The organism is Caulobacter sp. LjRoot300 (assembly GCF_964253875.1).
Classification (GTDB): Bacteria; Pseudomonadota; Alphaproteobacteria; order Caulobacterales; family Caulobacteraceae; genus Caulobacter.
Genome location: NZ_CAXUSA020000004.1, coordinates 388,424 through 498,464 on the forward strand (window position 1 = coordinate 388,424; position 110,041 = coordinate 498,464).

109 protein-coding genes, 2 tRNA genes and 1 pseudogene (2 of these 112 cut by a window edge) are annotated in these 110,041 nt (G+C 69.6%); 55 read left to right on the plus strand and 57 right to left on the minus strand.

The genetic code is table 11. From position 1 onward, the window contains the following. The 5 genes from ACSQ2G_RS16245 to ACSQ2G_RS16265 form a co-directional block, all read left to right on the plus strand. On the plus strand, positions 1–3,138 hold the 3' portion of the coding sequence (locus ACSQ2G_RS16245; RefSeq protein WP_436032577.1) for a sacsin N-terminal ATP-binding-like domain-containing protein. The gene continues 1,257 nt to the left of window position 1, outside the view; only the last 3,138 of its 4,395 coding nucleotides appear in the window; its start codon lies off the left edge, out of view; it ends in the stop codon at positions 3,136–3,138. Between the two features lie 114 nt (positions 3,139–3,252). Further along, a complete protein-coding gene (locus ACSQ2G_RS16250) occupies positions 3,253–4,509 on the plus strand; it encodes a DUF6880 family protein (RefSeq protein WP_436032579.1) in 1,257 nt (418 codons plus the stop codon). A 103-nt stretch (positions 4,510–4,612) separates the two neighbouring features. After that, on the plus strand, positions 4,613–4,876 hold the full coding sequence (locus tag ACSQ2G_RS16255; RefSeq protein ID WP_436032581.1) for a DksA/TraR family C4-type zinc finger protein: 264 nt from the start codon (positions 4,613–4,615) through the stop codon (positions 4,874–4,876). Between the two features lie 133 nt (positions 4,877–5,009). Further along, positions 5,010–5,360: a hypothetical protein gene (locus ACSQ2G_RS16260; protein WP_436032583.1), complete on the plus strand. Its 351-nt coding sequence runs from the start codon at positions 5,010–5,012 to the stop codon at positions 5,358–5,360. A 77-nt stretch (positions 5,361–5,437) separates the two neighbouring features. Continuing rightward, the gene (locus tag ACSQ2G_RS16265; RefSeq protein WP_436032585.1) at positions 5,438–6,193 is read left to right on the plus strand and encodes an SOS response-associated peptidase family protein; all 756 of its coding nucleotides are present in this window, start codon (positions 5,438–5,440) and stop codon (positions 6,191–6,193) included. Between the two features lie 6 nt (positions 6,194–6,199). On the opposite strand, the gene ACSQ2G_RS16270 is transcribed toward ACSQ2G_RS16265, so the two are convergent. Both ACSQ2G_RS16270 and ACSQ2G_RS16275 read right to left on the minus strand, forming a co-directional pair. Beyond that, positions 6,200–6,529, minus strand: a complete 330-nt coding sequence (locus tag ACSQ2G_RS16270; RefSeq protein WP_436032587.1) for a hypothetical protein — start codon at positions 6,527–6,529, stop codon at positions 6,200–6,202. Between the two features lie 75 nt (positions 6,530–6,604). Continuing rightward, on the minus strand, positions 6,605–6,973 hold the full coding sequence (locus tag ACSQ2G_RS16275; protein WP_436032589.1) for a hypothetical protein: 369 nt from the start codon (positions 6,971–6,973) through the stop codon (positions 6,605–6,607). A 196-nt stretch (positions 6,974–7,169) separates the two neighbouring features. On the opposite strand from ACSQ2G_RS16275, the gene ACSQ2G_RS16280 reads away from it, so the two are divergent. The 3 genes from ACSQ2G_RS16280 to ACSQ2G_RS16290 are packed head-to-tail and all read left to right on the plus strand — an operon-like array spanning position 7,170 to position 12,575. After that, positions 7,170–7,967, plus strand: a complete 798-nt coding sequence (locus ACSQ2G_RS16280) for an ImuA family protein (protein WP_436032590.1) — start codon at positions 7,170–7,172, stop codon at positions 7,965–7,967. Continuing rightward, positions 7,918–9,402 carry a Y-family DNA polymerase gene (locus tag ACSQ2G_RS16285; RefSeq protein ID WP_436032592.1) on the plus strand — a complete coding sequence of 495 codons (1,485 nt, stop codon included), beginning with the start codon at positions 7,918–7,920 and terminating at the stop codon, positions 9,400–9,402. Before ACSQ2G_RS16280 ends, ACSQ2G_RS16285 begins: the two co-directional genes overlap by 50 nt. Then, positions 9,399–12,575 carry an error-prone DNA polymerase gene (locus ACSQ2G_RS16290; RefSeq protein ID WP_436032594.1) on the plus strand — a complete coding sequence of 1,059 codons (3,177 nt, stop codon included), beginning with the start codon at positions 9,399–9,401 and terminating at the stop codon, positions 12,573–12,575. Before ACSQ2G_RS16285 ends, ACSQ2G_RS16290 begins: the two co-directional genes overlap by 4 nt. A gap of 11 nt (positions 12,576–12,586) precedes the next feature. Here the strand turns inward: ACSQ2G_RS16290 and ACSQ2G_RS16295 are convergent, their stop codons facing one another. The 4 genes from ACSQ2G_RS16295 to ACSQ2G_RS16310 all read right to left on the minus strand — a co-directional run bounded on the left by ACSQ2G_RS16295 (position 12,587) and on the right by ACSQ2G_RS16310 (position 13,930). Next, positions 12,587–12,835: a hypothetical protein gene (locus ACSQ2G_RS16295; protein ID WP_436032596.1), complete on the minus strand. Its 249-nt coding sequence runs from the start codon at positions 12,833–12,835 to the stop codon at positions 12,587–12,589. A 90-nt stretch (positions 12,836–12,925) separates the two neighbouring features. Next, complete coding sequence (locus ACSQ2G_RS16300) at positions 12,926–13,285, minus strand: hypothetical protein (protein WP_436032598.1); 360 nt, start codon at positions 13,283–13,285, stop codon at positions 12,926–12,928. 229 nt (positions 13,286–13,514) lie between these two features. After that, positions 13,515–13,742, minus strand: a complete 228-nt coding sequence (locus ACSQ2G_RS16305) for a KTSC domain-containing protein (RefSeq protein WP_436032600.1) — start codon at positions 13,740–13,742, stop codon at positions 13,515–13,517. A gap of 5 nt (positions 13,743–13,747) precedes the next feature. Continuing rightward, positions 13,748–13,930, minus strand: a complete 183-nt coding sequence (locus ACSQ2G_RS16310; protein ID WP_436032602.1) for a hypothetical protein — start codon at positions 13,928–13,930, stop codon at positions 13,748–13,750. A 155-nt stretch (positions 13,931–14,085) separates the two neighbouring features. On the opposite strand from ACSQ2G_RS16310, the gene ACSQ2G_RS16315 reads away from it, so the two are divergent. Both ACSQ2G_RS16315 and ACSQ2G_RS16320 read left to right on the plus strand, forming a co-directional pair. Beyond that, entirely contained in the window at positions 14,086–14,328 is a 243-nt protein-coding gene (locus ACSQ2G_RS16315; RefSeq protein ID WP_436032604.1) for a DUF5961 family protein, read from the plus strand. Positions 14,329–14,388: 60 nt separating this feature from the next. Then, complete coding sequence (locus tag ACSQ2G_RS16320) at positions 14,389–15,273, plus strand: Ku protein (RefSeq protein ID WP_436032605.1); 885 nt, start codon at positions 14,389–14,391, stop codon at positions 15,271–15,273. Here the strand turns inward: ACSQ2G_RS16320 and ACSQ2G_RS16325 are convergent. Together ACSQ2G_RS16325 and ligD are read right to left on the minus strand one after the other, a co-directional pair. Then, positions 15,270–15,869, minus strand: a complete 600-nt coding sequence (locus ACSQ2G_RS16325) for a hypothetical protein (RefSeq protein WP_436032607.1) — start codon at positions 15,867–15,869, stop codon at positions 15,270–15,272. The genes ACSQ2G_RS16320 and ACSQ2G_RS16325 overlap by 4 nt on opposite strands. Before the next feature lie 12 nt (positions 15,870–15,881). Continuing rightward, complete coding sequence (ligD, locus tag ACSQ2G_RS16330; protein ID WP_436032608.1) at positions 15,882–18,533, minus strand: DNA ligase D; 2,652 nt, start codon at positions 18,531–18,533, stop codon at positions 15,882–15,884. Between the two features lie 187 nt (positions 18,534–18,720). On the opposite strand from ligD, the gene ACSQ2G_RS16335 reads away from it, so the two are divergent. Then, positions 18,721–18,960: a DUF7662 domain-containing protein gene (locus ACSQ2G_RS16335; protein ID WP_436032610.1), complete on the plus strand. Its 240-nt coding sequence runs from the start codon at positions 18,721–18,723 to the stop codon at positions 18,958–18,960. A 127-nt stretch (positions 18,961–19,087) separates the two neighbouring features. On the opposite strand, the gene ACSQ2G_RS16340 is transcribed toward ACSQ2G_RS16335, so the two are convergent. Together ACSQ2G_RS16340 and ACSQ2G_RS16345 are read right to left on the minus strand one after the other, a co-directional pair. Beyond that, positions 19,088–19,420 carry a DUF3768 domain-containing protein gene (locus ACSQ2G_RS16340; RefSeq protein ID WP_436032611.1) on the minus strand — a complete coding sequence of 111 codons (333 nt, stop codon included), beginning with the start codon at positions 19,418–19,420 and terminating at the stop codon, positions 19,088–19,090. A gap of 421 nt (positions 19,421–19,841) precedes the next feature. Further along, the gene (locus ACSQ2G_RS16345) at positions 19,842–20,300 is read right to left on the minus strand and encodes a hypothetical protein (RefSeq protein ID WP_436032613.1); all 459 of its coding nucleotides are present in this window, start codon (positions 20,298–20,300) and stop codon (positions 19,842–19,844) included. 425 nt (positions 20,301–20,725) lie between these two features. Between ACSQ2G_RS16345 and ACSQ2G_RS16350 the strand changes: the two genes are divergently transcribed. The 3 genes from ACSQ2G_RS16350 to ACSQ2G_RS16360 all read left to right on the plus strand — a co-directional run bounded on the left by ACSQ2G_RS16350 (position 20,726) and on the right by ACSQ2G_RS16360 (position 22,961). After that, positions 20,726–21,556 (plus strand): type IV toxin-antitoxin system AbiEi family antitoxin domain-containing protein, encoded by an 831-nt coding sequence (locus ACSQ2G_RS16350; RefSeq protein ID WP_436032615.1) that lies wholly within the window; start codon positions 20,726–20,728, stop codon positions 21,554–21,556. Further along, positions 21,556–22,497 (plus strand): nucleotidyl transferase AbiEii/AbiGii toxin family protein, encoded by a 942-nt coding sequence (locus ACSQ2G_RS16355; protein ID WP_436032617.1) that lies wholly within the window; start codon positions 21,556–21,558, stop codon positions 22,495–22,497. Before ACSQ2G_RS16350 ends, ACSQ2G_RS16355 begins: the two co-directional genes overlap by 1 nt. A gap of 65 nt (positions 22,498–22,562) precedes the next feature. Beyond that, on the plus strand, positions 22,563–22,961 hold the full coding sequence (locus tag ACSQ2G_RS16360; protein WP_436032619.1) for a thermonuclease family protein: 399 nt from the start codon (positions 22,563–22,565) through the stop codon (positions 22,959–22,961). A gap of 183 nt (positions 22,962–23,144) precedes the next feature. Here ACSQ2G_RS16360 and ACSQ2G_RS16365 read toward each other — a convergent pair. Then, positions 23,145–23,221 (minus strand) — tRNA-Arg (locus ACSQ2G_RS16365). A gap of 213 nt (positions 23,222–23,434) precedes the next feature. On the opposite strand from ACSQ2G_RS16365, the gene ggt reads away from it, so the two are divergent. Further along, positions 23,435–25,159: a gamma-glutamyltransferase gene (gene ggt, locus ACSQ2G_RS16370; protein WP_436032621.1), complete on the plus strand. Its 1,725-nt coding sequence runs from the start codon at positions 23,435–23,437 to the stop codon at positions 25,157–25,159. A gap of 149 nt (positions 25,160–25,308) precedes the next feature. Here ggt and ACSQ2G_RS16375 read toward each other — a convergent pair whose 3' ends face one another. Genes ACSQ2G_RS16375 through ACSQ2G_RS16395 form a run of 5 tightly spaced genes read right to left on the minus strand, consistent with a single transcriptional unit; the run spans position 25,309 to position 29,507 of the window. After that, a complete protein-coding gene (locus ACSQ2G_RS16375; protein ID WP_436032623.1) occupies positions 25,309–26,823 on the minus strand; it encodes a sensor histidine kinase in 1,515 nt (504 codons plus the stop codon). Positions 26,824–26,832: 9 nt separating this feature from the next. Then, on the minus strand, positions 26,833–27,570 hold the full coding sequence (locus ACSQ2G_RS16380; RefSeq protein WP_436032625.1) for a TVP38/TMEM64 family protein: 738 nt from the start codon (positions 27,568–27,570) through the stop codon (positions 26,833–26,835). Then, on the minus strand, positions 27,567–28,643 hold the full coding sequence (locus ACSQ2G_RS16385) for a quinone-dependent dihydroorotate dehydrogenase (RefSeq protein ID WP_436032627.1): 1,077 nt from the start codon (positions 28,641–28,643) through the stop codon (positions 27,567–27,569). Before ACSQ2G_RS16385 ends, ACSQ2G_RS16380 begins: the two co-directional genes overlap by 4 nt. A gap of 10 nt (positions 28,644–28,653) precedes the next feature. Further along, the gene (locus ACSQ2G_RS16390) at positions 28,654–28,998 is read right to left on the minus strand and encodes a DUF952 domain-containing protein (protein ID WP_436032629.1); all 345 of its coding nucleotides are present in this window, start codon (positions 28,996–28,998) and stop codon (positions 28,654–28,656) included. After that, positions 28,995–29,507: a SixA phosphatase family protein gene (locus tag ACSQ2G_RS16395; RefSeq protein WP_436032630.1), complete on the minus strand. Its 513-nt coding sequence runs from the start codon at positions 29,505–29,507 to the stop codon at positions 28,995–28,997. The genes ACSQ2G_RS16390 and ACSQ2G_RS16395 overlap by 4 nt, the downstream gene beginning before the upstream one ends. Positions 29,508–29,584: 77 nt before the next feature. Here ACSQ2G_RS16395 and metX point away from each other — a divergent pair, with 77 nt between their 5' ends. The 4 genes from metX to ACSQ2G_RS16415 all read left to right on the plus strand — a co-directional run bounded on the left by metX (position 29,585) and on the right by ACSQ2G_RS16415 (position 33,974). Further along, a complete protein-coding gene (gene metX, locus ACSQ2G_RS16400; protein WP_436032632.1) occupies positions 29,585–30,742 on the plus strand; it encodes a homoserine O-acetyltransferase MetX in 1,158 nt (385 codons plus the stop codon). 151 nt (positions 30,743–30,893) lie between these two features. Next, complete coding sequence (metW, locus tag ACSQ2G_RS16405; RefSeq protein ID WP_436032634.1) at positions 30,894–31,550, plus strand: methionine biosynthesis protein MetW; 657 nt, start codon at positions 30,894–30,896, stop codon at positions 31,548–31,550. Beyond that, positions 31,547–32,296 (plus strand): endonuclease/exonuclease/phosphatase family protein, encoded by a 750-nt coding sequence (locus ACSQ2G_RS16410; protein ID WP_436032636.1) that lies wholly within the window; start codon positions 31,547–31,549, stop codon positions 32,294–32,296. Before metW ends, ACSQ2G_RS16410 begins: the two co-directional genes overlap by 4 nt. A gap of 277 nt (positions 32,297–32,573) precedes the next feature. Continuing rightward, positions 32,574–33,974 (plus strand): SPASM domain-containing protein, encoded by a 1,401-nt coding sequence (locus ACSQ2G_RS16415; RefSeq protein ID WP_436032638.1) that lies wholly within the window; start codon positions 32,574–32,576, stop codon positions 33,972–33,974. A 29-nt stretch (positions 33,975–34,003) separates the two neighbouring features. Here the strand turns inward: ACSQ2G_RS16415 and ACSQ2G_RS16420 are convergent, their stop codons facing one another. Further along, complete coding sequence (locus tag ACSQ2G_RS16420) at positions 34,004–35,551, minus strand: phospholipase D-like domain-containing protein (protein WP_436032640.1); 1,548 nt, start codon at positions 35,549–35,551, stop codon at positions 34,004–34,006. Positions 35,552–35,643: 92 nt separating this feature from the next. On the opposite strand from ACSQ2G_RS16420, the gene ACSQ2G_RS16425 reads away from it, so the two are divergent. Continuing rightward, a complete protein-coding gene (locus ACSQ2G_RS16425) occupies positions 35,644–37,200 on the plus strand; it encodes an MFS transporter (protein ID WP_436032642.1) in 1,557 nt (518 codons plus the stop codon). Then, a pseudogene (locus tag ACSQ2G_RS16430) lies at positions 37,178–37,321 on the plus strand (hypothetical protein); the annotation flags it as partial. The gene ACSQ2G_RS16425 and the pseudogene ACSQ2G_RS16430, both read left to right, overlap by 23 nt. Here the strand turns inward: ACSQ2G_RS16430 and ACSQ2G_RS16435 are convergent. Continuing rightward, positions 37,320–37,664, minus strand: a complete 345-nt coding sequence (locus tag ACSQ2G_RS16435) for a P-II family nitrogen regulator (RefSeq protein WP_028038154.1) — start codon at positions 37,662–37,664, stop codon at positions 37,320–37,322. The pseudogene ACSQ2G_RS16430 and the gene ACSQ2G_RS16435 sit on opposite strands and share 2 nt — an antisense overlap. 29 nt (positions 37,665–37,693) lie before the next feature. Continuing rightward, positions 37,694–38,515 carry a class I SAM-dependent methyltransferase gene (locus tag ACSQ2G_RS16440; RefSeq protein ID WP_436032645.1) on the minus strand — a complete coding sequence of 274 codons (822 nt, stop codon included), beginning with the start codon at positions 38,513–38,515 and terminating at the stop codon, positions 37,694–37,696. 100 nt (positions 38,516–38,615) lie between these two features. Between ACSQ2G_RS16440 and gloB the strand changes: the two genes are divergently transcribed. Together gloB and ACSQ2G_RS16450 are read left to right on the plus strand one after the other, a co-directional pair. Continuing rightward, positions 38,616–39,362, plus strand: a complete 747-nt coding sequence (gene gloB, locus ACSQ2G_RS16445) for a hydroxyacylglutathione hydrolase (RefSeq protein ID WP_436032647.1) — start codon at positions 38,616–38,618, stop codon at positions 39,360–39,362. After that, on the plus strand, positions 39,359–39,826 hold the full coding sequence (locus ACSQ2G_RS16450) for a cupin domain-containing protein (protein WP_436032648.1): 468 nt from the start codon (positions 39,359–39,361) through the stop codon (positions 39,824–39,826). Before gloB ends, ACSQ2G_RS16450 begins: the two co-directional genes overlap by 4 nt. 169 nt (positions 39,827–39,995) lie before the next feature. Here ACSQ2G_RS16450 and ACSQ2G_RS16455 read toward each other — a convergent pair whose 3' ends face one another. Then, the gene (locus ACSQ2G_RS16455; RefSeq protein WP_436032650.1) at positions 39,996–41,897 is read right to left on the minus strand and encodes a peptide MFS transporter; all 1,902 of its coding nucleotides are present in this window, start codon (positions 41,895–41,897) and stop codon (positions 39,996–39,998) included. Between the two features lie 184 nt (positions 41,898–42,081). Here ACSQ2G_RS16455 and ACSQ2G_RS16460 point away from each other — a divergent pair, with 184 nt between their 5' ends. Next, positions 42,082–42,675 (plus strand): DUF427 domain-containing protein, encoded by a 594-nt coding sequence (locus ACSQ2G_RS16460; protein WP_436032652.1) that lies wholly within the window; start codon positions 42,082–42,084, stop codon positions 42,673–42,675. Positions 42,676–42,788: 113 nt separating this feature from the next. Then, complete coding sequence (locus ACSQ2G_RS16465; protein WP_436032654.1) at positions 42,789–42,947, plus strand: hypothetical protein; 159 nt, start codon at positions 42,789–42,791, stop codon at positions 42,945–42,947. Positions 42,948–42,979: 32 nt separating this feature from the next. On the opposite strand, the gene ACSQ2G_RS16470 is transcribed toward ACSQ2G_RS16465, so the two are convergent. The 3 genes from ACSQ2G_RS16470 to ACSQ2G_RS16480 form a co-directional block, all read right to left on the minus strand. Further along, positions 42,980–44,338, minus strand: coding sequence for a glutamate--cysteine ligase (locus ACSQ2G_RS16470; RefSeq protein WP_436032656.1), 1,359 nt, complete (start codon positions 44,336–44,338; stop codon positions 42,980–42,982). Positions 44,339–44,530: 192 nt separating this feature from the next. Next, on the minus strand, positions 44,531–45,265 hold the full coding sequence (locus tag ACSQ2G_RS16475; RefSeq protein WP_436032658.1) for a hypothetical protein: 735 nt from the start codon (positions 45,263–45,265) through the stop codon (positions 44,531–44,533). A gap of 112 nt (positions 45,266–45,377) precedes the next feature. After that, positions 45,378–46,109: a 16S rRNA (uracil(1498)-N(3))-methyltransferase gene (locus ACSQ2G_RS16480; protein WP_436032660.1), complete on the minus strand. Its 732-nt coding sequence runs from the start codon at positions 46,107–46,109 to the stop codon at positions 45,378–45,380. A gap of 46 nt (positions 46,110–46,155) precedes the next feature. On the opposite strand from ACSQ2G_RS16480, the gene ppk2 reads away from it, so the two are divergent. Further along, complete coding sequence (gene ppk2, locus ACSQ2G_RS16485) at positions 46,156–46,917, plus strand: polyphosphate kinase 2 (protein WP_436032662.1); 762 nt, start codon at positions 46,156–46,158, stop codon at positions 46,915–46,917. Between the two features lie 136 nt (positions 46,918–47,053). Here the strand turns inward: ppk2 and ACSQ2G_RS16490 are convergent, their stop codons facing one another. From ACSQ2G_RS16490 to ACSQ2G_RS16500, 3 genes are read right to left on the minus strand one after another with little or no spacing between them, the layout of a single operon-like run. Continuing rightward, positions 47,054–47,893: an aldo/keto reductase gene (locus ACSQ2G_RS16490; RefSeq protein ID WP_436032664.1), complete on the minus strand. Its 840-nt coding sequence runs from the start codon at positions 47,891–47,893 to the stop codon at positions 47,054–47,056. A 20-nt stretch (positions 47,894–47,913) separates the two neighbouring features. Further along, complete coding sequence (locus ACSQ2G_RS16495) at positions 47,914–48,561, minus strand: Pr6Pr family membrane protein (protein WP_436032666.1); 648 nt, start codon at positions 48,559–48,561, stop codon at positions 47,914–47,916. Further along, entirely contained in the window at positions 48,558–48,902 is a 345-nt protein-coding gene (locus tag ACSQ2G_RS16500) for an MmcQ/YjbR family DNA-binding protein (RefSeq protein ID WP_436032668.1), read from the minus strand. The genes ACSQ2G_RS16495 and ACSQ2G_RS16500 overlap by 4 nt, the downstream gene beginning before the upstream one ends. Before the next feature lie 46 nt (positions 48,903–48,948). On the opposite strand from ACSQ2G_RS16500, the gene ACSQ2G_RS16505 reads away from it, so the two are divergent. Further along, positions 48,949–49,839: an NAD-dependent epimerase/dehydratase family protein gene (locus tag ACSQ2G_RS16505; RefSeq protein ID WP_436032670.1), complete on the plus strand. Its 891-nt coding sequence runs from the start codon at positions 48,949–48,951 to the stop codon at positions 49,837–49,839. A gap of 170 nt (positions 49,840–50,009) precedes the next feature. On the opposite strand, the gene ACSQ2G_RS16510 is transcribed toward ACSQ2G_RS16505, so the two are convergent. Continuing rightward, entirely contained in the window at positions 50,010–50,513 is a 504-nt protein-coding gene (locus ACSQ2G_RS16510) for a YkgJ family cysteine cluster protein (protein WP_436032672.1), read from the minus strand. 134 nt (positions 50,514–50,647) lie between these two features. On the opposite strand from ACSQ2G_RS16510, the gene tldD reads away from it, so the two are divergent. The 3 genes from tldD to ACSQ2G_RS16525 all read left to right on the plus strand — a co-directional run bounded on the left by tldD (position 50,648) and on the right by ACSQ2G_RS16525 (position 54,951). After that, positions 50,648–52,078: a metalloprotease TldD gene (gene tldD / locus ACSQ2G_RS16515; RefSeq protein ID WP_436032674.1), complete on the plus strand. Its 1,431-nt coding sequence runs from the start codon at positions 50,648–50,650 to the stop codon at positions 52,076–52,078. 25 nt (positions 52,079–52,103) lie between these two features. After that, on the plus strand, positions 52,104–52,733 hold the full coding sequence (locus tag ACSQ2G_RS16520; protein ID WP_436032676.1) for a cation transporter: 630 nt from the start codon (positions 52,104–52,106) through the stop codon (positions 52,731–52,733). 160 nt (positions 52,734–52,893) lie between these two features. Continuing rightward, a complete protein-coding gene (locus ACSQ2G_RS16525; protein WP_436032678.1) occupies positions 52,894–54,951 on the plus strand; it encodes a TonB-dependent receptor plug domain-containing protein in 2,058 nt (685 codons plus the stop codon). A 116-nt stretch (positions 54,952–55,067) separates the two neighbouring features. Here ACSQ2G_RS16525 and ACSQ2G_RS16530 read toward each other — a convergent pair whose 3' ends face one another. From ACSQ2G_RS16530 to ACSQ2G_RS16540, 3 genes are all read right to left on the minus strand, one after another. Further along, entirely contained in the window at positions 55,068–55,790 is a 723-nt protein-coding gene (locus ACSQ2G_RS16530) for a DUF4908 domain-containing protein (protein ID WP_436032680.1), read from the minus strand. 259 nt (positions 55,791–56,049) lie between these two features. Continuing rightward, complete coding sequence (locus ACSQ2G_RS16535; protein ID WP_436032682.1) at positions 56,050–56,775, minus strand: beta-ketoacyl-ACP reductase; 726 nt, start codon at positions 56,773–56,775, stop codon at positions 56,050–56,052. A gap of 88 nt (positions 56,776–56,863) precedes the next feature. Next, complete coding sequence (locus ACSQ2G_RS16540; protein WP_436032684.1) at positions 56,864–58,039, minus strand: acetyl-CoA C-acetyltransferase; 1,176 nt, start codon at positions 58,037–58,039, stop codon at positions 56,864–56,866. 220 nt (positions 58,040–58,259) lie between these two features. Here ACSQ2G_RS16540 and phaR point away from each other — a divergent pair, with 220 nt between their 5' ends. Then, positions 58,260–58,940 carry a polyhydroxyalkanoate synthesis repressor PhaR gene (gene phaR, locus ACSQ2G_RS16545; protein ID WP_436032686.1) on the plus strand — a complete coding sequence of 227 codons (681 nt, stop codon included), beginning with the start codon at positions 58,260–58,262 and terminating at the stop codon, positions 58,938–58,940. 118 nt (positions 58,941–59,058) lie between these two features. After that, positions 59,059–59,388, plus strand: a complete 330-nt coding sequence (locus tag ACSQ2G_RS16550) for a hypothetical protein (RefSeq protein WP_436032687.1) — start codon at positions 59,059–59,061, stop codon at positions 59,386–59,388. Here the strand turns inward: ACSQ2G_RS16550 and ACSQ2G_RS16555 are convergent. The 4 genes from ACSQ2G_RS16555 to ACSQ2G_RS16570 all read right to left on the minus strand — a co-directional run bounded on the left by ACSQ2G_RS16555 (position 59,385) and on the right by ACSQ2G_RS16570 (position 62,822). Further along, entirely contained in the window at positions 59,385–59,708 is a 324-nt protein-coding gene (locus ACSQ2G_RS16555) for a DNA-binding protein (RefSeq protein WP_436032689.1), read from the minus strand. The two genes, ACSQ2G_RS16550 and ACSQ2G_RS16555, sit on opposite strands and share 4 nt — an antisense overlap. Before the next feature lie 297 nt (positions 59,709–60,005). Then, positions 60,006–61,295, minus strand: a complete 1,290-nt coding sequence (locus tag ACSQ2G_RS16560; RefSeq protein WP_436032691.1) for an acetyl-CoA C-acyltransferase — start codon at positions 61,293–61,295, stop codon at positions 60,006–60,008. Between the two features lie 162 nt (positions 61,296–61,457). Continuing rightward, a complete protein-coding gene (locus tag ACSQ2G_RS16565) occupies positions 61,458–61,883 on the minus strand; it encodes a hypothetical protein (RefSeq protein WP_436032693.1) in 426 nt (141 codons plus the stop codon). Positions 61,884–62,090: 207 nt separating this feature from the next. Then, positions 62,091–62,822, minus strand: a complete 732-nt coding sequence (locus ACSQ2G_RS16570) for a glycosyltransferase family 2 protein (RefSeq protein WP_436032695.1) — start codon at positions 62,820–62,822, stop codon at positions 62,091–62,093. Positions 62,823–62,877: 55 nt separating this feature from the next. On the opposite strand from ACSQ2G_RS16570, the gene ACSQ2G_RS16575 reads away from it, so the two are divergent. Then, positions 62,878–64,602: an ArnT family glycosyltransferase gene (locus ACSQ2G_RS16575; RefSeq protein WP_436032901.1), complete on the plus strand. Its 1,725-nt coding sequence runs from the start codon at positions 62,878–62,880 to the stop codon at positions 64,600–64,602. Then, entirely contained in the window at positions 64,599–65,498 is a 900-nt protein-coding gene (locus tag ACSQ2G_RS16580; protein ID WP_436032697.1) for a hydroxymethylglutaryl-CoA lyase, read from the plus strand. The genes ACSQ2G_RS16575 and ACSQ2G_RS16580 overlap by 4 nt, the downstream gene beginning before the upstream one ends. 53 nt (positions 65,499–65,551) lie before the next feature. Here ACSQ2G_RS16580 and ACSQ2G_RS16585 read toward each other — a convergent pair whose 3' ends face one another. The 7 genes from ACSQ2G_RS16585 to cysS form a co-directional block, all read right to left on the minus strand. Beyond that, on the minus strand, positions 65,552–66,478 hold the full coding sequence (locus ACSQ2G_RS16585) for a glycosyltransferase family 2 protein (protein WP_436032699.1): 927 nt from the start codon (positions 66,476–66,478) through the stop codon (positions 65,552–65,554). Continuing rightward, the gene (gene thrS / locus ACSQ2G_RS16590) at positions 66,478–68,454 is read right to left on the minus strand and encodes a threonine--tRNA ligase (RefSeq protein WP_436032701.1); all 1,977 of its coding nucleotides are present in this window, start codon (positions 68,452–68,454) and stop codon (positions 66,478–66,480) included. Before thrS ends, ACSQ2G_RS16585 begins: the two co-directional genes overlap by 1 nt. Beyond that, on the minus strand, positions 68,451–68,705 hold the full coding sequence (yidD, locus tag ACSQ2G_RS16595; RefSeq protein WP_436032703.1) for a membrane protein insertion efficiency factor YidD: 255 nt from the start codon (positions 68,703–68,705) through the stop codon (positions 68,451–68,453). The genes thrS and yidD overlap by 4 nt, the downstream gene beginning before the upstream one ends. Positions 68,706–68,759: 54 nt before the next feature. Then, positions 68,760–69,221 carry an iron-sulfur cluster assembly scaffold protein gene (locus tag ACSQ2G_RS16600; protein ID WP_436032705.1) on the minus strand — a complete coding sequence of 154 codons (462 nt, stop codon included), beginning with the start codon at positions 69,219–69,221 and terminating at the stop codon, positions 68,760–68,762. Positions 69,222–69,226: 5 nt separating this feature from the next. Continuing rightward, positions 69,227–69,688, minus strand: coding sequence for an SRPBCC family protein (locus ACSQ2G_RS16605; protein ID WP_436032707.1), 462 nt, complete (start codon positions 69,686–69,688; stop codon positions 69,227–69,229). 5 nt (positions 69,689–69,693) lie between these two features. Then, positions 69,694–70,206 (minus strand): DinB family protein, encoded by a 513-nt coding sequence (locus ACSQ2G_RS16610; protein ID WP_436032709.1) that lies wholly within the window; start codon positions 70,204–70,206, stop codon positions 69,694–69,696. Between the two features lie 110 nt (positions 70,207–70,316). After that, entirely contained in the window at positions 70,317–71,705 is a 1,389-nt protein-coding gene (gene cysS / locus ACSQ2G_RS16615; RefSeq protein ID WP_436032711.1) for a cysteine--tRNA ligase, read from the minus strand. A gap of 181 nt (positions 71,706–71,886) precedes the next feature. Here cysS and folE point away from each other — a divergent pair, with 181 nt between their 5' ends. The 8 genes from folE (at position 71,887) to ACSQ2G_RS16655 (ending at position 77,732) form a co-directional block, all read left to right on the plus strand. Continuing rightward, complete coding sequence (gene folE, locus ACSQ2G_RS16620; protein WP_436032713.1) at positions 71,887–72,528, plus strand: GTP cyclohydrolase I FolE; 642 nt, start codon at positions 71,887–71,889, stop codon at positions 72,526–72,528. Positions 72,529–72,664: 136 nt separating this feature from the next. After that, a complete protein-coding gene (locus ACSQ2G_RS16625) occupies positions 72,665–73,804 on the plus strand; it encodes a M14 family metallopeptidase (RefSeq protein ID WP_436032715.1) in 1,140 nt (379 codons plus the stop codon). Continuing rightward, positions 73,744–74,481, plus strand: coding sequence for a hypothetical protein (locus ACSQ2G_RS16630; protein ID WP_436032717.1), 738 nt, complete (start codon positions 73,744–73,746; stop codon positions 74,479–74,481). Before ACSQ2G_RS16625 ends, ACSQ2G_RS16630 begins: the two co-directional genes overlap by 61 nt. A 1-nt stretch (position 74,482) precedes the next feature. Next, on the plus strand, positions 74,483–74,815 hold the full coding sequence (locus ACSQ2G_RS16635; RefSeq protein WP_436032719.1) for a hypothetical protein: 333 nt from the start codon (positions 74,483–74,485) through the stop codon (positions 74,813–74,815). A gap of 90 nt (positions 74,816–74,905) precedes the next feature. Next, positions 74,906–75,307: an MAPEG family protein gene (locus ACSQ2G_RS16640; RefSeq protein WP_436032721.1), complete on the plus strand. Its 402-nt coding sequence runs from the start codon at positions 74,906–74,908 to the stop codon at positions 75,305–75,307. Positions 75,308–75,369: 62 nt separating this feature from the next. Then, on the plus strand, positions 75,370–76,701 hold the full coding sequence (locus ACSQ2G_RS16645; protein WP_436032723.1) for a TldD/PmbA family protein: 1,332 nt from the start codon (positions 75,370–75,372) through the stop codon (positions 76,699–76,701). After that, positions 76,698–77,483 (plus strand): 3'(2'),5'-bisphosphate nucleotidase CysQ, encoded by a 786-nt coding sequence (locus tag ACSQ2G_RS16650; protein ID WP_436032725.1) that lies wholly within the window; start codon positions 76,698–76,700, stop codon positions 77,481–77,483. Before ACSQ2G_RS16645 ends, ACSQ2G_RS16650 begins: the two co-directional genes overlap by 4 nt. 24 nt (positions 77,484–77,507) lie before the next feature. Next, positions 77,508–77,732, plus strand: a complete 225-nt coding sequence (locus tag ACSQ2G_RS16655) for a DUF4170 domain-containing protein (protein ID WP_436032727.1) — start codon at positions 77,508–77,510, stop codon at positions 77,730–77,732. Between the two features lie 145 nt (positions 77,733–77,877). On the opposite strand, the gene ACSQ2G_RS16660 is transcribed toward ACSQ2G_RS16655, so the two are convergent. Further along, positions 77,878–78,543, minus strand: coding sequence for a tyrosine-protein phosphatase (locus ACSQ2G_RS16660; RefSeq protein ID WP_028037386.1), 666 nt, complete (start codon positions 78,541–78,543; stop codon positions 77,878–77,880). Positions 78,544–78,681: 138 nt separating this feature from the next. Here ACSQ2G_RS16660 and ACSQ2G_RS16665 point away from each other — a divergent pair, with 138 nt between their 5' ends. The 5 genes from ACSQ2G_RS16665 to lpxK all read left to right on the plus strand — a co-directional run bounded on the left by ACSQ2G_RS16665 (position 78,682) and on the right by lpxK (position 84,665). Continuing rightward, positions 78,682–80,487 (plus strand): ABC transporter ATP-binding protein, encoded by a 1,806-nt coding sequence (locus ACSQ2G_RS16665; protein ID WP_436032729.1) that lies wholly within the window; start codon positions 78,682–78,684, stop codon positions 80,485–80,487. Continuing rightward, entirely contained in the window at positions 80,484–81,197 is a 714-nt protein-coding gene (locus tag ACSQ2G_RS16670) for a lysophospholipid acyltransferase family protein (protein WP_436032731.1), read from the plus strand. Before ACSQ2G_RS16665 ends, ACSQ2G_RS16670 begins: the two co-directional genes overlap by 4 nt. Before the next feature lie 173 nt (positions 81,198–81,370). After that, positions 81,371–82,369 carry a cation diffusion facilitator family transporter gene (locus ACSQ2G_RS16675; RefSeq protein WP_436032733.1) on the plus strand — a complete coding sequence of 333 codons (999 nt, stop codon included), beginning with the start codon at positions 81,371–81,373 and terminating at the stop codon, positions 82,367–82,369. Beyond that, positions 82,366–83,661 carry a 3-deoxy-D-manno-octulosonic acid transferase gene (locus ACSQ2G_RS16680; protein WP_436032735.1) on the plus strand — a complete coding sequence of 432 codons (1,296 nt, stop codon included), beginning with the start codon at positions 82,366–82,368 and terminating at the stop codon, positions 83,659–83,661. The genes ACSQ2G_RS16675 and ACSQ2G_RS16680 overlap by 4 nt, the downstream gene beginning before the upstream one ends. Then, positions 83,658–84,665, plus strand: a complete 1,008-nt coding sequence (lpxK, locus tag ACSQ2G_RS16685; RefSeq protein ID WP_436032737.1) for a tetraacyldisaccharide 4'-kinase — start codon at positions 83,658–83,660, stop codon at positions 84,663–84,665. The genes ACSQ2G_RS16680 and lpxK overlap by 4 nt, the downstream gene beginning before the upstream one ends. A gap of 144 nt (positions 84,666–84,809) precedes the next feature. Here lpxK and ACSQ2G_RS16690 read toward each other — a convergent pair whose 3' ends face one another. Both ACSQ2G_RS16690 and purD read right to left on the minus strand, forming a co-directional pair. Further along, positions 84,810–85,889, minus strand: coding sequence for a phosphotransferase (locus tag ACSQ2G_RS16690; protein ID WP_436032739.1), 1,080 nt, complete (start codon positions 85,887–85,889; stop codon positions 84,810–84,812). A gap of 140 nt (positions 85,890–86,029) precedes the next feature. Beyond that, positions 86,030–87,316, minus strand: coding sequence for a phosphoribosylamine--glycine ligase (purD, locus tag ACSQ2G_RS16695; RefSeq protein WP_436032741.1), 1,287 nt, complete (start codon positions 87,314–87,316; stop codon positions 86,030–86,032). Between the two features lie 252 nt (positions 87,317–87,568). On the opposite strand from purD, the gene ACSQ2G_RS16700 reads away from it, so the two are divergent. Beyond that, positions 87,569–87,931, plus strand: coding sequence for a hypothetical protein (locus ACSQ2G_RS16700; RefSeq protein WP_436032743.1), 363 nt, complete (start codon positions 87,569–87,571; stop codon positions 87,929–87,931). Between the two features lie 37 nt (positions 87,932–87,968). Here ACSQ2G_RS16700 and ACSQ2G_RS16705 read toward each other — a convergent pair whose 3' ends face one another. Next, a complete protein-coding gene (locus ACSQ2G_RS16705; RefSeq protein WP_436032745.1) occupies positions 87,969–88,427 on the minus strand; it encodes an N-acetyltransferase family protein in 459 nt (152 codons plus the stop codon). A gap of 45 nt (positions 88,428–88,472) precedes the next feature. After that, positions 88,473–89,231, minus strand: a complete 759-nt coding sequence (locus ACSQ2G_RS16710; protein WP_436032747.1) for a MauE/DoxX family redox-associated membrane protein — start codon at positions 89,229–89,231, stop codon at positions 88,473–88,475. Between the two features lie 84 nt (positions 89,232–89,315). On the opposite strand from ACSQ2G_RS16710, the gene ACSQ2G_RS16715 reads away from it, so the two are divergent. Further along, positions 89,316–89,723: a MerR family transcriptional regulator gene (locus ACSQ2G_RS16715; RefSeq protein ID WP_436032749.1), complete on the plus strand. Its 408-nt coding sequence runs from the start codon at positions 89,316–89,318 to the stop codon at positions 89,721–89,723. A 310-nt stretch (positions 89,724–90,033) separates the two neighbouring features. Here the strand turns inward: ACSQ2G_RS16715 and nusG are convergent, their stop codons facing one another. The 4 genes from nusG to ACSQ2G_RS16735 all read right to left on the minus strand — a co-directional run bounded on the left by nusG (position 90,034) and on the right by ACSQ2G_RS16735 (position 91,979). Further along, the gene (gene nusG, locus ACSQ2G_RS16720) at positions 90,034–90,591 is read right to left on the minus strand and encodes a transcription termination/antitermination protein NusG (protein ID WP_028038086.1); all 558 of its coding nucleotides are present in this window, start codon (positions 90,589–90,591) and stop codon (positions 90,034–90,036) included. Positions 90,592–90,599: 8 nt separating this feature from the next. Further along, the gene (gene secE / locus ACSQ2G_RS16725; RefSeq protein ID WP_310086051.1) at positions 90,600–90,920 is read right to left on the minus strand and encodes a preprotein translocase subunit SecE; all 321 of its coding nucleotides are present in this window, start codon (positions 90,918–90,920) and stop codon (positions 90,600–90,602) included. A gap of 63 nt (positions 90,921–90,983) precedes the next feature. After that, a tRNA-Trp gene (locus tag ACSQ2G_RS16730) sits at positions 90,984–91,059 on the minus strand. Positions 91,060–91,586: 527 nt separating this feature from the next. Next, complete coding sequence (locus ACSQ2G_RS16735) at positions 91,587–91,979, minus strand: hypothetical protein (RefSeq protein WP_436032751.1); 393 nt, start codon at positions 91,977–91,979, stop codon at positions 91,587–91,589. A 283-nt stretch (positions 91,980–92,262) separates the two neighbouring features. Between ACSQ2G_RS16735 and ACSQ2G_RS16740 the strand changes: the two genes are divergently transcribed. Further along, positions 92,263–93,093, plus strand: a complete 831-nt coding sequence (locus ACSQ2G_RS16740) for a ferredoxin--NADP reductase (RefSeq protein ID WP_436032752.1) — start codon at positions 92,263–92,265, stop codon at positions 93,091–93,093. Between the two features lie 42 nt (positions 93,094–93,135). Here ACSQ2G_RS16740 and lepB read toward each other — a convergent pair whose 3' ends face one another. Continuing rightward, entirely contained in the window at positions 93,136–93,960 is an 825-nt protein-coding gene (gene lepB / locus ACSQ2G_RS16745; protein ID WP_436032754.1) for a signal peptidase I, read from the minus strand. Between the two features lie 118 nt (positions 93,961–94,078). On the opposite strand from lepB, the gene ACSQ2G_RS16750 reads away from it, so the two are divergent. The 3 genes from ACSQ2G_RS16750 to ACSQ2G_RS16760 all read left to right on the plus strand — a co-directional run bounded on the left by ACSQ2G_RS16750 (position 94,079) and on the right by ACSQ2G_RS16760 (position 99,303). Continuing rightward, positions 94,079–95,317: a molybdopterin molybdotransferase MoeA gene (locus tag ACSQ2G_RS16750; RefSeq protein ID WP_436032756.1), complete on the plus strand. Its 1,239-nt coding sequence runs from the start codon at positions 94,079–94,081 to the stop codon at positions 95,315–95,317. A gap of 85 nt (positions 95,318–95,402) precedes the next feature. After that, positions 95,403–97,352, plus strand: a complete 1,950-nt coding sequence (locus ACSQ2G_RS16755) for a polysaccharide biosynthesis protein (RefSeq protein WP_436032758.1) — start codon at positions 95,403–95,405, stop codon at positions 97,350–97,352. A gap of 136 nt (positions 97,353–97,488) precedes the next feature. Beyond that, on the plus strand, positions 97,489–99,303 hold the full coding sequence (locus tag ACSQ2G_RS16760; RefSeq protein WP_436032760.1) for a response regulator: 1,815 nt from the start codon (positions 97,489–97,491) through the stop codon (positions 99,301–99,303). Positions 99,304–99,358: 55 nt separating this feature from the next. Here ACSQ2G_RS16760 and phoB read toward each other — a convergent pair whose 3' ends face one another. The 6 genes from phoB to ACSQ2G_RS16790 form a co-directional block, all read right to left on the minus strand. After that, positions 99,359–100,051: a phosphate regulon transcriptional regulator PhoB gene (gene phoB, locus ACSQ2G_RS16765; RefSeq protein ID WP_012288542.1), complete on the minus strand. Its 693-nt coding sequence runs from the start codon at positions 100,049–100,051 to the stop codon at positions 99,359–99,361. Between the two features lie 18 nt (positions 100,052–100,069). Continuing rightward, positions 100,070–100,759, minus strand: a complete 690-nt coding sequence (gene phoU / locus ACSQ2G_RS16770; protein ID WP_310086070.1) for a phosphate signaling complex protein PhoU — start codon at positions 100,757–100,759, stop codon at positions 100,070–100,072. An 18-nt stretch (positions 100,760–100,777) separates the two neighbouring features. Beyond that, positions 100,778–101,626 (minus strand): phosphate ABC transporter ATP-binding protein PstB, encoded by an 849-nt coding sequence (pstB, locus tag ACSQ2G_RS16775; protein WP_436032763.1) that lies wholly within the window; start codon positions 101,624–101,626, stop codon positions 100,778–100,780. Positions 101,627–101,678: 52 nt separating this feature from the next. Further along, entirely contained in the window at positions 101,679–103,001 is a 1,323-nt protein-coding gene (pstA, locus tag ACSQ2G_RS16780; protein ID WP_436032765.1) for a phosphate ABC transporter permease PstA, read from the minus strand. Next, a complete protein-coding gene (gene pstC / locus ACSQ2G_RS16785) occupies positions 102,994–104,436 on the minus strand; it encodes a phosphate ABC transporter permease subunit PstC (RefSeq protein WP_436032767.1) in 1,443 nt (480 codons plus the stop codon). Before pstC ends, pstA begins: the two co-directional genes overlap by 8 nt. 294 nt (positions 104,437–104,730) lie before the next feature. Beyond that, entirely contained in the window at positions 104,731–106,161 is a 1,431-nt protein-coding gene (locus tag ACSQ2G_RS16790) for a sensor histidine kinase (RefSeq protein ID WP_436032769.1), read from the minus strand. 176 nt (positions 106,162–106,337) lie between these two features. On the opposite strand from ACSQ2G_RS16790, the gene ACSQ2G_RS16795 reads away from it, so the two are divergent. Beyond that, the gene (locus ACSQ2G_RS16795; RefSeq protein WP_436032771.1) at positions 106,338–109,607 is read left to right on the plus strand and encodes an autotransporter outer membrane beta-barrel domain-containing protein; all 3,270 of its coding nucleotides are present in this window, start codon (positions 106,338–106,340) and stop codon (positions 109,605–109,607) included. A gap of 244 nt (positions 109,608–109,851) precedes the next feature. Next, positions 109,852–110,041: the 5' end (the start) of a porin gene (locus ACSQ2G_RS16800; protein ID WP_436032772.1), read on the plus strand. The gene runs 1,280 nt beyond the window's last position; only the first 190 of its 1,470 coding nucleotides appear in the window; its start codon is at positions 109,852–109,854; its stop codon lies off the right edge, out of view.

A 110,041-nucleotide genomic window follows, 5' to 3' on the forward strand; every position in this document is an offset into this window, starting at 1 on the left:
TACGAGGACAAGGGCCTGGAGGGCCTGCTCGAGGCCGAGGACATCGAACGGTTGGCCCCCGGACGCCGGGCGCTGCCGGTCTTGGTTCGCGACCGTCGCCATCGGTGGCGATCGGTCCTGCGATCGCTCTTGGGGCCACTGCTCGTTGACGCCAAGGCCCTGGCCGACGGCCTCTCGTCGGGCGTCTTCGCCGACAAGCCGGTGGCCTGGTGGGTCAGCGCCAACGCCTGCCTGGTGGTCGCGCCCGATCTCGGGGAAGACCTGCTCGACCGGCCCTTGTGGCTGTCGGATGAGGCGCATCCGGTCGTGTGTCCATCTCCAGGATCGGATCGGCCGCTTCTGATCGGCGATGCGCCTTCGCTCTTCGCTCAACGCTGGAAGCTCATCGACCGGCTACACCGCGCCTACCACCTGTCGCCCGAAGGCGAGACGGTGCGGGCCTGGCTGGCCAAGACGGGTGCGACCGTCGCTATCGCTGACGCCCGGATCGACCTCGCCGCCTTCGCCGACCGGTTCGCAGGTGCCCCCCAAGCGCTCGACGACGCCGACCTGATCGCGCTTCGAGATCGCTTCGATGAAGTCAACGACCGCGATGCCGCCTTGGTCGGGCCTCGCGTGGGCGCAGTGATCCGGCTGGACGGATTCAGCTGGAAGGCCGGCAAGCGGGTGGAGACCAGCGTCTCCCCAGCCGACGCCTACTTGCCCAAGACCCTTGATGGCGAACACGCGCACTGGCCGTTGGCCGCGTCTGAGACCCCCGGACTGACCTGGCTCGCCGCGTCCTACGATGTGCGGTTGAAGACCACGGCCACCCGCACGATGCGCAAACGGGCCGACGGGACCATCTCGCGAGGGCCACGAAAATTTCTGCTGCTGCTGGGGGCGGCGTCCGCGCCACGCCTCGTTAAGACCGCCCTGTCCCACGCCAATGACGGCGCCCGGGGCGTGGAGCTACGCGCGCGCGACGCCCACTATGTCGAGTACGACTACGTCAGCCCGGACCTGGCAAGGGTTCTGGCCAGCCTGCAGAAGGCGTCAAAGAAGGATCGCAAGGTCCGCAGCCCAGCGCTGGCGCGAACGCTCTCGCGCTACTGGGACAGCTTCGTCGATCACAGGACCGTACCGGCCCGCAAGACCAAGCGCGTCTACAGCTACGAAGCCGGTCGGGTGACGGCGACCTGGCTCCTGCAGCTGCGTCAGACGCCCTGGATCGCGATCGGGGCGGGCGAGCTTGCCCTTCCCAATGTCGCGGTCGTTCGCTCCTCCCAGACCCAGGCCATCTATGAGGCGGGGGCGTTCGCGGCTGGTCTGGCGCTCGACGAGATTCATCTCGGATTCGCCGCGGCGATCGACCTGATCGTCGATGTGCGCGCCAGCCACCTTCTGGATTTGCTCGGGTCTCTGAAGGCCGAGGGTGGCGAGGTCGACACCCAAAGAGTCCACGGGATCTATCGATCGCTAGCGCGCCTGCGGACCGGCGCCAATTCCTACCAATGGCGGGTCGGCGACCTGGAGCCGGCCACCCTGCGCCGTCGGTTCGAGAGCCAGGCCCTGGTTTGGGTGGGCGGCGAGGGCGAACCGGGACAATGGCGCAGCCCTTCGGCGCTCTTCGTCGGGCGAGACATCTTTCATGACCCGGCGCGCTTTGCCCCGGCCGGCGGCGCTTACCAGCATTTATGGGAACTGCTGAGCCTTCGCGCCCCGGATGTCGGCGATTGCGTGGCCGAGCTGCGGCGTCTGGCAGGCGCGCCGTATGACGCGGCCACCGAAGCGGTGTTGATCGATGTCTACCGCTATCTGGAAACCCGGGTGGACCTTGGCGACCGCGGGCTGCGCGACCGCTTCCGGTCGGTCCCGGTGAACGTCTCTGGCCGGTGGCTGCGCAGTCGTCCCGTATTCCACATCCAGGATCGTGAGCTGCGCCGCAAGCTGTCCGAAGCCTATCCCGATCTGCCGCTCTGGTCGCCGCCTTGCGACACCCATGCCTTGCCAGCTATCCGCAAGGCGCTCGGAATCGTCGAGGTCTCCCCGTCGATCACGCCGCGCTCGGGGGAACGGGCGGCCGATCAAGGCGATCAGCTGCGGGAACAGTTTCGCAACGCCGTCGACCATCTCTCCAACGAGCTGGCGCGCAATGAACCGGCCATCCGCGAAAAGCTTAGCGTCTCCTGGGACGCCCTGCGCGAGACCCAGCTCTTCGTCCACGACGAGGCGTTTGAGGTCGATGTTCGCGATCCGGAGCTGAGCGCCAAGCCGCTGCAGATTCGCATGGGCGCGGTCCTACAAACCACGCCCTTGCGCCTGCACGTGTCGCACGAGGCACTCAAGCAACGCGAAAGCGCCGGCCGGGCGATCGCGACCCTGTTTCCCCGCGACGTCCAGCATCGCATCGAAGCCGAATGGGTCGCATCTTGGATCGCCAGTCCCGCGCCGGCGCAGCGGATCAAGGTCGCGTCCGACGCCGAGCACAGGGCCGCGCTCGCCGAACAGGCCGCCCAGGTCACTGTCGCGCCCAGCGCCAAGGTCGCCATCAAGCCGACCGCCGCGCGCGCCGCGCCCAAGGTCGTCACCCGCCAGCTAAAGATGTTCCAGGGCGGGGTGAGCTCGGTGACCGTGCAGGCGGGTCGGCCGCCCGCGCCGCCCACGCCCACGGGGTCGCGCCCTTTGGCCATCGCGCCGCCGCTATCGTCCCCACCCTGGACGCCGACCTCGGTCGTCGAGGTGACGGCCTATTCGACCGCCGACCTCGAACAGCGTGGCTGGGACGTGCTCACCCATGTCCTGACCTCATCTCAGCAGGCCGAACTGGTGGATTTTCGGCGGCGGCATCGGGTCGGCGCCGATGGCGCTATCGACTGGCGCAAGTTCGTGGAGCTGAAGGCCACGGGCCGGGCCTCGCAGACCTCGGTCGGCTTCACCCCTGCGGAGTTCGAGCGCGCCTGCAAGGAGGGAGTGAACTACGTCCTAGCCCTGGTGTCGGGGTTGGAAGAAGGCCAGTCGACAGAAGTCAGGCTGATCTTCGACCCGGTCAATCGCGCGACCGTCAAACCCTCCGGTTCAGTGCAAGTCGTCGGATTGGCTGAGGCGCCCGCGGTGGTTATCACTCTGGCCGACCTAGCGGCCGAAACGGTGACATGAGGACTGCCAACGCTCCCCACCGATCGCTGTCGCGCGAGCCGCGACCCGACCACCCTGTCGTCGGCGCACTGGATCTTCGGCGGATCGTCTGATCGCGCGACCCGTTCAGGGCTTATGGCCAAGCCCAGCCTCGCCAGCCAGAAGAAGGTCACCGCCGAGAACCTCGCCAGCCTCGGCGTCGAACGCCTGGCCGAAATCCTGGTCGAAGTCGCCGAGACCCGAACGGACCTCAAGCGCCGGCTGCGGATGGAGTTGGCCGCCGGCCTGGGCGCGACCCATCTGGTCCCCGAAATCGACAAGCGGCTGGGCGCCCTGGAGACCAGCCGAGGCCAGGTCACCTGGCGCCAGAAGCCGGCGTTCCTGCGCGACCTGGACGCGTTACGCGGCCTGATCGCCGACCGCCTCGGCCGCCAAGAACCGGACGCGGCGTTGGAGCGGCTCTGGCGGTTCCTGGCCACCCATGGCGCGACGTCACGGCGCCTGCGCGAGCGCGAAGAGGCGTTCGAGGCGGTCTACGCCCAGGCGGCGGGCGACCTGGGCCGCCTGCTGGCCGGCCACGATCCGCACCTGGCCGCCAACGCCCTGGTCGAAGCGGCCGCCGCCGCGCCCGAGGCCTGGTCGCACTGGATGCCGCAGACCCTCGCGACAACGCCCAAGACGGCCGCCCAGATCGCGCTCACGCTCGCCCAGGCCCGCGCCAAGGCCGCGCCCGGCTGGATCGCCGTCATCCGCCACCTGGCCGACGCGGCCGGCGATGTCGAAGCCTACGCCGCGACCTACGGCGCGCCAGCCTTGGAGACGCCGCCGGTGGCGGGCGCGCTGGCGCGGCGGTGGCTGGCGACCGGCAAGGTCGAGGCGGCGGGGCAGGCCCTGCGGCGCGCCGCCCCCAAGCCCAAAGGGTTGCGGGGACGTCTGGCCGCACCAGACTTCGACTGGGAAAGCGCGTGGATCGACTACCTCGAGGCGGCAGGCGACGCCGCCGGCGCCCAGGCGGTGCGTTGGGCCTCGTTCCAGCGGACCCTGGACGCGGGCCGGGCCAAGGCCTTCGTCGGTCGCCTCGACGGCTTCGACGACGTCGAGGCCGAGGGCAAGGTCTTCGCTTACGCCCGCGCGCACGACGATTTCCAGAAAGGCCTGGCTGTATTGATGACATGGCCCGCCCTGGCCGAAGCCAGTCGCATGATCCTGGATCGCGGTGACGAAGCCAGGGTTGAGCCGGACCAGGCCGAGGACTGGGCGGCGAAACTGCGGGCCCGCTTTCCGGCCGCCGCCCATCGCCTGCTGCGCAAGGCCGCGGCCACCGCCTTCAAGCGCCGGGAACTGAAGCTCTCGCAGCGCCTGACCGAGGAAGCCGACAGCATCACCATCTAGGCGCCGCGACAATCTGACCTTCCCCAAGGGGCCCGGCCGGCCTGGAGAACCGGGCGGCATTTCCTATCTAAGATCCTGACAATACACGGGAGTTTTGAGACTTATGGCTGGTGGATGGACCCACGACGGGGGCGTTCTCGACCAAATCGAAGACACCGTCACCGACGGGGTTCTCAATGCGCGCGCCCGCCTCCCGGCCGGCGAGAGCCTGCTGTTCTGCGTCGCGTGCGGCGAAGACATCCCCGAAGCGCGTCGGCGCGCTCTACCCGGCTGCCGCACGTGCATCGAATGCCAGAACGGCCGCGACAAGCAGGTCGTTTTCAGCGCCATCAACCGCCGCGGCAGCAAGGACAGCCAGCTGCGCTGACCGACCGCGACGGGCCACGCGCGGGATAGGTCCGGCCCTTCCCGTCGGCTCGAAACCCTGCGGTTCGCCCCCAATCCTGGAGCTGATCCTGATGGACTCGCCCTCGTCGCCTGAATGTTCTATGTTCGTTCCCATGAACCCTGCTCGACACGTTGACGCCCAGGCGTTGGAGGCCGTGGAGATCGACACGGTGCTCGGCGACGACGCCTTCCTGCAGACCCATCCCGCGGTGCGCCATGTCGCGCCGGGCAAGGATGGCGGTCTGGTCGTCTGGCTGGACGCCACGGCGCCAGGCAGCCTTCTGAGCGAAGGGACGCCCGACCGGCCGCCCGAGGTGGAATTGCACGGGCCAGGCGCGCCGGCGGCCAGCCTCGCCGCGCACCCGCGCGCCGAGCACGTCCAACTCTTCTTCGATGGCCTGGGCGATCCGGTCGCGGCGCCACGGGGTTGGTGGCATGCGCGGGTGTGGCTGAAGGCCGCCTAGGGGCGTCTGCTTCGTCGGCTTTGCAGGAGCGCGCCTGACCGCTAGCGTCAGGGACCGCTCGTCAGGGGTATCCGCGAATGTGCAATCTCTACGCCCTCATGAAGGCGCGCGCCGAAGTCGCGGCGCTGGCGCGGGCCATGACCGACCTCAACAACAACCAGCCGCCGATGCCCGGCATCTACCCGGACTATGCCGCGCCGATCATCACCCATGGCGCGGACGGCCAGCGGGTCATGCGGGATGCGCGGTGGGGCATGCCGTCGTCCAAGCAGGCGCTGTTCAAGGCCGCGACGGAGCGCGCCGACAAGCTGCGCGCCAAGGGCACCGAGTTCGATTTCGCCGAGCTCTTGAAGATGGAGCCCGACAAGGGCACGACCAACGTGCGCAACACCACGAGCGAAAAGACCGGCAAGACCAACGCCCATTGGGCGCCGTGGCTGGGCGCGGGCAACCGCTGCCTGGTGCCGTTTACGTCGTTCGCCGAACCCGACCAGGACCATGAGAGAACCCGCAAGAACATCTGGTTCGCGCTCGATGAGAGCCGTCCCGTCGCCTTCTTCGCCGGCATTTGGACGCCGCATGCCTGCGTGCGGATGAAGAGCAAGGGTTGGGAGGAAATCGTCGCCTACGGCTTCCTGACCACGGACTCGGCCGAGCCGGTCAAGACCTATCATTCCAAGGCCATGCCGGTGATCCTGACCGAGCCGGACGAGTGGGACCTGTGGATGAGCGACGCGCCCTGGACCGAGGTCGCCAAGCTCCAGCGCCCGCTGCCCGAGCGCCTGAAGATCGTCGCCCTTGGCGGCAAGAGCGACGACGTCATTCCCGCCTGATCGCCGTCACCGGTCGGCCGGCGTCCAGGACCAGGAACCATCGTAGAGGTGGGGGAAGACCGCCACGTCCCTGGAGCCGCAACCCTCGTCCCCGGTGCACGACAGGCGCGCGGCGATATCGGCGATCTTCACGTCGAGCCGATGCTCGAACTTTTCGAGCAGGTCGTGCGGCGTCCATTCGATGAGGCGTGGGCACTCGCGACAGCAGATCGCCAGGGAATAGCCCTTGGTAAGGTAGGTTCGGACCGTGTCGTCGCCCACCTGGCCAAGGTGAAAGCGCCGGATCAGCGCGTCGGGCGGACGCTTCAGGGTCGAGGGTGGGCTGTTCGGCGCCAAGGGCGATCTCCGCTGACCCAAGGGCAGATATCAGAATGTCCCGAACCGTCCCACCCCGCGCCCTTGCGCCCCGCGTCAGTGGCCGCCCTCAACCCACGGCACGCCGGCGTCACGGAAGGCCTGGGCCAACGCCAACTCCAGGTCGAGCGACTCCCACTGGCGCATCGGATTGAGATGCTCGGTCAGGGCCGGCACGAGGCGAAGCCCGAAACGCTTGGCCGCGCCGCTGGCCTTGTAGCCGGTCTTGTGCTGGTCGAAGCGAAGGTCCGGGTCGCGCGAGGTCTGCCCGACATAGAGGCCCCAGGGATCGGCGCGGCGCGGATCGTGCAGCAGGACGACATAGACCGAGTGCTTGGCCCCCTTGGTCTTGCGGGTCGTGGCCTTGAAGGCTAGCGCGGCGCGCTCGGCCTTGGGCCACCAGGTCGGGCCGCTCGGTTGAACCATGGCGCCAGCCTAGGATGCGGATCGGCGGGCGCCAACCAGGGGTCGCCGCGCCGGCAAGCCAAGCCTGCGTCAGCTTCGGTCGCCAGCAAATAAATCCGATTCCGCTCAAACCCTTGGCCCGCCTGCATCTTGGCCTTGGCGCGCGGCTGCGCCGCACCCCGCGCCCGTTGACTCGCGTCGAGCGACGAGAACAAAGATGGAACACAGACATTTTGTCAGCATGAACCCCTCGCGCACCCCCGCCGCGCTCGACGCGCTTCGCCGCCAGGTCCGCGCCCTCGAGATCGAGGGTCAGGCCAGCCGCGCGGTGCTGCCCTTCGGCGTGGCCGAGATCGACGATCGCCTTCCCGACGGCGGCTTGCCGATCGGGGCGCTGCACGAGGTGGCCGGCGGGGCCGACGGCGCGCTGCATGGCGCGGCCGCGGCCAAGTTCGCCGCGGGTCTGCTGGCGCGGATGGACGGCCAGGTGCTGTGGTGCCGGCGCCATCCGGACCTCTTCGCGCCGGCCCTGGCGCGAGTCGGCCTGCCGCCCGACCGGATCATCTTCGCCGACGCCGGCGACGAGGACGGGGTCTTGGCCTCGATGGAGGAGGGCCTGCGCTGGCCTGGCCTGGCGGGCGTCGTCGGCGAGGTCTCCAAGCTGTCGATGACCGCCTCGCGAAGACTGCAGTTGGCGGCTGAGAAGAGCGGGCAGATGGCCATCGCTATCCGCCGCTGGAAGCGAACCGCCGACGCCGCTGAACTGGGCCGGCCAACGGCCGCCTACAGCCGCTGGCGGGTCTCGGCGATGCCGTCGTCACCCCTGCCCACCGCCGGCGTCGGTCCCGCCCGCTGGTTTCTAGAACTTTTCCGTTGCCGCGCCGGGCAAGCCTTCGACCTTGAGATAGAAGCCTGTGACGCAAAGGGTCATCTCCGTCTTCCTGCCCCACTGGCCAACCGACCGATTGGCGCGGACGCAGGCCAAGACCATGGGCCAGGCCGCGCCGCCGCCTGACGCGCCGGTGGCGATGGTCGGGCGCATCGGTCGCCGCCGGGCCGTGGCCGCCATGAACCCGGCCGGCGCCGCGGCGGGCCTGCGGATCGGCCAGGCGATCGCCCAGGCCACGGCCATGACCAAGGGCCTCGTCCTCCACGATCTCGACGCGGCGGGCGACGCCGCCGCGCTCCTGCGCCTGGCGCTCTGGGCCCAGCGCCACTACTCGCCGGTCGTCAAGCCCGACGGGACTGATGGCCTGGTCATCGACGCCACCGGCTGCGCCCATCTCTTCGGCGGCGAGGAGAAGATGCTGGTCGACCTGCGCGATCGCCTGGCCAAGGCCGGCTACGCGGCCCAGCTGGCGATCGCCGACAGCTGGGGCGGCGCGCACGCCTTGGCCCGCTATTCGCGCCGCGCGATCTTCGTGGTCGAGCCGGGACGTACGGGCCGCGCGCTCGAGGACCTGCCCGTCGGGGCGCTGCGGCTGCCGGCCGATCTTGTCCAGACGCTGTCGCGCCTGGGCTTCGACACGATCGGCGAACTGGAGGCGACCAGGAAGGGCCCGCTGGCGCACCGCGTGGGCCTGGAGCCCGTGCGCCGGCTCGACCAGGCGTTCGGACGCACGGCCGAGCCGATCGAGCCGGTATTGGCGCCCGAGACGCTGCGGGTCCGCCGCGTCTTCGCCGAACCGATCGGTGCGCCCGAGACCATGGCCCGCTACCTTGGCCAGCTGACGGGCGAGCTTTGCGCGGCGCTGGAGGCGGTCGGCCTGGGGGCGCGGCGCCTCGACGCCTACTTCATGCGGGTCGACAACCGCATCGAGACCGCCCGGATCAGCCTGGCCCAGCCCTCGCGCGACGTCCCCCGCCTGGCCAAGCTCTTGTGCGAGAAACTCGAGCACGTCGACCCAGGCTTCGGGGTCGAGACGATGTTGTTGGCCGCGCCGGGCGCCGAGCCGCTCGGCTGGCGCCAGGACGACGTGATCGGCGCCGGCCGCCGCGCCGCCGACATCGCCGGCCTGGTCGACACCCTCAGCGTCCGGCTCGGGGCCGACGCGGTCTATCGCGTCGTCAACGTGCCCAGCGACCTGCCCGAACGCTCGGTCAAGAAGGCCCCGGCGCTGTCGCCCGCCGACACCGCCGAGGCCACGCCCTGGCCGCGCCCCGAACGGCTCTTTGGCCATCCCGAACCGATCGAGACCCTGGCGGCCTTGCCCGACCATCCGCCGGTGGCCTTCACCTGGCGCGGGGTGCGCCGGCGCGTGGCGCGGGCCGACGGGCCCGAGCGGGTGTTTGGCGAGTGGTGGCGCTCGGACGCGGAGCTGACCCGTAGCCGCGACTACTTCCAGGTCGAGGACGAAGGCGGCGAGCGGTTCTGGATCTTCCGCGACGGCGACGGCGAGGACGCCGCCTCCGGCTCGCAACGCTGGTTCTTACACGGGGTGTTCGGATGAGTCGCCCTTCGCCAGCGCCGGACGCGCCGGCCGATCTTGGCGACTACGTCGAGCTGCACTGCGCCTCACACTTTTCGCTGTTGCGCGGGGTGTCCTCGCCCGGCGAGCTCTTCGAGGAAGCCGCGCGCCTGGGCTACCGCGCCCTGGCCATCTGCGATCGCAACAGCGTCGCGGGCCTGGTGCGCGCCCACGTGGCGGCCAAGGCGACGGGCGTTCGCCTGATCGTCGGCTGCGAACTGGCCTTGCGCGACGGGACGGTCATCCTGGTGCTGCCGACCGACCGGGCCGCCTATGGGCGGCTGTGCCGCCTGCTGTCGCTCGGCAAGGCCCGGGCCGGCAAGGGCGCGTGCGACATCGACTTCGACGATCTGGCCGCCCACGCCGAGGGGCTGATCGCCATTCTCGCGCCCAAGGAGGCCGACGCGACCTGCGCGCGGCAGCTGGCGAAGGTGGCGGCGATCTTCGGGCCCAACGCCCACATGGCCCTGACGCTGCGCCGGCGCCCGGGCGAAGCGCTGCGACTCCATGAGCTGGAGCGCATGGCCCAGGCGGCCGGCGTCGTGCCGGTCGCCACCAACCGCGTCCTGATGCACGACAAAGCGCTGCGGCTGCTGCAGGACGTCGTCACCTGCATCCGCGAGCGGACGACGATCGACGACGCGGGCTTTCGGCGTGAGCGCGAGGCCGATCGCTACCTGAAGGCCCCCGTCGAGATGCAGCGCCTGTTCGCGCGCCACCGCGAGGCCCTGGCCGCCTCGGTGGCGATCGCCCGGCGCTGCGGCTTCAGCCTCGACGAGCTGACCTACCAGTACCCGCACGAGGTGGTCGAGGCGGGCCGCACGGCGCAGGAGACGCTCGAGCGCCTGACCTGGGAAGGCGCGGCGCGGCGGTTTCCGGACGGGGTGACGCCGGAGGTGCGCCGCCTGCTCGCGCACGAATTGAAGCTGATCGGGACGCTGGGCTACGCGCCTTATTTCCTGACGGTCAATTCGATCGTCCAGTTCGCGCGCAGCCAGGACATCCTCTGCCAGGGCCGAGGCTCGGCCGCCAACTCGGCGGTCTGCTACGTGCTGGGCATCACCAGCATCGACCCCGAACGCAACGACCTGCTGTTCGAGCGCTTCGTGTCGCAGGAGCGCAACGAGCCGCCCGACATCGACGTCGACTTCGAGCACGGTCGCCGCGAGACGGTAATGCAATGGGTGTTCGAGACCTATGGCCGTCACCGCTGCGCGATCGTCGCGGTCGTCCAGCGCTTCCGGCCGCGCGGCGCGGTCAAGGACGTGGGCAAGGTGCTGGGCCTGCCCGAGGACATGACCGAGGCCCTGGGCAGCCAGGTCTGGAGCTTCTCGCGCGAGCAGATCGAGGACAAGCACGCGCGCGAGATTGGACTGGACCTGACCGACCGGCGCCTGCGCCTGACCCTGGAGCTGGCCAGCCAGCTCCTCAACACGCCGCGCCACTTCAGCCAGCACCCGGGCGGCTTCGTCCTGACGCAGGACCGGCTCGACGAGCTCGTGCCGATCGAGCCGGCGCGGATGGACGGGCGCCAGATCATCGAGTGGGACAAGGACGACATCGACGAGCTGAAGTTCATGAAGGTCGACTGCCTGGCGCTGGGCATGCTGACCTGCCTCAAGCGCGGCCTGGACCTGCTCGCGCAGCACAAGGGCGTCGCGCTCGACCTGGCGACCATCCCGCCGGAGGATCCGCGCACCTATGCGATGATCCGCCGGGCCGACACCCTGGGCGTCTTCCAGATCGAAAGCCGGGCGCAGATGGCCATGCTGCCGCGCCTGAAGCCGCGCAGCTTCTACGACCTAGTCATCGAGGTGGCGATCGTCCGCCCCGGCCCGATCCAGGGCGACATGGTCCATCCCTACCTGCGCCGCCGCGAAGGCAAGGAGCCCGTCAGCTACCCCAAGCCCGAGCTCGAGAAGGTTCTGGGCAAGACCTTGGGCGTGCCGCTCTTCCAGGAGCAGGCCATGCGCGTGGCGATCGAATGCGCGGGGTTCACGCCCGGCGAGGCCGACCAGCTGCGCCGGGCCATGGCGACCTTCAAGGTCACCGGCGGCGTGAGCCACTTCAGGACCAAGCTCGTCGGCGGGATGGTGGCGCGCGGCTATGACGAGGCCTTCGCCCTGCAGACCTTCGCCCAGTTGGAGGGGTTTGGCAGTTACGGCTTTCCGGAAAGCCACGCCGCCAGCTTCGCGCTGTTGGCCTACGCCTCGTCCTGGCTGAAGTGTCATCACCCCGACGTCTTCTGCGCCGCGCTGCTCAACAGCCAGCCGATGGGCTTCTACCAGCCCAAGGAAATCGTCCGCGACGCCAAGGACCACGGCGTGGAGATCCGCCCCGTCTGCCTCAACGCCTCGCGCTGGGACTGCACGCTCGAGCCGCTGGGCGACACCGGGCGCTTTGCCGTGCGGCTGGGATTGCGCCAGGTGCGGACGTTGAAGGAGACCGACGCGGCCCAGTTGGTCATGGCGCGCGGCGAAGAACCCTACCAATCGATCGACGAGGTCGCCCGCCGCGCGCGGATCGGGACCGGCGCGCTGGACGCGCTGGCCCGCGCCGACGCGTTCGGGCCGGCGCTGCTACAGCAGCGCCGCGAGGCCAACTGGGCGATCAAGGCGCTGCGCGATGCGCCCCTGCCGCTCTTCGACCACGCCGGCGCGTCCGAGCTCAACGAGGCCGCGCCGGCCCTGAAGCCGATGACCGAAGGGCGCGAGATCATCGAGGATTTCAGCCACCTGGGCCTGACCTTGCGCCGCCACCCGCTGGCCTTGCTGCGCGAGGACCTTGCCGGGCTGGGACGCGCGCCGTGCAAGACCGCCGCGGGCGCCAAGGATGGCCGGTTCGTCAAGACCGCGGGCCTCGTCCTGGTCCGTCAGATGCCTGGCACGGCCAAGGGCGTAATGTTCATGACCATCGAGGACGAGACGGGCGTGGCCAACTTGGTCATCTGGAAGACGCTCTACGAAAAGCAGCGGCGGATCGCGCTGTCGGCCACCCTGATCGGCGTCGATGGCCGCATCCAGCGCGAGGGCGACGTCGTCCACCTGGTCGCCTACCAGCTCCACGACCTCAGCGGCGTGCTTGGCCAGTTGCAAACCCGGTCGAGCGAGCCCGGCGACCTGTCCTGGGCCCGTCGCAGCCGCAACTTCTGCTGAACGCCACGCCGCTAGGCGATCGCGCCGTCATCCGCCACCGGTCCACGCTTGGAGGAAAAGGGCCGTACGCCGTCACGCGGCAAGGTCAGGACCAGATCGTCGTTCTGCCAGACCTCGATCCGTGCGGCGCTCGCATGCTCGCGGAGAAGGCCTAGCGCGTGGGCGCGCAGGCCGTCCGCGTCCAGGGCCTGGATGTCGACGTGGGTGGCGACTTCGTTGTCGGCCAGGCAGAGGAAGGTGAAGCTCTGGGTCGGGGCCATGAACCGAGCTTAGCAGTTCGCGCGGGAGAGACATCGATTTTCGGCATGTGCATGTGCGGGCGAGTGGGACCCGGGGGCGGTGATCGCCCGTCAGCCATCGTCGCGGCGAAACGCGACCATGAAGGCCTCGATCAAGCTTCTGGCGAGGTCTTCGAACCGGCCGGCGGCGAACAGGGGCACGTGCGCGGCGAGGCCGCCGGGGAACTTGGCGAGGCTGCCGCCGGTCAGCGCGAGGATGACATGCAGTTGGTCGACGGCGCGGCGCGCCTGGGTGGGATCGTTGAACGCCGCGACCATCGCCTCGTCCGGCATCTGGAAGACATAGGTCGCGACACGACGGGAGGCTTCGGCATAGCGCTGGAACCGTTCGCGCCGGGCCGCCACCGCATCGATGTCGACGATCTCGGCCGACACCCCTACGCGGTCGATCGCTTCGAACGTCAGGGCCACATCGGTCGCTGAGGGGTGGGACATGGAGGCTATATGGCGATGGCGCCGAGCCTGTTCGAGAGCCTGCGACCCTGCGCCGCCGGGCGATCAAGGCACGTCACGGACGCCGGCGCGCCGGGCGACGCAGCGCGGAGACGGAAGGACAAGTCGGTCCTGCCGTCGCGAACAGGATCTGGATCTCGGCGCGCGATCGGGCGCGCTTGACCGCTCGGCCAAGCCTTTGCCTGCGTCACCGCGACGATGCCGCGCCCGGCGACGGCTCGGACGCTGGGCGCGCCACGAAGCGATCGCGGATGGCCTTGTTGAAGAATTCGCCCTTGGCGAAGGCCAGGCGCATGCCCTCGGCGATATCCGCAGGGACGTCCGCGTAGACGTAGGCCTTGCCGCTGACGAAGGTGATGGTCAGCGCCGCGCGCTCGGCGTCGTAGCGCCAGGCCCTGATCACCGACGAGGGCATGATGTCTATCGCTTCTTGCGGTCGCCCTTGTCGCCCTGACCGCGGCCGGCGTCATGGTTCGAATGGCGGCGCTGGTCGGCGGCGAGCGACTTGCCCACGTCCACTTCCTCCTTGAAGTGGCCTTGGTCGTCGCGCCGCACGAAGCGCTTGTCGCCGGGGTTGGGTTCGATCAGTTCGCGTTGGGACATGAGCGTGGTCTCCTTCCGAAAGGCGAATCCACGAGCCCGCCAAACTGTTCCGCCGCCGAGGCTGTTTCGGGTTCCCGGGCCAGCGCCTTGCGATCGGACCGCCGCCCTTGAATCCATCCCGCCCCTCGGGCGTTGATAGGGCAAGGAGCATACCCATGACCCAGGCCGCCAACGACGACCGCCGCTTCAGCGTCTATGCCCGCCACGCTGGGCCCCACCACGCGCGCGTCATCCGGGAGCCGACCTTCGAGGCGGCCGCCGTGGCCTACGTCGAGGATCTGGCCATCGCCCCGGACGACGAGGACGCGATCAGCGTCATCGTCCGCGACGTGGACACCGGCGGCGAGCACTGCTTCCGCGTCGATCTCGAAACCGGCGAGACGGCCTCCTGCGGCTGAGAACGAATCGATCCGCTCGCCGTTGAGTCCCAGCGCGTGAAGCGCCAAGGGATCAACGACATGGCGTATCGCCCGACCTGGCAAGGACATCTTCGGCTCTCGCTCGTGACGTGCCCGGTGGCGCTCTACACGGCCACCAACAGCGGCGGCGAGGTCCATTTCAACCTGATCAATCCGGACACCAACAACCGGATCAAGATGGTCACCACCGACCCCGATACCGGGCCGATCGAGCGCTCCAAGCTGGTCAAGGGCTATGAGGTCTCCAAGGGCGAATACATCCTGCTGAGCCAAGACGAGATCAACGCCGTCAAGCTTGAGAGCACCAAGACCATCGACATCGAGCGGTTCGTCCCCGCCGAGGACATCGATCGGGTCTATTGGGACAATCCCTATTTCCTCGCGCCCGACGGCAAGCTGGCGCAGGAAGCCTTCGCGGTGATCCGCGAGTCGATGGAGCGCGCGGGCCAGATCGCCCTTGGCCGGGTGGTCATGTCGACGCGTGAGCGCCTGCTGGCGCTTGAGCCACGCGGCAAGGGCATCCTGGCCTACACCCTGCGCACCGACGCGGAGGTGCGTCGCGAGGCGGAGATCTTCGACTCGATCAGCGACAAGGCTCCCGACGCTTCGATGATCGCGATCGCCCAGAAGATCATCGAGCAGAAGGAAGGTCCGTTCGATCCCAGCCAGTTCGTCGACCGCTACGAGGAGGCGCTCAAGGACCTGATCAAGGCCAAGCAGAAGGGCCACAAGGTCGCCAAGGTCGCCGAACCCGAGGACACCAATGTCGTCGACTTGATGGAGGCGCTGCGCGCGAGCCTCTCGGCCAAGCCAGGTGCAACCAAGCCCGCCGCTAAGGCCAAGGCGCCGGCCAAGGGCAAGGCCACTGCGGCGAAGGCGCCGGCCAAGACCGCCGCCCATGGCAAGACGCGCAAGGCCGGTTAGTTCGCGCCCCCCTCGGCGCGATAGGCCCGCCGCGCCCGATCGATTTCGGCCTCGGCGGCCTTGCGGTCCGCCGACCACCGCCGCCGGGCGCTCAATTCGTCGGCTTCAAGCGCCGCGCGCCGCGCCTTGAGGTCGGCCTCCTCGGCCAGCCGCTTGCGATGGATGTCGGCGAGATGCGCTTGGGCGGCGTCCAACCGCGAGCGGTCCGGCGGCGGTGGCGGCTCGGGCTCGGGTTCGGGCTCCGCAAGATCCCGCAGCTCTAAATCGGGCACAGCCTTCGCCGGCTTGGCCTTGTGGACGAGCTTGAGGTCCGGCCGCGTGCGCCGGGGCGGGTCCGGCACGTCCGGCAGGCCCGGCTCCAGGCCGAAGGGGTCGGTCGAGCCGACCGCGCGGCGCAGGGGGATTTCCGGGTGGGCCATGGCGGCAGCGATCGCCGCCGGGTCGTCGGTAACCGTGGCGCGTCCATCGGCGAACAGGTTCTGGCGCGTTCCCCAGGCGGCCAGGGCGGCGGCCTGGTTCGGCGCGGCCACGACGCTGTCGTGAAAGCCGAACTGGGCGGCATAGACCTTCAGTCGCCTGACTGGCGTCTTGGCCATCGGGCGCCTCGCCTAGACCTTGCCCAGCCGGCGGATCGCCGCCTCGAGCGGCCGTTCACCGTCGCAGTAGTCGTCCCACGCGGTCAGTTTGCGAACGAGGGCCGGGACCGTGCGCACCGTGTACTTGGCCGGGTCCAGATCCTTCTTCACCTGCGTCCAGGCGAGCGGCATCGACACCGGCGCGCCCTCGCGACCGCGCGGCGACAGGGGCGCTACGGCCGTGGCCATGCGATCGTTGCGCAGGTAGTCCAGGAAGATCTTCCCCGTCCGTTTGGCCTTGGCCATCACGATCAAGTAGCGCTCGGGATTGTCGGCGGCCATGGCCTTGCAGACGTCGCGAGCGAAGGCCTTGGCGATGTCCCAATTGAGTCCCTCGGCCGACAGTGGCGTGACGACATGCAGCCCTTTGCCGCCGGTCGTCTTGCAAAACGACACCAAGCCCAGGTCCTGCAGGCGGTCGCGCACTTCGCGGGCGCCCTCGACCACCCAGTCGAAGGGCACGTCCGGAGCCGGATCGAGGTCGAACACCAGTCGTCCCGGCTGCTCGGGCAGGAACGGCTCGCTGTTCCAGGGGTGCAGTTCGAGCGCGCCGACCTGGGCGGCGGCGACCAACGCCTCGACCTTGTCGAACTGGAGGTAGGGCTTGCGGTCGCCCCACACGGTGACCTCCGAGATCAGGGACGACTGGCCCTTGCTCGTGTGGCGCTGGAAGAAGTTCTGCTTGCCGTGGATGCCGTCGGGCATGCGGATCATCGAGCACGGCCGGCCGCGCACGTGGTCGATCATCCACGGGCCAACGGCTTCGTAGTATTGCGCCAGGTCGAGCTTGGTGACCGGCGCGCCGTCGTGGGCGTGCGGCCACAACGGCTTGCCGGCGTTGGAGATGGTCTGGCCCATGACGACCGCCGAGCCCCTGGCGCCGGCGGTCCCCACCGTAACGGTCGCGGCCTTGGCCTTCTGGGCCTTGGGCTCGGCCAGTTCGGTACCGGCGGGGGCGGGCGTTTCGGCCTCGACCTCGTCGGCGGGCTTGTCGGCGCGAAGGCCCTTGAACGCGGCCTGACGCAACTGGCCATCGGCGGTGAACCCCTCGTACTCGATCTCGGCGACGAGTTCGGGACGCAGCCAGTGGACCTCGCCAAGCCGGCCCGCGCGGCTAGGACCTTCCTTGCCCTCGAAGGGCGAGGCGCCGGTCTCCAACGCCTTCAGGCGCGGCAGGAGCGTGTCGAGCTTATCGCGGCCAAATCCGGTTCCGATCCGGCCGATGTGGAAGAGCTTGCCGTCGCGATTGACCCCGGCGATCAGCGAGCGGAACTTGCCGTTGGTGGTGGTGTAGCCGCCGATCACCACCTCATGGCCGGCGCGGCACTTGGACTTGGTCCAGGTCTCGCCGCGTCCCGAGCGGTAGGGCCCGTCGAGCCGCTTGGAGACGATGCCCTCCAGGTCCATCCGGCACGCCGACAAAAGCACCGCGTCGCCGGCGGTGACGAAGTGGTCGACGAACCGAAGGTTCTCCCCGCCGCCGTCCAGGTGGGTTTCCAGCCGGTCCTTGCGCTGCGCCAGCGGCAGGTCGCGCAGGTCCTCCAGGCCTTCGAACAGCAGGTCGAAGACGAAGAACACGAGGTTCTTGGTGCGGCGCTCGGAGATCGCGGCCTGGAGGGCGGCGAAGTCCGGCGCCCCCGAGCTGTCGAGAGCCACGACCTCTCCGTCGATGATCCCGTCGCCAAGCTTGGCGCCGGCCGCGACGATCTCGGGAAACTTCGCCGACCAATCCAGCCCCTTGCGGGTGCGCAAGGCGGCCTTGCCGCCCTGCGTGCGCAGTTGCATCCGATAGCCGTCGAACTTGATCTCGTGCGCCCAGCCAGGGCCCGAAGGTGGCTTTTCCAGGGGCGTGGTCAGTTGCGGCTCAATGAAGTCGGGGAGGGTCTCGACGGTCTTGGCCTTGTGCTTGGCCTGAGCGGCGCCGGCCTTGGTCTTCGTGGGTCGAACGAGGCCGGCGGGCGCGCTGTCGTCGCGGTTGCTCTGCCAGACCGCGCCCGCCTCGGTCGCCGTGGCGGTCATGAAAGGCCGGGCCGCCTTGCCCTTGCCGTTGGTGATCTCGGCCAGGGTCCGGCCCGAGGCGATCGAGCGGTCGGCGTCGGTCGGGCCGTTCGGGTTGCCTGCCTCGGCGGCCTCGTCGCGGTGCTTGATCAGCATCCAACTGGCCCGGCCCCGGCTGTCGCGCTTGGTGCGGACGAGAACCCAGGAGCCGTGCATCCGCCCGCCTTCCATGACGAACTTCAGTTCGCCCTTGGCCAGGGCCGCGCCGATCTTCTCGAAACCCTTTTCCGGCGCCCAATATCCGCGATCCCACAGCATCACCGTGCCGCCGCCGTATTGACCCTTGGGAATCGTGCCCTCGAAGTCGCCATAGTCCAGCGGGTGGTCTTCGACCTCCATGGCCAGACGCCGGTCGCTGGGATCCATCGACGGGCCCTTGGGGACGGCCCAGGATTTGAAGGTCCCGTGATATTCGAGGCGAAGGTCAAAGTGCAGGTGGCTGGCGGCGTGCTTCTGGATCACGAAGCGCAAGGCTTCCGACGGCGCGATGGCGCGCTCCCCCGACGGTTCGGCCGTCTGGGTGAAGTCGCGCATCGACTGGTATTTGGCGAGTTTGGCGTCGGCCATGGGTTCCCTCTTCCCAGCCCAAACGGCCAAATCACGACCGTTGATCCCTAGCCCGAGCTTGCGGCCAGAAATCTGGATCGCGCCGCCGCCAGGGAGAGCGCCCGACCCCATTGCGCGGCGGAAGGGGCGACACCGCGCCGCGCGCCTGATGGCTTGCCTTATGGCCGGGCATGATCATTTTGCCGCGATGGCCAAGTACGAACCCCTCCGGCGCTACCTCGCCCGTCAGAAGACGGCGCGCGTCGAGCTGACCTTCACCGACATCGAACGCCTGATCGGCGCCTTCCTGCCCAAGGCCGCCGCGCGTCCGACGTGGTGGAACGAGGTCGAGGCCGGCGACCCGCCCGTTCAGGTCCAGGCCTGGCGGGCGGCCGGCTATCGCGCCCAACTCGCGCGCGACGAATGCGTGGTGTTCGAACGAGGCTGACCCGGCGGATCCAGTCCCGGCGCCCCGAACGCGCCGCCGCCCAAAGCGGCGGCGCGCGGCGCCGGCCTCTTGGCCCGCTCGCTCGCGAAAAACGGCCGGGACGCCCGCCGCGCCCCGGCCAGGTCGCCTAGTATTCCTCGGCCAGCATCAGGGTGAGGACGCGCCGGGTCACCGCCGGGTCGGCGGGCTCGGGCGAGGCCAGGGTGAGGCTCTGGTCGTAATAGTCGATCTTCCAGAACAGGCGCTGCCCGCCGATCTCGAAGGCGCCGAAATCGCGTTCGCCGTGCGGGTCGTTGTCTTCGCTGAAGTCGGAAAACGCGACCACGGCCGCCACGGCCTGAACCATGGCGCGGGCGCCCAGGGCCTGAACGCCGGGCGTCATCACCCACCCCACTTCCGGCCGGGCGCGGTGCTGGTCGTTCAGCTGGGCGATTGCTTGGGCATGCTCCTGCTCGATCATAGGAATATTCTCCTCGGGCCGTCGGTTGCGGACGCAAAGCGCGTCTGCAACCGGCGCCCCTCGGCGAGAGCTGGGGGTGCAAGCGGAGGCGCCGGCTTCGCGGGGACCCGGCTGCAGGACCCGTAGGGGCCGAAGCTGGGCGGAAGCCGGTCCGAAGCGCGCCAGGGGCGGAGCCCCAAGCCCGCGCGCCCGCCTGCGGGCGCTCATGACAATGAAGCCTGTACAGGAGAGCGCGCGAAGCGCGGTCGGGAGGCGGCGTCGAGCCGCCGGCGGCAGGCCAAAGCCTGCCCGCAGGGGCGCGCCCGTAGGAGCCGCGAGCGGAGGCGGCGCCCGCCAGGGCGCGCGGCGGGACCGAGCGTGCCCGCCGGCGGATCACGATATGGGGCGTTGGCCCGTCAAGATCCGGCGTCGCCTGTCGGCGTCACCGTGACTTGATACGTTGGGCCAGGCGGAGGAAGGCGTAGGCCGGTCGCGCGCCGCCGCCGAACTTGCAGGCGATATCGACCTCGTCGGCGAAGGCGTCGAGGCGCTCGACAAGGTCGTCGAGGTCTTCCAGGTCCTCCTCGGGCAGGGTCGCCACCAGCAGGCCGTAGAACCGGTCGGCCTCCAGATCCGTCAAGCGCGACGCGTCATGGCAGGCGTCGGCCATGGCGTCCTCCAAGGTGGACGGTCGGGTTCCAGGCGCGCAGCGCACCTGCTTGGCTTCGAAGGCCCAAGAGATTTGGCGGGCCGGATCGGCGACCCACAAATCGGCGCGGCCGTTGCCTTTTCGCCGATAGTCCGTGTGATGTTTCTTGATGCACAGGTATTCGGTCATCGACAGCAGGCCGGCTGTCGAGGCCGCCGACGAGAGCACGCCGCAACTGGCGGTCTCGTTCATAAGCGGATCCAGCTCGATGAAGTTCGCGAACGCCTTGCGGCTGCGCGCGACCTGTTTGAACCAAGGGTCCCAGGACGAGGCTTCGGCCAAGCGTCCATCAATCTTGAGCCAAACGAAGTCAGGGGTTTTCGGCATGACGGTTCCTTAGGCTGGGCCGCCGTCCCGGCGCGGGTTCAAAGCAGGCTCTGCCAACGAAGCCTAGCGAGCGCGACACAGAAGCTCATCCTATAGTGACGCTTGGCTGCCGAAACGCTTTTTCCGAGTGTGCCGCCATTTCATAAGTGCCGAGCTTGCGGTCGAACGGGGTAGAGCCTGTTCCCCCAGGTGGCCCGACAGTTCGACAAATTGCCTTTGAGCGCACTTTAAGTTATCTTTCTCAGGAATTATCAAACTTGAGAGTTTGGACTTCTCCGGAATGGATAACTATGAGTGATCAATCCGGCGGAAAATTGAACCAGCTTGGCCGCCTCGTGCCCGAGGGTCTGGTGGTCGACAGCGGTTGGCTGTCCAGCAACGGCTACTACAATTCGTTGCGCTCGAAGTACGTGAACGCCGGATGGCTGGCCCACCTGGCCCATGGCGTCTATGGCCGCCACCGCCACACGCTCGACTGGGTGCAGGTCGTCGTCTCTCTCCAGACGATCCTCGAATACCCTTTGGTGGTCGGCGGGCGCAGCGCCCTCGAACTCCAGGGCTTTGGCCACTACGCCGCCGACCTGAAGGTCGTACACCTCTATAGCCAGCGACCACCACCGTCCTGGCTCGACGACCTGCCGCTGAAGGTCAAGTTTCAGGTCCACAACGGAGCACGGCTGTTCCTCGCCCCGATCGAACGCCGCCATGAGGTTCTGGATTGGGAGTTGGTCGCCCAGGAGGGCGCCCTGGTCGAGCCCGCCCTCGACAGCATCGCCAACCTGAAGGTCGGTCACCAGCCCTGGCCGGTGGGCGTTTCGATCCCCGAACGCGCGATCCTGGAGGCGCTCGACGAGTTGCCCCGCAACGACAGCTTCCACCAGATGGACATGGTGATGGAGGGCCTGACCTCGCTGAGACCCAAGAAGCTGCAAGCGCTGCTTGAGGCGTGTCGCAGCATCAAGGTCAAGCGCCTGTTCTTTCTGCTCGCCGAGCGACACGACCACGCCTGGCTGGCGCGCCTTGATCGCGACGCCATAAGCCTCGGCAAGGGCAAGCGCAGCCTGATCCCGGGCGGCAAGCTCCATCCCAAGTACCAGATCACTATCCCGGAAGACTTCTGATGGCCTTCGCCGAAATCTACGAGCGCCAAGTCGCGCTGCTCATCCGGGCGATGCCGATGGTGATGGCCGAACCATGCTTCGCCTTGAAGGGCGGCACGGCCATCAACCTCTTCATCCGAAATCTCCCGCGTCTGTCCGTCGACATCGACCTGACCTACCTGCCGGTCCAGGATCGGCAGACCTCGCTGGCCGAGATCGAAGCGGCCTTGCTCCGCATCGCCGCACGCATCGAAACCAGCATCACGCGCGTCCGCGTCCAGCCCAGCCGTTCGCAGACCGACAACGCCGTCACCAAGCTCGTCGTCCGCGTCGACAACGTCCAGATCAAGATCGAGGTGACGCCGGTGCTGCGCGGCTGCGTTTTCGACCCCGAGCCGCGCGACGTCTCCCCCGCCGTCGAGGAGCGGTTCGGCTTCGCCACGGCGCGGGTGGTGTCGTTCGCCGACCTCTATGCCGGCAAGATCGTCGCCGCCCTCGACCGCCAGCACCCCCGCGACCTATTCGACGTTCGCGACCTCCTCGCCAACGAGGGCGTCGACGAGCAACTGCGCGCCGCCTTCATCGTCTACATGATCAGCCACACACGGCCGCTCGGCGAGGTGCTCGCGCCGACCCGCAAGGACATCGCCGGCGAGTACCGGCTCAACTTCGAGGGCATGACCGACGAAGTCGTACCACTCGAGGCGTTGCTCGACGCGCGCGAAGCCATCATCGCCACCATCGTCGGGGGCATGCCGGAGAACCATCGGCGCTTTCTGCTGAGCTTCAAACACGGAGAGCCCGACTGGGACTTGCTAGGGCTGCCGCATGTCGCCGAGCTGCCAGCGGTCCGCTGGAAATTGCAGAACCTCCGCTCGATTTCAGATGAACGCCGGGCCGGTCTCCTGGCCAATCTCGAACGAGCGATCGAGAGCGGGGGCCAGGCCGCGCCGCCACGCTAGTCCGTCACCAGGCTGGCATCGCCCGCTGCCTTGCGCGCAGCCGGCGCCGCGGCCACAAGCATGCCATGCTCGCAGCCCTAGCCGCCGCCATCATCGCCTGCTACGCCCCCGCTGTTCATGACGGCGATACGCTGCGATGCGGCTCGGAACGGGTCCGGCTTTTCGGGGTCGACGCGCCTGAGGTTCGACGCGGCTCAACGCCGGCCGAGCCGCTGGCCTACGAAGCGCGCGATGAGCTCGTTCGCCTCACCCGTGGCCGGGTCGGCTGCCGCTTCGTCGCGCGCGACCGTTATCAAAGGTTCGTGGGTCGCTGCTGGTCGGACGCGACGCCGGACGTCAACGCCGCGCTGATCCGCTCCGGGTTCGCCACGGAGTATGGGCGCTACAGCAAGGGCGCCTATCACGCGGCTGAGGACGAAGCGCGGGCCGCCGGCCGCGGCCATTGGGCCAAAAACGCACGCTAATCGGGCGACTCAGCCAGGCTTCTGCAGGCCGTAATCGCGCGTGTTCGGGCGAACGACGGCGAAACTAGGCGAGAAATTCGGCCTGACGGACAAAATCCCCAGTGCAAAACCCAGTGCAGGAAAATTCCTGCTCTGGGGTGAACCCACCGCAGAAACCTAAATGTTTGATTTTCTTGGAGAAATTGGCGCGCCCGGAACGATTCGAACGTCCGACCCTCAGATTCGTAGTCTGATGCTCTATCCAGCTGAGCTACGGGCGCGCATTGCCTTTCGGCGAGGCGGGGGAGATAGCCCGGACGATCCGGGGACGCAAGCGCCTTTTGATGCAGACCACGCGAAGTTTGTGGAGAAGGGCTTGCGGGCCTTGACCCGCGAGGCTCGGCTCCCTTCTTGGGAGGAACGACCTTGGCCGCGCGGGGACCGCAACGGCGCGCTCCTCGTTTCCGTGACCGGGGTCCTCGAGAAAGTTCGCCATGCGTCTGATCGCCCCCCTGCTCGCTGTTCTGCTCGCCGGCTGCGCGCCGCTCGCGGCGGAGGCCTCGCCGCCCGCCGTGGCCCAAGCGGCGTCCGCGCCCGCCTACACGCCGCGCGGCATGGTGGCGGCGGCCAATCCGCTGGCGGTGGAGGCCGGGCTGCGGGTGTTGCGCGACGGCGGGACAGCGGTGGACGCCGCGGTGGCGGTCCAGGCGGTGCTGGGTCTGGTCGAGCCGCAGAGTTCGGGCCTGGGCGGCGGGTCGTTCATGGTGTTCTACGACGCCAAGACCGGCAAGGTGACCGCCTATGACGGTCGCGAAAAGGCGCCCCAGGCGGCGACGCCTCGGCTGTTCATGGGGCCGGACGGCAAGCCGCTGAACTTCGTGACCGCGGTCCTTTCAGGTCGTTCGACCGGCGTGCCGGGGGCGGTGGGCATGCTGGCCCAGGCCCAGAAGGACCACGGCAAGGCCGCCTGGAACACGCTGTTCAAGGACGCCGAGCGCCTGGCCGACGGCGGCTTCACGGTCAGCCCGCGCCTGGCCGGCATGATCAACAGCCCGCGCGTGCCGCAGAACGTAGCGCCGGACGTGATCGCCTATTTCACCAAGCCGGGCGGCCAGCGCTACCAGGCCGGCGATACCCTGAAGAACCCGGCCTACGCCGCCACCCTGCGCGACCTGGCCAGCAAGGGCCCCAGCGCCCTCTACGAAGGCCCCCTGGCCCAGAAGATCGTCGACCGTCTGCACCAGGGCGACCTGCCCTCCAGCATGACCCTGGCCGACCTGAAGGCCTACAGGCCGCGTTCGGCCGACGCCCTGTGCCGGCCGTGGAAGGTCTACACCGTCTGCGTGCCCAATCCGTCGTCGAGCGGCGTGTCCGTGCTCCAGGCGCTGATGATGCTGGAGCACACCGACATCGCCAGGCGCGGGCCGACCGACCCGGTCGCCTGGACACAGTTGGCGCAGGCCGAGCGGGTCATGTACGCCGACCGCGACCGCTATGTCGGCGACCCTTCGTTCGTGAAGGTGCCGATCGAGGGCCTGCTCGATCCGGCCTATGTCGCCGAGCGGGCCAGGCTGATCGGCGAGACCGCGGGCCCGGCCCCGGCCTTCGGCCTGCCCAAGGGCGCGCCCGTGGTCGGGCCGGACAAGACCCAGGAGCCGGCCGGGACGACCCACATGGTCATCGTCGATCCGATGGGCAACGTGGTGTCGATGACCACCACGGTGGAGAGCGTGTTCGGCTCGGGCCGGATGGTCGGCGGGTTCTTCCTCAACAACCAGCTGACCGATTTCAACTTCGACCCTCAGGACGGCGACGGCGCGCCGGGGGCCAACGCCGTGGCCGGCGGCAAGCGGCCGCGCTCGTCGATGGTTCCGATCGTGATGCTGGACAAGGACGGCAAGTTCCTGGCCGCCGTGGGCTCGCCGGGCGGCTCGGCGATCCTGTCCTATAACCTGAAGGCCATGGTCGGGGTGTTCGACTGGGGCCTGACCATGCAGCAGGCGATCAGCCTGCCCAACCTGGTGGCGCGCGGCGACAGCTTCTCGGCCGATGTCGAGAAGTTCGGACCGGAGATGACGGCGGCCCTGCAGGCGCGGGGCGTGGCGATCCGGACCGGCCAGAACGAGACCTCGGGCCTGCACGGCGTGATCGTGCGGCCGGGCGGCGTGCTGGAAGGCGGGGCCGACCCCCGCCGCGAGGGCGTGGCCAAGGGGCTGTAGTTTTATATCCGCTCATCCCGGCGAATGCCGGGATCCAGATGGAATGGCTTTGAGGCTGACGCCAAGAGCGCTGAGCCTTTCCAACCCGCCACACCGCCACGGGATCTGGGTCCCGGCATTCGCCGGGATGAGCGGGTTTCCTGAAACGCTCAGGGCTTGGACCGCGCCTTGGGCTTCGCAGGCTCCGGCGGCGTTTCCGGCAGGGGCTCGGGCGTTCCCGCCAGGGTCAGGTCGAACACCGAGCCGCCGGGCCCCGTCTCAACCAAGGCCAGGTCGCCGCCGTGGCCCTGGGCCAGCTCGCGGGCGATGGCCAGGCCAAGGCCCGTGCCGCCGCGCCGCACCGAGCCGACGAACGGCTGGAAGAGATTGTTGCGCGCCTTTTCCGGCACGCCGGGCCCGTCGTCGGACAGCCGCAGGATGCTCGCGCCCTCGGCGCGGCGCAGCTCGACGAACACCCGGCCCTTGCCGCCGCGGTCGGGCGCGCCCTCGATGGCCTCGCGGGCGTTGCGCAGCAGGTTGGTGAGGATGCGGTGCAGCTGGTCCGGATCGGCCAGCACCTGCTCACGGCCGTCGATCACGGTCTCCAGGGCCACGCCGGACGGCTGCAGGCCGGCGTCCTCGGCGGCCATGTCGAGGGCGGCGCGCAGCGGCGTGGCGCGCAGGGCCGGGGCCGGCTCCTTGGACTTGCCGTAGGCCATGACGTCGCTGGCCAGGGTGATGGCCCGGTCCAGGGCCCGTTCGAGGCGCGGCAGGGCCTGGGCCACCTTGGGGTCGCCCAGGGCCGCCAGCCGGTCGGACGCCATCTGGGCGCTGGTCAGCATGTTGCGCAGGTCGTGATTGATCTTGGCCACCGCCTCGCCCAGCGCCGCCAGGCGGGCCTTGGCCTGCAGGGCGGTGATCAGGTCGGACTGCATCATGTCCAGTTCGCGCTCGGCGCGGCCGATCTCGTCGCGGCGGCGCGAGACCACCACCCGGGCGGCGGGATCCTCGGGATTGGCCCGGAACCGCTCCATGGCCAGGGTCAGGCGCTGCATCGGCCGCACCAGCAGGAAGTTCAGCGACAGGTAGATCAGCCCGCCGGCCAAGCCCGCGACGAACAGCGTCACACCGGCCAGCCGCCCCAGGGTGGCGACCAACTGCGCTTTCAGCGGGGCGTCGGGCAGCACGATCTCGACGAACTCGGCCTCCTGGCGGAAGCGCGGTTCGGCCATCACCCGCACCATGCTGCCAGGCGCGCTCTTCAGGGTGAAGAACGGGGCGGCCAGCCAGGAGCCGGAGTTCTGCCGGCGCAGGTCGACCAGATAGGGCGTCTTGATCCTCAGGCCACGCGGCTCGGCGGGCAGGACGAGGCGACGGGCGCCATCGACCTCCAGCGCCACGATCACCACCCCGGCCTGGTCGAGCAGTTGCTGGGAGACCTTGTCGGTCACCCGCCGCTCGGGGTCGGCGTCGGCGATGGTCGAGGCCAGTTCGGCGGCCCGCACGCGATCCAGCAGCCACTGCTTCTCGAAGTCGGCCAGGGCGGGCGGCAGGATGACGGCGCCGGCGATGGCCACGAACAGGGCGGTCAGCAGCAGCAGTCGCGCCGACAGGCCGCCGGGCCAGGGAAAGCGACGCCCTGGCTTGGGAGGGTCCGAAACTGCGGGCGCGACCGGCTCGGTCATTCGTCTGGGTTACTTCACGTCTGGGGCTTGGGCAACGCGGCGGTTTCGCCAATAGCGCCACAGGGGCGGCAGCAAGGCCAGGGCGCCCATCGCCGCGATCGGCAGGTAGATGCGCGGCGAGAACAGGGTGTGCAAGGTCACCGGCTCGCCGCTGGCGAAGATGTGGCCCAGGCCCGCGCCGATCCCGGCATAGACGAACGAACTGGGGATCATGCCCAGGAACGAGGCCAGCAGATAGGTGCGCACCGGAATGTTCATCAGCCCTGACGCCACATTGACCAGCAGCAGGGGGAAGGCCGGGATCAGTCGCAGGGTCAGCAGATAGGAGAAGGCGTCGGCCTTGAAGCCCTCTTCGATCCGGGTCAGCAGGGCGCCGGGTTTCTGGCGCAGGAAATTCCCGAACGCCGAGCGGCAGACGAGATAGACCACGGTCGAACCGCCGGTCGCGCCGGTCACCGCCGCCGCCCCGCCGCCGATCGGCCCAAACAGGAAGCCGCCGGTCAGCGACAGGATCAGGGCGCCCGGCAGCGAGATCGACACCGTGGCGACGTAGATCAGGATATAGATGGCCGCGCACTTCAGCGGGTTGGCCGCGGCATAGGTTTGCAGAGCCTGTCCGTGGGCCTGCAGGGTCGCCAGATCGAGCTTGCCCGCCAGGCCGCTGGCCAGGGCGACGACCAGCAGGATCAGCAACGCGCCCAGGGGCCCGAACCGGCGCAGCCAGGCCAGGGTGGTGTCCGGCGTCATCCCGCGCCGACCGCGTCGGTGACCGAGGCGAAGCCCTCGGCGCGCAGCCTGGCGGCCAGTTCGCGCTTGATGCGCTGGACCAGGCCCGGCCCGCCATAGACCAGGGCCGAATAGAGCTGCACGGCGCAGGCTCCGGCGCGGATCTTGGCCAGGGCGTCGGCGCCGCTGGCGACCCCGCCCGCCCCGATCAGGGCCAGGCCGCCGCCGTCGGCCGCGCGGAAGCGGGCCAGCATGGCGGTGGAGGCGGTCAGCAGCGGCCGGCCCGACAGCCCGCCGCCCTCGCCCTTGTCCCGCGAGGCCAGGTCGGCGGGGCGGGCGATGGTGGTGTTGCTGACGATGATCCCGTCCAGGCCATTGGCGGTGACGGTCTCGACGATGGCCTCGACCTCGCCGTCCTCCAGGTCGGGCGCGACCTTCAGGAAGATCGGATAGTCGACCGTCCCAGCCGCCGTCAGCAGGCCGCGCGCCTCGGCGATCCGGCCCAGCAGCTCCTCCAGCGCCGCCCGGGTCTGCAGGGCGCGCAGCCCGGGGGTGTTGGGCGAGGAGATGTTGACGGTGAAATAGTCCGACAGGCCCCACAGCCGCGTCAGGCCGGTGACATAGTCGGCGATACGGTCGGTCGCGTCCTTGTTGGCCCCGATATTGGCGCCGACGACGGGCGCGGGGCCGCCGGCGGCGCGCCGGGCCTTCAGGGCCGACAGCCGCGCGGCGAACGGCTCCAGCCCCTCGTTGTTGAAGCCCATGCGGTTGATCACCGCCTGGTCCTGGGTCAGCCGGAACAGGCGGGGGCGCGGATTGCCGGCCTGGGCCAGGGGCGTGACCGTGCCGCACTCCACGAAGCCGAAGCCGGCCCGGGACATGGCGGCGGGGACCTCGGCGTTCTTGTCGAAGCCGGCGGCCAGGCCCACGCAGTTGGACAGCGGCAGGCCGGCGACCGCGCAGGCGAGAATGGGATCGTCGACGTCAGACTGGCGCGGGCCCAGGCCCATCTTCAGGCCCTTGATCGCCCAGCCGTGGGCGTCCTCGGGATCGAGCGCGTGCAGGGCGCGGGCGGCGATGTCGTGCAAGGTCATTGGAGCAGGCTCATGCGGTCAGGTCGCCCAGCACCGGCACGCCGTCGGCGTCGAGCGCGAGCGTCCGTTCGGCCAGGACCTCGTCCGTCTTCAAGGGGCAGAACAGGTGCGGGAACAGGGCCCCGCCGCGAGAGGCCTCCCACTTCAGGGTCTCGCCCAGGTCGTCGGCCTCGACGGTCAGCAGCACCAGCCCGGCCTGGCCCTTGAAGTAGAGTTCGGCGGTGCGCCGGGCGGTGTCATGACCGGAGAAGTGGATGAAGCCGTCGGCCAGGTCGACCGCCGAGCCGGCGAAGGCGCCGGCCGCCCGGGCCGCGTCCCATTCGGCTTTCGGAAGGATCTTGTAGATCTTGCTCATTCGCCGCCGTGTCCGCCGTTTTCCGAAGCATAGAACAGGTGGCTCAAGGTGGGGGCTCCGTCGGGGTCGATCGAGAACACCGCGACCGTCGCGGTGGGAAACTTGCCGCGCAGCTGGGCCAGCTTGGCGGGGTCGACCGGACCGCCCAAGGCCAGGCGCAGGGCCAGTTCGTGCAGGCCCGGATTGTGGCCCACCACCATCACCGTTCCGGTGTCGGGCGCTTCCTCGCGAATCGCCGCCAGCACGTCCTGGGCCTCGGCGTGGTAGAGGTCGCGGCGGGTCGTGGCGCGCGCCTTGGGAAAGGCCGGCGCGACCGCGCCCCAGGTCTCGCGGGTGCGCCGGGCCGAGGAGACCAGGGCCAGGTCCGGCGACAGGCCGGCCTTGGCCAGGACCTGGCCCATCAGGGCCGCGTCGTTCTGGCCGCGCGGCGCCAGGGCGCGTTCGAAATCGCCGCCCGAAGCGGCGTGTGGCTCGGCCTTGCCGTGGCGCATGAGGATCAGTCGGTCCATGATCCTCCATAGCCTCCGCCGCGGCGCTCAGGAAGCGCGCGGTTGACACGGAAGGCGCCAAGCGGTCCAAGGCGAGCATGGCTGAACTCGACTTCGCCGGACCTGTGCTGTCGGAAGGCGGAACCTGGCGGTTCCCGCTCCATCAACCGCTGCGGCTGGACTCCGGCGCCCAGCTGGAAAACCTGGAGATCGCCTACCGCACCTGGGGCGAGCTGAACGCGGACGGCACGAACGCCATCCTGATCTGCCACGCCCTGACCGGCGACCAGCATGTGGCCGGAACCCATCCGATCAGCGGCAAGCCCGGCTGGTGGACCCGCATGGTCGGCCACGGCAGGCCGATCGATCCGGCCAAGCACTTCATCATCTGCTCGAACGTGGTCGGCGGATGCATGGGCTCGACGGGTCCCGCCTCGATAAGCCCGGCGACCGGCAAGGCCTACGGCCTGGCGTTCCCGGTGATCACCATCGCCGACATGGTGCGCGCCCAGGCCATGCTGGTCGAGGCCCTCGGGGTCGACACCCTGCTGGCCGTGGTCGGCGGCTCGATGGGCGGCATGCAGGTCCAGCAATGGGCGGCCGACTATCCGGACAAGCTGTTCAGCGCGGTGATCGTCGCCTCGGCCTCGCGCCATTCCGCCCAGAACATCGCCTTCCACGAGGTGGGCCGCCAGGCGATCATGGCCGACCCGGACTGGAAAGCCGGCGCCTACGCGGAGGGCAAGTCGCGGCCGGAAAAGGGCCTGGCCGTCGCCCGGATGGCCGCCCACATCACCTATCTGTCCGAACCGGCCCTGCAGCGGAAGTTCGGCCGCGAGCTGCAGCGCGACGGCCTGTCGTGGGGCTTCGACGCCGACTTCCAGGTCGAGAGCTACCTGCGCCACCAGGGGGCCAGCTTCGTCGACCGTTTCGACGCCAACTCCTATCTCTACATCACCCGGGCCATGGACTATTTCGACCTGGCCGCCAATCACGGCGGGGTGCTGGCCCAGGCGTTCGCCGGGGCGCGTCACGTGCGCTTCTGCGTGCTGTCGTTCACCAGCGACTGGCTCTACCCGACCGCCGAGAACCGCCACATCGTCCGCGCCCTGACCGCCGCCGGCTGCCGCGCGGCCTTCGTCGAGATCGAGAGCGACAAGGGCCACGACGCCTTCCTGCTGGACGAACCGGTGATGGACGCGGCGCTGCAGGGCTTCCTCGGTTCGGTGGAACGGGAGCGGGGGCTGTCCAAATGAGCCGTATGAACCAGACCCTCCCCCTGTGGGGGAGGCGGCCGAAGGCCGGTGGGGGGAGTTTTAGGGCGGCGCGTTCGGGACGTGATCGAAGCCGTATCACTCCCCCCTCCGTCGGCTTCGCCGACACCTCCCCCATAGGGGGAGGAGCGGGATGATCCGCGAGGACTTCAAGGAGATCCTGCGCCTGGTCCGCCCCGGCTCCCGCGTGCTGGACGTCGGCTGCGGCGAGGGCGTGTTGCTGGACCTGCTGACGCGGGAGAAGCAGGTCGATGGCCGCGGGCTGGAGATCAGCGCCGCCGGGGTGGCCGCCTGCATGTCGCGCGGCCTTTCGGTGGTGCAGGGCGACGCCGACCAGGACCTCGACCACTTCCCCGACCGCACCTTCGACTACGCGGTGCTGTCCCAGACCCTGCAGGCCACGCGCCGGCCGCGGCACGTGCTGGACGAGCTGCTGCGCATCGCCGACCGGGCCGTGGTGTCGTTCCCGAACTTCGGCCACTGGCGCGTGCGCTGGTCGCTGCTGCACCGCGGAAGGATGCCGGAGACCGAGGCCCTGCCCCTGCCCTGGTGGGCGACGCCCAACATCCACCTGTGCACCCTGGCCGACTTCCTGGCCCTGACCGAGGACCTGGACGTGCGCATCGACGCCTGCGCGGCGTTCGCGGGCGCCGGCCCGGCCCGGCAGATCGACCCGACCAAGGCCATCGAGAACTGGCGCGCCGAAAGCTGCCTGTTCCTGCTCAGCCGCAACCCCGCGCCGACTTCGGCGGAACCTCCAGCTCCCTCAGGCGATCTCTTCGACGGATGAAGCTTCGTCTCATGACCTACAACGTCCACCGCTGCGTGGGCACGGACCGCAAGCTCGATGTCGAGCGTGTGGCCGAGGTCATCGCTGCGGAAAACGCCGACGTGGTGGCGCTGCAGGAACTAGACGTCCGCCGGGCTCGCACCAAGGGTGTGGACCAGGCCCACCGCCTGGCCGAACTGCTGAAGATGCGCTCGCATTTTCACCCCGCCATGGCGGTGGAGGAAGAGCTCTACGGCGACGCCATCCTGACCGCCCTGCCCGAGAAGAAGGTCAAAGCCGACGGCCTGCCGCTGTATCCGCGCATTCCGGGCCTGGAGCCGCGCGGGGCCATCTGGATCACGGTTGAGGTCGGCGGCACGCCGGTGCAGATCATCAACACCCACCTGGGCCTGGCGCCCCCGGAGCAGAAGCGCCAGGCCGCCGCCCTGCTGGGCGAGCAGTGGATGGCGCACGAGGACTGGAAGGCCCCGGGCATCCTGCTGGGCGACTTCAACGCCAGCCCCTATTCGGCGACCTATCGCCTGCTGAGGACCGTCCTGCGCGACGCCCAGGGCCGTAGCGCGTCGTGGACGCGGACGCCGACCGCGACCTTCCCCTCGAGCTTCCCGTTCATGCGCATCGACCACGTCTTCCTGACCAAGGGCCTTGAGACGGTAGCGGTGCGCTCGCCGTACGGATCGTTGGCCAGAGCGGCCTCGGACCACCTGCCGCTGGTGGTCGACCTGGAGATCCGGGCGGAAGCCTGACGACCGACGCGCGCCATTTCCCAGGCGGCCAGATCGCTTCCACTGCTCTTGTAGCGATGGTAACGTTGTCGCCTGAGTTGTATTGGGGCATGGCATGGCGCGAACGACCTTGGACCTTGGCAAGTCGCCGCGCGTCAAGGCTCCGGCCCCGCCGCCGGACCCAACCAAGCCGTCGTGGATCTGGCCAGGCGACAACTATTTCAACCGCAAGTCCGCCACGCCGAGCGAGATGATGACGCCGCCAGAGGACGGCGCCCCGCGCCGCCGTTGCTCCTGGTTGGAAGGCGGCGTCTCGGTGCACGCCGACGGTAACGTCACCTGCGGCCTTGATGACCCCTACAGCCGGCGCACCTTCGGCAACGTTAATCGCCAAACCGTATCCGAGGTCTGGGCCAACCCCGAATACGAGCGGATGCAAAGCCGGCTGTGGGACGGCTGGCGCTGCGCCGAATGTAACCTATCCCAGGCGGTGGACGCCTCCGAGGACGGGCCGATGCCGGCGCGGGCGCTCTTGCCGACGACCTTGGTCGCCGAGGCCACCATCCGCTGCAACCTACGCTGCCCCCAGATCGCCTGCGTGCCGAACAACCATCGGGACGTCCGCACGCGCGACAGCGACTTCCTCAACCTCGACACCTTCCGGCGCACCATCGACGAGATCGGCTCGGGCCTGACGCACGTCTTCTTCTTTAACTACGGCGATCCGTTCGTGAACGTCGAGGCGGACGCGATGTTGACGCACCTGGGCCAGGTCGCGCCGCAGGCCTGGGGGCTGACCAGCACCAACGGCATTCCGCTGTCGAAGATGGAGCGGGCGCGGACCGTGGTCGCCTCCGGCGCGCTGGATCGCATGATCTTCACCATCGGCGGCGCCACCCAGGAGAGCTACGAACGCTACCATGTCGGCGGCCGCCTGGACCTGGCCCTGAAGGGCATGGCCAATGTGGTCCAGGCCAAGCGCGAACTGGGCGTCGACAAGCCCACCGTCGTCTGGCGCTATCTCACCTTCAATTGGAACGACGGCGACGAGGAGATCGCCGAAGCCGTACGGCTGTCGGAAGAGATCGGTGTCGACGAGTTCCGCTTCCACCTGACCCACGTTCCGCTGGAGGGCGTTTCCTGGCGCTTCTCCAGAGGCGGGCCCAACTTCCGGCGCTATCGCCGACATATCGATAACGCCTTCGGCTTCACGCACTTCACGGTCGAGCCCGACGAGGACGGTTTCTACCAACGGGAAGAGCTGGAATTCGGGACCGCGCGCTGGACCGGTTGGCAGGCGCGGCGACGGCTGCCCGTTCGCGACGGACGGGCCACTATCGAAGTCTCCACGACTCGGCCGGGCGCCGAGGGCCGCGACCATGTCTTTGTCCTGACTCCGTGGGCGAAAGTGAAGGTAGCGCTCAGGCCCGGCCGCTGGAGCAAGGTCGAGCTCGCCGTCGCCGATCCAACGCTGCGGATGCTGGAGGTCGAGTTGGTGACATTCGACCACTGGTTCCCAGCCGAGGAATGCGGGACCGACGACCGTCGATGCCTTGGCGTTCTCGTGCGAGAGCAGGACGAAACCGTCCACCGCCGAATCCCTTGGCCCCGGCTCCGCCATCCCGCGCTCGACGGCGGGGACGAGGCTCGCCTCGCCGGCTTCCGTTATCAGCCCCCCGAACCCCTCATCGACTGGTGAACCGCAGGCGGAGCGACGCGATCGTTTGATCAGGTCTGCAGGTGGTCGGGAAGACGCCCATCCGGAACACCCATCAGACGGTGCAGCTCGCGCTTGAGGCGTTTGCGGCGACCCCAGGGCCGCCAGGCGTCGGTGGGCGAGATGGCGTCGCCCAGGCTCCAGTCGGCGATGAACTGCTGGACGCCGGTCAGCGGCTTGATCGGCACCGGCGCCAGGCGGCGCGGCTGGCCGTCCTTGCGATCCAGTTCGTTGATCGTCGCGGCCAGGCCGCCGAGGCGGTCGTAGGTCTCCAGCACGTACTCTGTCTCGTGATCGAGGAAATGGCCGATCAGCCGGCCCATGAAGGCGCGGATCGCCGCGCGGCCGGTCTCGTCGGCCCCTTCGAAGGCGATGTCGCACTCGGTGTCCAGCCCGATCGATCGGTTGTTGAGGTTGGCCGACCCCAGCCGCAGCACCCGGTCGTCCATGATCGCCACCTTGGAGTGGACGATGATCGCGACCCCCTTGGGCGTGCGGGCGCTGAACGCCGAAAAGCGGCCGTGGACGTCGATCTCGCGCAGGCGGTTGATGGCCGAGGTGCGGGCGCTGTCCATGGTCATCTGGTCGAAATAGCTGGGGCTGTGGGCCGGGCCGACCGTCACCACCTCGGGCCCGTCCGGCTCGGCCAGGCGCTCGGCCAGGGCTTCGACGATGATCGGCGAGGTCAGGTACTGGTTCTCCAGATAGATCAGCCGCCGGGCCGACTTGATGCTGGCCAGGTGCATCAGCATCGTCTCGTTGACCTCCGGATCGTCCTTCCAGGCCGGCTGGGTGCGGCAGACGCCGACCGGCAGGTTGCGCAGGTCGGGGACCAGATGGTCCGGCCAGGGCGTTTCCTCGGGCTTTTCCGACCGCTCCAGCGCCTCGCCGGTCGATCTTCGCCAGCGGGCGATGAACAGGTCGCCCAGGGCCTCGGCGGCCTTGCCGTCGACCATCGCCGCCACCTCGTGGCGCGCCGGATAGTGGCGGCCGGTGGGCAGGCGGCGGCGGGGGTCGTTGTCCAGGTGTTGGGTGGTGTCCCAGCGGTCGACGCCGATGTCGCCGCCGCTGACCAGGGCCACCGAGCCGTCGACCACGACCACCTTCTGGTGATGGCTGGCGCTGGCCGGCAGGGTGTTGTCCAGGTGGTACTTCACCCGCGAGCCGGTGAAGAACACCTGGCCGCGATGGGGGCCGAACAGCTGCGAGGCGGCGATCGGGAACGGCATGTCCCAGACCAGGATCCGCACGTCGAGCGCCGGGTTCAGGGCCGCCTGGCGGCGCAGCAGCAGGCCGATGCGGTCCACGTGCCGGGGGTCGCGGCTCTTGCGGACCCGGTCGGGATCCAGGCGCGTCAGCGGGTCGAACACCCAGGCCAGGATCCAGATCGACCTCTTGGCCGACAGCAGGATCGACTTCAGCGCGTCGAACGCCTCGTCGTTGTCGATGAACAGCGCCAGCCGGTCGGCCTGCTCCACGCGCCAGCAGGTGGCGCCCGGCCTGAGCAACGAGGCCTTGGGCGGCGAAGCGGAGGTCAGCGAGGATGCGTCGTCGGCCATATCGCCCCTTTTGCCATGGAAATTCGTCAACGCGCGGACCCATGTTATGGCTCCGCTTGGATCGAGCCCAGACCCATGTTTGTTGGACGCGCATGACAGCCCAGAGGCCCGCCCCCCACGTCCTCGCCGACCGCAAGCGCCTGTGGGCCTTCTGGCTGGGCTGCCTGGTGGTCACCGCCGGCGTGGTCCTGCACCTGCCGATGTACCTGATGGGGGCCGACATCGGCTACCGACTGGCCGGCATGAAGATGGACCTGGGCATGACCGTGGGGATGCTGATCATCCCGCCCGGCTGCGCCCTGGCCGGCTGGGGCCTGCTGCCCCGGCGCGGCGTCGACCATCACCTGGAGCACACGATCGAGGTCACGCCGCCCGAGGACGCCCCGCTGTCGCTGGCCCACTGGGGCCTGATGCTGGTGCTGGTGGTGGCGCTGGTCATCGACATCATGAAGCCGGCCAGCCTGGGCTTCGTGGTGCCCGGCATGATCAAGGAATACGGGGTGACCAAGGCCATGGTCGCCTGGCTGCCGTTCGCCGCCCTGACCGGGACCGTGGCCGGTTCGATCATCTGGGGCGCCCTGGCCGACGTGTTCGGACGGCGGGCCTCGATCCTGCTGTCGGCGGTGATGTTCGTCGGCACCTCGATCTGCGGGGCCATGCCCGACTTCTGGTGGAACGTGATCATGTGCTTCATGATGGGCGCGGCGGCTGGCGGGCTGCTGCCGGTGGTCTACGCCCTGCTGGCCGAGACCATGCCGTCCAGGCACCGCGGCTGGGCCCTGGTGCTGGTCGGCGGCCTGGGGGCGGTGGGCGGCTACCTGGCCTCGTCCGGCTGCTCGGCCTGGCTGCAGCCGGTGTTCGGCTGGCGGATCATGTGGTTCCTGAACCTGCCGACGGGGCTGATCCTGATCGCCCTGTCCGGCCTCATTCCCGAATCGGCCAAGTTCCTGATGGCCATCGGCCGCCTCGATGCCGCCCACGCGGTGATGAAGCGGTTCGGCTCGGTGGTCCGCGAGAAGGAGGACCGGCCCGAGGATCACCATCACGTCCTGACCCCGCCGCCGGTCGAGCGGCGTTTCATCGGCAAGACCGCCGCCCTGAGCATCGCGGCGGTGGCCTGGGGCCTGGTCAATTTCGGCCTGCTGCTGTGGCTGCCGGCCGAGCTGGTCGCCGAGGGCCACAGCGTCGGCGTCTCCAGCCAGCTTCTGGCCAAGTCGGCCCTGATCGCCTTCCCGACGGTGTTCGTCTGCGCCTTCCTCTACAGCCGCTGGAGCACCAAGTGGTCGATGGCGGCGACGATTGCGGTCAGCGCTTTGGGCGTGGCCGGCGTGCTGACCATCGGCCCCGACGTCAGCCCGGTGCTGCCGGTGGCTCTGATGATCATCGGCACCAACGGCCTGCTGGCCATCCTGCTGCCCTATACGGCCGAAAGCTTCCCCTTGCGGATCCGCGGCCGGGCCACCGGCTGGGTGGCGGCGTGCAGCAAGTCGGGCGGGCTGATCGCCCAGCTCCTGGGCATCCTGGCGGCCGTGCCACCGCTGAAGGTCGCCGCCCTGATGATCATCGCCCCGCTGGCCCTGGCCCTGGTCCTGGTGGCCTGGTTCGGGACCGAGACGCGCGGGCGGGATTTGCGGGAACTGGAGGGGTAGGCTTCCTGCGTCCTTCGAGGCTCGGCTTCGCCTCGCACCTCAGGATGAGGAATTCAGTAGCAACAAAGCGCCTCATCCTGAGGCGCCCGCGCAGCGGGCCTCGAAGGACGCAGTGAGGATCAGCCCGCGATCGCCGCGGCGTCGCGTTCGCCGGTGCGGATGCGCAGGGCCTGCTCGAGGTCCAGCACGAACACCTTGCCGTCGCCGATCTTGCCGGTGTTGGCGGTGCGCTGCAGGGCCTCGACCACCGGCTCGACCACGTCGTTGGCCACCGCGATCTCCAGCTTGACCTTGGGCAGCAGCTTCACCTCGTACTCGGCGCCGCGATAGACCTCGGTCTTGCCCTTCTGCCGGCCGTAGCCGCGAACCTCGGTGACCGTCAGGCCCGAGGCGCCCGCCTCGGTGACCGCCTCAAGCACGGCGTCCAGGCGACTGGGCTTGATAACGGCGACGATCATCTTCATGGCGCGGCTCCCGCTGACGACGGCTTGTTCTACGGCTTGAAGCTAGGCCCGGGAATCGATGGCTCCAAGGGCCTAGCGGCATTTAGAGTACCCGGCGCCTTTCGAACAGGCGCCGTCCTGACCGGAGCGGGGCCGCCCGGCGAGGGCGCGAGCACGCCCGGCGCGAACACCCGCACGCGGGCGCGGCTGCCGCGCGGCTTGACCGCGAAGGTCTGCTTGACCGCCTCCATCAGGATCAGGCCCGCGAAGCGCGGCCACAGGCGGGCCCCGACCTGCTCGAACCCCTCGGCCCAGCGCGCGGCCACCCCCAGGGGCGGGGCGTAGAGGGCGCGGGTCCAGCCGGCGGGCTCCAGGTCGGCCTCGCGCAGCAGGGCCTCCAGCTGATGGCGGCTGAACGGACGGCCATGGCCGAAGGGCGTGCCCTCGGCCCCCGCCCACAGGCCGTCGCGCGAAGCCACGGCGACGATCAGGCGGCCGGACGGCGCCATCACCCGCCAGATCTCGCGCAGCACCGCGCCCGGATCGTCGGCCTCCTCCAGCGCGTGGACCGCCAGGATGCGGTCGAACATGGCGTTGGGGAACGGCAGGGCCGTCTCCTCGACCAGGGTGGCGGCGTTGGCCCCGCCGTTGGGCCACACCTCGACGCCCTGGGCGGCCGGCATGGCGGCCACCACCCGGCGGGCCTGGGTGCGGGCCTTGTCGAGAAACGGCGTGGCGTAGCCCAGGCCCAAAACGTCCAGCCCGCGCGCGTCGCCCCACGCTTCCTCGACCTTGCGGCCCAGCATCTCGCGGGCCGCGCGCCCGAGCGGACTGGCGTAGAAGGCTCTGAGATCGAGCACGTCGCGGCGCATTGAGTCTCCCGATCGATCGCATCATCTATGTAGGCGGGCGGGCCCCTGGCGTCACGTCCCCGTCCACCAAAAGGACTTGGCCCTGTCCGGAGTCGAAACCATGTCGCTGACCGTTCACCAGTTTCCCTGCCTGTCGGACAATTACGGCTTTCTCGTGCGCGACGACGCCACCGGGACGACGGCGACCATCGACACGCCCGACGCCGACGCCATCCTCGCCGAACTTGCCAAGCTGGGCTGGACCCTGGACCTGATCCTCAACACCCACTGGCATCCCGACCACGCCGGCGGCAACGCCGCGATCCAGGCGGCGACCGGCGCCACGGTGGTCGGCCCGCGGGAGGTGACCCGGATCGCCCCGCTCGACCGTCCCGTCGGCCAGGGCGACACGGTGATGCTGGGCGAGACGTCCCTGTCGGTGATCGACACCGGCGGCCATACCCTGGGGCACATCGCCTATCACGACGCCGCCGACCGCATCGCCTTCGTCGGCGACACCCTGTTCGCCCTGGGCTGCGGCCGCCTGTTCGAGGGCACGGCCGAGCAGATGTGGGGTTCGCTGTCCAGGCTGGCCGCCCTGCCCGACGACACCACGGTCTATTGCGCCCACGAATACACCGCCTCGAACGCCCGCTTCGCCCTGTCGGTGGACGACGCCCCGGCGCTGAAGGACCGGGCCGAAGCGGTGTTCGCCGCCCGCGAGCGCGGCGAGCCCACCGTGCCCACGACCATCGGCCTGGAGAAGGCGACCAATCCGTTCTTGCGCGCCCCGCTGCTGCGCCCCCATCTGCCCCCGGCCGAAGCGTTCGGCGAGATTCGCGCCGCCAAGGACGGCTTCAAGGGATGAGCTTTATGGGTTCTGGCCCCCAGGGCCTTTCCGGGGATCTGGGCGGCAAGGAGATCATCCGCCTGCTCGACCTGCAGCCGCACCCCGAGGGCGGCTGGTATCGTCGGACCTTCGAGGACGAGGCGCTGGTCGACGGCCGCCCGGCCTCGACGGCGATCTACTACCTGCTGCAGGCCGAGGAGATGTCGGCCTGGCACCGGATCGACGCGGTCGAGACCTGGCACTGGTACGCCGGCGCGCCGATCTCCCTGACCCTGGCGCCGCCCGACGGCGTCGGCATGACCGCCCACACCCTGGGCCCGGACCTGCGCGCCGGCTGCCGACCGCAGCTGATCGTGCCGACCGGCTGGTGGCAGACCGCCGTCAGCCTGGGCGCCTGGACCCTGGTCGGCTGCACCGTCGCGCCGGGCTTCCGGTTCGAGGGCTTCGAACTGGCGCCGGAGGGATGGCGGCCGACGGCATAGGCCGAGCCGGACGCCCCCTCCGTCACGATGCGTATTCGCATCGCGCCACCTCCCCCGCGATGCGGGTGAGGAGGAAGCGGGCCTGTTCTTCTCCCCCGTGAAACGGGGGAGGTGGCGGCGAAGCCGACGGAGGGGGCGTCCTCGGCCGAAAGCCTCGCGGAGCGGTTCGTCAAGGCGCGATGGACGCCGGCTCGGCGGCCGGTTCGGGGTTGGTGTCGTCCGAGCCGTGCGACCATTTCTTGAGGATCGGCGACAGGGCGAGGAACAGCACGCCGATGACGATCGAGATCAGGCCGATCACCTTGAACACCAGCAGCGACTGAACCATGGCCGCGGCCGGGTCCAGCACCTGGCCGCCGATGGTCTCGCTGGACGCGATGGCCGCGATCCAGCCGCCGAACAGATTGGCCATGGCCAGGGCCATGTACCAGACCGCCATCACGAACGAGACGATCGACAGCGGCGACAGCTTGGTCATCTGCGACAGGCCGACCGGCGACATGAACATCTCGCCCGAGGTGTGCAGCATGTACATGACGACCAGGAAGACCAGCGGCATGCGGAATGCGCCGTCGGCGAAATGGGCGCCGATCAGCAGGATCAGGAAGCCCGCGCCGACCTGGATCAGCGACAGGCCGAACTTGACCATCGGGCCCGGGTTGCGGCCGCGTTTGCCCAAGACAGTCCAAAGGGCCGCAAAGACGGGGGCGAAGATCAGGATCCAGCCGGCGTTGATCGCCTGGGTCTGGGCGGCGTTGAACGCGGTATTGACCCACAGCTTGCCGGCCGTGCTCCAGCCCGCCGCCGCCAGCTGCTCGGGCGAGCCCAGCACGACCGCGCCGCCGAACCACTTCACCGGCTGTGACAGCAGGGTCAGGTTGACGTTGGTGGCGGCGAACAGGTTCAGGGACGAGCCGGCCTGTTCGAACAGGGTCCAGAACACCACCGCGCCCAGCACCAGCACCGTGGCCAGCAGCAGCCGCTCGCGCTCGACCTTCTCGCACTTGGCGAAGGCGAACCACAGGATGTAGCCCAGCGAACCGAACATGCCGGCGATCAGGGTGACGTTCACCACCGGGGTGAACTGGACCAGGAAGAAGACCAGCCCGACCACGCCCAGCGAAGCGGCGTAGATCACGCCCTCCCGATTGATCGGGCCCAGCATCGGGGCCTTCAGCCTGCCCAGTTCCGGCGGCTCGCCCTTGCCCAGCAGCCAGGGCTTGCCCAGCACGAAGACGATGAAGCCGGCCAGCATGCCGATGCCGGCCATGCCGAAGCCCGCCGCCCAGCCGAGGTTGACGCCCAGCAGGCCGCAGAGGATGGCCGCCCAGAACGAGCCCAGGTTGATGCCGTAGTAGTAGAGGGTAAAGCCCGGATCGCGGCGCGGATCGCCCTGCGGATAGAGCTGGCCCACCAGGGTGGCGACATTGGCCTTCATGAAGCCCACGCCGACGATGATCAGCGACAGCGCCAGCCAGAAGATGTTCAGGTACAGCGGATCGCGGTCCTTCACGCCCAGCTTGTACTGGCCCTTGGGCAGGACGCCCGGCAGGACGGACTGGGCCGGCAGGTTCTTGATCTCGAAATCGCCCTTCTCGTTGGCGGCGACCTCATAGGGCTTGTCGCCCACGACGATCCTGGCGACGCGCGCCTCGCCGCGGCCCTCGACCTGGAATTCGTAGGTCTGGCTGGCGTAGGTCAGGGTCTGGGTGGCCGGACGTCCCTCGACCGCCATGGTCAGGTGTCCCGCCACCAGCAGGATGGCGCCGAAGGCCACGGCCTTGCGGGTGCCCAGATAGCGGTCGGCCAGGAAACCGCCCAGCAGCGGCACGATATAGACCAGCGAGGTGTAGGAGCCGTAGTGGCCGCTGGCGACCTTGGGGTCGAACAGGAAATGCTGGGTCAGGTAGAAGATCAGCAGCCCGCGCATGCCGTAGTAGGAGAACCGCTCCCACATCTCGGCCAGGAAGCAGATGATCAGGCCGCGCGGATGGCCTCGCAGCAGCTGGATAAGCACGGGGACGCCGGTCACCAGGGTGACCAGGATGCCGGCGGCGACAACGATATTCATTCACGAACCTTGAAACGTACAAGCGAGCGGGCGACCAGCAGGTGGTTTCGCCCTCTCCTCCCCAATCGGCGGGGAGAAGATCACGGCGCTTTGGGTTTCACAAGCAATGGCTTGCCGCTTCGGAGCCCCGTTACCGTCCCGTGCGTTTGATAGGCGTCACCTCGTCTCGCGGGAGAATTCAGCCATGGACGTCACCCATCAGGACCACCCGATCACCTGCGCCAAGGAGCCCGGCCGGGTCCAGGTGCTGTTCGAGGGCCACAGCATCGCCACCAGCGACGACGTGCTGGTGCTGCGCGAGGCGGGGCACGAGCCGGTCCGCTATTTTCCCCGCGAGCACGTGGCCATGGCCTTCCTGGGAAAGACCGACAAGGTCACCCACTGCCCCTACAAGGGCCAAGCCTCGTACTACACGATCATGCGCGACCGGCAGATCGTCGAGAACGCCGTCTGGTCGTACGAGGACCCGCTGCCCGGCATGGGCCGGATCGCCGGCCGGCTGGCCTTCTATCCCGAGCATTTCGACTTCCAGGTCGGCGCGCGGTCGGCGTCGGACACCGAGGCCGCCGACCACGGCCGGCCCGAGGCGGCCAACGCGCCGGCCCGCGGCGTCGACGACGTGGTCCGGCACACCGACAGCGGCTCGGGCGCCAGCCAGGCCGAGCACTGGGACGCCAATGTCTCCATACCCGACGACGAAGCCTGGGAAGGCGACGACATCCGCGAGGACGGCCCGTCGCCGGTGGCCAAGCCCTATGAAGGAACCGGATCCATCTAGGCCCCGTTCAAGGAACCTGAACCATAAAACGTTCGTTAACCTTTGAAGCGCTGCAATGACGGCAACGCTCAAGCGTGAAGCCTCCCGCAGAGAGGCCTCCTGGGAGAAACGTCGTGGCTTACATCGGTTATGATCCCGGTTTGCGTCCCTCGTCCGGCCGGACGCGGCCGCGCCCCGCCGGCGCCCGGTTCGCCTGGGAACGCCTGGCGCTGTTGGCCACCAGCACCCTGGCCTGGTTCGGGATCATCGCCGCGCTCCGCGCGATCTTCTAGAGCCGTAGCCGGCTTCAAACCGACCGTGGACCTCAGTAGGCGAAGTCCTCGAACACCCGGTTGATGTCACCCTTCCACGCGCCGTCATAGAGCGCCAGCAGCCGTTCGGCCGGCGTGATGCCGGTGGCGGCGATCTCTTCCAGGTCGCCCAGATAGATCGTCTCGTCCAGGAAGCCGCCGTTCAGGTGGGCGCGGGCCTTGAGGCCCTGCTTGGCGATGGCCACGAAGTCCTTGGCCACGTCCTGGGCCGAACGCCCGGCGACCTGGGCCTTGAGGCCCAGTCTCGGCACCTCGCGGCGCAGGCCGGCGCGATCCTCGGCCGTCCAGTGCTTGCAGAGGTCCCAGGCCGCGGCCAGGGCCGCGTCGTCGTAGAACACCCCCGTCCACAGGGCCGGCAGGGCGCAGAGACGGCTCCACGGCCCGGCGTCGGCGCCGCGCATTTCCAGATAGGTCTTCAGCCGCACCTCGGGGAACAGGGTCGTGGTGTGGTCGGCCCAGTCCTTGATCGAGGCGCGCTCGCCCGGCAGTTCGGGGATCTTGCCGTCGATGAAATCGCCAAAGCGGCGGCCGGCCAGGTCGATGTACTTGTCGCCGCGCTTGGCGAAGTACATCGGCACGTCCAGGGCGTAGCGGGCGTAGCGCTCGAAGTCGAAGCCGTCCTCGAACACGAAGTCCAGCAGGCCAGTGCGGTCGGCGTCGGTGTCGGTCCAGACGTTGGCGCGGGCCGACAGGAAGCCGTTGGGCTTGCCCTCGGTGAACGGCGAATTGGCGAAAAGAGCGGTGGCGATCGGCTGCAGGGCCAGGCTCATCCGGAACTTGGCGACCATGTCGGCTTCGCTGGAGAAGTCGAGATTGGCCTGCACCGTGCAGGTGCGCAGCATCATGTCCAGGCCCAGCCCGCCGACCTTGGGCATGTAATTGCGCATGATCACATAGCGGCCCTTGGGCATCACCGGCACCTGGTCCCGCCGCCACAGCGGCGAGAAGCCCAGCCCCAGGAAGCCCAGGCCCAGCTCGTCGGCCACGGTCTTGACCTCATCCAGGTGCTGGCCGGTCTCCTCGCAGATGTCGTGCATGGTCTTGAGCGGCGCGCCGCTCAGCTCGAACTGGCCGCCCGGCTCCAGGCTGACATTGGCGCCGTTGCGCTCGAGGCCGATGATCGTCGGGCCTTCCATCACCGGCTTCCAGCCGAAGCGCTGCAAACCCGTCAGCAGAGCGTGAACGCCCTTGTCGCCTTCATAGGGAACCGGCGCGTGCGAGCCCAGATAGAAGCCGAACTTCTCGTGCTCGGCGCCGACCCGGAACTGGTCCCTGGGCTTGGAGCCCTGGGCGAAATAGGCGGTCAGATCGTCCAGCGTCAGCGGACGCTCCTGGCTCACGGCTTCGGCCATCGGCCCTCCCCAAAACACGCATCCAGAGGGAGGAACGCTCCTCCGACCCGCCCGCGAACTGTCGTGCTGCGCAGTTGGGCGTTTTCTTAGCGAACCTCAAGGGGGACGGACAGGGTTTCGCGACGAGCAAGGCTTTGCCCCAGCTCGGGCGGCGTCGGCCGACCACGGAACGGATGCTGCTCGGACGAGGGTTTAAGGCGGCGAGGCCGGCAGCGCGGCGCCGGTTCGCCGGGCGGTTTCGTCGCTCATTTCGAGCACGAAACGGTTAAGGGCTCCGTCCTCGTCGCGACCCTCCAGATTGAAAAACAGCTGCGTTGTGTGAAGGCCGGGGGTGATCGAAACCTCGTCGATCCGCAGCGGCAGCCGAGCCAGGATTCGTGCGGGAGCCTGAGTCTTGCTGTCCGCGAAGGCGACGATGACGGTTTCCGACGTCTTGGCCGGATGCATCAGGCCGATAAAAAAGAGCGCTCCACCGGCGTAGACCGGCCAGGTCGCGCCAGCCTGAAAGCCCGCCAGCACCGGACGCGCGCCGTGTTCGGCGGCCAAGGCGGCCCCTGGCGCCAGGTCGCGAGCTTGCGGTTTGAAGACCATGTTCCAGCGGGAGCGATTGGCGTCAAACGCGTTCCAGCCCGAGGGGCCCTCGACGACGAAGCCGCAGGCGTGCCGGCTTCCGACTCCTGGCTGCACGACAAGTTCCCGGAAACGGGCGTCCGAGGACCGGATCGTCAGCCCATAGCCCCGATAGGCCAGATCTCCGATGGCGACAGCGGGCCGCTCGCCGGAGACCGGGGTCGGCAAAGGCCGCCCGCCAAGCCTTTCGGACGGGATGCTCGACAGACTGATGGCGATCGGCTCGTTCAGACGGGCCGCGAAGGCCGTGCAATCTTCACCCGCCAAGACGCCGGCGAGCATGAGCGCAACGATCATCAGAGCTCTCCGAGGATAGTGCGGGCGCTGTATGGCCCGACAGACGCAACCTCAGGCTACAAAGTTTCAGGGCCGGGACAAGGACCGCGACAAGGATGTTCGAAGGTTTCGCCTACCGCCAGTCCCCCGCCGCCGCCTGCCACAGGGTCATCGCCGCGATGGCGGCGGTGTCGGCCCGCAGGATGCGCGGGCCCAGCGAGACCGGGATCACGAACGGCAGCGAGCGCAGGCGCTCGCGCTCCTCCGGGGCGAAGCCGCCCTCGGGGCCGATCAGGATGGCGGCCGGGGCGCCCTTCTTTTCTTGGGGCGTGCCCGCCAGCGCCTCGATCATCGGCCGGGCGTCGCCGCCCTCGTCGCAGAAGACCAGGCGACGGGCCGGATCCCAGCTGTCGAGGATCTTGTCCAGCTTCTGCGGGTCGTCGACGGCCGGGACGTCCAGGCGGCCGGTCTGCTCGGCGGCCTCGATGGCGATGGCGTCCAGGCGTCCCAGCTTGAGGAAGTCGACATTGGTCCGCCGGGTTTGGGTCAGGCGCACCCGCCGGGCGCCCAGTTCGGCGGCCTTCTCGACGATGGTCTCGACCCGGCCGCGCTTGACCATGGCGATCACCAGGTCGAGGTCGGGGCCGTAGGCCTGGGGCCGCGTCTGTTCCTCGGCCCTCAGCAGGCAGCCGCGCTTGCCCGCCTCGGTCAGGCTGGCGCGCCACTCGCCGTCCTGGCCGTTGAACACCAGGATCTCGTCGCCGACATTGAGCCGCATCACCGCGGTCAGGTAGCGCGACTGGTCGATGGTGGGCGCGACGCCGGCGCCGGCCTTGAGGGGGTGGGGAACGAAAAGACGGATCATGCGGCCCTTCTAGCGCAACTGAGCGATCCGGGGGTAGGCTCCAGCCATGAGCAAGCTCGAAGACTACGAAGCCGAACTCCGCGACCTGCAGCTGGCGTTGATCGGCTTGCAGAAACAGGCGATCAAGGACGGCTGGAAGACGGTCACCCTGTTCGAGGGCCGCGACGCCGCCGGCAAGGACGGGGCCATCGCCCGCCTGACCGAGCACGCCCATCGCCGCGCCACCCGCGTGATGTCCCTGCCCACCCCCAGCGACCGCGAGCGCAGCGAATGGTACTTCCAGCGCTATGTCCGCCATCTGCCGGCCGCGGGCGAGGCCGTGGTCTTCAACCGCTCCTGGTACAACCGGGCGGGGGTCGAGCGGGTGATGGGCTTTTCCACCCCGCAGGAGCAGGAGCAGTTCCTGCGCGACGTGCCGGCCTTCGAGCTGATGCTGGTCGACAACGGCATCAAGCTGACCAAGTTCTGGCTCGACATCGACCAGGACACCCAGGCCGAACGCCTGAAGGCCCGCCGCGACGAACCGCTGAAGGCCTTCAAGGTCAGCGACCTGGACGCCGTGGCCCAGGCCAAATGGGACGACTATTCGGCGGCCCGCGACGAGATGCTGATCCGCACCCACTCCACGCCCGCCCCGTGGGTCTGCGTCCGCGCCGACCACAAGAAGGCCGCGCGGCTGAACATCCTGCGCTGGCTGCTGCACGTCTCGGCGCCGAAGAAGCTGCTGAAGGGGATTCCCCAGCCGGACCCGGAGGTGATCTTCAGGTTCGAGCCGGCGGCGCTGACGGACGGACGGCTGGCGCGGTAGATCCTCCCCCTGTGGGGAGGTGTCGGCGTAGCCGACGGAGGGGGGAGCGATCGGGAGCTCGCCCCGCCAGGATCGACGGCCCAAAGCCTCCCCCCACCGATCGCTGCGCGATCGCCTCCCCCAGAGGGGGAGGGTTCTAATCCACGTCCCAGGCGAACGCCGGATCCAGCCACTCCCCCAGCCGGCCGTCCGGCCGCGCCAAGGCGAAGATCCGCGCCATCTCGGCGTCCGACAGGGCGAAGTCGAAGATGTCGAAGTTCTCGGCCAGCCGCGCCGGGTTGCTCGTCCGCGGAATGGTGGCCACGCCCTGCTGGACCTGCCAGCGCAGGGTCACCTGGCCCGGGGTCTTGCCGTGCGCCTCGCCGATCTCGACCAGCGCCGGGTCGCTCGCCACCTTGCCCTGGGCCAGGGGCGACCAGGCGGTGATCGTCGAGCCCATCGCCCGGGCCTTGGCGATCAGGGTCTTCTGCGACAGGTAGGGATGGTACTCGACCTGGTTGGTGGCGATCGGCGCCTCGGACGCCGTCTGGGCCTTGGCCATCAGGGCGGACGGGAAGTTCGACAGGCCGATGGCGCGGGTCAGGCCGCGGGCGTGGACGTCGTTCAGCGCCGCCAGGGTCTCGGCCAGGGCCGGCCTGGGCTTGGGCCAGTGCAGCAGCAGAAGGTCGACCCGCGGCACCCCCAGGCGCTTGAGGCTGACCTCGACCGAGCGCTGCAGGTCGCCCTGGGCGAACTGGTCGACCCAGACCTTGGTGGTCAGGAAGATCTGGTCGCGCGGCACGCCCGTCGCGGCCAGCGCCGCCCCGACGTCCTGCTCGTTGCGATAGGCCTGGGCGGTGTCGATATGGCGGTAGCCCAGCTCCAGGGCCTTCTCGACCATGGCCTGGGCGGCCGCGCCCTCCAGCTGCCAGGTGCCCAGGCCGACGACCGGCATGGCCACGTCGCCCGCGCGGAGGTCGGGGATCAGATGAGGCATGACGGGTCTCCGGGAAGGGCTCAGGCCGATATAGGCGCTTGCGGCCGTCGCGCCAGCCGCCGTTGCAGGTGCTGCAGGCCGGTCAGGGCCAGGGTCGCGGCGTAGAAGCCCGCGCCCATCAGCAGCATGGTCACGAGCACCGTGCCGTAGCCGCGCTTGCCCACGTCGAGGAACGGATAGGGATAGAAGCCCGTCGCCGCCCCGTGGACCAGCGACCATGCGCCGTAGGCCAGGGGAAAGACCAGCGCCTTCCAGGCCGAGCGCCACTTGGCCGCCTCGCCCGGCGGAAAGGCCAGGAAGTCGGCCAGGAACAGGGCCGGGGTCATGGTGTGCAGCAGGGTGTCGGCGAGCAGCTGCAGGCCGGTCGGCCGCCACAGCCCCGCCAGCAGGGTGTGGTAGATCGCCGCCGTGATCGCGATATAGACGCCGACCGCCACGCGCGTCCCGGCCCGCTCGGCCCATCGCCCCAGCGGCCGATCGGCGGCCAGAACCGGGGCGGCCAGCAGGGTCCCCACCGCGATGTTGCTGAGCACCGTGAAGAAGCTCAGGAACTTGACGGCCGCGTGGGCGGCCTCGGCCGGCGGGCGGCCATGGAGCATCAGCCAGAACTGCAGGAGCACGCCCGACCAGACGACCGCCGCCGCCCCGCTTCGCCAGAGCATCTTCATGCCGTCTCCGCGTCATGGGCCTTGAGCAGCTTGCGCGGCGCCGTCGCCCGCCACCGGCGCTCGATCAGCCGCTCCACCGTGCCGGCCTCGACCCGCGACAGGCGGATCAGGACATAGGGATAGCCCTTGTAGTGATCGGTGACGAAGAAGGTCTCGGGCTCGGCCTCGATCAGCAGCTCGCGCTCGTCGAAACCGACGCCGGGGCAGACCAGGGTGTCGCCGTCGTCCCACACGCGGGTCAGGAACTTGCCATGCGCCTTCAGGCACGGATGGCCATAGGCCGTTCCGTCGGCGACGCCGGGCAGTTTGAAGGCGAAGGCGCGAACGTCCTCGAAGGTCATGACCAAAATCCTGGGTCGTCGCTCGTGGCGCGACTATAGGAGGAAGATGGACGCTGAAAACACCCCCTCCCCTTCGGTCCAGGCGCCGTCGGGCCTCGCCTCGCCGGTCCTGGTGCTGGGCGCCACCAGCCTGATCGGCGGCTTCATGCTGGCGCGGCTGAACGCCCTGGGGATCACGCCGATCTCGCTGAGCCGGCGCCCGCCCACCGACGACGTCTGCTGGGTGGACGGCGACCTGTCCGATCTGGACCTGGCCGACGAGCTGCCGCCGCTGGCCACGGTGCTGTCGCTGTCGCCGCTCTGGCTGCTGCCCGGCGCCCTGCCGGCCCTGAAGGCGCGCGGCATGACCCGGCTGGTGGCGTTCTCCTCGACCAGCCGCTTCACCAAACAGGACTCCGTCGAGCCCTCCGAGCGCGCCGTGGCCCGGTCGCTGGCCGAGGCCGAGGCGGGGGTCGAGGCGTTCTGCGCCGAGCACGGCGTGGCCTGGACGATCCTGCGGCCGACCCTGATCTATGTCGAAGGCCGCGACGGCAATGTCAGCCGCCTGGCCAGCCTGATCCGGCGGTTCAAGGTGCTGCCGCTGTCGGGCCGGGGCGAGGGCCTGCGCCAGCCGGTGCACGCCGACGACCTGGCGCAAGGCGCGATCGCCGCCGCCCGGGCGCCGGCCGCCTGGAACAAGGCCTATGACCTGGTCGGCGGCGAGACCCTGACCTATCGCGTCATGGCCGAGCGGATCTTCGCGGGCCTGGGCCGCCGCCCGGCGATCCTGCCCCTGCCGCCCTGGCTGTTCCGCCTGCTGCTGACCCTGGCCAAGCCGTTCTATCCGGGCGCCACGGCGACCATGGCCGACCGCATGGCCCAGGACCTGACCTTCGACGACGCCCCGGCGCGCCGCGACTTCGGCTGGGCGCCGCGGGACTTCCGGCCGCGGTTCTGAGGGGGGCTAGAGGCGAGACCTCCTCATCGTTGTCATCCCGGAAAGCGCGCAGCGCTTGTCCGGGACCCAGGACAACCGCACCGCCTTCGCCCAGTCCCCTGGGTCCCGGACAGCCTCTGCGAGGCTTCCGGGATGACAACCCGGGGGAAGTTCAGGGACCAGCGGCCGCCCTAGACGTCGCTCAGCACCATGGCGAACGGGACCTTGCCGCCGTCGCGGTCGACATAGCCGCTGACCAGCTTGTGGTCGGGGTTCAGCACGCCCAGGTCGACGTCCTCGGTGGGGAACATCACCACCCGGCGGTCGCCGATGCAGATCAGCAGTTCGTAACCGTCGAGGGCCCGCTGCGACATGGCCTTCAGCCGCGAATAGTAGGGCTCGCGCCGCCAGGCGGCCGGCTTGCCCGGATCGACCACGACGTTCAGCCGCTTGCCGTCGCGGTCGGGGTACATCAGGAAGCCGGCCTTGTCGGGCCGCCAGGCGGCGTCCAGCTTCTCGGAGGTCAGCCACAGGCAGTGGAAACCCCGGCAGGCCTGGGGCCGGGCCGCGTAGTCGCCGCAGCCCGAGCCCTTGCGGAACACGCCGCACCACTGGCCCGCCGGCTTGTCCAGTTCGCCGATGTGCAGGACCTTGCAGCACATGCCGCAGTCGCCGCAGGTCTTGGCCTGGTCCACCGTCGTTTCGCTCCAATCGTCCGGTGACGGATCTATCGCGGTTTCGTGACGGTTTTTCACGCCCTGGTCCCAAACGGCGTCGAATCGTCGCCGGGGTGATGACGAGGGCGGGCGAAACGCCTACCTGTAGGCCCATGACCGCACCCATCACCGCCCCCTCCCTGCTGGCCTCGGCCAATGTCGATCCCGAACGCGCCCGCGCCATCCTGGGCGAGGCCCTGGCCGGCGCCGACGACGGGGAGCTGTTCGTCGAACGCTCCGAGAGCGAGTCCTTCGTGTTCGACGACGGTCGGCTGAAGAGCGCCTCCTACGACTCGGGCGAGGGCTTCGGCCTGCGGGTGGTGGCCGGCGAGACCGCCGGCTACGCCCATTCCGCCGAGATCTCGGAAGCCGCCATCGGCCGCGCCGCCGACTCGGCCCGGCTGGCCCGCCGCGGCTATGCCGGGGTCAGCGCCGAAGCCCCGCGCGCCACCAACGAACGGCTCTACGGCGAGGACGATCCGGTCTCCTCCCCCGCCTTCTCCGACAAGGTCGCCCTGCTGCAGGAGATCGACGCCTTCGCCCGCTCGCGCGATCCGCGCGTCGTCCAGGTGATGGCCTCGATGGCCGGCGAGCGCCGGGTCGTCGAGATCCTGCGCGCCGACGGCCGGCTGCTGCGCGACGTGCGGCCGCTGGTGCGGGTCAATGTCCAGGTCACGGTCGAGAAGGACGGCCGCCGCGAGGCGGGCACGTCCGGGGCCGGCGGCCGCGCCGGCTTTTCCGCCTGGATCAGCCCCGACAAATGGAAAGCCCAGGTCGACGAGGCGCTGCGCATGGCCCTGGTCAATCTCGACGCCGTGGCCTGCCCGGCCGGCGAGATGGACGTGGTGCTCGGCCCCGGCTGGAACGGCGTGCTGCTGCACGAGGCGGTCGGCCACGGCCTGGAAGGCGACTTCAACCGCAAGGGCATCAGCGCCTTCTCCGGCCGCATCGGCGAGCGGGTGGCCGCCAAGGGGGTCACGGTGTTCGACGACGGGGCGATCCCCGGTCGCCGCGGCTCGCTGACCATCGACGACGAGGGCACGCCCACCGAGCGCACCATCCTGATCGAGGACGGGATATTGGTCGGTTACATGCACGACCGGATGAGCGCCCGACTGATGGGCATGGCCGCCACCGGCAACGGCCGCCGCCAGTCCTACGCCCACATGCCCATGCCGCGGATGACCAACACCGGCATGCTGGCCGGCCAAGACGATCCGGCCGAGATGATCGCCTCGATGAAGCGCGGCCTCTACTGCGCCAATTTCGGCGGCGGCCAGGTCGATATCACCAACGGCAAGTTCGTCTTCCAGTGCACCGAGGCCTATCTGGTCGAGGACGGCAAGATCACCGCCCCGGTCAAGGGCGCCACCCTGATCGGCGACGGCCCCAGCGCCCTGACCAAGGTGACGATGATCGGCAACGACTTCGACTTCGACCCCGGCATCGGCGTCTGCGGCAAGTCCGGCCAGGGCGTGCCGGTGGGCGTGGGTCAGCCGTCGCTGAAGATCACCGGCCTGACGGTGGGCGGCACGGCGGTCTAGAGGCGTCGACCGGAGGGACCTCGACATGGCGGCGGAAGACATGGCTGCGGAAGACGGGGCGGCGGAAGACGGGCTTGGCCGCGCCATCCGCCTGGTGGCGGTGCTGAACCTGGCCTATTTCGGCGTGGAGTTCGCCGTCGCCCTGCACATCGGCTCGGTCTCGCTGCTGGCCGACAGCGTCGACTTCCTCGAGGACGCCGCGGTCAATTTCCTGATCTTCGCTGCGCTAGGGTGGAGCGCGCGGCGCAGGGCCCAGGTCGGCATGGCGCTGGCGGGCCTGCTGCTCGCGCCCGCCCTGGCCTTTCTGTGGGCCGTGTGGCGCAAGTACGCCGACCCGGTCCCCCCCGAGGCGCTGCGGCTCACCCTGACCGGGGCAGGCGCCCTGGCCGTCAATCTTTACTGCGCCTTCACCCTGGCGCGGTTCCGGCATCATTCGGGCAGCCTGACCAAGGCGGCGTTCCTGTCGGCCCGCAACGACGTCCTGGCCAATGTCGCGATCATCGCCGCGGGCGCGGCGACGGTCCTCACCCGCTCGCCCTGGCCCGACCTGGTGATCGGCTTGGGGATCGCGTGCATGAACATCGACGCCGCCAAGGCGGTCTGGACGGCGGCCCACGGCGAGCGGAAAGCCGTGGGCGCGCGGCCGGAACCCTGAGGCAAAACCTTGTCCTGGAAGGGCAAAGCGGACTCCGCCAAGGTGATCGGCGGAAACATTTCACAAATGTAATCCACCTTTCAGTTTTGTAACTAGGCCTGGAGCAGCCGGGCCGACAGGGTCGCGGCCAACAAAGCGGGGGCTTTGGGGGTTCCGCGTCATGAGTCTTGCTTCCGTCGTCTTCGCCTTGGGCCTGGCCGCGCCCGAAGCCCAGGTCGCCGCGCAGTCCGCCACGCCCCCTGTCCCGCTCGAGGTCGCCGCGCCCGCCGCCGACGCCCAGCGCGGGGTGACGGCCTATCCGCCCGACTTCTTCGCCGAGCAGCGACCCAGCACGGCCTACGACATGATCACCCGCCTGCCCGGCTTCCGGCTGGACCGCGGCGACAGCGCCCGCGGCTTCGCCGGCACGGCCGGCAACGTGCTGGTCAACGGCGAGCGTCCCACCACCAAGAGCGAGAACCTCGAAGATATCCTCAAGCGCATCTCGGCCTCGGCCGTCGAGCGCGTGGAGCTGATCCGCGGCGGGGCTCCCGGCATCGACATGCAGGGCCAGACCATCCTGGCCAATGTGGTGATCAAGTCGACCGTGCAGGTCGAGGCGGTCGCCAACATCCAGACCTATCTTTATCCGGACGGCCTGTTCGGACCGCTGCTGGAATTCCAAGCCTCGCGCCGCGACGGGATCAACGAGCTGGAGGGCTCGTTGAAGGCCACCGTCGACCGCACCGACCAGACCTTCGACGGCGGCGCCCGGGTGACCAGCTTCCCCGACGGCCGCCCGACCATCCGCGAAGCCGTCAAGGGCTACGACCAGATCCAGAACTATGCGGCGCGCGGCGCCATCCAGCGGGCCGCGCCCGGCGGCAAGGTCCGGGTCAACGGCAAGGTCGAGTACTTCTCGTACGATCGCGACGTCGTCTACACCCGCTACCAGCCCGGTCCCGGCCGCCAGGACAGCGGCGAGACCAACAAGGAGTGGACCGGCGAGTTCGGCGCCCGCTACGACGCGCGGCTGGGCCCGCGCACCGACCTGCAGCTGGTGTTCCTGCAGAACCTGGGCGACGAGACCTACGGCTCGACCTTCGCCATGCCAGGCCGCGCCGAGGTCTATCGCGAGCGCGACAAGACCGGCGAGAGCATCCTGCGCGGCGAACTCAAGCATCGGCGCTCGCAGGCGCTGTCGCTGGAGGGCAGCGTCGAGGGCGCCTACAATTTCCTGGACGGCGACATCCGCTACGACGTCAACGGCGCGCCGGTCGACATCGGTCCGCCGCATGTGAAGGTCGAGGAGCTGCGCGGCGAGGCGGCCGGCAAGGCCGTCTGGCGGGCCAGTCCGAAGCTGACCATCGAAGCCGGCGCGCGGCTGGAGGTCTCGCGCATCACCCAGAGCGGCGGCGTCGACCTGGAACGCAGCTTCTTCTACCCCAAGCCGCGGGTGCTGGCGACCTGGAGCCCCAACAGCGTCGACCAGCTACGCGTGCGGGTCGAGCGCGAGGTCGGGCAGCTGGACTTCGGCGACTTCATCGCCTCGGCCGACCTGACCGCCGGCAGCCAGGACGGCGCGGACGCCAACCTGGAGCCCCAGCGCTCGTGGGTCGGCGAGGTCGCCTGGGAGCGGCGGTTCTGGGGCGCGGGCTCGATCTCGACCACCCTGACCCATGCCGAGATTTCCGACGCCGTCGACTACAAGCCCCTGATCGGCGGCGGCGACGCGCCCAGCAACATCGGCTCGGGCCGGTCCGACCAGTTCGTGATCCTGGTGACCCTGCCGACCCAAAAGCTGGGGATCTCCGGCGGCCAGGTGAAGGCCCGCCTCAGCTGGTTCGACAGCGAGGTCACCGACCCGGTCACCTTCGCCAAGCGCCGCATCACCAACGCCACGCCGTTCGTCTGCAACCTCAGCTTCACGCGCGACATGCCGGGCGGCAAATGGAGTTGGGGGACCTCGACCAACTGCCCCAACGAATACAGCCGCTTCCGCCTCGGCGAAGTGCGCACCCAGCGCGCCGAGCGATATTTCGAGGGCTTCGTAGAATGGAAGCCCGGCCCCGACCTGACCGTGCGCACCACCCTGTCCAACTGGAGCTCGCGCAACGTCACGCGCGAGCGGGTGATCTACAAGGGCTCGCGCGCCGACAACGTCATCGACCGCATCGAGTACCGCTCGCTGCCGTTCGAACCGTATCTGTTCGTCCAGGTCCGCAAGCGGCTGGGGTGAGGCTGTGCGTCCTTCGAGGCCCGCTGCGCGGGCGGCTCAGGATGAGGAGCGTTGTTGCTGAATTCCTCATCCTGAGGTGCGAGCCGTCAGGCGAGCCTCGAAGGACGCACCGCGCCCTACTTGTTGACGATCTTGATGATCCGCTTGGACGACGGCCGGCCCGACAGGCCCTTGCCGGGGGCGTAGGTGACCGTCAGGTCGCCGCCCTTCAGGGCCGCGCCGGGCTTGTGGCCCTCGGCCAGCAGGACGCGGGACACGCGGGCCAGCAGGCCTCGGTCGCCGTCGCGGGCCATGCGCTCGAAGGCTTCGGCGGTGACGGTGGCGGTGTCGGCGACCAGCACCGAGGTGGCGGGGGTGGCGTCGTCGACGGTCTCGAACGACACCCGGTGCTGGGCGGCGCGGCTGGCCCGGGCGCTGGCCTGGACCAGCCGCTGGAACAGGGCGTTGACCGAGATGAACGGCGGCGGCTGGATCGAGCTGGCCCTGCCCGTCAGGGCCGCGGCGTCGCCGCCCGGCCGCTCGCGGGTGAACAGGGTCATGCCGCCCAGCTTGCTGGCCCGCAGCACCGGCTCGCCCAGCTCGTTCTTGTAGATGGTGTCGCCGCGCGGGGCCGGCTGGGGCGACAGCACCCAGACCTCGGAGCTGTTCTCGAACTTCATCAGCGGCTGGGGCGCGGCCCGGTCCAGGATGAAGGCGTCGCCGGTCTCGGCGACGTAGCGGGCGATGGGCGGAGCGGGCGCCTTGCGGACCTCGCCGCGGTTGCCGAAGAACGCGTCGCGCAGGCTGGACTGGGCGTTCGCCGCGCCGCCCGTGGCCGCGAGGGCGAACGCCAGCAGCATCCCGCAACGCCCTGGCCCCGTCATCACAGCCGATCGACTCTTCATCCCCAGGGTCATGCCTGGGGACTGGGGCGAATCTTGGACGCCGAAGACCTTGTTGCCGCCACGCAATTTCCCGAAGACGTCATGAAATGCTTGGAAAGATTACCCCGCCGGTAGGAATCTTCGAACCGGCGGGGAGTCTTCGTCAAGTCGGCAAGTCTTTTTGCGGCGACCTGTGGCCTTTAAGTCGCCCCGGCTCGCCCTTTGGGACCGCTACCTAGGCCGCCATGTACTGGCCGCCGTTCAGGGTGAGGGTGGCGCCGGTCACGAAGCCCGCCCGCTCGCCGGCCAGGAACGCGACCATGTCGGCGATCTCCTCGCCCTTGCCCAGGCGCCCGACGGGGATGCCGGCGATGATGCCGGCCAGGACGTTCTCGGGCACGGCCGCGACCATCTCGGTGTCGATATAGCCCGGGCAGATGACGTTGACCGTGACGCCCTTCTTGGCGTTCTCCAGGGCCAGGGCCTTGGTGAAGCCGATCAGCCCGGCCTTGGCGGCCGAGTAGTTGGTCTGGCCCATCTGGCCCTTCTGGCCGTTGATGGAGCTGATGTTGATGATCCGGCCCCAGCCGCGCTCGCGCATGCCCTCGATGACCGGGCGGGTCATGTTGAAGGCCGAGTCCATGTTGACGCGGATGACCTCGGACCACTGCTCGTAGGTCATCTTGTGCAGCATGCCGTCGCGGGTGATGCCGGCGTTGTTGACCAGCACCTCGACCGGACCCAGCTCGGCCTCGACCGTCTTGACGGCCGCGGCGCAGTCGTCGAACGAGCCGACATTGCCCTTGACCACCATCACGCCCAGGGTCTTGGCGCAGGCCGCGGCGGCCTCCTCGTTGCCGGAATAGCCGGCCGCCACCTTCATGCCGTCGGCCACGAGGCGCTCGCAGATGGCCCGACCGATGCCCCGGGTGCCGCCGGTCACGAACGCAACTCTCGCCATGGTATTCTCCCGCTAGTGTTCTTATGGTTGAGCGCAACCGCCGACGGGGGGCAAGCCCTCGTCGGCGACGTCACGAAGATTTCTTGGTTCAGATCGCCTCGACGCACATGGCCACGCCCATGCCGCCGCCGATGCACAACGTGGCCAGGCCCTTCTTGGCTCCGGAGCGCTTCATCTCGTGGATCAGGGTGGTCAGGATGCGCGCGCCCGAGGCGCCGATCGGGTGGCCGATGGCGATGGCGCCGCCGTTGACATTGACCTTGGCCGGATCCAGGCCCAGCTCGCCGACCACGCACAGCGACTGGGCCGCGAAGGCTTCGTTGGACTCGACCAGATCGAGGTCCGACACCGTCCAGCCGGCCTTTTCCAGGGCCTTCCTGGAGGCCGGGATCGGGCCGGTGCCCATGATCTCGGGCTCGACGCCGGCGTTGGCCCACGAGGCGATCCGCACCAGGGGGGTCAGGCCGCGCTTCTTGGCCTCGTCGGCGCTCATCAGCACCAGGGCGGCGGCGCCGTCGTTGAGGCCCGAGGCGTTGGCGGCGGTGACCGTGCCGTCCTTGGCGAAGGCCGGCTTGAGGCCCGAAATGCCGTCCAGGGTCACGCCGTGACGGATGAACTCGTCCTTGTCGACGACGGTGTCGCCCTTGCGGCCCTTGATGGTGACCGGGGCGATCTCGGCGTCGAACTTGCCGGCCTTCTGGGCGGCCTCGGCCTTGTTCTGGCTGGCGACGGCGAACCTGTCCTGGGCCTCGCGGGTGATCTGCCAGCGGGCGGCGATGTTCTCGGCGGTCTGGCCCATGTGGTAGCCGTGGAAGGCGTCCCACAGGCCGTCCTTGATCATGGTGTCGACGAACGACAGGTCGCCCATCTTCTGGCCGTTACGCAGCGCCTGGGCGTGCGGGGCCTGGCTCATGCTCTCCTGGCCGCCCGCCACCACGATGTCGGCGTCGCCGGCGGCGATCTGCTGGGCGCCCAGGGCCACGGCGCGCAGGCCCGAGCCGCACAGCTGGTTCAGGCTCCAGGCCGGGCTCTCGACCGGGATGCCGGCGTTGACCGAGGCCTGGCGGGCCGGACCCTGGCCGGCGGCGGCCTGCAGCACCTGGCCCAGGATCACCTCGTCGACGTCGGCCGGCGTGATGCCGGCCCGCTCGACGGCGGCCTGGATGGCCAGCTTGCCCAGTTCATGGGCCGGCAGGCTGGACAAGGCGCCGAGGAAGGATCCAACGGGGGTGCGGGCGGCGGAAACGATGACGATGTCGCTCATGGCGAGGTGGCTCCCGAGACGTGTTCCGGGCGCTCCTCGCGGACGCGGCGCCCATGATTTTGCAGTGCAATATCACCTTGCATAAAGGCGCGGGGTTCGTCACCTGCACATTTTCACGGGATGTTGCGAGGTCCAAGCGCCGCCGGTACTGGCGCCATGCCTTTGCATCCGCGATAGTGCGATGCGAAAAGGCGGAGATAACGCTGTCCTAGGGAATGAAATGTCCGAGAACAACGAAAACGGCGAAACGCCTTCGGCCAAGGCCGGAGAGAAGGGCGCCGGCCACAAGGTCGTCATCAAGAAGTACGCCAACCGTCGTCTCTACAACACCGCGTCTTCTTCCTACGTCACCCTCGATCACCTGTCGGACATGGTGAAGGAGGGGGTCGACTTCGTGGTCTACGACGCCAAGACCAACGACGACATCACCCGCTCGGTGCTGACCCAGATCATCTTCGAGGAAGAGAACCGCGGCGGCGGCCAGAACCTGCTGCCGATCCAGTTCCTGCGCCAGCTGATCGGCTTCTACGGCAACTCCATGCAGGCCTTCCTGCCCAGCTACCTGGAGATGTCGCTGGAAAGCTTCACCAAGCAGCAGGAGCGCATGCGCACCCAGTTCGCGGGCCTGACGCCGGGCGTGGGCGGGACCAAGGGCATGCCGGGCATCGGGGTCTACGAAGAGCAGATCCGCCAGAACATGGCGCTGTTCGACCGGGCGATGAAGATGTTCTCGCCGTTCGCCTACGCCCGGTCCGACGACGCCGCCGCGCCCGCCCCGGCCGAGCCGCCGCCCCCGGCCGCCGCCCCGCCGTCCGTGCCCAGCGAGGACTCCCTGGCCGACCTCAAGCGCCAGCTGGAAGCCATGCAGCAGCAGATCGAGAAGCTGGCGACCAAGCCGTAGAGAACGATTGGGAGAACGATTGGGGACAGGCGCATGCGCCTGTCCCCAGCCGGATCCACGATCCCTTAACCACGCCGGCTGACCCGGCCTTAACCGTCATCGGCCACAACTCTTCACCATGAACGGCCCGATCGATCCCATCCGCCGCGCCGCGGCCGCCCGCCGGGCGCTGCCCGCGCCCCGCGACGCCGACCGTCCCGAAACGGACGGCGAGGAAGACGTGACCTTTGTGCGCGACGAGCAGCCGGCCGCCGCCCCGCCGCCGCCTCGCCGCGGCGCCTTCGCGACCTTCGCCGCCCACCTGATGGGCCAGAGCGGCCAGAAGCGCGGCCTGCGCGGTGGGCAGGAAGTGCTCGACGCGGCGCGCTCGACCTACCTCGGCACGGAATATTCCGGCCCGGCCGACCGCCGTCCCAAGGCCGGCCTGATCAAGAAGACCGAAATCTAGCGTCTCAAGCGGGCGATCTCGGCCTCGAGCGCGGCGACCCGCCCCTCCAGCATCGCCACCTTCTGATCCAGCGACGGCGCGTCGATCGGCGAAGGCCCCGCGTGGGCGCCGACCCCCGCCCGGCGCGCGGCTTCGGCCAGCGGCACACCCAAAAGCTCGGCGAAGGCGGCGATCTGGGCGGCGGTCAGCTCGCGCTGGTCCTTGTAGGCCAGGGCCAACTCCTCGCCGGTCATGCCGGCGACGGCGGCCAGCACCGTCCGCGACAGCCCCCGCTCGGCCAGCCGCGCGTCGTACCAGGACTGGTCGAAGAACAACGCCATGGGCGAAGGCTAGCGCAGGAGCCGGCGTTGGCGCCAGTCTTGCTTGGTGGCGAGGGCGTTCAGACCCCCGAGACCCATCATGCTGCTCAGCGTCGTCACCCGCTTCTTCGACATCGCCGTCGTGACCCTGATCTTCACGGCCCTGACCTAGCGCCATGCTTGGGGACAGGCGCATGCGCCTGTCCCCGTCCGCGCCTAGAGCAAGCCGCGCGATATAGGAATCGCGCACCTTGCTCTAGACTTTTGTTTTCGCATCGCTTTTGCGGAAAACCGGCGTCCACTTTTCCGCGCGATGCTTTACGCGCTCTCCAGCAGCATCATCGTGCCCTGGCCGCCGTCGGCGCAGATGCTGACGATCGCCTTCTCGCCCTTGGGCCGGGTGGCCAGTTCCTTGACCGCCTGGCTGAGGATCCGCGCGCCGGTCGCCCCGAACGGGTGGCCGAGCGCCAGGCTGCCGCCGGTGGGGTTCATCCGCTCGCGCGGGAACGGGCCCAGGTCGGCCTCGACCCCCGCCTTGGTCCTGCGGAAGGTCTCGTCCTCCCAGGCGGCGATGTGCGACAGCACCTGGGCGGCGAAGGCCTCGTGGATCTCCCACAGGCCGACGTCGGCGTATTTCAGGCCGTTGCGGGCCAGCAGGCGCGGCACGCCATAGGCCGGGGCCATCAGCAGGCCCTCGTGGCGCAGGTCGATCGAGGTGACCTCGTAGTCGACCACCTTCACGCGCGGCGTGGTCGCGGGCAGGCGGGCCAGGCCCGCCTCGGACGCCACCCAGATCGCGGCGGCGCCGTCGGTCAGGGGCGAGGAATTGCCGGCCGTCAGCGTGCCCTGGCCGCTGGTCTTGTCGAAGGCGGGACCCAGCTTGGCCAGCTTCTCCAGCGTCGAGTCCTTGCGGGGGATCGCATCGCGCTTGAGATCGCCGACCGGGATCACCAGGTCGTCGAAGAAGCCGGCCTCCCAGGCGGCCACCCCGTGCTGGTGGCTTTCGAAGGCGATCTGGTCCTGGTCGGCCCGCGAGAGCTTCCATTCTTTCGCCGTGATCTCGGTGTGCTCGCCCATCGACAGGCCCGTGGTGCGGTTGGCGACCTTGGGGATCCACAGTTTCAGGTCGCTGGCCTTCAGTTTGCCCAGGTGCGCCAGCTTCTGGCCGAACGTCTTCGCGGCCTGGAAGCCCTTGAGCCAGTCGGAGAAGGCGATGCTGGCCCCGACCTGGACCTTGCTCATGCTCTCGACCCCGCCGACCAGGGCCAGGTCGCGGCCGCGCCCGTCGATCATGCCGGCCGCCTCGATCACGCCGATCATGCTGGTCGAGCAGGCCATGATCGTCGAGAAGGCCGGGATGGTCGGGTCGGCCCCGGCGTCCAGCAGCACCTCGCGGGCGATATTGCTCCAGGTCAGGTTGGGGATCACCGTGCCCCAGATCGCGAAGTCGGGCCTAGCGCCCCCTTCTTTCTGGGAGAGTTGGGCGAGCATGGCTTGCACCACCGGGACCGACAGGGCGATGGCGTCATAAGCCTTCAGTGGACCGTCGACCTTGGCGAAGGGGGTGCGAAGACCGGCCGCCAGCCAGATGTCGGGTTTGGACGCCATGGTCGTGATCCTTCGGGAAACCTCGGATGTCAGCATGACGCGGCTTGGCGGCAAGGGTCTTGTCGAAATTGGTGCTGGCCGGGGACATGCCCTTTCGGCTTGTCCCCTTCCGACGCGCCGATCTTGGTGGGGACACGCCCAAGGGCATGTCCCCGGCTGCGCCTAGCGCGCGTCGCCGAAATCCACGTCGCGGCGGGCCGAGACGATGGTGACGATGAAGCCGGCCAGCACGTCCAGCAGCACCATCATGGTCAGCAGGAAGAATACCGAGGTGCCGAAGGCCGGGAACAGCAGGAACTCGACCAGGCAGCCGATGAACAGCACCATCGACAGCGAGTGGTTGACGATCGCGATCCTGCGGCTGGTCGTCGACTTCAGCAGCTCGACGAACAGCACCACCAGGGCCGCGGCGATCAGCAGGTCGCCCAGGCTGACGGCCCAGTCGGCCTTGGAGGTCATGCGGATGGTGAACAGCTGCTCGGCCAGGCGGTACTGGGCGGCGTTGGCGGCGAAACCGCCCGCGAAGGTCAGGACGACCAGGTTGTAGACCAGCACCGGCAGGACCAGCAGCGGCAAAGCGGCGAACATGGTTGGCTCTCCCCCGAAGACCGGCCCAGAAGGTCAGGCTTAACGGGTTTCGCGGCTTCCCGAAAGGCGGCCGTTGGCAAGTTGGACGGCGCGGCGGTGCGTCCTTCGAGGCCCGCTGCGCGGGCGCCTCAGGATGAGGAGCTCCGTGCTGGATTTCCTCATCCTGAGGTGCGCGCTCCTGAGCGCGCCCCGAAGGACGCACCGAGTTCAGACCTCGTCCACGCCCTGCGGGTTGCGGGCCCGGGTCTGCAGCCACATCACGCCCAGCAGGTCGGACACCGAGGCCTTGAGCCGGCCGAAATTGGTGTATTTCGACACCCCGCTCTCGCGGTGGCGATGGTTCACCGGCTGGAACGCCACCTGATAGCCCTCGCGCAGCATCAGGGCCGGGATGTAGCGGTGGATGTGATCGAAATAGGGCAGCCGCAGGAAGGCCTCGCGGCGGAAGGCCTTGAGCCCGCAACCGGTGTCGTTGGCGGTGTCCCGCAACAGGCGCTTGCGCACGCCGTTGCCGAACTTCGAGGCGAAGCGCTTGGCCGAACTGTCCTGGCGCTTGACCCGCTCGCCGCCCACCAGGGCCAGCTCGGCCGGCGCCGCCTTGAGGGCCTTGGCCAGGCGCGGCGCGTCGGCCGGGTCGTTCTGGCCGTCGCCGTCCAGGGTGACGACGATCGGGGCGCGGGCGGCCAGCACGCCGCTGCGCACGGCGCGGCTCTGGCCCGAGTTCTTGCGGTGGCTCAGCACCCGCAACTGCGGGATCTCGGCCTTCAGGGCGACCAGCAGGGCCTTGGTGTCGTCGCGGCTGGCGTCGTCGATGAAGATGATCTCGTGGTTCTCGCCCGCGAAGGCGGCCGCGATCTCGCGCGCCAGGGCGGGAGCCGCCCCGCCCTCGTCGAAGACGGGCACGACGACGGAATAGTCGGGAAGGGCGCTAGCGTTCATCGCCCTCTCATAGCGCAAAAATAGCCTAAAAGAAGGATCGTGCTATTCCACCATGATGACGCTTGAATCTCGCCTGGATGACTGGAGCCGCGGCTGGCGCGGTCCGCTGTTCGCGGCCCTGGTGGCCTTGGTCGCCGGCCTGCCCGGCCTGTTCGCCATGCCGCCGCTGGACCGCGACGAATCGCGCTTCGCCCAGGCCACCGCCCAGATGCTGGAAACCGACGACATGGTCGTGATCAAGTTCCAGGACCAGCCACGCTTCAAGAAGCCGGTCGGCATCCACTGGCTGCAGGCGGCCAGCGTCACCGCCTTCTCGGCCGCCGAGGACCGCGGGATCTGGGCCTATCGCATCCCGTCGCTGCTGGGCGCCATGCTGGCCGCGGCGGCCTGCGCCTGGGGCGCTTCGGCCCTGCTGGGTCCGAAAACCGGCCTGCTTGCCGGCGGCATCCTGGGCGCGACGATCCTGCTGTCGACCGAGGCGTTCATCGCCAAGACCGACGCGGCCCTGTGCGGCTTCACCACCCTGGCCATGGCGGCCGTGGCCCGGATCTACGCGGCGCATCTTGCCGGCGGGAAGGTTCATCGTTGGACCAAGCTGGCCTTCTGGATCGGCCTGGCCATGAGCGTGCTGATCAAGGGTCCGGTCGGGCTGATGGTGGTGGCGCTCAGCGTCGCGGCCCTGTGGATCTGGGACCGCAAGGCGCCGTGGATCAAGGACCTGGGCTGGGGCTGGGGCCTGACCCTGGCGGCGGCCATCGTCCTGCCCTGGGCGATGATGATCACCGTGGCCACCGACGGGGCGTTCTGGTCGACCGCCGTGGGCAGCGACCTGGCCCCAAAGCTGGCCGGCGGCCAGGAAAGCCACGGCGCGCCGTTCGGGGTTTACGCCCTGGCGGCCTTCCTGCTGGTGTTCCCGGTCAGCCTGCTGCTGCCGTCCGGTGTCATGCTGGGCTGGACCGGCCGCAAGGAGGCGGGCGTGCGTTTCGCCCTGTGCTGGCTGATCCCGACCTGGCTGGTGTTCGAACTGCTGCCGACCAAGCTGGTCCACTACACCCTGCCCGCCGTGCCGGCCCTGGCCATGCTGATGGCCGCCTCGCTACGGGCGCCCTTGCCTCGGATTCCCCGCCTGATCGGCGCGATCCTTTCGGCCCTGGCCGGACTGATCTTCGGCGCCGGGGCCGTCTACCTGCAGGTCGAGTACGGCGATCCGTCCGACCTGCCGGCGACCGTCCTGACCGCCCTGCTGTTCGCGGCCGCCGGCGTGGTCGGCGCTTTCCTGCTGATGCGCCGGACCGCCGCCATCGCCCTGGTCACGGCCGGAGCGCTGGGGATCGCCGCCCACGCGGCCCTGGTCGGCCTGCTGGTCCCGCGGCTCGAGCCGCTGCTGCTCTCGCCGCGCCTGGAGAAGGCCCTGGAACAGGCCGACCTCGCGCCTCGCGGCGGGGCCCCCGGCCCCGTGGCGGTCACCGGCTATTCCGAGCCCAGCATGATCTTCCTGCTGGGCACCACCACCGAGCTGACCGACCCGGTCGGCGCGGCCCAGGCGGTCGCCCAGGGCCGTCCCGCCGTGGTCGAGGGCCGCCAGGACAAGGCCTTCCGCGCCGCCCTCGCCGCCCTGGGCCAGGCCGCCCGGCCGGCCGGGGTGGTCGACGGCTTCGACTATTCCGACGGCGACAAGGAGCGCCTGACGCTCTATCGCGGCGCGCCGATCCAGCCCGGCGACGAGGCGGACGAGGCCGGCGAAGAGACCGCCGAAACCCAAGCGGAGGCCCGCCCATGAGCCGCTTCATCCAGATCGTCGAGGTCGGCCCGCGCGACGGGCTGCAGAACGAGAAGCTGTCCCTGCCGGTCGATGAGAAGCTGGACCTGATCCGCCGGCTGGAGGCCGCCGGCGCCCGGCGCATCGAGACCGTGTCGTTCGTCAATTCCAACCGCGTGCCGCAGATGGCCGGGGCAGAGGAGATCCAGGCCGCGCTGACCCCGGACCTGGAGCGCTCGCGGATCGGCCTGGTGCTGAACATGCGCGGCTGGGAGCGCTGCGTGGCCGCCCAGTGCGACGAGGCCAATGTGGTGGTCTGCGCCACCGACGGCTTCGGCCTGGCCAACCAGGGCGCGACCGCCGCCCAGCAGGTCGACGCCCTGGCCGCCATCGTCGAGCGCCAGGCGGTGGAAGGCGGCCCGCCGATCACCGCCACGATCTCGGTGGCCTTCGGCTGCCCGTTCGATGGAGAAGTCTCCGAAGACCAGGTCGTGGCCATCGCCCGCGAGGCCGCGTCGATGGGCGTGGCCGAGATCGCCATCGCCGACACCATCGGGGTCGCCGATCCGTGGACCGTCCGCCGGCGGATCGAGGCCGTGCGCGCCGCCGCCCCGGACGTCCGCCTGCGCCTGCACTTCCACGACACCCGCAACACCGGCCTGGCCAACGCCTATGCCAGCGTCGAGGCCGGGGTCGACGTGCTGGACGCCTCGGTCGGCGGCCTGGGCGGCTGCCCGTTCGCCCCGAACGCCACCGGCAACATCGGCACCGAGGACCTGGTCTACATGCTGGAGCGGGCCGGATTCGAGACCGGCTATGACCTGTCGGCCCTGATCGAGATCGGCCGCCAGATCAGCGAACGGCTGGGCAAGGCTCCGGCGTCTTCGCTGGCGCGGGCGGGCGGGTTTCCGGGCTAGACCCGATCCCGCGATCGGGGACAGGCGCATGCGCCTGTCCCCAGCCGAAAACCCTAGATCGGCCGCCCCGTGATCTTCCAGATCATCGGCCGCGAGACGCTCATCAGCAGGATGGCCGGGGCCAGCAGCACGGCGATCACGTAGCGCTGGACGGTGTCGGCCCGCTTGATGAAGTAGCGCGACAGGCCCACGCCCTTGTGGAACTCGACCTTCAGCGGGTGCTCCAGGCTGGTGTGGCCCAGGTGGATGACCTCGGCGGCCGGCTGGAACAGCACCTGGCCGCCGGCCTGGCGCGCGCGCCAGCACAGGTCGATGTCCTCGACATGCAGGAAATAGCCCTCGTCGAAGCCGCCCAGCAGTTCGAAATCCGCGCGGCGCAGGGCGAAGCAGGCGCCGGAGATGGTCGGCATCGGCACGGGCGCCTCGGGCAGGGTCTCGTCCTCGCGGTGGATCTCGAACTTGGCCAGGCTTTTGAACACCGATGTCAGGTGGCCGAAGCTGAGCAGGGTGGTGACAGGCGTGACCTCGCCGCGGCGGCCGCCGCGCTGCTCGGTGCCGTCGGTGTTCATCACCCGCGCCCCGACCACGGTGGGAACCGGCTGGTTCTCGAAGGCCGAGACCAGGGCTTCGATGCAGCCGTCTTGCAGGTTGGCGTCGGGATTGAGGAAGACGATGTATTCGCCCCGCGCGGTCTCGGCCCCCATGTTGGCGCCGCGCGCGAAGCCGACATTGCCGTGCCCCTGCTGCAGCACGACCCGCGCCTCGGCGCGTCCAAGGGCGCGCAGCCGTTCGGCCTCCGCGGGCGGCGAGCCGTTGTCGATGATCACGAACTCGTCGACCCGCGGCTCGGCCAGCACGTGCTCGATGCTTTTGATCAGGGCTTCTCCCGTTTGGTAGACCACCATGACCACCGAGACGCGCGGCCGGATCGGCCGCGCGCCCGTGACGAAGGTCGAATGCGAGGGAAGAATACTGTTCATCAGGCCCGCGCCAACTCCACAGGCGCCGCCGCGACGCGGTCACGGGCGAGGTCCGGCGGGGTGGCTTCCTCGGTCAGGGCGCGCACGGCGTCCTCCAGAGACAGCACCCTCTGCCCCTCGCCGCCGAGGCGGCGCAGGGCGACTTCTCCGTTCTCGGCTTCCTTGCGTCCGACCACAGCAATCACCGGCACCTTCGCGAGACTGTGTTCGCGAATCTTGTAGTTGATCTTCTCGTTCCTGAAATCGACCTCTGCGCGAACGCCCAGGGAAGTCAATCGGTCGGCCACGCGTTGGGCGTAGTCGTCGGCGTCCGACGTGATCGTGGCCACCACGACCTGGGTCGGCGCCAGCCAGAGCGGCAGATGGCCGGCGTAGTTTTCCAGCAGAATGCCGATGAAGCGCTCGAACGAGCCCAGGATCGCCCGGTGCAGCATGACCGGCCGCTGCTTGGAGCCGTCCTCGGCCACGTATTCGGCGTCCAGGCGCTCGGGCAGCACGAAGTCCAGCTGCAGCGTGCCGCACTGCCAGACCCGGCCGATGGCGTCCTTCAGCGAGAATTCCAGCTTGGGGCCGTAGAAGGCGCCTTCGCCCTCCTGCAGGACCAGGGTCTCGCCCGCCGCCTCGGCGGCCGCCGACAGCGCCGCCTCGGCCTTGTCCCAGACCTCGTCCGTGCCCGCGCGAAGCTCCGGACGCGTCGAGAACTTGGTGTCGGCCAGATGCATGCCGAGGTCGCTATAGACGCTGCGCAACAGTTCGATGAAGCGGGCGGATTCCTCCGTGACCTGCTCTTCGCGGCAGAAGATGTGGGCGTCGTCCTGGGTGAAGGCCCGCACCCGCATGATGCCGTGCATGGCGCCGGACGGCTCGTAGCGGTGGCAGGCGCCGAACTCGGCCATGCGCAGCGGCAGCTCGCGATAGCTCTTCTGGCCGACGTTGAAGATCTGGATGTGGCCGGGGCAGTTCATCGGCTTGACCGCCAGGACCTCGCCCTCGGCGCTCTCGCACATGAACATGGCGTGGCCGAACTTCTCGGCGTGGCCCGAACGCTCCCACAGGCTCTTGTCGAGGATCTGCGGCGTCTTGACCTCGCGATAGCCGGCCGCGTCCAGGCGGCGGCGCATATAGGCCTCCAGCGCCAGGTACAGCGTCCAGCCCTTGGGGTGCCAGAACACCATGCCCTTGCCCTCTTCCTGGATGTGGAAGAGGTCCATGGTCTTGCCCAGCTTGCGGTGGTCGCGCTTCTCGGCCTCCTCGATGCGCTTGAGGTGCGCCTCCAGATCGGCCTCGCTGGCCCAGGCCGTGCCGTAGATGCGCTGCAGCTGGGCGTTGTTCTGGTCGCCGCGCCAGTAGGCGCCGGCCAGCTTGGTCAGCTTGAAGGCCTTGCCGACATGCTTGGTCGACGGCAGGTGGGGACCGCGGCACAGGTCCTTCCACTTGCCCTGGTGATAGACCGTGATCGTGTCGCTGGCCGGCAGGTCGCGGATGATCTGGGCCTTGTAGCTTTCGCCCATGGCCTCGAAGTCGGCGATGGCCGCGTCGCGGTCGACCTCCTCGCGCGTGATCTTCTCGTCGCGGTCGACGATCTCGCGCATGCGCTTTTCGATCACCGCCAGGTCATCCAGGCTGAACGGCTCGTCGCGGGCGAAGTCGTAGTAGAAGCCGTCCTCGACATTGGGGCCGATCGTCACCTGGGTGCCGGGGAACAGCTCCTGCACGGCCTCGGCCAGCACGTGGGCCGTGTCGTGGCGGATGGTGTCGAGCGCCTCGGGGGCCTCGCGCGTGATGATCTCGAACTTGTTGCCGCCGCCCAGCAGGTCGGGCGTCAACGGACGATCCAGGTCCAGCAGCTGGCCGTCCAGCTTGATCAGCAGGGCCTTCTTCTCCAGCGACTTGGAGATCGAGGCGGCCACGTCGCGGCCGCTCGCCCCGTCAGGATACTGGCGGGCCGAGCCGTCGGGGAAAATCAGGTCGATCATTCTTCACATTTCCACTTGCGCGGCGCGCGGGGCGGAGGCGGCGGGTCGTACCCGGAGCCGCCTAACGGATTGCATCGGCAAATCCGTCCCACCGCGAGCCAGGACCCCTTCAGGGGTCCATGATCCTTGAGCGCCTGGGCCGCGTATTCCGAGCAGGTCGGCAAATAGCGGCACTGACGCCCGATGAAGGGCGAGAGCGTCGTCTTGTAGGCCCGCAGGCCCAGGTCGACGGTGCGTTCGTAGAGTGTCATGCCGGCGCTTTCGCGAACGGAGTCGGGACCTTATCGACTAGCGAAAAGTTCCGATCAAGCGGCGCCGACGCGGCTAGTTCGGGATTGGGTCGCCGCTGTGGCCTGGCGGACAGCCTCGACCGTGGCCTCGAACGCCAAAAGCGTCGAGGCGTGACGGGCGGGATAGTCCTTGACCGGCTCCAGCACGGCGAGCTCCGCAAATCGGCCCTGGGGAGGCGGGCCGCCTGACTTCAGCATAGCGCGCAAGGCGTCGCGGGCCAACTCGATCTCGGCAAGGTCGGCCCCGACCACCTGGGCGCCGAGGATCGCGGCCGAGGCCTGGCCCAGGGCGCAGGCGGCCACGTCCTGGGCGAAGTCGGCGACCTTGCCGTCCTGCACCGTCACGTCGACGACGATCCGGCTGCCGCACAGCTTGGCGGTCTTCTCGGCGCTGGCGTCCGGCGCGGCCAACCGCCCAGCCCGGGGCATGTTGGCCACCAGGGTGAGGATGCGGGCCGAATAGAGGTCGTCGATCATGCCGGTTATGTGGGGGTGTTCTGGCGCTGCGACCAGAGGAGCTCGGCCCGCGCCTTCACCGCTTCGCCCATCCGGGTGAAGGCGGCCCTCAGGCGCCGCCGCTCGTCGCGGCTGACGAAGCGGACCAGCGGCCCCATGAACAGCTCGCCGTTCGAGAAGGTCGAGCCGATGTCGCTCATCTTCTCGATCTCCAGGTAACGGATGGCGGTGACGAAGCCCTTCAGCCGCTTGGTGCGCCAGTGCAGCTGCTCGTAGGGCACCCAGTCCTGGACCACCGCCTCGATCGCCGTGACCGACTCCTCGCCGATCACCAGGTCGAAGCGCAGCGGGGTGCCGATGCGCAGCTCGCCTTCCATGCGCGGATGGACCGGGTTCCAGTCCTTCCAGGCGGCGAAGTCGGAGACCACCTCCCAGACGATCTCGGCGGGGGCCAGCACCCCGGTACGGTATTCTACGGCGCGTTGCATGTCTTCTACTCGATGAACCCGAGCCCGCTCGCCTTCTGGAAGACCGGCAGGTCGAGGGACGGCGGGTCGATCCCGGCCTGGCTGAGCAGGCCATGGACCTGGCCGCGATGGTGGGTCTGGTGGTTGAAGACATGGGCCAGGGCGGCCCACAGCGGCTGGGTCACCGTCGCGCCGTCGGCCATCCGCGTCCAGCGGAACGCGCCGGCCAGCTGCGCGTCGGTCAGGGTGGCGACGTGGTCCGACAGGGCCGCGTCCTCGTGGACCCGCGCCTCGCGCAGGGTCGCCAGGTCGTCGAAGATCACCGCGTCCAGGGCGTGCGGCGGCAGGGCCTCGCCCCGCAGCCGCGCCAGCCACATGCGGTCGGTGACGATCAGATGGTTCAGCGCGCCGTGGATCGAGCCGAAGAACGCCCCGCGCTCGGCCTTGTAGTCCGCCTCGTCCAGCAGGGCGCAGGCCGCGTGGACGCGGTGGTTGGCCCAGGCGTTGTAGCCGGCGAACATCTGGAAAAGGGCGTGCATCTAGAAACTCCGCTCATCCCGGCGAATTATGAGTGTAGTTTAGCCCTACACCAATCCCTATTCACCGATCGGGGACAGGCGCATGCGCCTGTCCCCGTCCGCTGTCACCCCTAGTCCTTCATCCGCCAGGTGGCGCCGGCCGGGCCGTCCATGACCACCACGCCCAGACCGTCCAGCTCGGCGCGAATGGCGTCGGCGGCGGTCCAGTCCTTGGCGGTCCGGGCCTCGACCCGGCGCTTGAGCAGGTCCTCGACCTTGGCCTTCAGGTCGTCGTCGGCGTCGCCCTCGAACCAGGCGTCCGGGTCGGCCTGCAGGAAACCCAGCAGGCCGGCGGAGGCCAGGAGCCGGCCCTTGTTGGCGGCGATCGCCGGCTCGTCGCCGGCCGTCACCGCCCGCTCGATGGCGCTGGACAGCTCGAAGAAGCCCGACACCGCCAGCGGCGTGTTGAGGTCGTCCGACAGGGCCGCCATCACCTCGTCCGAGGGCTCGGACTCGCCGGCCTCGATGCTCTTGGCGCGGCGCAGGGCGCCGTACAGCCGGTCCAGGGCCTTGCGGCTCTGCTCGATCAGCTCCGGCGTCCAGTCCAGCGGCTGGCGGTAGTGGCCCGACAGCAGCGCCCAGCGGATCACCTCGCCGGGCGTGGTCTCCAGCAGTTCGTGAGGGATGATCACATTGCCCAGGCTCTTGGACATCTTCTCCCCCGACATGTCGAGGAAGCCGTTGTGCAGCCAGTAGTTGGCCAGGACCGGCTGGTCGTGGGCGCAGCGGCTCTGGGCCAGTTCGTTCTCGTGGTGCGGGAAGGTCAGGTCGATGCCGCCGCCGTGGATGTCGATGGTCCGGCCCAGGGCCTTGTCGATCATGGCCGAGCACTCGATGTGCCAGCCCGGCCGGCCCGCGCCCCAGGGGCTGTCCCACTCGGGCTCGTTTTCCTTGGACGGTTTCCACAGCACGAAGTCGGCCGGATGACGCTTGTAGGGCGCGACCTCGACCCGGGCCCCGGCGATCATGTCGTCCAGGTCGCGGCCCGACAGCTGGCCGTAGTCGGGAAAGGCCTGGGTGTCGAACAGCACGTGGCCCTCGGCGGCATAGGCCTTGCCGTTGTCGACCAGCTTGCCGATCATCTCGACGATCGGGCCCATGTGCTCGGTGGCCTTGGGCTCCAGGGTCGGGCGCAGGGCCAGCAGGGCGTCGGCGTCCTGGTGGTAGGCGGCCAGGTAGCGGTCGGTGATCACCTTGATCGCCACGCCCTCGGCCGTGGCCTTGGCGTTGATCTTGTCGTCCACGTCGGTGACGTTGCGGGCATAGACCACCGCGTCCTCGCCATAGACGTGGCGCAGCAGGCGGAACAGCACGTCGAACGCCACGACGGGGCGGAAATTGCCGATATGGGCGTGGTTGTAGACCGTCGGCCCGCAGACATACATCGTCACCCGGCTCGGATCGGCGGGGGCGAAGTCGCGCTTCTCGCGCGCCATGGTGTCGTACAGCTTGATGGTCATGGGAACGGGGCGGCCTGACGTCGCGGGAGTGTTGCGGGGATACGGGTTGGCCCCATATAACGAGAGCACGCGCGCACGACCATGGTTGAAATGGCTCAAGGCGCGCGACGGGTGGCACGCGTAATTCCAGGGCGAAAGGCGTCCTGGCGCAACTCAGCCCGTGGAAAGACCCTTCCCGCACATGGACGCACTGACCCGCGAGCGAACCCTGATCGGCCTCGACAGCGATACCGGTCTTGATCTTGAACCCGCCCAGCGCCCCACCCGAGACGCGGCCATGGCCGCCGTCCGGACCCTGCTGGCCTGGGCCGGCGACAACCCCGACCGCGAAGGCCTGCTCGACACGCCCCAGCGCGTGGTCGACGCCTATGGCGAATGGTTCGCCGGCTATGGCGGCGACCCGGCCGTCGAGCTGTCGCGCACCTTCGAGGACGTGCAGGGCTATGACGACATGGTCATGCTGCGCGGCATCGACGTGCAGAGCCACTGCGAGCACCACATGGCGCCGTTCCTGGGCAAGGCCTGGGTGGCCTACATGCCCACCGGCAAGGTCGTGGGCCTGTCCAAGCTGGCGCGGCTGGTCGAAATCTTCGCCAAGCGTCTCCAGACCCAGGAGACCATGACCATGCAGGTGGCCGACGCCATCGAGGACCATCTCAGCGCCGCCGGCGTGGCCGTGCTGATCGACGCCGAGCACCAGTGCATGTCGACCCGCGGCGTCCACCACCACGACGTCTCGACGATCACCACCCAGTTCCGCGGCGTGTTCAAGACCGACAAGGTCCTGCAGCAGCGGTTCATGGACCTGGTGACGCGGAAGTAGGTTGAAAGTCCGTGCGTCCTTCGAGGCCGCTTCGCGGCGCCTCAGGATGAGGAACTTTGTGCTGACTTCCTCATCCTGAGGTGCGAGTCATAGGCGAGCCTCGAAGGACGCAAGGCGTTTCAGTGGGGGCGTGAAGATGTTGAAGACCTGTCTGGCGGCCCTGGCCGTCGCGATGACGGCGAGCGTGACGATGGCGCAGACTCCAAAAGCTCCTTGGGACTCCGAAATCCTTCCCCCCGCCCTGCCCTGGCATGGGGCCAGCGAAAGGTTGGTCGCCAAGCCGTCCGACCCGTGGATCACGCCGTCCGAGCGGACCGGCCTGACCGCCTCGCCGACCTACGCCGAGACCCGCGCCTGGTTGGAAAAGCTCGACGCCGCGTCGCCGCTGATCCGCATGGAAAGCTTCGGCAAGTCCCCCGAAGGCCGCGACCTGCTGGTCGTCTACGCCGGCAAGGACGGCGCGAAGCTCGATCCGGACAAGCCGGTGCTGCTGGTCCAGGCCGGCATCCATCCGGGCGAGATCGACGGCAAGGACGCCGGCATGATGCTGCTGCGCGACATGGCCTTTCACGGAAAGGACGCCCTGCTCGACAAGGTCAACCTGATGTTCGTGCCGATCTTCAGCGTCGACGGCCACGAGCGGGCCAGCCCCTACAGCCGCCCCAACCAGCGCGGCCCGGCGGTGCAGGGCTGGCGCCACACCGCCCAGAACCTCAATCTCAACCGCGACTACGGCAAGCTCGACTCGCCGGAGATGCGGGCGATGATCGGCCTCATCAACCGGGTCAGGCCCGACCTCTACATGGACGTCCACGTCACCGACGGTGAAGACTACCAGTACGACATCACCTATGGCTGGGCCGGCTACCAGGGCGACTTCGCGCGGTCCAAGGCGACCAGCGCCTGGCTCGACCACAGCTTCCTGCCGGCCACCGAGGCGGGCCTGAAGGCGGCGGGCCACATTCCCGGCCAGCTGGTCTTCGCCCTGGACGACCGCGACCCCAAGAAGGGCCTGGGCGCCTCGCCGGCCAGCCTGCGCTATTCCAACGGCTATGGCGACGCCGCGCGGATCGCCACGGTTCTGGTCGAGAACCACTCGCTCAAGCCTTACCGCCAGCGAGTGCTGGGCACCTATGTGCTGATCGAAGAGTCCCTGAACGGGACGGGGCCGCCCTGCGGGCCGCCGAGCAGCAGGACCGCGCCCAGCGCCCCGCCGTGGTCAAGGCCAATTTCGGGACCAGTTTCGGCGGCGGCGGCAAGCCGCTGCACACCGTAAGCTTCCTGGGCGTGCAGTACGAGACCTACGACTCCCCCGCCTCGGGCCGAAGGGAGGTGCGCTGGCTGGGCAAGCCCGATCCCGAACCCTGGCGGCTGCCGCTTTACACCAGCGAGCCGGCGCTCGATCTGATCCCGGCCAAGGCCTACTGGATCTCCTCGGCCAAGCCCGACGTGATCGAGCGCCTGCGCATCCACGGCGTGGCGATGGAGACCCTGACCGCGCCCAGGGCCGTGTCGGTCGACATGATCCGCTTCACCGCCCCCAAGCTGGCGCCTCGCGCCAATGAGGGCCATGTCGAGATCGCCGCCGGCCCGGTCACTCACGAGACTCGCACGGTGACCTTCCCCGCCGGCTCGGTCCGCGTGCCGACCGACCAGCCGCTCGGTGAGATGGTCACCCTGCTGATGGAGCCCGAGAGCGACGAGAGCTTCTTCGCCTGGGGCATGTTCCCCGAGGTGCTGCAGCGGGTGGAATATATCGAGGGCTACGCCATCGCCCCGCTGGCCGAAAAGATGCTGGCCGCCGATCCGACGCTGAAGGCCGAGTTCGAGGCCAAGCTGGCGACGGACCCCAAGTTCGCCGCCGATCCGGACGCGCGCCTGGGCTGGTTCTATGCCCGCACGCCCTATTACGACGACCACTACCGGCTCTATCCGGTGGGTCGGGAGCTTTAGATTGGCTTGGCGGCATATCGACAGCTGGGGCCCCGCGGCCGACGAGTTACGCCTCGATATTGACGGACCCGTCCTCATCGAATTGCCGACAGGTCGTGTCCCTGTCGATCTTTGGCTCAAGAATTTCGGGGGCGCCAAAGGCACGCTGATCGTCACGGATTATGAGGTGATCGCTCCCTTCAGCAAGGCGATCATCGCCGCGGGCTTTGCCTATTCCGTTTTCGAGGCGGGCGAGTCTCGCCTTTCCCGGGAGGCCGTTCTCGACCTCCTTCGAGATTGGACCTGGACCGGTCCGACAAAAAGCCGACCCGCCTGGCTCGACGAGACGCCTTAGTCGCCTCCCCGACGATCGGTCTTGCCAGCCCCGTCGAACGCGGGGCCTTATGCCGGCCAGTTCGACTTCGAGTTTCGCGAGTGACGACCGATGGACACCCTCGCTTCCGGACACGCCGCCGCCCTGTGGGTCGGGCTGCACGTCCTGCTCCTGCTGACCCTGTCGCTGCTGGTCGTGCGTCTGCGGCAGAAGCACAAGGTCGCTCTTGGGGATGAAGGCATACCGGAGCTGGCCCGCGCCATCCGCGCCTTCGGCAACGCCAGCGAGTACATCCCTGTCGGCCTGGCGGCGATCATCGTCCTGGCCCTGGTCGGCGCCCCGCCGCTGGCCATCCACGTGGTCGGGCTGGTGCTGCTGGCCGGGCGGTTGATCCACGCGGTCGGCCTGTCCAACAGCGGCGGCGCCTCGATCCCGCGCGCCATCGGCATGATCTGCACCTGGGTGGCCTACATCTTCGGCGCGGTGGCCCTGCTGTTCTACGCGATCGGCTGATCGCTCCGCCTTCCGAAGCCGGAGCGCTTGCCCCCGCCCCGCGCCCTCGTCCATAAGACCGCATGGACGAAAACCTGTTGCATGACATGCTCGCCGCCGCGCGGACCGCGGGCGCCGACGCCGCCGAAGCCGTGTTCGCGCAGCGCCAATCCCTCTCCGTCGGCGTCCGCCTGGGCGAGCTGGAGGAGGTCGAGCGCGAGGAGTCCCGCGACGTCGGCCTGCGGGTGTTCGTCGGCAGGCAGAGCGCCACGGTGTCGGGCTCGGACATCTCGGCCGAGGGCCGCGCCAAGCTGATCGACCGGGCCGTGGCCATGGCCCGCCTGGCCCCCGAGGACCCCTACGCCGCCCTGGCCCCCGCCGAACGCCTGGCCCGCGGTCCGTTCCACGACCTGGACCTCTTCGACCCGACCGAGCCCGCGGCCGAGACCCTGGAGGCCCAGGCCCGCGAGGCCGAGGCCGCGGCCCGCGCGGTCGAGGGCGTGACCAATTCCGATGGCGGCTCGTCGTCGTGGAGCGCCTCGACCTGGCGGCTGGTCACCAGCGAAGGCTTTTCCGGCCTGCACCAGGCCAGCGGCTTCGGCGTTTCGGCCTCGGCCATCGCCGGCGAGGGCGCGGGCATGGAGCGCGGCGGCGAAGGCCGCTCGACCCGCCACGCCGCCGACCTGCCCTCACCCGAGAGCATCGGCCGCAAGGCCGGCGAGCTGGCCGTCGCCAAGCTGAACCCGCGCAAGCTGGACTCCACCACCGCCCCGGTGATCTTCGAGAACCGCCTGGCCATCTCGCTGCTCAGCCCGCTGATCGGCGCGATCTCGGGCCCGTCGATCGCCCGCGGGACCTCGTTCCTGAAGGACAGGCTGGGCCAGCAGATCTTCGCCAAGGGCGTGACCCTGCTGGACGATCCCTTCCGCCCGCGCGGCCTGGGCTCGGCCCCGTTCGACGACGAGGGCGTGGCCTGCGAGGCGCGCGCCCTGATCGACGACGGCGTGCTGACCACCTGGATCATGAACATCGGTTCGGCCTTGCAGCTGGGCCTGCGGAGCACCGGCCATGCCTCGCGCGGCCTGGCCGGTCCGTCCGGCGTCTCGACCCATAACCTGACCCTGCAGCCGGGCGACCGCGACCTGGCCGGCCTGATGGCCGACGCCGGGACCGGCCTGCTGGTGACCTCGATGTTCGGCCCCTCGCTGAACGGCAACACCGGCGACTGGTCGGTGGGCTGCTCGGGCTTCTGGTTCGAGAACGGCGTCTCGACCGGCCCGGTCACCGAGATCACCGTGGCCGGCAACCTGATCGACATCTACGCCCGCCTGGTCCCCGGCTCGGACCTTGAGATCCGCGGGGCCAGCAACAGCCCCTCGGTGCTGGTCGACGCCCTGGCGATCGCCGGAAAATGACCGACCTGGACCTTATCCTGACGGCGGCGCGCGAGGCCGGGGCCCTGGCGCTCTCGGCCCGCGAGGGCGGACTGAAGGTCTGGTCCAAGGACGGCGGCTCGCCGGTCACCGACGCGGACCTGGCCGTCGACACCCTGCTGAAGGACCACCTGGGCGCGGCCCGGCCGGCCTATGGCTGGCTGTCGGAGGAGACCGCCGACGCCCCCGCGCGCCTTGCGACCCCGCGCCAGTTCGTGGTCGACCCGATCGACGGCACCGTGGCCTTTATGAAGGGCAAGCCGTGGTTCGCGGTGTCGATCGCCGTGGTCGAGGCCGGCCGCCCGGTGGCCGCCGTGGTCCACGCGCCGGCCCTGGACGAGACCTACGCCGCCACCCTGGGCGGCGGCGCCACCCTGAACGGCGCGGCGATCAGCCCCAGCGACACCGACGACCTCGAGGACGCCGCCATGCTGGGCGACGCCAAGATGTTCGCCCATCCGGCCTGGATCGAGCCCTGGCCGCCGATGCGGGTGGAGAGCCGCAACTCGATCGCCTATCGCCTGTGCCTGGTGGCGGCCGGCGCCTTCGACGCGGCCGTCGCCCTGTCGCCGAAGAACGAGTGGGACCTGGCCGCCGCCGACCTGATCTGCGCCGAGGCCGGGGCGGTGCTGAGCGACCACAAGGGCCGCGCCTTCACCTATAATCGGCCAAATCCGCTGCTTCCGAGCGTCGTTTGCGCCAATCGCGCGCTTCACCCGTTGATCCTGTCACGCGTCGGGCATATCGACCTGCCGCAACGATAACTTCCGCGCAGGAAATTCCACGCCATGAGCGACAAGCAGCTTCTTCACCTCGTGATCGGCGGTGAACTGAAGAACGTTTCCGACGTCGAGTTCCGCGACCTGAGCCAGGTCGAGTTCGTCGGCGCCTACGCCAGCTACGCCGACGCCCACAAGGCCTGGAAGGCCAAGGCCCAGGCCACGGTCGACAACGCCCACGCGCGCTATTTCATCATTCACGCGCACAAGCTGCTGGATCCGAGCACGGACTGATCCAGACCCTCCCCCCGTGGGGGAGGCGGCCGAAGGCCGGTGGGGGGAGTTATAGGATCGTCGATCCTGCACGCGGCTGAGATCGCATCGCTCCCCCCACCGTCGGCTTCGCCGACACCTCCCCCACGGGGGGAGGACCTGAAAACTACTCCCGCCGCAGCAATCCCTCGGTCACGATCCCGCCGATCATTCCGGCCCGGAAGTCGGCCTTGATCTTCACCGGGTCGTAGTCGGGGCTCTCCACCCACTGGGTGAAGGTCAGGCCCTTGGGGGCGGCGTCGGTCAGGTAGCGCTCGAAGGTGTAGTCCAGCACGCCGGTCTTGCCCTGCTTGATGTGCAGGTACTTGAACGACAGCTGCTCCATCGCCGCCTCGATCGGCAGGCCCAGGCGGTAGTGGGCGTAGAGCACGCTCATGATCCCCGCCCGGTCCGCGCCCGACTTGCAGTGCATCAGGGCCGGATATTCGATGGTCTCGAAAAGGTCGCGCGCGCCCAGCACCCGCTCCTTGATCGGGACCTCGCGCGAGGTGATCACGAAGTCGACCATCTTCAGGCCCAGCTTGTCGCAGGCGTATTTTTCCAGGGCGTAGAAGCTGCCGTCGAACCCGCCGCGCAGGTTGATGACGGTCTTGATCCCCTGCTTCTTCCAGGCCGCCAGCTGGTGCGGCCACGGCTGGTTGGTGCGCACCAGTTCGGGGCTGATCCAGTGGTCGTTCTTGAAGCCCAGGCGCAGATAGGCGTGATCGTTCCACAGATAGGAAAGATAGGTGCGAAACCGTCCCCAGCGGGTGGTCGTGTCGTAGCCGGGCAAGCAGGCGATCCTTCGTGAACGAGACCTAATTAGGCGCCACAGCCCTGTAATGCAAAAGCCACAGCGCCGCACCCCCGCCGCATTGGCGAGCCATGGTCCAGCTTGACAGTCCCGCCCCGACATCCGACCCCTGCCGCCATGACCGATCCCGCCGCGCCCCAAGCCACCAACCGCGCCCTCGCCGCGCGGATCTGGCGCGATTACCTCAAGCCCCGCCGAAATCGACTGATCCTGGCGATGCTGAGCGCCGCGATCGTCGCCGGGCTCAGCAGCGCCCTGGCCCTGGTCACCCAGCCGGCGGTCGATCACCTGATCACCCACCCCGTGCCGGGCGCGCTGGTTCGGATTCCGCTGCTCATCGTCGCGATCGCCTTGGCGCGCGGTCTGTTTCAGGTGCTGCAGACGACGTCGATCAACCGCATCGGCAACGGCGTGGTCGGCGACATGCAGGTGCGGCTGTTCGGCAAGCTGGTGCGCTCGGACCTGGCCCGGCTGCGCGGCGCCCATTCCGGCTCGTACGTCTCGTCGATGCTCTACGACGCCACGCTGATCCGCGAGGCGGCGACCAACGGCCTGGTCAACTACACGCGCGAGATCCTGACTGTGATCGGCACGGTGATCGCCATGTTCCGGCTCGACTGGATCCTGGCGACCGGCGTGCTGGTCATCGCGCCCCTCGCCAGCCTGTTCATCCGGCGGTTCTCCAAGAAGACGACCAAGGCCGCCAAAGGCGCCATGGGCGAGACTTCCAACCTGTCGACCGCGATCATGGAAAGTCTGGACGGCGTCAAGATCGTCAAGATGGAGAACCGCGAGACCTACGAGGAGGGCCGCGTGGCCGCCGTGGTCGAGCGGCGCCAACGCCACCTGATCAAGGGCTCCAACGCCAAGGCCATGGCCGCCCCGGCCACCGAGACCTTCGGCGCCGTCATCACCGCTGGGGTCTTCGCCTATGCCGGATGGCGGGCGACCACCGGCGGCATGACCGCCGGGACCTTCACCGCCTTCCTGATCGCCCTGGGCATGGCCCTTCAGTCGCTGCGCCAAGTCGCCAACCTGCAGACGGTGTTCAGCGAGGGCTTCACCGCCGCCCGCCGGCTGTTCGAGCAGCTGGACGTCGAGCCGGCCATCGTCGATCCGGCCGACGCCAAGGTCCTGCCCTCCGGCGAGGCGACCATCGCCTTCGATCACGTCAGCTTCGCCTATGGCGACAACGCCCCGGCCCTGCACGACGTGTCGCTCCAGGCCCGGCGCGGCGAGACCGTCGCCCTGGTCGGACCGTCGGGCGGCGGCAAGAGTTCGCTGCTGAACCTGATCCCGCGCTTCTACGACGTCACCGCCGGCGCGGTGACCATCGACGGCCACGACGTGCGCGGCGTGACCCTGGCCTCCCTGCGCGACCGCATCGCCCTGGTCACCCAGGAGCCGTTCCTGTTCGACGACACCATCCGCGCCAACATCGCCTACGCCCGGCCCAGCGCCGCCGAGGACGAGATCGAGGCCGCGGCCCGCCAGGCGGCGGCCCACGACTTCATCTCGGAGCTGCCCCTGGGCTACGACACCCTGGTCGGCGAGGCCGGCGCGCGGCTGTCGGGCGGCCAGCGCCAGCGCATCGCCATCGCCCGCGCCTTCCTGAAGGACGCCCCGATCCTGCTGCTGGACGAGGCGACCAGCGCGCTGGACACCGAGAGCGAGGCCCAGGTCCAGGCGGCGCTGGAGCGGCTGATGGCCGGCCGCACCACCATCGTCATCGCCCACCGCCTGTCGACCGTGAAGGACGCCGACCGCATCTATGTGATCGACCGCGGCCGGGTGGTCGAGACCGGGACCCACGCGGCCCTGGTGCGCCACAAGGGCCTCTACGCCCGCCTGGCCAAGGCCCAGGACCTGGACCACCTGCCCCCCAATACTCAAGATGGGGCGTCCCCGGAGGTCGGCGCTTGAGACCGCTGCGCTGGCCCTTCGTCGTCTGGCTGCTGTCGTCGGTCTTCGCCGGCTATTCCAAGCTGGTGTTCCGCACCCTGCGCCTGACCCGCGAGGGCCAGGAACACGCCGAGGCGGTCTGGGCCCAGGGCCGCGACACCGGCGTGGGCGCGATCCTGTGCTTCTGGCACGCGCGCATCCCGATGTCGCCGCTGACCTGGCCGCAGAGCCCGGACCGCCAGGACATGCGGGCCCTGATCTCGCGCTCGGCCGACGGCGAGTTCATCGCCCAGACCGTCGAGAAGCTGGGCTTCCCGGCGATCCGCGGCTCGTCGACCAAGAAGACCGACCCGGCCAAGAACAAGCACGGCGAGCAGGCCTTCCGCGACATGATCAAGTGGGTCAAGGACGGCGGCGGCATCGCCATCACCCCCGACGGCCCGCGCGGCCCGGCCGAGCGCATGGAGAAGGGCACGCCCTCCCTGGCCCGGGTGACCGGCGCCCCGGTGATCTTCGTGGGCCTGGCCGCCAAGCCCTGCATCCGCCTGGGCTCGTGGGACCGCACCGTGATCCCCCTGCCCTTCGCCAAGGCCGCCATGGTCTGGAGCGCGCCGACCGCGGCCGGACGCGGGGACAATCCCGACACGCTGGTCGGAGACTGGGCGGCGCAGCTGTCGGCGGTGACCCGGCGGGCGGAGGCGCTGGTGGGGGCGGAGCCGGACGCGGTGTGATTCCGCCGCCGCTTGCCCCCTACGGATCGCTTCGCGATCGTCTTCCCCCAGAGGGGGAAGAGCGCTCCGCCCCCTCGCCGCGACAGACCGCGAAGCGGTCAGGTGGGGGCAAGTTGGTGAGCCGCTGTGCAAGGGACGATTGATCCGCTCCCCCCTTGGTGGGATGTAGACCCATGCCGCACGACCACGCCGACCACGATCATCACGACCACGATCACCACGATCATGGGCCCGGTCATTCGCACGCCCACGACCACGGCCACCATCACCATGGCCCCGGCGGTCACAGCCACGCGCCCAAGGATTTCGGCCGGGCCTTCGCGATCGGCGCGACCCTGAACATCGGCTTCGTGGTCGCCGAGACCGTCGCCGGCCTGATGACCCATTCGCTGGCCCTGCTGGCCGACGCCGGCCACAACCTGTCCGACGTGCTGGGCCTGTTCATGGCCTGGGGCGCGGTCGTCCTGGCCAGGAAGGCCCCGGTCGGGCGCCACACCTACGGCCTGCGCAAGGGCACGATCCTGGCCTCGCTGACCAACGCCGTGGTGCTGCTGGTGGCGGTCGGGGCCATCGCCTGGGAGGCCGTGCGCCGCTTCGCCGACCCGCAGCCGATCCAGACCGGTCCGGTGATGATCGTCGCGGCCATCGGCATCGTCATCAACACCGCCACGGCCCTGATGTTCATGCGGGGCTCCAAGGACGACCTCAACATCCGCGGGGCCTTCCTGCACATGGCCGCCGACGCCGCCATCTCGGCCGGGGTGGTGGTGGCCGCCGCCGCCATGTGGGCCACGGGCTGGCTGTGGCTGGACCCGGTGGTCAGCCTCGGCATCGTCGTGGTGATCGTGCTGGGCACCTGGGGCCTGCTGCGCGACAGCCTGGACCTGGCCCTGGACGCCGCCCCGCGCGGCATCGACCCCAAGGCGGTCAGGACCTGGCTGGCTGGCCGTCCCGGCGTGATCGAGGTCCACGACCTGCACATCTGGGCGATGAGCACCACCGAGACGGCCATGACCGCCCACCTGGTGCGCCCCGAAAACCCCGACAACGACCAGTTCCTGCACGAGATCTGCGGCGACATGGCAAGACTCTTCAAGATCGGCCACGTCACCATCCAGGTCGAGAGCGGCGGCGTGGCCACCTGCCACCTGGCCGGCGCGGACGCGGTGTGAGCCTTCCCCTGTCCCTGGCGCTGTACCGGGCGGCCACCACCGCCCTGGAGCCGTTCGCGCCCCTGCTGCTGGACCGCCGGGCCAAGGCCGGCAAGGAAGACCGCGCCCGGCTGCACGAGCGGCTGGGCCGGCCCAGGGTCCCGCGGCCGCCAATGGGCCCCTCTGGCCGGCTGGTCTGGCTGCACGGGGCCAGCGTCGGCGAGAGCCTGTCGATCCTGCCCCTGGTCGAGCGGCTGCGCGCCGAACGTCCGGACGTCGCCGTGCTGGTCACCTCCGGCACCGTCACCTCGGCCGATCTGCTGGCCCGCCGCCTGCCGGCCGGGGCGATCCACCAGTTCCTGCCGGTCGACACGCCCGGCGGCGCGCGGCGGTTCCTCGACCACTGGCGGCCCGACCTGGCGGTGTTCGTCGAGAGCGAGCTGTGGCCCAACCTGCTGCTGGCCGCCAAGGCGCGCGGCGTGAAGCTGGCCCTGGTCTCGGCCAAGCTGTCGGACAGGAGCTACGCCGGCTGGCGGGCCCGGCCGTTCGCGGCCTGGGAGCTGTTCAGCGGCTTCGACCTGATCCTGGCCCAGGACGGCCGCGCCGCCGAGCGCCTGGCCAGCCTGGGCGGGACCGTGGCCGGCGAGGCCGACCTGAAGTTCGGCGCGGCCCCGCTGCCGGTCGACGCCGCGGCCCTGGCCAGCCTGCGCGTGCGGCTTGGCGACCGGCCGCTGCTGCTGGCCGCCAGCACCCATCCGGGCGAGGACGAGCTGGTGCTGGCCGCCTGGCGCGCCCTGCCCGCCCATAGCGACGACGACCGCCCGCGCCTGGTGATCGTCCCCCGCCATCCCGAACGTGGTCCCGCCATCGCCGACACGGTCCTGGCTCTCGGCGCCGCGACCTGCCTGCGCAGCCGCGAGCCCGACGACCTGGCCGAGGTCGTCGTCGCCGACACTCTGGGCGAGCTGGGCCTGTGGTACCGGCTGGCCGACCTGGCCCTGGTGGCCGGCAGCCTGGTCGAGGGGATCGGCGGCCACAATCCGCTGGAGCCGGCGCGGCTGGACTGCCCGATCGTCTCGGGCCCGCATGTCGAGAACTGGCTGACCGCCTATGCCGACCTGCGCGACGCCGAGGGCGTGGCCTTCGCCGACGCCTCGGTGCTGGGCGCGCGCCTGGCCGACCTGCTGGCCCGGCCAGAGGCCCTGAAGCAACAGGCGGCCCGGGCCCAGGCCTTCGTCGCCCGGCGCGACGCCGAGGCCCGGGCGGGCCTGGACCGCATCCTCGCCCTGCTCGACGCGGAGGCGCGGGCATGAAGCTGGCCACCCCGCGCTGGTGGTACCGCCGCGACGGCGCGCCCAGCCCGCTGACCCGCGCCCTGCTGACGCCGCTGTCGTGGCTGTGGGCCGCCCAGACCGCCCGGCGCATCGCCCGCGCCCAGCCGCGCGGCGCCGACTGCGCGGTGATCTGCGTCGGCAACTTCACGGTGGGCGGGGTGGGCAAGACGCCGATCGTCCGCGAACTGCTGCTGACCCTGACCCAGCGCGGCCGTCGCGCCCACGGCCTGTCGCGCGGCTATGGCGGCCGGCTGAGGGGGCCGGTCCAGGTCGACCCGCTGCGCCACACCGCCCGCGAGGTCGGCGACGAGCCGCTGATGCTGGGCCAGGACTTCCCGATCTGGGTGTCGCGCGACCGGGTGCTGGGGGCCCGCCGGGCCGCGGCGGCGGGGGCCGAGGTGGTGGTCATGGACGACGGCCACCAGAACCCCGACCTGCGCAAGACCCTGTCGCTGGTGGTGGTCGACGGCGAGACCCGCGACGACGAGTGGCCGTTCGGCGACGGCAAGGTGTTCCCGGCCGGGCCGATGCGCGAGCCGCTGGCGGCCAGCCTGGCCCGCACCGACGCGGTGATCGTGCTGCTGCCGGACGACCTGCCGGCGGCCGACCCTGAGCTTCTGGCCCTGTTCGGCGACACCCCGGTGCTGATCGCCCGGCTGGAGCCCGCCACCCCGCCGCCCCGGGGCCGCCAGGTCGGCTTCGCCGGCATCGGCAAGCCCTGGAAGGTGGAGCGGGCCCTGAAGGCCGCCGGCTGCCACCTGGTGGACTTCGCGCCCTATCCCGACCACGGCGACTATGACGAGGCGACCCTGAAGTTCCTCTGGGACCGGGCGCAGACCTACAGCGCCGGGCTGGTGACCACCGAAAAGGACTGGGTGCGCCTGCCGCCGGCCTGGCGCGACCGGGTGACGGCCTGGCCGGTGCGGGCGCGGTTCGAGGACGAAGCGGCGCTGGGGGCGTTGCTGGAGGGGGTGGGGCTGTAAGATCCTCCCCCTGTGGGGGAGGTGTCGGCGAAGCCGACGGTGGGGGGAGTAGTCGGCAGGCAGCCTGATCCGTGCTCTTCGACCCTAAAACTCCCCCCACCGATCGCTTCGCGATCGCCTCCCCCACAGGGGGAGGATCTATTGCTAAGTCCCGGCCTTCTTCGCGAATTCCCAAGCGCCCCGGGCGAGAACCGGCACCCGCGCCTCCATCAGCTCGGCGTGGGCGCTGGCCGCCGTGCCGTCGCGCACGCGGCCGACGATGCCCTGGCAGATGCCGGCCAGGCGGAACAGGTTGTAGCTGAAGTACCAGTCCAGGTTCGGCAGGCCGTCGCGGCCGGTCAGCCGGCAGTACTGCGCCACCGCCTCCTCGATGGTCGGCACGCCGTAGGCAGTCAGGTCGGCGATCTCGGCCAGGCCGCCGCGCTGGTCGGACGGCATCACCCAGTTCATCAGGAAGTAGCTGAAGTCGGCCAGCGGGTTGCCCAGGGTCGACAGCTCCCAGTCCAGCACCGCCACCACCTTCGGCTCGGTGGGGTGCAGGATCATGTTGTCCAGCCGGTAGTCGCCATGGACGATCGAGGTGACGTCGTCGGCCGGGCAGCTGGTTGGCAGAAACGCGATCAGCCGGTCCATGGCCTCGATCGTCTTGGTTTCCGAGGCCTTGTACTGCTTGGTCCAGCGGTCGATCTGGCGGGCGAAGTAGTTGCCCGGCTTGCCGTAGTCGGCCAGGCCGACGGCGGCGTAGTCGACATTGTGCAGGGCCGCCAGGGTGGCGATCTCGGCCTCGTAGATCGCCCGGCGCTCGGCCGGGGCGTAGTCGGGCAGGGTCCCGTCCCACAGGATCCGGCCTTCGACATTGTCCATCACGTAGAAGATCGTGCCGATCACCGCCTCGTCCAGGCACAGGGCGTAGGCCTTGGCGACGGGGAAGTTGGCCCTGTTCAGGCCCGAGATCACCTTGAACTCGCGGTCGACGGCATGGGCGCTGGGCAGCAGCTTGCCCGGCGGCTTGCGGCGCAGGACGTACTTCTTCGACGGCGTGACCAGCTGGTAGGTGGGGTTGGACTGGCCGCCCTTGAATTGGCGCACCTCCAGCGGGCCCTGGTAGCCCTCGACATGGACCTCCAGCCAGGCCGCCAGCCGGGCCTCGTCGATGGCGTGGCGCGGGTCGACGGGCTTGGTCCCGGAATTCAGGTCCTGGACGGACGGTTCGGCCACGGCCATGCGCTCAAACTCCCCAACGCTTGTTTGAAAGGGAGTTTAGTGGGCGGGGCGGCGGGCGCAAGCGCCGATGGCGCCGCGCGCGGAACGGGGACAGGAACGGGGACAGGCACATGTGCCTGTCCCCAATCGTGGTTCGGTCTTCAGCCGTGCTGGCTCAGCGCCCGCCAGCCGATGTCGGTGCGATAGAACCCGCCCTCCAGCGACACTGTCCCCAGGGCCGCATAGGCGACGTCGCGGGCCTCGTGCAGGGTCGCGCCCAGGGCGCAGACGTTCAGCACCCGGCCGCCGGACGCCACCAGCCGGCCCTCGGCGTCGCGGGTCGTGCCGGCGTGGAAGATCACCGCCTCGCCGCCGAACTCGCTGTCGGCGCCCTGGATCAGGCCGCCGGTCACCGGCGCGTCGGGATAGCCTTCGGCGGCCAGCACCACGCAGATCGCCGCCTCCTCGCGCCAGACCGGCGCGGGGGCCGAGGCCAGCTGGCCCTTGGCGGCGGCCAGCAGCAGCGGAACCAGGTCGCTTTCCAGCCGCAGCATCAGGGTCTGGCATTCGGGGTCGCCGAAGCGGGCGTTGTACTCGACCAGCTTGGGACCCTGCTCGGTCAGCATCAGCCCGGCATAGAGCACGCCGACATAGGGACAGCCCTCGGCCGCCATGCCGGCCACGGTGGGCAGGACCAGCTCGCGCCAGGCCTGGTCGACCAGGGCGTCGGTCAGGACGGGCGGCGGCGAATAGGTGCCCATGCCGCCGGTGTTGGGGCCCGTATCGCCGTCATAGGCCCGCTTGTGGTCCTGGGCCGCGCCGAACAGCACCGCCGTCTGGCCGTCGCAGATCGCGAACAGCGAGGCCTCCTCGCCGTGCATGAACTCCTCGATCACCACCCGCGCCCCGGCCGAGCCGAAGCGGCCGCCCAGCATGTCCAGCACGGCGGCGTCGGCCTCCTGGCGGGTCGCGGCGATCACCACGCCCTTGCCGGCCGCCAGGCCGTCGGCCTTGATCACGAACGGCGCGGCCAGGGTGTCGAGAAAGGTCCCGGCCGAGGCCGCGTCGGTGAACACCCCATAGGCCGCCGTCGGCAGGCCGTGGCGGGCGCAGAAGTCCTTGGTGAAGGCCTTGCTGGTCTCCAGCCGCGCGGCCTGGGCGCTGCCGCCGAAACAGGGGATGTCGGCCTTGGCCAGCGCGTCGGCGAGGCCGACCTCCAGCGCCGATTCCGGACCCACAACGACCAGGTCGGCGGCGATCTCCCGGGCCAGGGCGACCAGGCCGTCCACGTCGGTGACCTTGACCGGGCGCAGCTCGGCGACGGCGGCGATGCCCGGATTGCCCGGCGCGGCCACCAGGCGGCCGCACAGCGGCGACTGGGCGATCTTCCAGGCCAGGGCGTGCTCGCGCCCGCCCGATCCCACGAGGAGGATGTTCAGCTTTTCCATGAGGCCGGGGTGTCGCGCGGGGGAGCCCTGGGGTCAAGGCGGGTCGTGCGACGCGGAAGTTATCCACAGGGCTTCCGCCTTTTACGCCTCCGGTAGGAAAGGCCGGAGAACCGTCCGGGGACAGGCCCATGGGCCTGTCCCCAACCGCGTCTATCCCCGCACCCCGCGAAATCAATTCTCGTAAACTCAACGCCTTACACAAAAACGCACGTTTCCTGTCCCCACCCTCCGGGACGGCCGCACACTAGCGGCATGACCCAAACCCAGACCCACACCCCCGCCCCGTCCATCGCCTGGTGCCAGGCGATGCAAGCCAAGCTCATGGCCGCCCTCGACGCGGCCTGGGCGAGCCTCGAACGCAGTCACGACCCGGCCGAGATCCGAAAGATCCGTGACAAGGCCAAGGCCATCGGCGACCTGGCCGCCATGGCCCGCAAGGTGGCGCTGATCGTGCCCATGGCCCGCGCCGCGCGGTCTCCTGCTTCACCGCTGTCCGTCGCGATCGCGCCGGCCCTCGCCGACGCCCTCGCCCCCGTCGCCCCTGTGGCCGCCCAGGCCGAACACGCCCGCCGCGCGCTCGACAAGCTCAAGGGCGGGCGGCGCGGACGGCTGTGAGAGGCGCGCTCGCCTGCTCGCAAACGGCGCGGACCGCTCAGAGCCCCTTCCGGTACACCAGGAACCCCGACGTCTCGGCCACCTGGTCGTACAGCCGCATGGCCGTGGCGTTGGTCTGGTGCGTCTGCCAATAGACCCGCGACGCCCCCGCCGCCCTGGCCGCGTCGTACACCGCCTCGATCAACGCCCGGCCCACGCCCTGGCCCCGCGCCTGCTCGGTGGTGAACAGGTCCTGCAGGTAGCAGCTGGGCTCGATCGCCGTGGTGCTGCGGTGGAACAGGTAGTGGGTCAGGCCCAGCAGCCGGCCGTCCTGCTCGGCGACCAGAGCGTGGACCGGCTCATAGGCGTCGAAGAACCGTTCCCAGGTCATGGCGGTGACCGCCGGGTCCAGGGCCGTGTCGCCCGACCGGCCGTAGAAGGCGTTGTAGCCGTCCCACAGCGGCAGCCATTGGTCGCGATCCGCGCGGGTCACGGGACGGATCACGAGGTCGGCCATGGTCTGGGTCCTTCGGGGAAAGACTCTCCCCTAGCCCCGCGAGCGCTACATCGCCAGCATCCAGATCGCCATGGCGACCATCATCAGGTTCTCGGTCAGGGAGACGAAGCCCAGCGGCACATTGCTGTCGCCGCCCACGCAGGCGCATTTCAGCTCGCGCTTGTCCAGATAGACCGCCTTGAACACCGACGTCGCCCCGACCGTCCCGATGAACAGCGCCACCGGCGCCGACAGCCAGGTCAGGGCCCCGGCGATCATCAGCACCCCCGCTCCGACCTCGGCGAACGGATAGATCCGGGCATAGGGCAGCCAGCGCTGGGCCAGCAGGTCATAGCCCAGGAACATGGTCGAGAAGGTCTCTACGTCACGCAGCTTCAGCACCCCGAGCACGCACATCGAAAAGGCGATGAACCACTGCAGCGCGTGGGCGGTCAGGACCTGGCCGGTCATGGCGTAGCTGGCGGCCAGGGCCATCAGGGCGGTGACGGCGAACACCGCGATCACCGGCGTATAGGTCAGGGCCTTGGGGTCGCGCACCTTCAGGCCGAAGTGGCGGCGCAGGTCGTCGTAGCCGCCGATCCTGCGGCCGTCGATGAAGGCCTGGGGCGTGGTCGCCACCCCATGGGCGGCCTTGAAGACGTCGATCTCCTCGCGCGTGGTCAGCAGGTGGTCCTCGACCGCGTAGCCCTGGCGGCGCAGCAGGTCCTTGGCGCGCAGGCCCCAGGGGCAGGTGTGCTGGTCGGTGACCATCCGGTGCAGGACGGCGGTCCGGGGCTGGGTTGAGGCGGCGGCGAGGGCGGTCATCGCGGGGGCTCCGGCTTGATCGAAAACGGGTCCCCGCCCATATGGGTTCCGTACCATGGTACGGAGTCAAGGGGCGGCGAGACGATGAAGACGACGACGATCGCGGGCCTGGCCCAGGCCGGCGGGGTGGGCGTGGAGACGGTGCGCTATTACCAGCGGCGCGGCCTGCTGGCGCAGCCGCCGCGGCCCGAGGGCGGCGGTTCGGGCGGCGGGGTGCGGCGCTATGGCGAGGCCGACGTGCGCCGCCTGCGCTTCATCCGCGCGGCCCAGGCCGCCGGCTTCACCCTGGAGCAGGTGGCCGAGCTCCTGGCCCTGGACGCCGGCGACGACCACGCCCGGGCGCGCGGCCTGGCGCTGGAGCGCATCGCGGCGCTGGACGCCAGGATCGCCGAGCTGAAGGCGGCCCGCGACGCGCTCCAGCGCCTGGCCCGCGCCTGCGGCGAGACGACGTCCGGCCCCTGCCCGATCCTGTCGGCGTTCGAGGGGGCGTAGGGTCCAAGCCTCTCGCAAATCCCCTTCAGTTGTCATCCCGGAAAGCGCGCAGCGCTTGTCCGGGACCCAGGTGAACCGCACCGCATTCGCCCAGTCCCCTGGGTCCCGGACAGCCTCTGCGAGGCTTCCGGGATGACAACCTTTGGGCAGCCACCCAAATCCTATGCCTTCAACGCCGCCGCGACGTCGGCCAACTGGTCCAGGGACGGGGACAGGCGCATGCGCCTGTCCCCAGCCGCGCTCCAGACAGCAAAAACCCCGCGCCGTTTCCGACGCGGGGTTTTCGAAAGCTTCGGCCGCGAAGCCGCCCTTAGGCGATCTTCTCGACCTGGCTGTATTCCAGTTCCACCGGGGTGGCGCGGCCGAAGATCGAGACGGTGACGCGCAGGCGGGCCCGCTCCTCGTCGACCTGCTCGACCGAGCCGTTGAAGCTGGCGAACGGGCCGTCGGTGACGCGGACGTTCTCGCCGACCTCGAACAGCACCACGGTCTTGGGACGCTCGACGCCCTCCTCGATCGTGCCGATGATCCGCTGGACCTCCTTTTCGGAGACCGGCTGCGGCTTGGACGCGCTGCCCAGGAAGCCCGTGACCTTCGGGGTGTTCTTGATCAGGTGGTAGGCTTCGTCCGAGAGGTTCATCTTCACCAGCACGTAGCCGGGGAAGAACTTGCGCTCGGCGTTGACCTTGCGGCCGCGACGGATCTCGACGACGTCCTCGGTCGGGACCAGGATCTCGGAGAAGCTGTCTTCCAGGCCGTGGCTCTTGGCCTGTTCGCGGATGCTCTCGGCCACCTTCTTCTCGAAGTTCGAGTAGGCGTGGACGATGTACCACTTGTGGTTCGGATTGGACGCGGTGTCGGTGCTCATGATGTTTCTTATCCCGCGGCGATCTTGAGGAGCAGGTTGGCGCCCAACCCCAGGATCCAGTCGGCGAAGGTGAAGAACAGCGAGGCCAGCACCACCATGATGAAGACCATCACCGAGGTGATCCAGGTCTCCTTGCGGGTGGTCCAGGTGATCTTGCGGGTTTCGGCGCGGACTTCCTGCGCGAAGCGGACCGGGTTGATCGGCTTCTTCGGCGGGGCCGGAGCCTTGGCGGCGGCGGTCGCCGCCTGAGCGGAAGGCGCGAGCGCCGCGGCCGTCTTCGCGGCGCGGTTCTTGATCGCAGACGGGCTAGAACCCGGTTTCCTGGCCATGACTTAAGAGGCTCGCGACTTTCGATAGGTCAGCCCGAAAACCGGGTGACCGATGACATATAGTGGCAGGAGTGGAGGGACTCGAACCCACGACCCTCGGTTTTGGAGACCGATGCTCTACCAGCTGAGCTACACTCCTGCGGAACCGCGATCCCCTTAGCGGAGATTCCGGCTTTCCGGCAATGAACATCGCGCCGGTAGGCTCTTTGAAGCCCGCCAGCGCGTTGGTCTCATCGCCAGAGCCGCGTCGTTTAGCAGGGTCGTTCGAGCCCGGCAAGCGGCCGGCGCACGATCCGCGCATTCGGTCGCTCCGGCCTGGGCGCTCCCCTGGGCGCTCCCCTGGGCGCTCCAGGGTCAGGGCGCCTGGAAGGATCAGCCACCGGCGCGGCGCGTTAGGCCTCTGCGCGCGTCGAAGCCCGGAGGAATCGCCCATGCCGACAATCACCAGCCACGACCAGGGCCGGCCGTCCAACCGCGAGGTGGAGAACGAGAACCAGCGTCCCGCCCCAGAAGCGAACAATGGGGACGCGAACAACGGGGGCGCGAACAACCGAAGCGCCGATCAAGGCAAGGCTCCGCGTCCCGCGACGGAGCCCCGCGGCGCGGAGGACAGCTCCGACTCGCCGAAGACCCGGACGGATCCGGGCTCCGGCGAAGCCTGAGTCGTCAGCCGGCCTTTTCCGCCGCCGGCGCGGCGGCCGGGGGGGTGAGGGCGGCGCATTGGATGTTCAGGTACGACCACTTCACGTCCGCGAGCTTGCGGCCGCACTGGGTGTTTTCCCCCAGGTCGCGTCCTTGAAGGGAGATCGCCACGCCCTTGGTGGGATCCGGCGCCGGGCTGGCGCTGGAGACGTCGTAGTAGCCGCCGCCGGGGCCGCGAACCACCAGGCAGGACGTCGATTCCACCGGCCGCACGCAGCCGGAGGCGGTGACCGCCTTGCCTTCCAGGGAAACTCGTTGTGTCGTCTGACCGGTGTTGCCGGTTTCCTGCCCGCAGGCAGCTACGCTTAACGCTAACAGACTGGCCGCCGCGGCGGCCTTTACGAACCTTACCCGCATACGTTCCTCCGTATCATTGGCCGCCGCGCCGCTGTCTGGCGTGGAAGCAAGCGGAAGAGTGCGCCCCGTTTGGGGAGGCGGCAATCACAATTTTGACACGGTTCAAAAAACAGGCGCCCGCCATTTTGACGGTTTTGAGGAAGATTTTCTCAAAGCCCTTTCAGACCAGCAAAGTTGACATCCGGCCGGGTGTGCTCACATGAGACGCAGTCGCTTCAGGGCCGTTGCGGCGCCATCTCAGAATTCCGCGGTCCGCCGCGCGTCCAGGACTTGAAACGATACTATGACGGCCATCGAAACCACCGCGCCCGCCCCCGTCAAGGAAGCCGCCTGGCACACCGAGACCGTGCTGTGGGTCAAGCACTGGACGGACCGCCTGTTCAGCTTCGCCATCACCCGTCCGGCCAGCTTCCGCTTCCGCTCGGGCGAGTTCGTGATGATCGGCCTGCCGCCCCGCGAGGAGCTGGGCGAGAAGAAGCCGATCCTGCGCGCCTATTCGATCGGCTCGCCCCACTTCGCCGAGGAGCTGGAGTTCTTCTCGATCAAGGTCCCGGACGGCCCCCTGACCTCGCGCCTGCAGCAGATCCAGCAAGGCGACCCCGTGCTGCTGGGCAAGAAACCGACCGGCACCCTGGTGCTGGACGCCGTCCGCCCGGGCAAGCGCCTGTTCCTGTTCGGCACCGGCACGGGCCTGGCGCCCTGGCTGTCGGTGGCCCGCGACCCTGACGCCTACAGCCGCTTCGAGCAGGTGATCGTCGCCCACGGCGTGCGCGAGGTGCAGGAACTGGCCTATCGCGACCTGTTCACCAGCGAGATCCACGACGACCCGCTGGTCGGCGACGAGGCCAAGGCCCAGCTGGTCTACTATCCCACGGTCACCCGCGAGCCGTTCGAGCGCCAGGGCCGGTTCACCGACCTGATCACCTCGGGCCAGCTGTTCGCCGACCTCGGCCTGGAGCAGGTGAAGTTCGACCCCGAGCACGACCGCGCCATGCTCTGCGGCTCGATGGCGATGATCAAGGACACCGCCGCCCTGCTGGAGGCCCACGGCCTGACCGAGGGCTCCAACGCCGAACCGGGCGACTTCGTGATCGAGCGGGCGTTCGTGGGCTGACCCACCGACGGGGACAGGCGCATGCGCCTGTCCCCAGCCGTGCTAGACCCCCAGCCGCTTGAACGTGCGCTCCCAGCGCATGTGGCTGACCAGGGTCCAGGGCTTGAGCACGCTGGCCCCGGGGCCCATCGAGCCCACCACCAGCTCGGCGCGGCCCACCAGGTCGTCGGCCGGCACGTAGCCCATGCCCAGTTCCGGCGGCAGATAGGCGTCCAGCGCGCCGTCCCAGCCGCAGGCCGACTGCCCCCTGGGGATCGGGCCGGCGTCGAAGCGACTGTCCAGGCTGTTGTCGCGATTGTCGCCCATCACGAAGAAGCAGCCCCGCGGCACCGTATAGACCCCGGTATTGGCTCCCGGCGCGCCCGAGCCCCAGCCGTGGGTCTGGTAGGTCCGGCCGCCGGGCAGGGTCTCCTGGAACCGGCCGACCGGGATCGGCTCGCCGAACGGGGCCTCGACCTCGGTCGACAGCCATTGCCGGCCCACCGGCCGGTCGTTGATGCGCAGCACGCCCTCGACCACCTGGACCTTGTCGCCCGGCAGGCCGATCAGCCGCTTGATGATGTCGGTGCGGCCGTCATTGGGCTTCTTGAACACCACGATGTCGCCGCGCGCGGGCGCCTGGCCCAGCAGGCGGCCCTGCGGCAGCGGCGGGCTGAACGGCATCGAATGCCGGCTCCAGCCGTAGGGGTACTTGCTGACCAGGATGTAGTCGCCGACCTGCAGGGTGGGCTCCATCGAGGCGGACGGAATGGTGAAGGGCTGGCACAGCACCACCCGCGGCACCAGCAGGATGGCCAGGGTCAGGAGAATGGTCCTCAGCCAGCCGCGCGGGCCGCCGTCGCTGTCGGAATCGCGTCGGGCCGTCACGAAAACCTCCTCGGGACCGGTCCAGGCCGGCTATCGGAAAAACCATAACAGCGCGGCCGCGCGACGCGCGTTACAAATGGCTCATGGTCGGGGGCGGCATCTTGGGAGTCTTGCGGGCGTGAGCGGCGACGAACTTCAACGGAAGAACCTGACGGTCGCCGAGGCGCGCGCCCGGATGCTGGCCGGCGCCGGACGGCTGGGGGTCGAGGAGGTGGTCCTGGCCAAGGCCCTGGGCCGGGTGCTGGCCGCCCCGGTGGTCGCCGACCGCCACCAGCCGCCGTTCGACGCCTCGGCCATGGACGGCTGGGCGATCCGCCGCGCCGACCTCGCTCCGGGGGCGCGCTTCCGGATCACCGGCGAGAGCGCCGCGGGCCAGGCCTACGCCCGCCGGGTCGAGGCCGGCCAGGCGGTGCGGATCTTCACCGGCGCCCCCGTGCCGCCGGGCGCCGACCTGGTGGTGATCCAGGAGAACGCCGCGCGCGACGGCGACACCGTGACCTTCACGATCGACCGCGACCCGCCGCCCGGCAACATCCGCCCGGCCGGCGGCGACTTCCGGTCCGGGGACAGGCTGCTGACGGAAGGCGTGCGCCTGGACGCCTGGCGGCTGGCCCTGGCCGCCGCGGCGGGCTGGCCCAGCCTCGACGTCGCGGTCCGGCCGCGCGTCGCCATCCTGGCCACCGGCGACGAGCTGGTCCCACCCGGCTGTGTCCCCGCCCCCGACCAGATCTTCGAGTCCGGCTCGTTCGCCCTGGCCGCCCTGGTCGAGGCCTGGGGCGGCCAGGCGACGCGGCTGAAGGCCCAGGCCGACGACCGGGACGCCATCGCCGCCGCCGTCGCCGACGCCCCGTTCGACCTGCTGGTCACGGTCGGCGGGGCCTCGGTCGGCGACCACGACCTGGTCAAGCCCGCGCTGGAGACCCTGGGCCTGGACCTGCGCGTCCAGACCGTCGCGGTGCGCCCTGGCAAGCCGACCTGGTTCGGGACCCTGGACGTCAATGGAACGGGCGACCGCCGCGTGCTGGGCCTGCCCGGCAACCCGGCCTCGGCCCTGGTCTGCGCCGAACTGTTCCTGCGCCCGCTGCTGGCGGCCCTGACCGGCGCCGATCCCGCCCTGGCGACCCAGGCCGGCGTCCTGGCCGCCCCCCTGCCCGCCAACGGCCCGCGCGAACACTGGATGCGCGCGGCGCGAGCCGTCGACGCCGACGGCCGGGTCCAGGTCAGGCCCTTTCCCGACCAGGATTCCTCGCTGATCGGCGTGTTCTCCCGCGCCGACTGCCTGGTGATGCGCCCGGCCGGCGCGCCGGCGGCGGGCGCGGGCGAGGTGGTCCAGCTGCTGCCGCTGGCGCGAGGCTGATCGCCTCGCCACGCGACGACGCACGCGCAGCGTGCTAAGTCCCGCGCGAAGCGGTTCGCGGCGACCGCGGCGGGAGTTTGCGTTCATGGGTCGTATGGGCAAGATCGCGGCGCACATGGTGCTGGCCTTCATGGCCATGCTGCTGGCCCAGGCGCTGACGTCCGGCGCCGCGCCCTTCACCCCGCCCGGTCTTGCCAGCGCTCTGGCCCTCGCCGCCCTGTTCGCCGGCGCGGCCCTGGCGGTCGAGATCCTGTTCCGGGTCGAGCGTTCGCCCTGGCGGTTCTTCGCGGCCAGCGACGGCCTGCGCCTGGCGCGCTCGGCCCTGCTGTCGGTCCTGACCTTCGCCCTGATCGCCCGCCTGGCTGACGTGCGCCAGCCGGGGGGCCTGCGCACCCTGGCCGTCGCCTTCCTGCTGCAGACCGCGCTGCTGGCCGGGCTGCGGATCGTGCGCCGCGCCGTGCACGAGAAGGCGCTGGTCGACGCCCTGACCCGCCTGCGCCCCGCCCCCGCCTCGCCCGCCCTGCCCCGCCTGCTGATCGTCGGCTCGGCCAACCAGGCCGAGGCCTTCCTGCGCGCCCCCGCCGCCCTGGGCGAGCGCTACGCCCCGGTCGGCGTGCTGACCCCCGAGGCCCGCGGGACCGGCGACGAGCTGGGCGGGGTCTGCATCCTGGGCGCCATCGACGACTTCGACGCGGTCATGGCCCAGCTGCGCGACGGCGGCCTGCAGCCCTCGGCCCTGCTGTTCCTGACCGACGGCCCGCTCAGCGCCTTCGGGGCCGAGCGCCTGGGCCGGCTGAAGACCGAGGGCGTGCGCCTGCTGCGCCGCCAGGGCCTGGTCGACATGGGCTCGCACGGCGCCGCGGCCCTGCGCGAGATCAGCCTGGAGGAGCTGCTGAGCCGCGCCCCGGTGCGGCTGGATCCCGAGCCGGTCCGCGCCCTGGTCGCCGGCAAGCGGGTGCTGGTCACCGGGGCCGGCGGCAGCATCGGCTCCGAACTGGCCCGCCAGATCGCCGCCAGCGGTCCCGCCCAGCTGGTCCTGCTGGACGCCGCCGAGGCCAACCTGTTCCACATCGACCGCGAGCTGGGCGAGGCCTGGCCCCGCCTGCCGCGCCGCGACGTGCTGTGCGACGTGCGCGACGCCGCCCGGCTGAACCTGGTGTTCGCCGCCGAGAAGCCCGAGCTGGTCTTCCACGCCGCCGCCCTCAAGCACGTGACCCTGGTCGAGAACCACCCCTGCGAGGGCGTGCGCACCAACGTGCTGGGCAGCCGCAACGTCGCCGCCGCCGCCCGGGCCTGCGGCGCGGCCCACCTGGCGCTGATCTCCACCGACAAGGCCGTGGCCCCGGCCAGCGTGATGGGCGCGACCAAGCGGGTGGCCGAAGCCGTGGTCCGCCAGTTCGCCAAGGCTCCCGACGAGGGCGGCGGGGCCGAGACCCGGGTCAGCGTCGTGCGGTTCGGCAACGTGCTGGGCTCGGCCGGCTCGGTGGTGCCGATCTTCCAGCACCAGATCGCCCGCGGCGGCCCGGTCACCCTGACCGACGCCGAGGTCGAGCGCTATTTCATGACCATCCCCGAGGCGGTGCAACTGGTGCTGCGGGCGGTGGCCCTGTCGGCCGGCGATATGGAGCCCCCCACGGGCGTCCTGACGCTAGAAATGGGCGAGCCGGTCAAGATCATCGACCTGGCCCGGCGGATGATCGAGCTGCAGGGCCTGGTCCCCGAGCGCGACATCGAGATCAAGATCACCGGCCTGCGCCCCGGCGAGAAGCTGACCGAGGCCCTGGTCGACGTCAACGAGACCGCCCGCCCCAAGGCCGACGGTATCACCGAGGCCGCGCCGCTGGCGCCGCTGCCGCCGATCGCGCCCGAGGCTCTGGCCGCCCTGGAAGCCGCAGCCTTGGCCGGCGACGAATTCGCCGTGCGCAGCCAGCTGTTCGCCCTGGTCGAGACCTTGCGAACCGTCCCGGCTGTCGAGAAGCCCGCCGCCGGCAAGACCGGCGGGGTCAAGGCCGCCGCGGCCCGGACACAGGCCTGACCCGAAACCGCCGCCGTCATCGCCTATGAGGCGAGCGGAGAAGCCAGAATCAGCCTCCCATGCTCTGTCTGCCACGCTTGGAAATGGCGGGCCGTCTCACCTTTTGGGACGTCAGTAGGCGTCGGCGGGAACCTGGATGTTCGAACAGACGGTGGACGTCACCCGCCTGGATGGGTTCGTTCGTTACACGCGCGGGATCGTCCGCGCCCGCCTGGTCCTGGTCGCCCTGTTCGTGGGCCTGCTGGCGATCTACACGCCGATGCGCATGACCCTATTCGGCCTGGTCGAGCTGGGCGTCTACGCCGCCCTGCTCCTGGCCACCGAGGCCGCCGTGCGCCATCCCGACCCGGTCGCGGCCTTCCGCCGGCTGCGCTGGCAGTCGATCGGGCTGGTCTTCCTGCTGTCGGTCAACGCCTGCGCCCTGGCCGTGAAGATCCGGCTGATCGGCCAACCGCTCACGCGGGTCGAGGCCGCCCTGCTGGCCATCTGCGTGCTGCTGTTCGCCGCCCTGCGCGTGCACACCGGCAAGGTGAGCTACGTCACCGCCGTCGCGCCGCCGGTGGCGACCCTGCTGTGGATCGCCTTCGACCCCAATACGCCGCTGGTCGCCAACCACTTCGCCGCCGCCATGGCGCTGTTCGTCGTCGCTGTCCTGAGCGCCACCTGGCGCCAGCAGACCACCGACCGCGCCCTGGCCCAGGCCCTGCGCGACCTGGCCCGCAAGAACGCCGACCTGACCGAGGCGGTGGCCGAGGCCAAGGCCGCCAGCCGCGCCAAGTCCGACCTGCTGGCCGTCGCCAGCCACGAGATCCGCACCCCGCTGAACGCCGTGCTCGGCTTCGCCCACGCCCTGCGCCGCGACACCTTCCTGACCCCGATCCAGGCCGACCTGGCCCAGGGGGTGATCGAGGGCGGCGCCCAGCTGACCCGCCTGCTCGACACGGTGCTGGACCTGACCAAGGTCCAGGCCGGCCAGGCGGCCCTGACCCTGACGGCGGTCGATCTGCGCCGCCTGGCCCGCACGGTGGTGCGGGTGTGGAGCGCCCACGCCCAGGCCGTCGGCGTGCTGCTGAGCTTCGAGGACGCCGATCCCGACCTGGCCTACGGGGTGCTGGCCGACGAGGCCAAGCTGGAGCAGACCCTGGTCAACCTGGTCTCCAACGGGCTGAAGGCCTCGCCGTCGGGCGGGACGGTGGTGGTGCGGCTGGCCGGGATGGTCAGCGACCAGACCCTGACCGCCCTGGTCGAGGTCCACGACAGCGGGGCGCTGGTGCCGCCGGGAGACCGGCCGCGGATGTTCGAGGCCTTCGACCAGACCGGGCGCGGCAAGAGCCTGGGCGGCAGCGGGCTGGGCCTGTCGATCTGCGCCGCCAACCTGGCCCTGATGGGCGGCGAGGTCGGGGTGGAGGACCTGCCCGCGGACGACGGCCCGCCCGGCAAGGCCCCCCGGCGCGGCGCGGTGTTCTGGTTCGCCTTCGAGGCGCCGGTGCTGGCCGCCCCGGCGGCGGACGCCGCGGCCGAAGCGCCCGTGGCCGCCCCGATCCGGGTGCTGGCGGCCGAGGACAATCCCGCCAACCGCCGGGTGCTGGCCGCCCTGCTGGCCGCCTCGCCGATCGAGCTGGTGTTCGCCGAGGACGGCGCCCAGGCCATCGACGCCTGGCGGGCCGAGGCCTTCGACCTGGTGCTGATGGACGTCAACATGCCGGTGCTGGACGGGGTGGCGGCCGTGGCGCGGATCCGCCAGCTGGAGGCCGCCGCGACGACCGAGCCCCGTCCCCGCACCCCGATCTGGATGCTGACCGCCAACGTCTTCGACGACGACGTCGCCCGCTACCGGGCCGACGGGGCCGACGGGGTGCTGCGCAAGCCGATCGACACCGTGGCCCTGTTCGCCCTGCTGGCGCGGGTGGCGGAGGCCAAGGCGGGGATCGAACAGCGCGTGACCGCTTAGGACGGATGGCGGGCTTGGGAGGCTGTGACGGGGCCCAAGACGCCGACTGGCGGTTTTATGCCGCGTCCAGGTCCAGCGAATACCCCGCCGACCGCACCGTGCGGATCGGGTCGCCGTCCACGTCGCCGTTCAGCGCCTTGCGCAGGCGGCCGATGTGGACGTCCACCGTCCGCGCCTCGACATAGACGTCCGAGCCCCAGACGGCGTCCAGCAGCTGTTCGCGGCTGAACACCCGGCCCGGGTGCTGCATCAGGTAGTCGAGCAGGCGGAACTCGGTGGGGCCCAGGTGGACCTCCTTGCCCTGGCGCTTCACGCGGTGGGCGACGCGGTCGATGACGATGTCGCCGACCGTGATGCGGTCGTCGGCCAGGCCCGGGCGGATGCGGCGCAGGACGGCGCGGACGCGGGCGGTCAGCTCGATCATCGAGAACGGCTTGACCACATAGTCGTCGGCCCCGGTGTCCAGGCCGCGGATACGGTCGCTCTCCTCGCCGCGCGCCGTCAGCATGATGATCGGCACGTTGCGGGTCTCGCTGCGGCCGCGCAGGCGGCGGCAGACCTCGATGCCCGAGACCTTGGGCAGCATCCAGTCGAGGATCACCAGGTCGGGGGCGCGCTCGGAGGCCATGGTCAGGGCCTCCTCGCCGTCGCCGGCCACGCCGACGACATAGCCTTCCTTGTCGAGGTTGTAGTGCAGCAGGGTGGCCAGGGCGTCTTCGTCTTCGACCACCAGAACGTACGGAGTCACTTTGCGCTGGCCTCTTGCTTAGTTCGACAGCTCGAGCTTGGGACGCTGGGAGATGATCTCCTCGCCGGTCAGCTCGAAATGGATGATCTCGGCGATGTTGGTGGCGTGGTCGCCGATGCGCTCGAGGTTCTTGGCCACGAACAGCAGGTGGGCGCACGGATTGATCGTCCGGGGGTCGCCCATCATGTAGGTCAGCAGTTCGCGGAAGATGGCGTTGTAGTGCTCGTCGACCTCTTCGTCGCGGCCCCACACGCCGATGGCGCGCGGCAGGTCCGAGGCGGTGTAGGCGTCCAGCACATCCTTCAGCCGGCCCTGGACCAGGCGGCCCATGCGCTCGATCGAGCGGGTCAGGGCGCTCATCGGGTCGGCCTCGGTCAGGATCAGGGCGCGCTTGCCGATGTTCTTGGCCATGTCGCCGCAGCGTTCCAGGCTCATCGAGATCTTCAGGGCGGCCACGGCGTGGCGCAGGTCCACGGCCATCGGCTGGCGCAGGGCGATCAGCCGGAAGGCCTTGCGCTCGATCTCGGCCTGCAGGATGTCGAGCCGCTCGTCGCGGGCCACCACCTGCTGGGCCAGGGGCGCGTCGCGGCGGGCGATGCAGTCGATGGCGTCCGCCACCTGGGCCTCGGCCAGGCCGCCCATGCGGGTGACCTCGGCCGTGAGGTGGTTCAGCTCTTCGCCGTAGGATTTGACGGTATGTTCGGTCATCGCTTCTGATCCTGCCGGCTAGCCGAAGCGGCCGGTGATGTAGTCCTGGGTGCGGGTGTCGCGAGGATTGGTGAACATCTCCTCGGTCGGACCGCTCTCGACCAGCTTGCCCAGGTGGAAGAAGGCGGTCTTCTGCGAGACGCGGGCGGCCTGGGCCATCGAGTGGGTGACGATGACGATGCAGAACTGGCTGCGCAGCTCGTCGATCAGTTCCTCGATCTTGGCGGTGGCGATCGGGTCGAGGGCCGAGCACGGCTCGTCCATCAGGATCACTTCCGGCGAGACGGCGATGGCGCGGGCGATGACCAGGCGCTGCTGCTGGCCGCCCGACAGGCCGGTGCCGGCCTGGTGCAGGCGGTCGGCGACCTCGTTCCACAGGCCGGCCTTCTTCAGGCTGGCCTCGACGATGGCTTCCAGCTCGGCCTTGCCCGTAGCCAGGCCGTGGATCTTGGGCCCGTAGGCGACGTTCTCGAAGATGGTCTTGGGGAACGGGTTGGGCTTCTGGAACACCATGCCGACCCGCGAACGCAGCACCACCGGGTCGACGCTCTTGGCGTTGACGTCGTCGCCGTCGATCTCGATCGAGCCCTGGACCTTGGCCGACGGGATGGTGTCGTTCATCCGGTTGATGCAGCGCAGGAAGGTCGACTTGCCGCAGCCCGACGGGCCGATGAAGGCGGTGACCGACTTGGCCGGCACGTCCAGGCTGACGTCGAACAGCGCCTGTTTCTCGCCGTAGAAGACGTTGACGTCGCGGGCCCGGATCTTGAACTCGCTGGTGGTCACCTGGCCGTGGCCGGCGGGGATGGCCGCGGCGAGGGCGGGGGCATGGGCGGCGATGGTGTCGTCGCGGTTTTCGGTCGGCATGGCGTGGCCCTTGGAAAGGGGAAAGGCGAGAGGGTTCAGGGTCATATGGGGCCTACCAGCGGCGTTCGAAGCGGCGGCGCAGGATGACCGCGGCGGCGTTCATGACGATCATGAAGACCAGCAGCACGATGATGGCGGCGGCGGTGCGTTCGTGGAAGGCGCGCTCCGAGGCGTTCTCCCAGATGAACACCTGCACCGGCAGCACGGTGGCCGAGCTGGTGAAGCTTTCCGGCGCGCCGGGCACGAAGGCGACCATGCCGATCATCAGCAGCGGCGCGGTTTCGCCCAGGGCGTGGGCCAGCGACAGGATGGCGCCGGTCATCACCCCGGGCATGGCCAGCGGCAGCACGTGGTGGAAGACGGTCTGGGCCTTGGAGGCGCCGACGCCCAGGGCGGCTTCGCGGATCGACGGCGGCACCGCCTTCAGCGAGCTGCGGGTGGCGATGATCACGGTCGGCAGGGCCATCAGGGCCAGGACCAGGCCGCCGACCAGCGGCGAGCCGCGCGGCACGTGCAGCCAGTTGATGAACAGGGCCAGGCCCAGCAGGCCGTAGACGATCGACGGCACGGCGGCCAGGTTGTTGATGTTGACCTCGATGACGTCGGTCCAGCGGTTCTTCGGGGCGAATTCCTCGAGATAGACCGCGGCCATCACCCCGACCGGGATGGCGATCAGGGCTGTGATGACCAGCATCATGGTCGAGCCGATCACCGCGCCCCAGACGCCGGCCTGCTCGGGCTCGGTGGAGTCGGAATTGGTGAAGAACTTGGTGTTGAAGCCGGTCTTGACGGTGCCGTCCTTCTTCAGGCGGTCCAGCCAGTCCAGCTGCTGGTTGTCGAGCTTGCGGTCGCCCTCGGCGGTCGCGCGCTTGATCTCGCCCTTGTAGTAGAGGTCGGCGTCGGCCTTGACCGAGCCGGTGACATCGACGGTCTTGCCGATCAGCGAATGGTCCTTCTTGACCTTCTGCAGCAGCTGGTTGCCGAAGTCGCGCGAGACCAGGGCCTGGACCTTGCTGGACACCGTGCCCAGGTCGTCGTCCTGCACGCCCAGCTTCTTCATCAGGGCCTCGGCGACGATGTAGTCGTAATTGACCCCTTCCAGGGCGCTGGTGTCGATGCGCTCGGGGTTCAGATAGACCGGCACCGTCAGGGTGTGGGTCTCGAAGGTCGAGTAGCCCTGGGCGACGATGCGGCCGACCAGCACGACCAGGAAGATCATGGCGACGACGATCGCCGCGACGCCCTGGGCCCGGAACAGCTTTTCGGAGCGGTGGCGCTTCTTCAGCAGGGCGTCGCGGGCCGACAGGCTCGGACGGGCCGGCGCGCCGGGGGCCTTGCCCGTGGGGAGGCCCGTGGGGAGGGACGCGTCAGTCATATTGTTCCCGGTACTTCTGGACGATGCGCAGGGCGATGATGTTCAGGCCCAGGGTGACGACGAACAGGGTCAGGCCCAGGCCGAAGGCCGACAGGGTCTTGGGGCTGTCGAACTCCTGGTCGCCGGTCAGCAGGGTGACGATCTGGACGGTCACGGTGGTGACGGTGTCCAGCGGGTTGGCGGTCAGCTTGGCCTGCAGGCCGGCGGCCATGGTGACGATCATGGTCTCGCCCACCGCGCGGGACACGGCCAGCAGCATGGCGGCCATGATCCCCGGGAGGGCGGCGGGCAGCACCACCTTCTTGACGGTTTCGGACTTGGTGGCGCCCATGGCGTAGCTGCCGTCGCGCAAGCTCTGGGGCACGGCGTTGATGATGTCGTCCGACAGCGAGGACACGAAGGGGATCAGCATGATGCCCATCACCACCCCGGCCACCAGGGCCATCTGGTTCTGAACCTGCATCAGGTACTGGGCGAGGTTGTCCAGCGGGCCGCCCGCCAGTTGCTCGCCGATGCCGTTGAAGAAGGCGCGGAAGATCGGGCCGACGGTCAGGGCGGCGAAGAAGCCGTAGACCACGGTCGGCACGCCGGCCAGGATCTCCAGCAGCGGCTTGATCGTCGAGCGCAGGCCGCGATTGGCGTATTCCGACAGGTAGATCGCCGAGTAGAGGCCGACCGGGGCCGCCACCAGCATGGCGATCATCATGACCAGGAAGGTGCCGGCGAACAGCGGCACCGCGCCGAACGCCCCCGACGAGGCCACCTGGTCGGCGCGCATGGCGATCTGCGGCGCCCACTCGACGCCAAACAGGAAATCAATTGGCGAGACGCTCTCGAAGAAGCGCCAGCTCTCGTAGATCAGCGACATGACGATGCCGAGCGTCGTCAGGACGGCGGCGACCGAGCAGGCCACCAGCACGCCGGCGATCCAGCCCTCGACCCGGTTGCGGGCGCGGAATTGCGTGTTGATGCGCGGGGTGGCCAGCAGGAACCCGGCCAGGGCCAGCAGGCCGGCCAGGCCCAGGACCGAATAGCTGACGATGCCGTCGATGCGCTTGGCCTCGACCACCTTGGCGTCGAAGACCGCCTTCAGCGGGCCCTCGTAGGCCACCTCGCTGGGAGCCTGGCCGACGGCGACGGCGCTGACGTCGCTGAAGAACACGTCTTGTCGATCAGGGGTCAGGGCTTGGACCACGGCCGGGCGCTGGGCCTGCAGCATGGCGTCCTCGACCCGGCCGCCGAAGGCCGCGCCCAGCAGCAGCAGCAGGGCCGCCGGGGCGCCGGCCCACAGGGCGGCGTAGAGGCCGTAATAGTTCGGCAGCGAGTGGAGCTTGGCCGTGGAGCCGCCGGACGACTTCAACGCCCGGCTTCGGCCGGCCATGAACGCCGCGCCGGAGAACAGGGCGAGGAAAAGGAGCGAGAGCCAGGTCAGCATGCGTGCGGCGGGGTCTTGCGCGAAGGATGCGATGCCGGCGCCCAACGCGCCGTACCGCCCGCGCCGATCTATGCCGTGCGGGCGCCGACCTTATGCGACGGTTTGGCGACAGTTTTACGACAGCGGCCAGGGAGGGCCGTTTGGGAGGCGTTTGTCCCCTTCCGCCGTCATCCCGGGCCTCGTGCCCGGGCCCCCTCTATCCGCCGCAAGGGCGGGGGTGTGGCGCGCCGCGCGCCAGTTCGCTTCACCGTCAGCTGAACGAGGGATTCCGGGCACAAGGCCCGGGACGACGGGCTAGGCGGAAAGCGGCGAAGGCGGCGTGGCGCTCGCCGATGCGTCCCGGCCGTCACCCCGCGCCATCGGGAAGTAGACCCCGAACGCCGCGCCCTCGCCCTGCACGCTCTCGACCGTCATGCCGCCGCGGTGGCGGTTCATGATGTGCTTGACGATGGCCAGGCCCAGACCCGTGCCGGAGCGCTCGCCGCTCTTCTGGCCCTCGACCCGGTAGAAGCGCTCGGTCAGCCGCGGCAGGTGCTCGCGGGCCAGGCCCGGTCCCCGGTCGCTGACCCGCAGCGAGGCGTAGCGTTCGTCGAGGGCGTGGTCGGGGGTCAGCAGCGACATCCGCGCCGCGCCCGGGTCGCGCGGGGCGGCGGCCATGTCGGCGGTCAGGCCCGAGAAGACCTCCACCCGCACCACGCCGTCGCGCGGCGTGTACTTGATGGCGTTGTCGACCAGGTTCTGGATGACCTGGACGATCTGGTCGCGGTCGCCCTCGACCACCGCCGCGCCGCGCGGCGGCAGGACGGGATCGAAGGCCACGGCCTTCTCCTTGGCCTGGGGCGCCAGGGCGTCCAGGACGTCGATCGTCGCCATGGCCAGGTCGACCTGGCCCAGCGGGGCGATGTGCTCGTTGAGCTCGATGCGCGACAGGCTCATCAGGTCGTCGATCAGCCGCGCCATGCGCTCGGCCTGGGCCTGCATGATGCCCAGGAACTTGTCGCGCGCCCCGACATCGTCCTTGGCGTGGCCGCGCAGGGTCTCGATGAAGCCCGACAGCGAGGCCAGGGGCGTGCGCAGCTCGTGGCTGGCGTTGGCCAGGAAGTCGGCCCGGGTCCGCTCGCTGCGGCGGGCGTCGGTCTCGTCGCTGAGCACCAGCAGGGCCAGGCGCGAGCCGCGCTCGTCGACGCCCAGCGGCGCGCAGTGCGCCGCCCATTCGCGTCCCTGGGCCCCGCCGCCCACATAGTCCACCGAGCGGCGCACGCCGCCGAACAGGCTTTCGTCCACGGCCTCCAGCACCTGCGGGCTGCGCAGGGCCGAGACCAGCAGCCCGCCGCGCGGCTGCAGCTTGAACAGCTCGCGGGCCGCCGCGTTGGCGAACACGAATCGCCGGCCGGTCAGATCGTCGGCCTCCTCGGCGGCGATGACCATCAGCGGGTCGGGCAGGGTCTCGAGAATCAGGCCGAACGGCGGCGTCTGGTCCAGCGCGGCCGCGACCGCCACCGGGGCGGCGGGGCCGGCGGGCCGGTTCAGCGTCCGGCGGACCAGCGCGTAGCCGACGCCGCCGCTGACCAGGGCCAGGGGAATCGCCGCCGCGGCGTTGGCGCCGCCCGTCGCCGCCAGGCCCAGCAGGGCCGCGGGCCCGGCCAGCACCGCGCCCCAGACGGCCAGGGGCGTGCTGGCGGCTCCGTCGGAACGGGCAGACGAAGACGGCGAGGCCATCGGCATGCGGCAGTCTCGGTTCTGGCGAAGGGAGGGATTCGGCGAACCAGATATGGCGCCCTGGGAACGCTTGCGATAGACCGTCAAACGCCTCGTGGCGCGACGTTGTCGGAAAGCACCGCAATTTCGCCGCAACGTGCCGCAATCTGGGGTCTGGGATTATCTCTAAGGTGTCGTTCGGAATGCAGCGCAAGGTCCTGGTCGCGACGGTCGCAACCGCTCCTCTCCTGGCCATGGCGTTCGGCGCTTATGCTGAGACGGTCATCAACACGGCGCGTACGACGCCGATCGCCACGGCGACGGCGACGTCCGCCGGCGCGCCCGACGACGTGAAGGTCGACACGGGCGGGGGCATCACCCTGACCACGGCGGGCCCGCTGGTCACCCTCAACAGCAACAACAAGGTCACCCTGGGCGGCAACGGCCTGACCACGGTGGGCGTCGACAACTCGACCGGCGTGCTGATCCAGGGCGGCACGACCGGCTCGGTGACCAACAACGCCGCCATCAGCCTGACCGAGGACTACACCCCGACCGACACCGACAGCGACGGCGACCTGGACGGCCCGTTCGCCAAGGGCTCCAACCGCTACGGCATCCGCCTGACCGGCCCCGGCGTGTTCACCGGCGACATCGTCCAGGGCTCGACCGGCTCGATCGCCATCGAAGGCAACAATTCGGCCGGCATTTCGCTGGAGAGCGGCCTGGTCGGCAACCTGACCACCGCGGGTTCGATCAGCGTGCTCGGCGACAACACCTACGGCGTCCATGTCGCCGGCCCGGTGACCGGCAAGGTGACGATCAACGGCGCCACGACCGTGACCGGCCTGAACGCCACCGGCGTGGCGGTCGACGGCGATGTCAGCGGCGCCTTCGCCCTGCAGGGCGCCGTCACCACCACCGGCTATCGCTACACCACCCGCCCCGCCCAGACCTCGGTCGACAAGCTGGACGCCGACGACCTGCTGCAGGGCGGGCCGGCCGTGCGCATCGGCGGCAACGTCGCCGGCGGCGTGCTGCTGAACGGGCCGACCTATTCGACCGTCGTCGACGGCACGACCACCACGACCACCACCATCAGTTCCTCGACGACCTCGACGGCGTCGATCGCCACCTACGGGGCCGCGCCCGCCCTGCTGATCGGTTCCGACACCCAGGCCGTCTCGATCGGCGCGGTCGGCGCCGCCGACAACGCCTTTGGCCTCGTCGCCAAGGGCGCCATCGCGTCGAACGGGGTCTATGACAAGGTCACCTCGACCGCCGTGCAGATCGGCGGCGCGACGGGCCAGGCCACCACCCTGGCCGGCGGCGCGCGATTCGACAGCACCATCTCGGCCAGCGCCCGCGAGGCCAACGCCACCGGCGTCAACCTGACGGCCGGCGCCAACGTCCCCTCGATCTGGAATCGCGGCCAAATCTCCTCGACCAGCGCCTCCTACGCCGGATCCGGCCTGACGGGCGACGCGCGCGGCGTCGTCATCAACGCCGGCGCCAGCGCGACCAGCCTGAACAACAGCGGCGTCATCCAGGTGGTCCGCAGCGGCGAACTGGGCAACGCCGTCGGCGTGCTGGATTCGGCCGGAACCCTGACCAACATCACCAACAGCGGCCGGATCACCGCCCAGGTCGCCGCCCCGACGAGCAAGTCGGACGGGACCGCGCCCTCCCCGGCCGCCGTCGCCACCGGTTCGGCCATCGCCCTGGACCTGCGCGCCTCGACCGCCGGCGTCACGGTGAACCAGGTCGCCCCGACCTCGACCACCACCACGACCACCTTCCCCAGCACCGACACGGTGACCTCGGCGACCAGCACGGCGACCACCGGCACGCCGGTCATCGTGGGCAGCATTCTGTTCGGCTCGGGGGCCGACACCCTCAACCTCCAGAGCGGCTCGGTGGTGGGCGACGTCGCCTTCGGCGCCGGCGCCGACACCCTGACCATCGGCGGCGGCGCCGTCATGCTGGGCGCCCTGCGCGACTCGGACGGCCAGCTGGCGATCAATATCGGCAACGGCTCGCTGGGCCTGACCAACGCCGAAAACATCAACGCCTCCAGCCTGACCCTGGGCGCGGACAGCAAGCTGGTGTTCACCGCCGACCCAAGCGCCAACAACGGCGCGGGGGCCAACAGCCACCTGGTGGTCTCGGGCTCGGCCAACATCGCGTCCGGGGCCCAGATCGGCCTGCGCCTGACCAGCCTGCTGAGCGCCCCGACCAGCTATACGGTGATCACCGCCGGCTCGCTGACGGCCGGGACGATCAACCAGGACCTGCTGGGCGGCACGCCCTATCTCTACGTGGCCTCCAGCCGCACCGACGCCAACAACGTCTATCTGGACGTCCGCCGCCGCACGGCCGGCGAGATCGGCATGAACACGGCCCAGTCCTCGGCCTACGACGCCACCTTCGCGGCGCTGGGCAAGGACAAGGACATCTCCACCGCCTTCCTGAGCCAGACCACCAAGGACGGCCTGCTGGGCCTCTACGACCAGATGATGCCCGACCAGGGCGAGGGCTTCTTCGCGGCCCTGCAGAACGTCAACCACGCGATCTCGACCGCCACCGCCTTCCGTCCCGACCCGGGCGACCGCTACGGGCCCGACAGCCTGTGGATCCAGGAGATCAACACCCTGGTGCGGCGCGACACCGACGACACCATGGGGTCGGACACCCAGGCCTTCGGCTTCGTCGGCGGCTACGAGGCCATGGGCGACGCCGGCGGCGCCCTGGGCCTGACCCTGGCCTATGCCAGCGTCGAGGAACACGACATCGCCGCCAAGGTGGGCGAGCAGACCACCGGCAACTTCGTCCAGCTGGGCGCCTACTGGCGCCGGTCGATCGGCGGCTGGCGCATGAACATCGGCGGCGGCGGCGGCTACGGCTGGTACGACGGCGACCGGACGTTCAACTCCGGCGACCTGAACGGCGACGGCGTGGCCGACGTCCAGCGCAAGAACAGCGCCAAGTGGAACGGCTACACCTTCAACGCCTACGCCGGCACGGCCTACGAGACCAAGTTCGCCGGCCGCTACTTCGTCCGTCCCGAGGCCTCCGTCGACTACCTCTATCTCAGCGAGGGCCAGCGCAAGGAAAAGGGCGGCGGCGACGGCTTCGACCAGATCGTCCACAAGCGCACGTCCGACAGCCTGACCGGCGACGTCGGGGTGGTGCTGGGCGCCGACTACGGCCGCGACCTGTGGTGGCGTCCGGAAGTGCGGGTCGGCTATCGCCAGCTGCTGGCCGGCGAGATCGGCGACACCGTGGCCCAGTTCACCGGCGGCGGCACGCCCTTCACCCTGGCGGCGGCCAACGACAAGGACGGCGCGGTGACCCTGGGCCTGGCCCTGCGGGCCGGCACGCCGATGTCCTACCTGGCGATCGAGGCCAACGCCGAGGCCGCCAAGAAGCAGAAGCGCTACAACCTCAAGCTCACCGGCCGGGCGATGTTCTAGATCTAGCCTCGTCCCTGGACTTCAGGGACGAATATGACGAACACTGACGAACAGGGCCCGCGCTTCGGCGCGGGCCTTTTTCGTTTTGGATTCCAATAGCTTGACCATACCTGCCGCGAGGGCCCGCCGGGAGCCTGAAGGAAAACTCAAAGCCCCGCGCTCTTATCTCTATTTAACACGTAGGAATAATCGTCTTTTGTTCCAGTCAACGGCGGCGCCGACAAGGCGTCGAGAGGGGAAAGCCATGATCAACACACAGAGAACCGCTCGGAGCGTCCTGCGAACGGCGCTGATCGCCGGGGCCTCGCTGCTGGCCATGACCGGCGCGGCCCAGGCCCAAAGCGCCTCGGGGACGGCCCAGACGCCCGAGCAGCAGCAGGCCCGCATCGAGGCGCTGGAAGCCCAGCTCCAGGCCCTGTCCAGCCAGATCGCCG

Coding starts and splice junctions, on each gene's coding strand:
- ACSQ2G_RS16250 (WP_436032579.1), top strand. CDS start 3,253: ATGGCCAAGCCCAGCCTCGCCAGCCAGAAGAAGGTCACCGCCGAGAAC.
- ACSQ2G_RS16255 (WP_436032581.1), top strand. CDS start 4,613: ATGGCTGGTGGATGGACCCACGACGGGGGCGTTCTCGACCAAATCGAA.
- ACSQ2G_RS16260 (WP_436032583.1), top strand. CDS start 5,010: ATGAACCCTGCTCGACACGTTGACGCCCAGGCGTTGGAGGCCGTGGAG.
- ACSQ2G_RS16265 (WP_436032585.1), top strand. CDS start 5,438: ATGTGCAATCTCTACGCCCTCATGAAGGCGCGCGCCGAAGTCGCGGCG.
- ACSQ2G_RS16275 (WP_436032589.1), bottom strand. CDS start 6,973: ATGGTTCAACCGAGCGGCCCGACCTGGTGGCCCAAGGCCGAGCGCGCC.
- ACSQ2G_RS16280 (WP_436032590.1), top strand. CDS start 7,170: ATGGAACACAGACATTTTGTCAGCATGAACCCCTCGCGCACCCCCGCC.
- ACSQ2G_RS16290 (WP_436032594.1), top strand. CDS start 9,399: ATGAGTCGCCCTTCGCCAGCGCCGGACGCGCCGGCCGATCTTGGCGAC.
- ACSQ2G_RS16295 (WP_436032596.1), bottom strand. CDS start 12,835: ATGGCCCCGACCCAGAGCTTCACCTTCCTCTGCCTGGCCGACAACGAA.
- ACSQ2G_RS16305 (WP_436032600.1), bottom strand. CDS start 13,742: ATGCCCTCGTCGGTGATCAGGGCCTGGCGCTACGACGCCGAGCGCGCG.
- ACSQ2G_RS16310 (WP_436032602.1), bottom strand. CDS start 13,930: ATGTCCCAACGCGAACTGATCGAACCCAACCCCGGCGACAAGCGCTTC.
- ACSQ2G_RS16315 (WP_436032604.1), top strand. CDS start 14,086: ATGACCCAGGCCGCCAACGACGACCGCCGCTTCAGCGTCTATGCCCGC.
- ACSQ2G_RS16320 (WP_436032605.1), top strand. CDS start 14,389: ATGGCGTATCGCCCGACCTGGCAAGGACATCTTCGGCTCTCGCTCGTG.
- ACSQ2G_RS16325 (WP_436032607.1), bottom strand. CDS start 15,869: ATGGCCAAGACGCCAGTCAGGCGACTGAAGGTCTATGCCGCCCAGTTC.
- ligD (WP_436032608.1), bottom strand. CDS start 18,533: ATGGCCGACGCCAAACTCGCCAAATACCAGTCGATGCGCGACTTCACC.
- ACSQ2G_RS16335 (WP_436032610.1), top strand. CDS start 18,721: ATGGCCAAGTACGAACCCCTCCGGCGCTACCTCGCCCGTCAGAAGACG.
- ACSQ2G_RS16340 (WP_436032611.1), bottom strand. CDS start 19,420: ATGATCGAGCAGGAGCATGCCCAAGCAATCGCCCAGCTGAACGACCAG.
- ACSQ2G_RS16345 (WP_436032613.1), bottom strand. CDS start 20,300: ATGAACGAGACCGCCAGTTGCGGCGTGCTCTCGTCGGCGGCCTCGACA.
- ACSQ2G_RS16350 (WP_436032615.1), top strand. CDS start 20,726: ATGAGTGATCAATCCGGCGGAAAATTGAACCAGCTTGGCCGCCTCGTG.
- ACSQ2G_RS16355 (WP_436032617.1), top strand. CDS start 21,556: ATGGCCTTCGCCGAAATCTACGAGCGCCAAGTCGCGCTGCTCATCCGG.
- ACSQ2G_RS16360 (WP_436032619.1), top strand. CDS start 22,563: ATGCTCGCAGCCCTAGCCGCCGCCATCATCGCCTGCTACGCCCCCGCT.
- ggt (WP_436032621.1), top strand. CDS start 23,435: ATGCGTCTGATCGCCCCCCTGCTCGCTGTTCTGCTCGCCGGCTGCGCG.
- ACSQ2G_RS16375 (WP_436032623.1), bottom strand. CDS start 26,823: ATGACCGAGCCGGTCGCGCCCGCAGTTTCGGACCCTCCCAAGCCAGGG.
- ACSQ2G_RS16380 (WP_436032625.1), bottom strand. CDS start 27,570: ATGACGCCGGACACCACCCTGGCCTGGCTGCGCCGGTTCGGGCCCCTG.
- ACSQ2G_RS16385 (WP_436032627.1), bottom strand. CDS start 28,643: ATGACCTTGCACGACATCGCCGCCCGCGCCCTGCACGCGCTCGATCCC.
- ACSQ2G_RS16390 (WP_436032629.1), bottom strand. CDS start 28,998: ATGAGCAAGATCTACAAGATCCTTCCGAAAGCCGAATGGGACGCGGCC.
- ACSQ2G_RS16395 (WP_436032630.1), bottom strand. CDS start 29,507: ATGGACCGACTGATCCTCATGCGCCACGGCAAGGCCGAGCCACACGCC.
- metX (WP_436032632.1), top strand. CDS start 29,585: ATGGCTGAACTCGACTTCGCCGGACCTGTGCTGTCGGAAGGCGGAACC.
- metW (WP_436032634.1), top strand. CDS start 30,894: ATGATCCGCGAGGACTTCAAGGAGATCCTGCGCCTGGTCCGCCCCGGC.
- ACSQ2G_RS16410 (WP_436032636.1), top strand. CDS start 31,547: ATGAAGCTTCGTCTCATGACCTACAACGTCCACCGCTGCGTGGGCACG.
- ACSQ2G_RS16420 (WP_436032640.1), bottom strand. CDS start 35,551: ATGGCCGACGACGCATCCTCGCTGACCTCCGCTTCGCCGCCCAAGGCC.
- ACSQ2G_RS16425 (WP_436032642.1), top strand. CDS start 35,644: ATGACAGCCCAGAGGCCCGCCCCCCACGTCCTCGCCGACCGCAAGCGC.
- ACSQ2G_RS16435 (WP_028038154.1), bottom strand. CDS start 37,664: ATGAAGATGATCGTCGCCGTTATCAAGCCCAGTCGCCTGGACGCCGTG.
- ACSQ2G_RS16440 (WP_436032645.1), bottom strand. CDS start 38,515: ATGCGCCGCGACGTGCTCGATCTCAGAGCCTTCTACGCCAGTCCGCTC.
- gloB (WP_436032647.1), top strand. CDS start 38,616: ATGTCGCTGACCGTTCACCAGTTTCCCTGCCTGTCGGACAATTACGGC.
- ACSQ2G_RS16450 (WP_436032648.1), top strand. CDS start 39,359: ATGAGCTTTATGGGTTCTGGCCCCCAGGGCCTTTCCGGGGATCTGGGC.
- ACSQ2G_RS16455 (WP_436032650.1), bottom strand. CDS start 41,897: ATGAATATCGTTGTCGCCGCCGGCATCCTGGTCACCCTGGTGACCGGC.
- ACSQ2G_RS16460 (WP_436032652.1), top strand. CDS start 42,082: ATGGACGTCACCCATCAGGACCACCCGATCACCTGCGCCAAGGAGCCC.
- ACSQ2G_RS16470 (WP_436032656.1), bottom strand. CDS start 44,338: ATGGCCGAAGCCGTGAGCCAGGAGCGTCCGCTGACGCTGGACGATCTG.
- ACSQ2G_RS16475 (WP_436032658.1), bottom strand. CDS start 45,265: ATGATCGTTGCGCTCATGCTCGCCGGCGTCTTGGCGGGTGAAGATTGC.
- ACSQ2G_RS16480 (WP_436032660.1), bottom strand. CDS start 46,109: ATGATCCGTCTTTTCGTTCCCCACCCCCTCAAGGCCGGCGCCGGCGTC.
- ppk2 (WP_436032662.1), top strand. CDS start 46,156: ATGAGCAAGCTCGAAGACTACGAAGCCGAACTCCGCGACCTGCAGCTG.
- ACSQ2G_RS16490 (WP_436032664.1), bottom strand. CDS start 47,893: ATGCCTCATCTGATCCCCGACCTCCGCGCGGGCGACGTGGCCATGCCG.
- ACSQ2G_RS16495 (WP_436032666.1), bottom strand. CDS start 48,561: ATGAAGATGCTCTGGCGAAGCGGGGCGGCGGCGGTCGTCTGGTCGGGC.
- ACSQ2G_RS16500 (WP_436032668.1), bottom strand. CDS start 48,902: ATGACCTTCGAGGACGTTCGCGCCTTCGCCTTCAAACTGCCCGGCGTC.
- ACSQ2G_RS16505 (WP_436032670.1), top strand. CDS start 48,949: ATGGACGCTGAAAACACCCCCTCCCCTTCGGTCCAGGCGCCGTCGGGC.
- tldD (WP_436032674.1), top strand. CDS start 50,648: ATGACCGCACCCATCACCGCCCCCTCCCTGCTGGCCTCGGCCAATGTC.
- ACSQ2G_RS16520 (WP_436032676.1), top strand. CDS start 52,104: ATGGCGGCGGAAGACATGGCTGCGGAAGACGGGGCGGCGGAAGACGGG.
- ACSQ2G_RS16525 (WP_436032678.1), top strand. CDS start 52,894: ATGAGTCTTGCTTCCGTCGTCTTCGCCTTGGGCCTGGCCGCGCCCGAA.
- ACSQ2G_RS16530 (WP_436032680.1), bottom strand. CDS start 55,790: ATGCTGCTGGCGTTCGCCCTCGCGGCCACGGGCGGCGCGGCGAACGCC.
- ACSQ2G_RS16535 (WP_436032682.1), bottom strand. CDS start 56,775: ATGGCGAGAGTTGCGTTCGTGACCGGCGGCACCCGGGGCATCGGTCGG.
- ACSQ2G_RS16540 (WP_436032684.1), bottom strand. CDS start 58,039: ATGAGCGACATCGTCATCGTTTCCGCCGCCCGCACCCCCGTTGGATCC.
- phaR (WP_436032686.1), top strand. CDS start 58,260: ATGTCCGAGAACAACGAAAACGGCGAAACGCCTTCGGCCAAGGCCGGA.
- ACSQ2G_RS16550 (WP_436032687.1), top strand. CDS start 59,059: ATGAACGGCCCGATCGATCCCATCCGCCGCGCCGCGGCCGCCCGCCGG.
- ACSQ2G_RS16555 (WP_436032689.1), bottom strand. CDS start 59,708: ATGGCGTTGTTCTTCGACCAGTCCTGGTACGACGCGCGGCTGGCCGAG.
- ACSQ2G_RS16560 (WP_436032691.1), bottom strand. CDS start 61,295: ATGGCGTCCAAACCCGACATCTGGCTGGCGGCCGGTCTTCGCACCCCC.
- ACSQ2G_RS16565 (WP_436032693.1), bottom strand. CDS start 61,883: ATGTTCGCCGCTTTGCCGCTGCTGGTCCTGCCGGTGCTGGTCTACAAC.
- ACSQ2G_RS16570 (WP_436032695.1), bottom strand. CDS start 62,822: ATGAACGCTAGCGCCCTTCCCGACTATTCCGTCGTCGTGCCCGTCTTC.
- ACSQ2G_RS16575 (WP_436032901.1), top strand. CDS start 62,878: ATGACGCTTGAATCTCGCCTGGATGACTGGAGCCGCGGCTGGCGCGGT.
- ACSQ2G_RS16580 (WP_436032697.1), top strand. CDS start 64,599: ATGAGCCGCTTCATCCAGATCGTCGAGGTCGGCCCGCGCGACGGGCTG.
- ACSQ2G_RS16585 (WP_436032699.1), bottom strand. CDS start 66,478: ATGAACAGTATTCTTCCCTCGCATTCGACCTTCGTCACGGGCGCGCGG.
- thrS (WP_436032701.1), bottom strand. CDS start 68,454: ATGATCGACCTGATTTTCCCCGACGGCTCGGCCCGCCAGTATCCTGAC.
- yidD (WP_436032703.1), bottom strand. CDS start 68,705: ATGACACTCTACGAACGCACCGTCGACCTGGGCCTGCGGGCCTACAAG.
- ACSQ2G_RS16600 (WP_436032705.1), bottom strand. CDS start 69,221: ATGATCGACGACCTCTATTCGGCCCGCATCCTCACCCTGGTGGCCAAC.
- ACSQ2G_RS16605 (WP_436032707.1), bottom strand. CDS start 69,688: ATGCAACGCGCCGTAGAATACCGTACCGGGGTGCTGGCCCCCGCCGAG.
- ACSQ2G_RS16610 (WP_436032709.1), bottom strand. CDS start 70,206: ATGCACGCCCTTTTCCAGATGTTCGCCGGCTACAACGCCTGGGCCAAC.
- cysS (WP_436032711.1), bottom strand. CDS start 71,705: ATGACCATCAAGCTGTACGACACCATGGCGCGCGAGAAGCGCGACTTC.
- folE (WP_436032713.1), top strand. CDS start 71,887: ATGGACGCACTGACCCGCGAGCGAACCCTGATCGGCCTCGACAGCGAT.
- ACSQ2G_RS16625 (WP_436032715.1), top strand. CDS start 72,665: ATGTTGAAGACCTGTCTGGCGGCCCTGGCCGTCGCGATGACGGCGAGC.
- ACSQ2G_RS16640 (WP_436032721.1), top strand. CDS start 74,906: ATGGACACCCTCGCTTCCGGACACGCCGCCGCCCTGTGGGTCGGGCTG.
- ACSQ2G_RS16645 (WP_436032723.1), top strand. CDS start 75,370: ATGGACGAAAACCTGTTGCATGACATGCTCGCCGCCGCGCGGACCGCG.
- ACSQ2G_RS16650 (WP_436032725.1), top strand. CDS start 76,698: ATGACCGACCTGGACCTTATCCTGACGGCGGCGCGCGAGGCCGGGGCC.
- ACSQ2G_RS16655 (WP_436032727.1), top strand. CDS start 77,508: ATGAGCGACAAGCAGCTTCTTCACCTCGTGATCGGCGGTGAACTGAAG.
- ACSQ2G_RS16665 (WP_436032729.1), top strand. CDS start 78,682: ATGACCGATCCCGCCGCGCCCCAAGCCACCAACCGCGCCCTCGCCGCG.
- ACSQ2G_RS16675 (WP_436032733.1), top strand. CDS start 81,371: ATGCCGCACGACCACGCCGACCACGATCATCACGACCACGATCACCAC.
- lpxK (WP_436032737.1), top strand. CDS start 83,658: ATGAAGCTGGCCACCCCGCGCTGGTGGTACCGCCGCGACGGCGCGCCC.
- ACSQ2G_RS16690 (WP_436032739.1), bottom strand. CDS start 85,889: ATGGCCGTGGCCGAACCGTCCGTCCAGGACCTGAATTCCGGGACCAAG.
- purD (WP_436032741.1), bottom strand. CDS start 87,316: ATGGAAAAGCTGAACATCCTCCTCGTGGGATCGGGCGGGCGCGAGCAC.
- ACSQ2G_RS16700 (WP_436032743.1), top strand. CDS start 87,569: ATGACCCAAACCCAGACCCACACCCCCGCCCCGTCCATCGCCTGGTGC.
- ACSQ2G_RS16705 (WP_436032745.1), bottom strand. CDS start 88,427: ATGGCCGACCTCGTGATCCGTCCCGTGACCCGCGCGGATCGCGACCAA.
- ACSQ2G_RS16710 (WP_436032747.1), bottom strand. CDS start 89,231: ATGACCGCCCTCGCCGCCGCCTCAACCCAGCCCCGGACCGCCGTCCTG.
- ACSQ2G_RS16715 (WP_436032749.1), top strand. CDS start 89,316: ATGAAGACGACGACGATCGCGGGCCTGGCCCAGGCCGGCGGGGTGGGC.
- nusG (WP_028038086.1), bottom strand. CDS start 90,591: ATGAGCACCGACACCGCGTCCAATCCGAACCACAAGTGGTACATCGTC.
- secE (WP_310086051.1), bottom strand. CDS start 90,920: ATGGCCAGGAAACCGGGTTCTAGCCCGTCTGCGATCAAGAACCGCGCC.
- ACSQ2G_RS16735 (WP_436032751.1), bottom strand. CDS start 91,979: ATGCGGGTAAGGTTCGTAAAGGCCGCCGCGGCGGCCAGTCTGTTAGCG.
- ACSQ2G_RS16740 (WP_436032752.1), top strand. CDS start 92,263: ATGACGGCCATCGAAACCACCGCGCCCGCCCCCGTCAAGGAAGCCGCC.
- ACSQ2G_RS16755 (WP_436032758.1), top strand. CDS start 95,403: ATGGGTCGTATGGGCAAGATCGCGGCGCACATGGTGCTGGCCTTCATG.
- ACSQ2G_RS16760 (WP_436032760.1), top strand. CDS start 97,489: ATGTTCGAACAGACGGTGGACGTCACCCGCCTGGATGGGTTCGTTCGT.
- phoU (WP_310086070.1), bottom strand. CDS start 100,759: ATGACCGAACATACCGTCAAATCCTACGGCGAAGAGCTGAACCACCTC.
- pstB (WP_436032763.1), bottom strand. CDS start 101,626: ATGCCGACCGAAAACCGCGACGACACCATCGCCGCCCATGCCCCCGCC.
- pstA (WP_436032765.1), bottom strand. CDS start 103,001: ATGACTGACGCGTCCCTCCCCACGGGCCTCCCCACGGGCAAGGCCCCC.
- pstC (WP_436032767.1), bottom strand. CDS start 104,436: ATGCTGACCTGGCTCTCGCTCCTTTTCCTCGCCCTGTTCTCCGGCGCG.
- ACSQ2G_RS16790 (WP_436032769.1), bottom strand. CDS start 106,161: ATGCCGATGGCCTCGCCGTCTTCGTCTGCCCGTTCCGACGGAGCCGCC.
- ACSQ2G_RS16795 (WP_436032771.1), top strand. CDS start 106,338: ATGCAGCGCAAGGTCCTGGTCGCGACGGTCGCAACCGCTCCTCTCCTG.